Source organism: Polyangiaceae bacterium, assembly GCA_020633205.1.
Taxonomy (GTDB): Bacteria; Myxococcota_A; Polyangia; order Polyangiales; family Polyangiaceae; genus JAHBVY01.
In genome coordinates, this window is record JACKEB010000010.1 from 749,730 (window position 1) to 865,072 (window position 115,343).

A 115,343-nucleotide genomic window follows, 5' to 3' on the forward strand; every position below is an offset into this window, starting at 1 on the left:
GAGATGAACACCACGTTGTGACTCCCCGGGGAAACCTTGACGATCTTCGGGGTGCTGCCCAGAGGGCGGCCGTCGACGACCACGTTGGCGATCGGGATGGAGGAGATCCGTAGCGTGGCGTTGCCGGTGGGCGCCGCAGGTTTGGTGGTTCCTGGTAGGCTTGCGCTGACCGGCCTGGGCGCCGCGGCAGCGCTCTTCGTGGCGCTCGCCTTTGCTTCCGCGGGCTTGGAGTCACTCTCAGGCTCCTTCGCCTGCTGCTCTTCGTTCTTCGCGAGTTCCTCGGCCTTCTCGGCGTCTTCCGCGGGCTTCTCGGCCTTGTCAGCGACTGCCGGCGCGTCCGGAACCATGTCTACGCGAAGCACCGCCTCCTCGCCGGCAACGACACTCACAGCGAGATCGGTTGTCGCCTTGAAGCCAGGCGCGGACACGCGCACGAAGTGGGGTCCTGGATCGAGGTCTTTGACTCGACATGGCGAGGTCTCACAGCGGTTCTGCCCGTCGATCAGCACCTTGGGCATCGCGACCGAGGACTGACCAGGGCCGGCGACGGTAACGATCAGCTCGCCCTCTCCCCCTCCTGCAAGGCCGGTCTTCGGAATCAAGAAGAGCAGGCCAACAACGGCAGCGAGGCCAAGGACGCCTGCGGCGATCCAGCCACCCATGCTGCGCTGACGCATCGGCGGGAGCGTGATCTGCTCAGCCGCTACAGGCGCCAAGCTGGTCTGGTGGGGTGGCGGCTGAGAGTGGTGATCCTGGATTTGGAACGAGGGAGCTCGCGGGGCCATCGGGACCGGCGGCAGCCCACTCTGGGCGGCGGCGTCCGCTGGCGGATAGTGGACCGCTGCGGCGTCGACGACGCGCGTGGGTGCGTCGTCCGCCTCATCGTAGTCGTCCAGGGGCATGATGGGCTGCAGCGCGGGCGCTGCTTCCTCCGCGGGAGCCGGGGCAGCGCCCACCGGACCCAGGCCGAGCTGAGTTTTCATCCCGGCCCGCGGCGCCGCCGGCGGAGGCAATGGAGCCACCTGAGGTGCTGCAGCGGACGGCGGAGCCATCGGCGGCGCAGGCAGGTTTGGTAGCAGGAGCGTGCCTGTGCCTGGGGGTCGCGGCGCGGGTTGTTCCAGCGTGGGCGCCTCGAACTCGCTGGTAGGCAGCTCGCGCGTTGGAGCGTCCCAAACGCCAAAATCGTCGTCAGCTGCGCGCGCGCGAGCAGTTTCCTCGAGGAACTCCCTGGAGGCCTCGTCGATTTGGGCGCGAGTCTCCGGACCAGGACCGGAGGTGAGCGACGGGCCAGACACCATGGGCGCCGAGGCCTGAGGTGCGCTGACCGCCTGGGGCGCGGACATCACCGAGGTCGGTGTCGCGACCGGTGCGGGGGGCACAGCGACCGGGGCCGACGCGGCCATTGGTTGAGTGGCGACCGGCGCGCTGGGCGCGGGCGCCGCCGTAGGAACCGTCGCTGGGGCGCTAGGTGAAGCTTGCTCCGGCGAGCTAACGTTTCCTGACGGAACCGGAACCATGACTTGAGTGGGTGCACTGGGCGGCTCAGCCTTGGGGGCGCTCGGCGGCGCAGCGGCTGGGGCGCTGGCAGCTGGGCTGCTCACCGCGTCCACCTCGACCGCGATCTCGAGTTCCTGGGCGCGCTTACTAGGCGGCGGCGGAGCACTCCTGGGTAGCTGGGCACCACGCATGCTTGGCGGAGGCGGCGCGGCGCTACGCTTGCTTGGTGGAGGCGGCGCGGAACCTCCAGCCCGCAAGCTGGGCGGCGGTGGTGTACTGCGGGAGATGGGCCCCGTGCGAATCGAAGGCGGAGGCGCAGGAGCGCCAGCTTCACCGGGGCGCGGAGGGCGCGGGGGGCGCTTGGAGACGGGTCCTCCGGTCGTGCTCAGCTTTCCGCTCGGCGGGGCCGGCGGAGGCGCCTTCGGCTTGGGGGCGTTCCCGAGGAGCATCTGAGCTGCGTCCGCGCTCGAACTGCGTGACGCGCCGGGACTCGACTCACGCGGCTTGAGATTGGAAAACAGTTCATCGTTAGACGCAGAGCCGAGATCACTCATCGTTCGATCCATTCCGCCGAGGGGCGCTCAATGACCAGTGTCGAGGGTACGACTCGCGCGAGAGCTCGACGCATCGCGCGACTGCTCCGTACTCGAAGGTGGCAACTTCACCGTCGACGGAGTTGGACTCACCAGGTCTTACAGCATCCCCGACCGGCGACCAGTAGGGAAGCGCCACGAAAGGGCCGGTTTTTAGCCACGCGGCAAGGTTGCAACACCAAACAGACGTTTTTCATGCGCTATCGTGCGGATGCACGCGCCAGAGCCCGGAGTGGGCTACGGCAACGTTGGTGCAGCTCGCGCGCGATGCACGCCGACGCAATGCCCCCATTGCCGCGAAGTTCAAGCCGCGAAACGGACGTGATATCCGATCACGCGTGACCCGAAATCTTTACGTTTCAACGACTCACAATCAGCGCGGCAAGCGAACACCTGCACGTTTGCTGCGTGTTGGCGCAGTGGTGCTCACCCTGAGCTTGCTGTCTCTGGGCTGCAACAAGGAACAGAAGGGCTCGACCCTCCCGAGTTCTGCAAACCAGCCGCGCTACGCACTGGATCAGCCCTCGAAACTCCACGAGGCGCAGAACGTGCTGGATGAGCGAGAACGTGCCTCGCGCGAGGCGTTCGGCAAGTTCTCCGAGTACCCCGGCAAGCTGAAGCCGGAGAACCACGAGAAGGCCAAGGAGATCCTGCAAGCCGCCGCCGAGGAAGGCAAAAGTCAGGACTACGCCAAGGCGGCCTACGAGACTGAGCTCATCGAGAAGTATTTCGATGAGGAAAAACAGAACTTTCAGCAGAAGGTTGGCGGCGCCGCCCAGTACACAGCCAAGCAAGCCGGGTGCAAAGCGGACGTGGCTTCTGCCACGGTGCACGCGTTGAACAAGCACGTGGAAAAGTCGCTGGAGGAGCGCTTGGACCGCCACAGCGAAGCCCAGCGCATCATCGACGAGAACGAAAAGGCGCTGAAGGAAGACCGCGACACGCTCAAGGAGCAGGCGCGGGAGCTCAGCCGCACGAGCTACCTGGTCTACGTCGCTGCACCGCTCGCAAACGCGGACATCGAGGCCAAGCTAGCTGAAGCGGATCAGGTTGCGAGTACCCTCGACGCCAGCGAGAAGGCGTACACCAAGCGGTCCGAGGACACCTCCCTCGATGAATCCGAGCGGAAACTCGCCCAAGAGCGCGCGATCGAAGCCCGCGAAGCCAAGGCGCTGCTCGAGACTGAGAAGCAAGCCGCGACGGAGAAGCTCAAGACCGTCGACGAGCGGTTGAAGAAGCTCACGGAAGAGTATGAACAGGCACTCCAGCAGCTTTGGGACGGGCTCGCTGGAACACCGAAGAGCTAGGCCTCTAGCAGCTCACAGCCTCGCCAGCAGCGAGCCGGGGTGCTCCTGTTCCCGGCGCGCTGCCGCTAGTAGGCAGCTCAGGAGTTCGCGCACGGAAGCCGCCTGGGCGTCCCCGCGTGCGATGGGCGTGTCCCAAAGCACCTGGGCGCTGACCGCGCCCAGCGTATCCGTGAGTGCTTTGATGCCACGCCGCCCCCGCTCGAGGCTCGGCGTGGACGCGGTTACCGCTACCGGCTTTCCCTCCAGTTCGCCGCTACCAATCACCCAGTCCACGGCGTTCTTCACGACGCCAGGCAGGCTGTGCCCATACTCTGGGCAAGCGACGAGCACGACCAGACTGGAGCGCAGGCATTGACGCCACACGGAAACGCTCTCGAGCGTCGAAGCGTCCAGGTCCGGGTTGAAATGCGGCAGCGAGCCGAGGCCATCGAAAATCTCGAGTTCGAGGGGGTGAGGAGCCAGCTCTCGAGCGAGCTTCAGGAGCCGTAGGTTCCCCGACTCCGCCTGGAGACTTCCGCACACACACGCCACCTTCAAGAGCTCCGACATGGCGAAAACCTGCTCCCTTCCCCTGGAGTCGCAACCCCAGAAAAGCTGGCTAGTGACACCGTTTGGGTTCGACGTCTTGCTCGACCGAGTTGCACATGATGGTGTTCCAAACGCATTTGCGCAGGGTCGTGCTACCGCACAGCGGGTTGATGCCACCTCCACTGCGGTTCGTGGGCATGAAGCCTTGCCCAGCACAGCCTCCAACCATCAGCGCGGTGCAGTTGTTCGGCGCGAGACCGAACTGACTCCCGTCTCCCTCTTCAGACTGGCTGCAGTCATAGTCGTAGCTCTGAACGCCCGCGCCAGTTTGATACGGCTGCGCGAAATACTTCATCTGCCCAGGAAAGACGTCCCGGTTGTCGTCGTTGCAATCTCCGCCGTGCTCGGCGTACTTGCCATCAGGCGCCGTGCAGCTCTGTACGACACCCGAGGAGCGACCGTAGCCATCCTCGTCGTCGTCGGGGAACCAATCCTTTGGCGCGCAGGCATCCGCGGTCTGGCCCGCGGTGCCGGCGGTGCTGCTGCCCGCACTGCCGGCGCTGCCGCCATCCCGCACGCCCCCCGCTCCAGCGGTGCCAGCATCCCGCCCGCCGGAGCCGGCGACTGAGCCACCGGCGCTACCGCCATTTCCGCCCGGATTCGTTCCAGATCCACCAGCTGCGCCGCCATTACCGGCTGCGCCGCCGTTATCTACTCCGCCAGCGCCTGAGCCAGCGCCGCCGCCTCGAGCGGAGAACTCCTCACCACCACAGGCGGCGAAGAGCGCGCACAAGGAAACAGCAGCAACGAAGACAGGCCGGGCAAGCATCTAGCACCTCGGAGAAGGGACGCGGGGAAACGTCTTCCGCTCACTATGCCAGATCTCAGAGCCTTCGGCCTGGCCTCAGGCAGCAGCTGGCCTGCAGACACGAGCTGGCCATGCTAAGCGCGGCCAATGCCGCCGCCCGAGGCCCCTCAAGAGGTAGTGCTCCGAACTCCCAAGCGCGAGATCCACCACGCAGACGGGATCGCATGGCTTCGCGAGCAAACCCTCGAAGCCACCCACGCGCTCGTGACATCCTTGCCGGACGTTTCAGAGTTGCCACACCTCGGTTTCGAGGGCTGGCGGGAGTGGTTCATCGAGACGAGCGCTCTGGTATGCGAGCGGACTCACCCTGATGCTGTGAGCGTGTTTTTCCAAACCGATATCAAGCGCGACGGCGCATGGGTCGATAAGGCATACCTGGTGCAGCGGGGAGCGGAGGCGGCCGGTGCGGCGCTGTTGTGGCATAAAATCGTCTGCCGCAAGCCGCCGGGCACGACCAGCTTTGGGCGCCCCGCCTACGCCCACCTGCTGTGCTTCTCCAAGGCGTTGCGCATCAGCCCTGGCGCCTCGAGTCCCGACGTATTGCCGAGCCTGGGAGACATGCCCTGGTCCCGCGCGATGGGCGTGGACGCTTGTGAGTTCGTGTGTCGTTTCCTCCTGGAACGAACCAGGTGCCGTACGGTGGTCGATCCATTCTGCGGCCAGGGCACCGTACTCGCCGTCGCCAACCGGGTGGGCATGGACGGGATCGGGGTGGAGCTCTCGAAGAAGCGCGTCAAGCGGGCGCGCAACCTCAGACTGGATGAGGTTGGCCCCACGCCTCGAGCGCTGGATGGTCAACCCAGCTGATCGAGGTCGCGCGCTGCAAGGTAGAGTCGCAGATCGAACTCGAGCTGGTGGTAGTCCGGCTCCATGTGACAGCACAGCTGGTAGAACGCCTTGTTGTGGTCGCTCTCACGCAGGTGTGCGAGCTCGTGCACCACGACCATCCGCAAGAACTCCGGGGGCGTCTGCTTGAAGAGGCTCGAGACGCGCAGTTCTTGCTTCGCCTTGAGCCTCCCCCCCTGAACCCGGGAAACCTTGGTGTGGAGACCCAGCGCACGATGCAGCGTCGTCTGCTTGTCGTCGAAGCAAACCTTATTGAGCGGTGGCGATCGCTTGAGGTAGCGATTCTTGAGCTCCGTCACGTAGCTCTGCAGCGCCTGGTCCGTGGTGACCTCGGGGTCAGCGGGATAGCGCCTCTGCACGCTCTGCCCAAGCGTCCCTTGCATGGCAAGCTCCCGCACGCAGGAGAGCAGCGTTTCCGGGTAGTGGCCAAGGTAAAGCGTGACGGGGTCCTTCAACGGACAACTCCCAGCGCCAACAGGCGCATCACCAGCGCGCCCGCCTCTCGGCTGGCCTGCAAGTCGACTTCGAACTCGAGCCCCCACTCGAGGTAGTCGTCAGGATCGACCAGTGCCTGCCGCAGCCACCACCCGTCCGTCCGTTCCTGTAGCTCGAGGTGCTTTGGGCTACGCGCGCTCGGATCCGTGCGGATTTCGTCATAGCTCGCCCAGTAGTCCTGCAGCGCGCTCTCGAGGCGCTGGGTGCTCCAGCGCTCCCCCGCTTCGTCCAGAGCTAGGTTGCCCTCCCCCGCTAGCTCATCGAGCTCCCGGAGTGTGCGTTCGTAGCGCTGGGTCGCCAGCGCCTGGACAACTCGCCAGGCTCCGTTGCGCACCAGCACGCGGAACGCCCGCCGATCCTTGGTGATGTCGGGCTGCTCATCCGCCTCGGCCTCCCGCAGCACGTGCTCAGGATCCTGGAGCGCCTTCCACTCATCGAGCAGGCTCGCATCGGCTTGGCGGATCTCCGCGCCCAGCCACTCCGTGAGATCGATGAGCTCTTCCGTGCGGTTTTGTTCGGGCACCGTCTGCTCGAGCACACGGTAGACGTCCGAAAGATACCTGAGCAGCACCCCTTCTGCGCGCTGCAGCCCATACGTCTTGATGTAGCCGTGAAACGTCTCACCTTGCTCGTACATGTCCCGAGCGATGCTCTTCGGGGAGATGCGGAAGCCAGCGACCCAAGGATGGTGCTCGGCAAAGGCATCGAACGTGCCGTAGATGAAGTCTTTCTCCGGCTTCGGGTAGTCGACCTTCTCCAGGCGCTGCATGCGCTCTTCGTACTCCACACCCTCCGCCTTCAGCTCGTTCATCAGGCGCGTCTTCAAGGTATCTACTTGGCGACGCAGCACCTGATGGGGTGGCTCGAGGATCGCCTCGAGCACCGTCAGCACTGTGAGCGCGTAGCCTGGCTCGTCGGGCTCCAGCGAGGAGATGGCCTCGACCGCGTACAGCGCCAGGGCGCGGTTGAGGGAGAAGTCTTCCTGAAGGTCACTGTTGATGCGCACCCCGTCGGGGGTAACTTCGATGATCTTCGCCTCGACGAGGGAACGAAACATCGCGATCGCGGTTCGCCCCAGGGCTCGCTTGTTGCGAGCCGGTTCGTGAGAGTCTTTGATGAGCTGCTTCATCGCAGCGCAACCGCTACCGTCCTCACGAGACAGCACGTTGAGCAACATCCCGTGGCTCACGTCGAAGCGACTGCGCAGCGCCTCGGGGCTGCTCTCCTTGAGCCGGGTGAGGGTGCTGGCTTCCCAGTTCTTGAACCCGCGCTCGGGAGGCTTCTTCAGGTGCAGCTTCTTGTTCTTCTTCGCGTTGGCTGCGGCCTTGGCCTTGATCCGCAGATTTTCAATCACGTGTTCCGGCGCTTGAACGACCACGCTGCCCTGAGTGTCGAAGCCTCGCCGTCCGGCGCGGCCGGCGATCTGTTGAAAGTCACGGACGCTCAGGATCGTGGTGTTCTCGCCGTCGTACTTGCAGAGCTGGGTGAAGAGCACCGTGCGCAACGGAATGTTGATACCCACGCCGAGCGTGTCGGTTCCGCAGATCAGCTTCAAGTACCCGCGCTGGGCCAGGCGCTCCACCAGCCGGCGGTATTTGGGCAGCATGCCCGCGTGATGCACGCCGATTCCGTGAGGAACAAATCGACCCAGCTCGCGACCGAAAGGGCTATCGAAACGAAAGCCCTTCAGTTCCTGCTTCAGCGCGACCTTCTGTTCCTTGCTCAGGAAATCGAGGCTCATCAGCGCCGAGGCCTGTTCGCTGGCAGCACGCTGGGAGAAGTGCACGATGTAGACCGGCACCTTGCCTTCATTCAACAGCTCGCCGATCGTCTCTGTGAGGGGCTTCTCGGTGTAGGTCCAATCGAGGGGCACCGGACGCTCCGTCGTGCGAACCAGCGCCGTCTCGAGCCCCGTCAAGTCCTCCAAGATGCGCACGAAGCGCTCTGGCTCCGCCAAGGTCGCGCTCATCAGCAGGAAGCGCGCCTTGCTCAGGGTCAACAGCGGCACCTGCCAGGCCACTCCACGATCCCGATCCCCGTAGTAGTGGAACTCATCCATCACCACGCACTGCACGTCGGTATCAGCGCCTTCACGTAGCGCCATATTCGAGAGTATTTCCGCGGTGCAACAAATCAATGGCGCGTCGTGGTTGATGCTCGCGTCCCCGGTGAGCATGCCCACCTGATGGGGCCCAAACAGCCGACACAGGTCGAAGAACTTCTCGCTGACGAGCGCCTTGATCGGCGCAGTGAAGAACGCTCGCTCCCCGCGCGCCAGCGCAGAGAAACAGGCCGCAAGCGCGACCATCGACTTCCCGGACCCCGTGGGCGTGTTGAGCACCACGTTCTTGCCGGCGAAGAGCTCCAGCACCGCCTCCTCCTGCGCTGGATAGAGGCTCAATCCGGCTTCCTCTACGTAGGCAAGGAACGCCTCTAGCAGCGCGTCCCCATCGGCGGCGCCTTCGGGGAGCCGCTTCTCCAGCAGGCCAGGCTCTCGGGACGGGGGAGCGCTCATGGCGAGGGCTCGTGACACCGTTGGCCAGGCGGAGCAAGAGGCTAAGGGCCGGGCGACGGGCAGAGCTCAGCGAGGCGGCCGGACCTCGGACACAAAAGCAGAGCGCCCGAGCGGGTGGCTCGGGCGGGCTCTTGACTGAGTTGGTCGCTGCTGCGCTCGTTATCGCGCGGATACGGTGGCGGCGTGGCGCGATTGGAGGCGAGAGCGACTAGGTCTGCCCTCAGCGAGCAGTGGCGCGTGCGCTCAGTGGCTCGCGCGCAGACCTAAACTCAGAGTGATGTCTTACTCATCGTCCATCACGGGCTGGGGGCCAGGGACGATGTGAGCGATGTCAGGGTCGACGCCGGCGGGTAGCTCCGTATCGCTGGATCCGGAGTCTAGGCGGCGCTGTTCGCGGCGTTCCGCCTTCTCGCGCTTACGCTCGGCTTTTTCTCGTTCGCGTTGACGTTTGGCAAAGGTATTTTTTGTGCGCAAGTGACCTCCTTGTGTTGGAGCCGTTCGGACCAAAGGTCCGAAGAAAGCAGCGCCACCGAGCTCGGCGGCGCTATCGACTCGGCTATTCGGCATACCACAGTCTCCCGGGCTGGGCCGCGAAAAGCGCTCCGTGCGGATCAAGCGCCGAGGATCCCCGCTCAGAGCGCGTGATATTCTCGCGAATGTGATTGAAAAACGCTTGCACACGCGCCCGGTGCCGCAGGGGTTGCGCGACATTCCGTCGCTCCCCTTGAGCGCAGCTCTCGCCCTGGCCGGGCTGCTCAGCGTTGCGTGCGGCGACGACCCGTCTGCGACCGCGGCGGCCGGCGCCGGCGGAGCAGCAGGCAGCGCTAGCGGCGGGACCACAACCGGCGGCGCAGCGACCGGCGGCGGGGGCGTGACCTTTGGAGGAGCCGCGGGTAGTGCGGGCGCCAGTGGAGGAGCCGCGAGCGCTGGAGCCGCTGGGAACGGTGCGTCGGGTTTCACGCGCTACGATCCTTCGGCTCACAGCTCTCCCGTCAGCGACAGCGTGCTGGCGAGCGCGCGTCAGATCGCACTCGCGGACCCCAACGCCAATGACGACGTGTTCATGAAGGTGGGCGCGTCGGGGACGGTGAGCAAGAGTTTCCTGTACTGCTTCGCGGGGGACGCTCAGCCTAGTTACCGCGTGGAAGGCGCTGACGACCTCCTGCAGAGCATCGAGTTCTTCCGCTCGGGCGACGCTGCTGGGACGACGCCCTTCGACCGCCCGACGCTCGCGGCGGTCGTTGGCCGTAGCGCGAGTTGGGCGATCTCCGGCTCACCCTCCCCCCTTGAGCAAGAGCAAGCCCTGCTCCACCCCCGATTCGCGTTCGTGAACTACGGCACCAACGACATGGGACTCGGTGCAACCTATCTGAGCGCGCTGTTTCCGTTTTTCCGGAACCTGTCCACGCTGCTCGACCAGCTCGCCGAGCAGGGCGTGGTCAGCGTGATTTCTGGCTTGAATCCGCGCGGAGATAGCTCTAGCGCTGCCTTGTGGGTACCAACATACGACGCCGTGACTCGCGGCCTCGCAGAGTCGAGACAGCTGCCGTATCTCAGCCTGTATCTCGCGAGCAAGGACCTTCCAAACCAGGGCCTGCTGAGTGATGGGCTCCACGGCAACGCCTTCAGTGACGGCGGCTCGCAGCCCTGCGTGTTCACCGACACAGCACTTCAGTACAACTACAACGTGCGCAACCTGCTCAGCATGAGTGCGCTCGATCGGCTGAAGCGCGGCGTCGTGGATGGCAGCCCGGCCCAGGATGTGACGCCTGCGGGCTACGTGGGGAGTGGCTCTGCGAGCGACCCGATCCGAATCGATCGCCTCCCCTTCACGCACGCGGGCAACACCAGCGGGGCGGAGCGTAGGATCGACACCTACACCGGCTGCGGCGCAGACCAAGACGAGTCAGGCCCCGAGGTGTTCTACAGCTTGGAGCTGAGTGAACGAACCCCACTCCGCCTGCTCCTGCTCGACCGAGACGGAGTGGACGTCGATCTCCACCTGCTGAGCGCCAGTGACGGCGCCAGCTGCCTCGCTCGCAACGACCGCGCGCTTCAGATGACTCTCGACCCAGGCAGCTATTTGATCACCGCGGACACCTTCGTTACTTCAGCTTCCGAGCAGGCGGGCGATTACCTGCTGGTGGTCTTGCGCTGCGAAGCAGGCGACCCCGACTGCGACTAACGTCGCCTACGAGCAGCAAACGATTCCGTACGGGATGTCGCGGCGTATTCCCGTATGGAGTCTTGTGGGGCGCGCGCCCTCCCCCCCAAACACCCCCGTCGATGCCGGGGGACGAGCCAGCGTTCCCGTGCGGGATCTCCCAGACGAAGTTCAAATACCTAACTCGAGTTCAAATCCTTAACTCGCTGATGGTAAAAGAACTGAACCTCGCGGATCCGCTACGCGCAGCGTCATACGGCGGAAAAACCTAGGAAACAGCAGAACTCGCGGCACCGGGTGCTCGACCGAGGCTTGGCACGAAGCCTGCTCAACGGGTAGGCATGAAGGCTCGCACGCTCCTCGCCGCTCTCACCGCTGCCGCCAGTCTGTTCGCCACCTTCGCGTTCACCAGCGAAGCGAGCGCCACCACCTACAGCGTCTACCTACATGGGCGCAACACGGACGGGACGCCCTCCGGCTGGAGCTACTGGAGCTACCAGCGGCCTGGTACGACCCCAGTGGTCATCAACTACAACGGCCGTTCCCACATCTCGTCGGCCAACCCCACGGTGCGCGCGGGCCTGAACACCTACTGCAGCGGGTCGAACTACTGCTACGTCGCGGCCCACAGCGCCGGCTGCGCTCACCTGCAGTACGCCATCGACAAGTACGGTCCGTACAACATCATCTGGGTGGACGGCGCCGGCTGCGCCTCGGGTGGCACCGAGCTCTCCGACGACTGGTCCTGGACCCAGGGCGACGACCTCGCGTCGGACCTCAAGACCGGCACCATCCGCTCGATGTACAACCACAACAACATGCGCGGCGCCTGGTTCTACCTGTTCGGCGGCGCGAAGGGTGGCGCAGCAGCGATGCTGATCACCGGCCAGGACGACGGCGCCGTGGGCTATGCTTCTTCGCTGGGCCGCAGCAAGACGGGCGACTTCTGCAACCCCGGCGACAGCTGGTGGCTCGATACTTGTGACGAAGTCGGCATGGGGACCAGCACGGGCAACCGCTACAGCTACCACTATGTCTACTATCGCGACAGCAGCGAGAACAAGGACCACTACGTGGGTAGCGGTTCCGGAGGGATTCCTTCGCCGATGTTCTCTGACATGGGTGCCTACGCCTACTGAGGTCGCCACGCCTGAACCGGTGAGAGCAGCATGAGCCGCGAGCGTCCAACCGCTGGACCCTTGCGGCTCTGGCTGTTTGTCATCGGCGGGATCCTGGTTTTGGGGTTAGGTTTGCTGTGGCTGCGCTCGGGCGCCAAACCCACGGTACCCGGCTCGGACGAAGCAGCCCGTGGAGGCTTGCACCCCGAGGAAACGCCGCCCGGGCACGGCAACGGCGCCATAACGGCGCCCAGCGCCGCTGCCGGAAAGCGGAAATCAGCTGACAATGTCCCCGCAGCGGGAGACGACGATGAGCTCGTGTGGGTCGACCCGGCCACGCTGACACCAGAGCAAATCGCCGAGCGACGGGCGAAGCGCCTCAGGATGGCCGCCGACGGACACCGAGACTACTACCGCTATCCCCCAAGCTCGCGTCCGCTGTCCGACAATGAGGATCTACTGCTGCGGGATCATGTCGAGCCGGAGATCCGCAAGCTCAAGCGAGGCGAGGACGGTGAGAAGGGCGAGGTGCGCCTGGAGCTCTGGCAAAACAAGATGTTCCTTCGCGAGGGCGATGAGGCGTCTTTCCGCGTGAAAGCGGCGACCCAGAAGGGCCCGGTGCCAGTCAATGTGGTGGAAGCCACGCTCGTCACCCTGCCGGACGAAGGCACGGCCCCGCAAAACCTCGGGCCGCTCAGCGTCACCGACGACGGCAGCCCACCAGACGAGATCAGCAACGACGGGGTCCCCACGGGTGGCTTCGTGGCGAGCGCCAGCCGGCTCGGGAGCTACCGGGGCAATCTAAGGGTGATGCTGAAGCTCGAAGCCGAAGGCGAACAGGGCACCGCGACGTTGCAGTTCGTCTACACGGGCGCGGAGCCGGGACGTTTCACTGGGGAAGTGGTCGAGGCGCTGGAGGACGGGTCGCTTGCCCTCTACTTTGGCCTCGAGCTCAAGGAAGCTGGGCGCTACGAGATCCGCGCACGGCTGTACGACAAGAGCGATCGCCCGGTCGCGCTGCTGAACTTCAACCAAGACCTGGAAGTCGGCAAACAGAAGGCGCGCCTGCTGGCGTTCGGCAAGCTGCTACGCGACGAGGGCGCCGAGGGGCCCTACACGATCCGCGACATCGAAGGCTGGCGGCTCCTGAGCGGCACGTATCCGGACCGCGAGATGATGCAGCCGCCCGAGGACTACACGACCAAGGAATACAGCCTCGACCAGTTCTCCGACGCCGAGTACAGCGATCCCCAAGCTGAGGCGATGATCGAGCACATCGAGAACGCCCAGAAGACGCCGCCGCCCGCGCCGAGCAACTGAGCCGATTCCGGGTATCGCGTCTTCGATGCCCAGGCCCACAGTCGCGCAGCGCCGAGGCGGCGCATGCCGCAGAGGCTCAGCCCCCCATGGCTCGGATCAACGCCTGGGCTTCGGCCTGACGATAGCCCCCGTAGCGACCACTGGCGAACGGCTCGAGGGCCTGCTTCGCCTCGCTGGTGCGCCCGAGACGCACGAGACACAGCGCGCGATTGTACTGAGCTTCCGCAGCAAATCTTCCGCGCGGAAATGCTTGAAGGTAGCGTTCCCAGAGCGCCAGGGCGCGCCCGTAGTCGTGGGAGACGAAGTGTGCTTGGTGCGCCTCCAAGTAGCGTCGGTGGGAAGGATCCGTGGGCGCCGCGCTCGGCGCCTCCGCGGCGCTGCCGGCCTGCGCGGGCGTAGCGGCTGACGTCGCTGGCGCAGCTACGGGCGGCACGGCTGCTGCGGGCGGAATGACGGCGCCTTTGGGCGCTTGCGCCCCGGCTCGCGCCGTGGGTTCGGTCTTCGGCGGCGGTTCTGGCGCTACATCCGGCGGCGGAACGTCGTTGAGCTCGGCTTGCTGCTCTAGCTCGCCAGGCTCAGCTTCGGGATCCACTTCATCGAGCGGCGGAACGAGATCGGGCTCTTCCGGATTGGCGCTGACGAGGGGCGTTCCCTTCGCAGGCGGCCGAGCGTCGCTGGCCGGCGCAGAGTCGGTCGTCGGCGTGGAGAACACCTCCACCACACGCTCGACAGCGCGGGGAAGTGCACCGCTGATCTGCGCGGCAGCTGCGCCCGCCACGAACACCGCGACCAAGGGCACGCCAAACGCGAGGCGGCTTCGACGCTTGCGCTTGGCCGCATGCAAGCTGAGCATCACCCGAGCCCGAGTGAGATCGCTCTGTTGAGCCTGCTCGCCCTCCTCACGCAGCGCTCGAGTCGCTTCTTTCAGCAAGTCGTCGGTCATGACTCACTCCCCCCGGAGCGAAGCGGCTGCAGGATCTCTCGCAGCTTCTTTTTGGCATGGAACAACCTAGTGCGCACCGTGCCCTCAGGTGCTCCGACGATCTCCGCGACTTCGCGACTCGTGCGTTCCTCGACCTCGCAGAGGACGAAGGCAACTCGTTGGTCGAGGGGCAGTTCGTCGAGGGCGCTACTCAGGAGCTCCGCGAGCTCCCGGCGTCGAGCATCGTGCTCGGGATCTCCCGAGTCGCTCCGCGGCTCACGATGCATGCGCTCCAAGGCCGCGCGCCGCCGCACGGCAGAGCGCACGTGGTGTCGCGCGTGATTGACCGCTACCGAGATGAGGAAGGTGCGCAAGGACGACTCGCCGCGGTAGTTCTTCATCGCCTTGGGCAAGCTGACGAAGACCTCGTGCACCAGGTCCTCAGCGGAGCTCGGGTCCCCAACCAGGCGCGTCGCGAACGCGCGCACCGCTTGGTGATGTAGGTCGTACACCTCCCCCACCGCCGCTGGCTCACCTCGCACGAGGCGCTCCACCAACGGATCATCACCCGCAGTTTGGACGAGACGCAGACTCACGTTGGACCAACTCATGCGGGCTGAGCTGAGTGCCCGCCACGCCCAAGAGTGTTCAACCGTCGGAAGAAAAACCGAAGCCGTCACCGCACGTCCCACAAACCCGTTTGATTTTCAATGGTTTTGAACCGTGGTTGCCAACCCTTGGGTTCAGAAGAAGGCCACTCCAAAGTGGCTCTCGACCGTCGCCTGCTTGAGCTCGCTGGTCCTCACCCCCACCCCGCCGAAGAGCGAAAGGGTGTGTTCGATGACCTCGATACCTCCGAGGAGGCGCCCGCGCTCGATGGGGGTGATCTCCTGATCGAACTGCTTCTGCTCGGAGGAATAGCCGGCCTCCAGCCCTGCGAAGAGCCGCTCGTATCGCGCTCGGAGACCTAGGTTGAACCCCCACTCGTAGTTCCGGTCGCCGTAGGCGTCAGCGCCGATGAAGGGCAGCGAGTAGACGGGTCCGACCTCGAAGGCCACTCCGGCATTGATTCGTTTCCCCGAGGCAACCCAAAAGCTGGGTTGAATGCGCCCGTTCTTTGCGATGCTAACCAGTCCTATCGACGTCCCCTTGACGTCGCCAGCCACGTTGACCAGACCGACTTGCACGCCGTCGACCGCAGCACCCCCGACGTTGATGAGTCCAACTTGCGCGCCCTCGACGGGACCAAACACGCTATTGACGATGCCCGCTTGGAAGCCGTCCAGCTTGCCCAGGCTGAGGTTCAAGATCCCCGCCTGAAAACCTTCCACCCCATCGGCCACATTTCCCAAACCTGCGGCTTGCCCTCCCTCAGCGGCGCGCCCCGCGTAGTTCACGGCGCCGGCGACTTGCACCCCTTCGAGCTTGCGACCCACGTAGTTCGCCGCACCCGCTGCCTGGACGCCGTCAAGGTCGTCCTTGGCGAAGTTCACGGCGCCGGCGCCTTGTACGCCTTCAGTTTTCCCCAGGGTAACGTTGACGGCACCCGAACCTTGAACACCGTACATCGGGCCGCGACCGAAGTTCACTGCGCCGGAGAGCTGCACGCCTTCGATGTGGCGCCCCATCCCCACGACGCCGCTTAGCTGCGCACCCTCGAGGCGCTCGGCGTAAGCGTAGATCCCAGTCAGCTGGGCTCCCTGAGCACGCTCGTCGTTTCTGAGCACGAAGGGATTGAGGGCAAACGCCCGCGTTTCGCCGATACGGGAGTAGAACAAACCGAGTTCCATGACGACGCTCAGGTGTTCGCTCTCAGGTTGCAACGTGATCGGGTGAGCCAGACTGAGGTTGATGAAACCCCCATCCTTGAGCGGGTGCTTCGGTTGCCAAGGAGCTTCTTTGTTTTTCCCTGCGGGTTTAGTCTTCGGCTTCGCAACGGGCTTCGGCTTTTCAGCCTTTGGCTGCGGCTTTGCGGGTGGCGGCGGAGGGGGCTTCTCCGCCGCAAGCCGCGCGGCTTCGGCCTCTCGAGCTTTAGCCAGCTCTTCCAGGAGTTCGCTGGCTTCGTTCCGCACGAGGTTGCCAGCAAGCAGCGCCATGACCTCGACGCTGCGCTCTGGATCGTCGGGGCGAGCCAACAGGCGTACGGTCTTCTTGCCGTCGACGGCGGTGAACTCGCCGAGCACGTAGCCCTGACTCGCTTCCAGGTCGAGGGTCAGCGTGCCCCCGTTGGCTTCCGCAGCCGGGTCGGTGGTGATCTCGACACCCAGCTCCTTCCTGAGCGCCTTCACGAGGTTTGACGTCTCGACCCCCGAGGCTCCAGGCCTGAAGACCAGGCGCACGCTCCGCTCAGCAACGGGGGCTCCCGGATCTGCAGCTTGAGCGTGCGCTGGTGCCGGCCAGAGAGGCGCGCTCAGCAACAAAGCCGCGAGCAGCCTCGGGGCAAAGCGGAAGGAAACGAACGGTGACATCGATGAGCTTGAGTACCCGCTCGACTCGAGAGTGTTCAGCCGTCGCCCAACAGCGCCAACAAACCCGCTTCGTCGATCACGTTGACCCCGAGCTTTTGAGCCTTTTCAAGCTTGCTCCCGGCCTCATCCCCCGCGACTACATAGTCGGTTTTCTTGGAGACGGAACCGGACACCTTGCCGCCGGCGCGCTTGATCCGATCAGCGGCGTCATTGCGCTTCAGCGTCGGCAGCGTGCCGGTCAGCACGAAGCTCTTTCCCGCGACGCCCTCGACCTCCTGTCGCTGTCCCTCCAGCTGGGTCAGCCGCACGCCGGCCCGCTCCAGTCCAGCGATCACCCGGCGCACGCCTTGGGAGTTCAGCTCCGTCATGATCACATCGGCGCTCTTCCGAGCCAAACCCTCGATTGCGCCCGAGCCCTTCTCCGGTGCGATGCTCTCGATCGCCGCCTCGTCTCCTGCACAATACCGCGCGGCAAAGTCCAAGAGCGCCTGCGCGCTGCCGAAATGTCCCGCTAGATCTTCCGCGGTCGTGGTGCCGACGTGGCGAATCGCGAGCGCCGTTAGCACCCTCGCCAGGCCGCGCCCCTTCGCGCGCTCCAGCCCTGCGATCACGTTCTCGGCGCTCTTCTTGCCCATGCGCTCGAGCCCCGCGAAGTCTTCGACCCTCAAGTCGAATAGCTGTTCCGGCGAGGAGACCCCGAGCTTCTCGACGATCTGCACGACCAGCACCGCACCAAGCCCGTCAATGTCCATGGCTTGGCGGCTGGCGAAGAAACGTAGCCGTTCGGTGACCTGCGCCGGGCACGCCGGGTTTGGGCAGTAGAGGAAGATCTCCTCGGCAACGATCTCCGACTCGCAGCTTGGGCAGGCGCTCGGACGCGCGGTGGGCACGGTGCCCGCCGGGCGCTTGGTCAGGTCGACACTCACCACCTGAGGAATGATCTCGCCCGCCTTCTCGATGAAGACCGTGTCGCCGATGCGCACGTCCTTGCGCTCCAGCTCGACGAAATTGTGAAGGGAAGCGCGGCTCACAGTGGTGCCAGCCACGAGCACCGGCTCGAGCTCGGCGACGGGAGTCAGCTTACCTGACTTCCCGACCTGAACGGTGATGCCATGCAGCTTGGTCGCCTTGCGTTCCGGCGGGAACTTGTAGGCAATACCCCAGTGAGGGTGGTGCCCGGTACCGCTCAGGCGATCGTGCAGCCTCAGCTCGTCGAGCTTGATCACCATGCCGTCAATCTCGTACTCCAAGGAAGGCCGACGCGCGCCGAAAGCCTCGCAGAACGCCAAGGCACCCGCCGCGTCTTCGGCCACCGTGATGCCATCCAGGTAGACCGGGGCTCCAAGCGCTGACAGCCACTCGAGCACCTCGTGCTGGGTCGGCGGCACCTTGTTATTCCCTGGGGTAACGAGCTGGTAGAGAAAGCTGGTGATGCCCACGCTCTCGAGACCAACGGGCTCCTTGCGCTTCATCAGACCCGCACAGCCGTTGCGCGGGTTCATGATGGTTGGCTGGCCTGCGTCGCGGAGCGTGGCGTTGTAGCGCTCGAACGCGGCGCGGGGCCAATACAGCTCACCCCGGATCTCCACATCACCCTTCAGTCCCTTGAGCTTCGCCGGCGCCGCCCGCGCCTGCATCACTTGCTTGGTGATGTCGTCGCCCTTCTTTCCGTCGCCGCGGGTCACCGCGCGCTTCAGGGTGCCCGCCTTGTAGTGCAGAGAGACGGAGATGCCGTCGATCTTGGGCTCGACGATCAGCTTCAGGGCATCGGACGCGGAATACTCCAGGTCTTGCCGGCGGCGCGTTACCCAGTTCTCGAGTTGCTCCCCGAGGGAAATGGACCCCCCTTTGCTGTCCTTGCGCGCGCTCGACAGCTTCTCCAAGGAGAGCATCGGCACGCTGTGCACGACCTCTTCGAAGCCCTCAGCGTGATCGTTCCCCGGCTTCTTGTCGATGCGCTCTTCCTCGGGGATCTGGAGCTCATTCGCCAGCTCCTGGTACTGCTCGAACAGCTCATCGAACGCACTATCGGGGATCTCCGGAGCACCCGCGCGGTACGCCTTCTCGTGGTACTCGATCTCCCGTGCGAGCTCACCGAGGAGTTCGCGCTGGCTACTTTGGGTTTGGGCACTCGGGGTCGCCATTGGTAGATCCTTACTCCTTCCCGCCAGGCGGGCGATGGTCAAAGTCAAGACCCCCGTACAAACCGTGCATGCGGATTTCCCGCACACGGCTTACCAGTAGCCACTCAGCGCACAGCATTACGCGGCCTCCATCAGGATGGATTGCTCCGGATAGCGGACAGTCCCACGGAGTTGGTACAGGCCCAGACGGTAGAAGTAGTCGCGATCCCAGCGGTCGACTTGTTTGGGTTTCAGGTGGCGACCCTTACGGGCCACCAGCAGCCCTTTCAGCTGCTTCCAAACATATGTGTCGAGCTGATTGAATCGCTTCGCGGCATTTCCCGTGCGGAAGTAGTTCCCCCAGCCCCGCAGTACGGGGTTCAGCTGTTCGATGACATCGCGGATATCCGCGTGGCATCTCGAGCGGGGGGTGAGCTGCTTCACACGGCTCCGGATCCGCTGCATCGCGCGCTGCGACGGCCAGCGATGGAGGAAGTAGAGCCGCTCGCCCGACCTCTCCAGCACCTTGCCGCTCAGCCGCTTGTGCAGATGACAGCCAAGAAAGTCGAAGCCCTGCTTGCCATCGTAGAGCTCGACTCGCCTCGTCTTCTCCGGATGTAGCTCAAGGCCAAGGCGTTGCAGGATCACTCGGATCCGCGCCTCGGCCAGCTCGCAGTCCTTCTTGGTGCGACAGATCACCACGAAGTCGTCCGCGTAGCGCACCAACGTTCCATGCGGAGCGCTGTGGCGGGTCCACAGGACGTCGAGCACGTGCAAGTAGATGTTGGACAGCAGAGGGGAGATCACTCCCCCTTGCGGCGTGCCGCGCACCGACGCCTTCACGACGCCGTCCTCCATCACTCCTGCTTCGAGCCACTGCCGCAGCAACTTCAGCACCCGACGATCCGAGATGCGTCTCCCCACCAGCTTCATCAGCTTGGCGTGGTCGATGCTCCCGAAGTAGTCGCGGATGTCGGCATCCAGCACGTGGTGGCCCCCTTTGGCGCCGAGCTTCCTCAGCGTCTCGAGCGCCATCACCGCGCTGCGCCGGGGACGAAACCCATATGAGCAAGGCAGAAAATCCGCCTCAAAAATAGGCTCAATCACCAGCTTCGCCGCCATCTGCACCACCCGATCGCGCACCGTCGGGATGCCTAGTGGCCGCGTCTTACCATCGGCTTTCGGGATGTACTGCCGCCGCACCACCTGCGGTCGATACTTCCCCGCTTTCAGCTCAGCTTGTAATTCCTCGAGGAATCGCTGAGCCCCGTACCCCTCCACGTCGCAGATCGACTGGCGATCCACGCCCGCGGCTCCTTGGTTCTGTCTGACTCGCTTCCACGCCTCCTGGAGGATGTCACCCCGCCAGATGTGGTCGTAAAGGGCGTGAAAGCGCCTATCCGGTGCCCGCTTGGCTGCTGCATATAGTTGGCGTTGTAGTTGTTGCGCTTTTCCGTGCGGCTTACACCTGCCGGGGTCGTTAGGTCCGGACTTGCCGGCCATTCCCTCACGCTTACCTACGCTTCCAACACGACTACCGCAGGGACCCTTCCCTCCTGCCGCGTTTTGCCGCACGGCATTCGTTCCCGCTGGTTGCCCAGCGGTCTTCGGTACCATGATCCCCTCGGACTCCCGCTGTGCAGTGGCCGATTTCGCCTTCGGCTTATACGACGCACCTCGCCCTGACTTGGGCCGCACAGACGGGCCTCCCGAGTTCCGCGCTCCTCCTTGCACACGTGCTGCCCCCCGTACCCCGCCGGAGCCGGCGGCGAGCTTCGGTGCTCTCGCCGTCGATGTTGCCTTCGCCGTGAAATGAGCGGCTCGGCCTCCGGATTGTTTCTCTGTCGAGGCTGCAGGTTTCACTTCATGTTGCGGCCCGCGTGCTTGCTCCCCGCTACGCAGCTCTCGCTGCTTCACGAGCTTTTGACACCCCGCTCGGGCAGGGAGATCTCTCTCCACTACCTGGGGCCTGCTACCCGGCGCACCGACGCTTACCGGGACGGGACTCTCACCCGCTGGAGAAACGCAGCTAGCGAAACACCCAGCATCCTGCGAACAGGCTTCCGAATCTTTCGCGTCACGGCGCACCATGGCGCGCAGCCTAGCGGGAGCAGCGCGCTCCGCCTATCCCCGGCCGACGGAGGCCTACTCCGGGTGAACTCGCCTCAGCGATCCACACGAAATCTGCAGCGATAGACCAGCGTCGTGGAGACCGTGCGGCCGTCCTTGTCGACGGGCGCCGACCAATGCGAGCCCTGTACGGTGCGTTGGCACGCGCTGCCGAACCCGGCGTAGCTCTCTGCCAAGATCCCAACCACGCGCGCCGTCCCTCGCGCGTCGATTGCCACGCGTACCGTCGCCTGACCGCTGATCCCCGCGGCCCGCGCGGCCGGCGGATAGTAGCGAGCGAGCGTGCCGTCGAGCCCAGGGGCACGCGGCGGGCGCGCGAGATCCTTGGCTGCAACGTAGCTCGGCGCGGGGGGCGGCGCATGTCGCGCAGGCTTGCTGGAAGGCTTCGGCTTCGTATTTCCTCGAGGTAATGGACCGCGCCCGCCACCACCCGTCCCGGGCACGCCGACCGCAACTCCGTCTCCGTCTGCCGCGCCGAGATCGCTCGCAGAGAGGGTCCCAAGGTCGATAGGTCCAGCGGGCTGTTCAGACTGAGGCTCGGCTTGGTTGGCCACAGCTCGTGGGGAGCCTGGAGTCACCGGGTGATAGGCCGTGGGCTGAGTCGGCGCTTGGTCGCTAGGCTCTTCAGGCGCCGGGGGCTCCGGTTCTTTCGGCTCCGGTGGCTTCGGATCCGGCGGGGGCTTGGTCGCCTCCACTTCGAAGTCGACCGTTGCCACACGGATCGGTTCAAGGACCGAAACGGGCATGCGGTCCAGGCTCCAAAAGGCAAGCCCGTGGAACGCGACGCTCAGTCCGACGCCCAAGAGCCGGCGGCGGCGCTCACTTGAGTGGTGCACCGTCAGCCTGCCTCACGTTGATGGCAAAGCGGTCCACGCCGGATTCACGGAGTAGATCCACGACATGAACCACAGCCCGGTGTTGAGTGCTGCCGTCGGCAGCGATCAACGCACGGCTCTGGGGGTCCTCCCGAAGCGCGCTTTGAGCCGCCTGCCTGAGTTCTGCGTCAGTCACGACGCGGTCATCCACGTGGACCCGCCCGTCCTTCTCGATCGAGACGTGCAGGATTCCGTTTTGCGCAGCGCCGCTCTTCGCCTTGGGGAGATCGAGCGGCAAGCTGTGACTCACCACGTAGCTCGCGGTTACCATCAGCACCACCAAGAGCACCAACACGACGTCGACCAACGGGGTGACGTTGATCCCTACCAGCAGCTCATCATTTCCTCGCGAAAATGACCGTCCACCGCCGCCACTACTAGAAGCTGCCGCCCCAGCCATCACTCCGCTCCTTCTGGCGCCATCCGCGAGCCCAGCTCCGCAAGGGCGTCACGAGAGAGCGCTTCGGCGCGCCCCAAGCGAGCGCGGATCAGGCGCTGAAACAGATTGAAGAACGCGATGGCGGGCAGCGCCACCAGGAGTCCCGCCGCGGTCGCAACCAGCGCCTCGCCAATCTCCGCCATCAAGCCACTGGAGAGCTTGCCAGCGCTGGCGTCCAGCTCGTGGAAGGCGCGGATGATCCCGATCACCGTACCAAGCAGCCCTACGAAGGGCGCGTTGCTCCCGACGGTCCCAAGGAACGCGAGGTTCTTCTCCATCGCCAGTCGACTGCGCTCCGCTTCCGCAGCGACGCGCTCGCTCACCGCTTCCCGCTCGAGCTCTTGCCGCTGCCCAGAGGCCAGGCCAGCGCGTAAGATCCCCGCTTCCGGACACGGTGACTCTTCCAGACGCCGCAGAGCGAGCTTCACCTCGCCGGCCTTGAGGCGCTTGAGCACTTCGGCTCGCAGCTTGTCCACATCGTCTCGGGAAGAGCTGAAGAACACAGCCCGCTCGATGACCACCGCCAGCGCCACCAGGCTCAACACCACCAAGAGCCAAAGCACCCAGCTTGCGCCAAGTCCCGTCAATGAACTCACGATTCGTTCGATACGCATCACAACCTCCACCTCCGGCAATTCCGGATAACCAAAAACTCTCAGCCCGCGGCGACCACCGCATATCGTTTCCTCACGGCACCACACAGAGCGCGCGACGCAGCCAGTCGTTGCCTCCTCGACGGTCCCGCGACACGAAGTAGAAACGCACCCAGCGACCGCTTTGGTCGTCCAGCTTGGGCGCCTCGAAGGTCACCTCGAGGGACGGCGTCGTGCTCACGTCGTCCGCCTCGACGAACCCAGCGGGAATGCTGAGCTTGCCAGCATCGGAGTAGTAGTCGAGCTCGAGGGTCTCGCGATCGCCAATCTGGTCGAAGCCGGCGCGCTCCTCACCGAGCTCGTCTCTAGGCACGCTCGACAGATCGAAGCGGATCTTCGTCTTGCTCCCCGCTTGGACGTGCGGCAATGCTTGGTCAGTCGCGCAGTCGCTTGGTTCTGGCGTCGGTGGCTCGCTCCAGCTTTGTTCGCCGAGGCTCACGCCGACGGAACTGAGCGCCGGAAGGCTGTTTTTCAGCTCGCCCTGGGCAATCCCCAGGTTGATCCCCACGGGCAGCGTGTCCCCTGCGTCGCAGCTCTCGGCCCCGCTCGGCGAGCCCCCGCGGCACACCACGCCATGCAGCGCGACCTGCGGTGCGTCGCCCGTTTGTGTTGGCACGCTGAACGCGAAGGTTGGCAGGCCTTGCCCCGACAAGGTGTCGAAAGGAGATCCGACGCACTCGCTCGGTCCGGCGTTCACCGGTGCCGCGAGGCAAGCTTCGAAGCGCCACGCGAGGTCCGTGGGTTCGCCGTCCGGCGCGACCACTAGCCAGCTGACGTCGAGGGTCTCACCGGGCTCGCCCCACGCCTCCCCCGTGCGACCTTGCACCTCCGCGCGCGCCCCGAGCACCCGCGGGTTCTCGATTGCCTGGGGCAACGCGAGGGGGTCCTCGCAACCGGCGCCGAAGACCAACGCGAGCGGCGCGATCAAGAGCCCTAGTCCAGGCGTCAGTTGCCCAAGTTGCTCTCGCAGTTTCATAGCTCTCCTCGGAACCCCAAGCTGGGGAACAACGGCACGCCCGTGATGGGGCGGCTCTTGGTGTAGTCGTAGCTGTATTCAGTGCCCTCGCGGTGTTCCGCGTTGTAGGCGTTGATTAGGTCGAGGTACGCCGCGAGCTTCACCTCGCCCAACACCCATTGTTTTTCCACGCGCAAATCAAGCTGGTGATACAGCGGTAGGCGCTCGGAGTTCACCTTGCCGAAGCGCGGCACGTACTGACCGGTGGTCGCGTCGTACACCGCACCGATGATCGGTGTCGTCGGGTCGCCGCTCGTCAGGCGGAAGCGCGCGCCGACTTCCCAACCCTTGCCGAGTCCTTGGCTCAGCGCGAGGGAGAGCAGGTGCGTCTGGTCGAGGTCGAAGAGGCGATAGGGCTCGTCGCGATCTTTGCGCTCGCTGCGGGAGATCGTATACGCGAGGAAACCCTTCGTGTCCCCGGTGTGCAGCTTGGCGCTGAGTTCAGCGCCGTAGATGCGCCCCTGGCCGTCGTTGATGAAATACGGTGGCTGCTGGTCCGCCGTTGCCACGACGCGATCGTTCAGGTGCTTGTAGAAGCCCTCGACGCCAACTTCTAGCTCTTCGCCGAAGCGTTGCTCCACGCCTGCGCTGGTGTGGATCGCGTAGTACGGCTTGAGATCAGGATTCCCGAGCCCCGGAATCGACAGGTAGTAGTCGGGCATCTGGGTGTAGCGCCCCACGCCCGCTTTCAACGTCGTCTCCGGCGTCACCGCGTAGCGCACCCCGAGGCGAGGATCCAAAGTGAAGGCCTTCAGGTGCTCGAAGTAGTCTGCCCTGAGCCCCAGCGTTACCTCGACCGGGTCTACGGGTCTCACCGCCGCTTCGACGTACGCTGCCGGGCTCAACGTATAAGGCGTGTCTTGGATGAAGATCAGCTGAGAGCTAGCAAGCGAGGCGTTCGCATTCGGATCGCCCTCGAACTGCGGGGGCCGGTTGCCCTGATAGCTGCCATCCAGCACGTAGTAGTCGAAGTCGAGCCCGCTACGGATCTCCAGCGAATTTCCCACACGGTAACGCATGTCTGCGCGTGCAAACACCTCATGGGCCTTGAACTCGCTCGTCAGCGGTCCCAGGTGCTGCTCCAACAACTGCCGCCCGTAGGTCACCTGCACCCGGGAGTCGAAGTCGTCGAACTTGCTCTCCCACGCGAGCTGCACGCGGTGAAACTCGATGCCCCCGGATACCTCGCCACGCAGCGACGGGTCGGTCTCCTGAGGGTCGCTGATCAACAGCGACAGGTGGTCCCGGCTGCCATAGGTCGTGAGGCGCAGCGTGTGGTGTGAGTCCAAGTGGTGACTCAGGAACGCCTGATAGTCCCAGTACACCGGCGCGGCGAGCACGCTGTAAGAACCTTCGGGGACGAAGTTCTCGAACACGAAATCGATGTTGCTGCGGCGCGCGGCGACCGCGACGGCCGTGTCTTTGCCAATCGGTGTCTCGACCAGTGCGGCGCTCTCCAACATCGAGATGTCGAGCATCAAGTGCAGCTTGTCGAAGCGCGGCTCACGGCTCTCCACGTTGATCAACCCACCGCTGATGCGCCCGTACCGCGCGGAAAAGTTCCCCGGTTGGTAGTCGATGCGGCTCACCAGGCGCCCCTGCACGAAGGACGTGATGCCACCGAAGTGATAGAGGATCGGCACTGGCGCCCCGTCAAAGAGCACCTTGCTCTCGTTGCTCGAAGAGCCGCGCAGGATCGGATCGCCATCCCCGCGCCCAACTCCGGGCAACACCTCGACGGCGCGGATCGGATCACCACGCGTGCCCGGCATCTCCTTGAGGTCCTCCGCCTCCAAGCGGTGACTGCTCACCGCCTCCGGCGGACCTTCCACCTCCGCCGTGGCCTCGTACACCGGCTCCTCGTCAGGCGATGGAGGCGGCGGAGCGGCTTTCTGCGGCTTTTCTTGGGGGGGAGGAGCGGCGTCCGGTGCCTCAGGCGGCGGAGTGGCGGCGGGCGCTGCAGGCTCCGACGGGGACGCCGCGGACGCTGGCAGAGTCAACGTCAACTGGTAGCGGAACCTCACGGAAACGGCTTCGTCACCGACTCGCGCCGGCTCGAACTGCAGCCGGTAGGCGGCCTCGAGTACCTTCCGCTCGAGCTCTTCGTCGACGCCCGTCTTGTCTTCGATGTCTGCCTGGGTGACATCGCCAAGCTCGTCGATGGTCAGCGACAGCCACAGCGCGCTCAGCTCCGACCCATCGGGGCGCTCGACGCTCACACCTTGCTTGAGCTTCGGGGGAGTCACCTTCGGCTTGCCCGCAGGCGGCGCATCACCCGTAGCTGCCGTCTCATCAGGCTGCGGCGCACCCTGCGCGATGGAACGCGACGAAGCGGTGAGGCCGATCAGCAGACAGGCGAAGCAAGCAAGTCGATGGGTATGCAGACGCACAGGGCTACTCCTCGCGCACGCTCGCGCCTCGCGGAAACGCGAGTAGCCAGCGAGCGCAGTGCACTCGGGGAGCCAGCACGACCCCGCGAAGCTACCAAGCGCGCGTGGGCGCGCTCGCTCGCCCCGTGGTGGAGCGTGCATGGGTAGCCCTTCGCGGGCGTCGACTAGCGGGGATGGGGCCGCGCTCTCAGGCGCGATTCAAGGCGGAGTTCCCGGTCGGCGACGGAGCGTTCACTCATCGCGAAAAAAAGTCACCCCCTCGAGGGGCGCGAGGGGACGCCATCCGCAGCAAATGGCTGCAAACCGCCTGAAAAGGTGCCCCATCCAGGCCAAAGCAAAACGGCCGCGGCTCATCCCTGGAAGGGCTGAGCGGCGGCCGCTTGGCGCTCGCGCGATACGCAGGTCAGGCCCGGCGGCGGCGACGGCTGAAGAGCAACGCGCCCAGCACCACGAGCAAGCCGGCGCTGCCAGCGGGCGCACTCGGCGCCTGGCGGCAACCGCAACCGCCGTCGTCACCGACGTTCTGGTCTCCGGCGCCATTGCTACCCGCGGCGCCGCTACCCGCACTCCCTGCGGAACCGCCGCTGGTGGTCCCGTCCCCTCCGCTACCGCCGTTGGTCGAGCCATCACCACCGAATCCGCCCGCGTCGGTCCCAGCGGAGCCCCCGTTGGCCGCGCCGCCGGAGCTTGCACCACCACTGCTGGCCCCGCCGCTGCTGGCCCCGCCGGACGAACCACCGCCGGCACCGCCAGTCGCGCAACCCGGCTCACAAGCGCCCAGTTCACCGTTCACGCACGTCTGGGTGCCGTCCCCGCAAGCGGTCGTGCAGGCTACGGTCGCCGGCGCGTCGCACTGGGTCCAACCCGACGAAGTACACTGCCGCGTGCCTTCGATGCCGCAGTCTCCGGTGCACGTCTCCGTCACCAGGCTCGCCACGATCGCGTCGAGCGCCATCGTCAAATCGTTGGGGCTCGTGGCTTGGAAGTAGCAACTCGGCGACGCTGAGTTCGGGTCGCACGACGGATCCGCCACGCCACTCGCGGCGCCGGCCTGGTTGAGCGTCACAACGTCCGTCGCCGAACCAAAGCCGACGACGAAGGGCACGACGCCCGCGTTGACCAGCGCCTCGACGCCACGCACCGGCCATTTGCGCACGCAGTAGCAGCCATCTGCGTTTTGGCCCGCGCAGTTGGGGTCTGACGTGCCGCCCTGGCACGAGTTGCAGCTAGGACAGGGCGACGCACCCATCAGCGTGCAGTCGCTCTGGGTCGCACACACCGGTGCGCCGGAGGTGTCGATATCGCAGAACTGCCAGCCGTCGGTCATGAAGATGACGTAGTCGGGCAAGTCGGTTAGCTGAGACGCCTTCACCAGCGTCTGGCCGGCGGGCGTCGCATTATCCGTGGGGATATTCAAGTTCGCGAGCGTGGACTCGATGGTCGCCCCGGTGTCAGGCGCCATCGACACCAACACATCCCCCGCCGCGCAGCCCCCGGTCGCCCCCGGGAACGTCATCAAGCCGTACTGTGCCGCCGCGCCGTGAGCCTGGAACACCGCGTGGGCGGCGCTCTGGACGGCGTCCCACTTGGTGATTCCGCCCGTCGTGGTCTGGTTCATCGACGAAGATGCGTCCATCACGAACAGGATTTTCGGAGGATCGCAGCTCTGAGCCTGGGCGGGAGCTGAATTCAGGCCAAAACCAAGCCCAATCAGGGCGGGGAGCAGCAAGGACTTGAAGCGCATCCCTGGAACCTACCAAACGGCCGCCCCCGATGTCTCTCACCACGAGCACCGTGACAGAGGATTGTTACACCGCTGCAGTCTGCAGACGGCGCTGCCGACTGCGCCGCCTCCGCTTTCCCTTGTGAGAATCCCACAACCCGAAGTCGATCCGCGGGCTTACGGCTCAACCTACTGGTGGGTCGAGCCAGAGGTGCTCGCCGTCACGTCGCAACGAGAGTTCGAACTCGAAAGACACGGACTCCGACAGCTCGAGCAGCCCCTTCACTTGGATGCGGCCGGGGCGCCCTTCGACATTTCGAATCGACTGGATCACGAAGCGTTGGATGCGACGCAGATCGCTCGCTTGAAATCGCGGTGCGTCCTCCTCGGCCAGGTCCCCGTCGATGCGGGCTCGCGACCAGTAGGGAACCAGCGCCTCGGAGATGTACTGCTCGTCACCGATCCCCATCTGGCGCTGCCCCGCCAGGTTCTCGGGCTCGCAGAGCTCGAGAAAGTGTTTGAGGTCGGACCGCAGCAGCGCGCCCAACAGATCCTTAAGGAAACGCCGAATCGCAACGTTCCCGGTGGCCTTGAACACGATGCGATCGGAGACGTCTTCCACCGTTCTCCGTAGCTCGAGCGGTTCACTGGGTTCGTCATCGCCTTGAACTTCAATCAGCACGGGCTCGGGTGCCTTGGGGGGAGGCTCAGCGCAGGCCAGCGCGCCTAACCCCCAAATCCCCAGCAGCCAACGCGGCCTGAAGCGGCTGTGCCAAAGGATGGTCGAGATCGGGTTCACGCGAGCTCGCGCAACGCCACGCTCAGCGCGCGCCCGACGATCCAGCGCTGCTCCCACAACGCAGGTAGCTTGGCACCCAGCTCGCTCAGGCTGGACTTCGGCAGCTCCTGGTGCAAGCCAGCGAGGACGCTCTTTTCGTCCAAGAGGCCCGAGCGCAACAAGCCAGCGAGCTCGTCGGGGGTGAGGGTCTGACTGAAGCGCCGGAATAGATCGTAGATACGAAACGTCAGCCCGTAGCGCGCTTGCCAGCGGCGAGAGTATTCGTGTAGGTCGCCGAGCGCGATCGCTTCCGCAAGGATCTTTGAGGACTCCAGCTGCACGGCAATCCCCGATCCGTGTGCGGCAAACACCTGGCTCACGGAGTCACCGATGGCCGCCACGTTGCCTCGGGTGAGTTCACCCCGCGGCGCCCTCAGCGGTATGGCGCGTGCACCGCCGAATACGCGCTCCCCGACCCAAGCCTGACTCGTCACGAAGTCATCCAGAAGCCGCTTGCCGGAGGCGTGCCCCAGAGACGGCAGGCTCCCCGTCAAGATGCTGATCTCGTCGCCGTGTAGACGCAGGTTGAGGATGGAGTACCCGCCTGCTACCCCGGTAAAACACAGCGTCTCATTGGGAGCAGCACCATGTTGCTCGAAGTAACGCTCGGCCGCAGCCCGATCGGTCACCAAGCGCACCTCTTGAGCAGCGGCGCACAAGTCGTCCCTCGGTACCTCGGGGATACGTAGGAGGTCGACCCCACTCAGGCCAGAGGCGTCGACGAAGTAGCGGGCCTCAATCGGGCCTTGGTCGGTGTGCAGCGTCTCCCCCTGCAGGCGCTCGGCGCGCACGCCGCTCCGGAGCTCGGCACCAGCAGCCCGCGCGTCTCGTTGCAGCCGTGCAACGAGATGGCGCATGTCGACTTCCACGACACACTCATCGCTCAGGCTGAGCCGCTCGGGGCCCCAGCCGCAGACCAAGTGAAACTTGCCATGCCCGCCCCGTAGCTCCGGTGCCTGGGGGCGCGGGATCTCCGCGCGATCGAAGGCTGCAAGCGCGACGCCATTGACCCAGTGAGCGCCTGCCGACTCGAGCGACTTGCGCTCGATGCCCAAGGTGGAGAGCCCGCGGCGCGCGCACTGGAGAGCGACAGCCGCTCCGGCGGTCCCGACTCCAACGATGCACACGTCGTACTTCACGGGCGCGCCTTTAGCACAACCAGCGGAGCGAGGGACGAGGCTGGCGCGAAGCGCGCGCCTCGACTAGCGTTCCTGGCATGAGTTCGAGCGACCTCGACGCCCAACTGGCAACTTTGGAAGGCTGGGAGCGGCGCGACGATCGCTTGGTGAAGCGCTTTCAGTTCAACGACTTCGTCAGCGCGTTTGGCTGGATGACCCAGGTCGCGCTGTGCGCCGAGCGCATGAACCATCATCCCGAGTGGAGCAACGTCTACAACCGCGTTGAGGTGGAACTGACCACCCATGACAGCGGTGGGATCAGCGAGTTGGATATCAAGCTCGCCCGCTTCATGGACGAAGCCGCCGCCAAGCTCAACCGCTGACATGATGTACTTGTGGCTGGCGCTGCCGCTCGCCGTATCCATCGCCATCAGCCTGCTCGCTCAAATGGAGCGCAAGCGCTTGCACCAGGAGCCACTGCCTGACGACCTGGGCGAGTGGAAAGCAGCGCCGGAGCTAGGTCCAGGCTGGGAGCGTCGCCAGCTCGTCGAGCCTGGGGGGATCCGCGGGGATAAGCTCATCGAGCAGACCCGGCGACGCGAAGGTGCGAGTGTCGTGGAAGTGGGTGCCGAGCGCGTCATTCGGCGAATCTAGCTGGTAGCCCCTCCCGGACTCGAACCGGGATGCCCAAAGGGCGAGGGATTTTAAATCCCCTGCGTCTGCCATTCCGCCAAGGGGCCTTGGTGGTTCAGCGGCCAAGATGCTGTCCAACTTGGCCGTTGGAGGTTCGGCAGTCTCATTCACATCGCTGGCTCGCGCAAGCTCCGGGATCGCCCGGTCGATGCGGTGGTACCAACCGAGGTTCAGGTCTGCCGCGCTGTTCGCCTGGCGCCGGTAGCGGGCCACCATCGCGCTCGAGGTCCAACCCGTACGGCTTCGCACCCAATCCTCTGTCCTGCCGCTGGCGAGGGAGAGCGTGGCGAACCCGGCGCGGAGATCGTGAGCTCGAAGCTTCGAGCGTCTAGGCCCGTCGTGGTGCAACTGGTGACGGTTCACCCCAGCGACCAGCAACGCCGCGCGGAGCTGCTCGGCCTGGCTCTCCTCGCGGATAGGCCTCCCGTGCTCGTCGGTGAACACCAGATCGCTCGGCTCGCTCGCCCGGGTGATGCCCTGCCAGAGTCGAAGCGCCGCCGCCACGTCGTCACCCAGCGCCCAGGTGCGGCTCTCCCCGGTCTTGCTGTCCTCTAAGAGGATGGAGCCGATCTCGAGGTCCACGTCGCGCCAGCGCAGCGCCGCGGCCTCCCCCACCCTGCAACCCTCGCGGGCCAGGAAGCCGAACAGCAGACGCTGAGCAAGCGGGAGTGACGTGCACCCCATGAGCTTCGCGTCCTCGCTTGGTCGCAAGTAGGTGAACGCTGGTGGCTTGTCTGCGCGTGGTAGCCACTTCGCGGGGATCGGGCTCGCTTCCCTGAGTCCGAGCGGAAACACGCTGAGGCTCAACACCTTGCTCATGGTTTGGCCATAGGCGCGCCGCGTGGTGCGTGAGAGGTTCTTCGGAAGCGCAGCCATCACCGCGTCGCAGTGCTTGAGTTCGATGCGGTCGACCGGCAGATCGCCGAACTTCGAGGCGCCGATCAGGGTGTCCATGATCTTCGCGAGCCGTTGAGCGTCTCGCGTCGAGTCTTTCTCCCGAACGTGATCCTCGTGCTCGGCGTGGAGCTCGCCGCTCGTCCAGCGGCGCGCCACGTCTCGAAACGTCGGCTTCGCGCTGCCGGCGGTCACGTCGTAGATCTCGCCTGCGCAGTCCTCTTCTACGACCTGGAGCACCAGCTTCAGCATCACGTCATCGGCGCCGGCCGCTTCGGTGAGGATGCGCTCCACGCGATCCGGCGGCGCGCCAGCCTTCTGCAAGCGCGCTTTCGTCGTGGCAAGGATGCCGGCGCGGGCCTGCGCCTGGCGCTCAGTGAGCCCGGCGCGGAGCGCGAACGTCTTTCGTCCGAGCCCCGCGAGGCGAGCGCGCCAGCTGAACCCCGCTTCCGTGGGGATTAGTTGTCCGTGGCCCCACCCCTGTTCTGACTTCGGCTTAGGCATGGTCGCCCCCCTTTAGAAGCGGGAGAACTTCAACCCCCTCCGCTTCGATTGCTCCAGGAGCCGCCGGTTCCTCCTCGAAATGAAGCACCAGCCGATCCCCAGTGTTCGCGAAGTCGACCATGCTGCAGAGTCGACGGGACACCGCGCGGCGGTAGGCCTTTCGGCGAGAGTCATCCGCGATCCCGCACAACTGTGCGTGTAACACGCTGTGGTTGGTGCACTTGTTCAACGCCTCAAGCTGGTAGCGCGATGGCATGCCTTGCGAACTGTCGAATGGCGCAATCGCTGCAGTGACGCGACAGTTGGCCAGCGCGAAAGCTTCGGCTTCTGCCTCGAACATCGCGACGTGGGGATCCCCGCGGTCCTCAGCGCACCATGTGCAAAGCCATTTGTTGTCCTCGGTCATCGTGCCGCCATGGCTCTCGAGTTCAACAACCTTGCCGCACGAGTCGCACGGCTCCTCTACCTCAGGCTTTCGATCAGCCATGTTCCCCTCCAATCTCGAGCTGAACCCCAGCTCCTCGCGAGGTGCCGCACTCGCGGCACACGTTGACGTTCTGCGCCCACCACGTGGAGCACACCGCGCACTCCCACTTAAGCTCTGCGCGTGGCTGGTGGGGGCGAGGGCGCGCCGTAGCGCGCCGCTTCTCGGGTGGTAGAGGGCGCTTCACGCTGCGTCCTCCTCGCTGCCCTGCCGTTGCCTGAGTTCGTTGAGCAGCGCGCGTCTGACGCGGAACTGAGCCAGCGCGGCGCCGAGACTGCGCCAAGCCGGGCTGTGCTCATCGAGCTCCAGCAACACGTCCATCACCTCGTACTCAAGCCCGTTCATGGAATGGACCGCGAACGCTAGCGGTGTGGGGATGCTGTCTTCCAGGTCAACGACGGTGATCAACGCCTCCCTCAGTTCGTCGGGAAGCGGCGCCCCGAAGAGGGAGTTTCCCGACTCTTGGATCTCCTCGACCCTGATGTACGCGCGCAGCGCGTCTGCCAACTCATCGCGGCTCATCGTCGGCGAAGCAGTCCTTCGGGTTTCGCGGCCGATGTCGCCCGCAACCTCTAACCCGGCCTCGATGCGACCAAGCAGACTGTCGAACATGTTCTCCAGTTCCTGCCCGGCGATCTCACGATCGTCACTCGCTGTCACAGCGGTGCGCAGCGCCTTCAAGTCCAAGATCGCGTTGTACAGGACGCTCTCCAGAACGCCCCCATGAGCTGAGCTGTTTGCGTCGTAGTACTCAAGGTTGAGCACGCGCATCACCACGGCGCGGGTCTCAGGGTTCATTGCTCCCGAACGCTCGCTAGCCGGCTGCGCCCGAAGCGCCTCGCACACGCTCTCCACGTCGTCAGGGCACAGCGTGGGCGCCATCGCGTCCGCAGTCTCCTTTGATGGGGCGCCCTGGGGCGGGCTGCTCACCTCGGCTTCCTCCGCTTGCTCTTGCTCCTCGTGGAGTCTGAGCGCGACAGAGAGGCGTGACCCGATGCCGCGTAGCAGTTGCGCCGCCTTTTCCTCCTTGGCGGTTCGGGGCACGTAGTCAGCGAGGTACTCTTGGACGCGGTCAAGCTCCTCGGCAGCCTGGTGCGCAGCATCTTCCAGAACCCTAGTGGGGTCCGCGGTGCTTCCGCCCACGAGCTCGAAGGCCTCGGCGCGATAGTCCGTCGAAGCCTGGGAACGGGGCGCTTCGGGGCTCTCCCGCTCGCCGCTTTCGGGCACCTTGGCGCGGCTGCTTGGTGAGGTGTTGGGTGCAGTGGTATTGAGGTCTGACGTAGGCATGAGGCTTGATCTCCTGTCTGCTAGGCCCGTCGCGGTGTTCGCTGCACCTCGGCGGGCCGACTTGTGTTTACCGTTTCTTGCGTGATGGTGGGGGCTCCGGCAACTCCGCGTGCCAGCGTCTGATCGCCTGCCGCACCACGTCACTCAAGCTGAGTCCTGTGGTGTCGCTGAGGCGGTTGACCATCGCCAGCTCCTCGGGTGTCAGGCGCAAATGCATGCGCTCTGTCTTCGCTGCCTTCACCATCTTCCGTGGACTTGTACGCACAAACGACGACGAAGTAAAGCACCGATCTGCAGCGCGCCGCCCCACGGCACCACAAGTGACGCGTTTCCAGGCACTTAGCCCGATCACTTTTTTCGCTGGCCAGCGGGGCGATTCTTCGGACCTAAAGCGGTCGGCGGTGACGGCCGTATTGCTAGCTGAGCTAGCTAGGCTAGCTGGCCTTGCAACTTTGAAACCATCTGGGGAGGCCTGTGCTTTCGCGCACATAGACCGATCGTAAAACGATCGGCAGCGGCGAACATCGCCAGGATCCTGAAAGGTGTTACCTTTGTCACCCATGGAAAGGCAGCAACTCACCACTCGTCTCAACGCGGCGATCGACCAGGTTCGGGAGAGCCAGGCATCGGGCACTGTGCCTCGGTACAGCACGGCGGACGTGCGTGAGGACTTCGCCTATGGGCAGGCGAAGGTGGACAACTCCAGCGTGACCCGCGAGCACGCCCGTATCGCTGTAACAAAGGTCCCGGGGCGTGGACCCGCGCTTTGATGCGCTGCTCTGCGACCCTGCGGATAAGGCCCAGCTCGAGACGAACAACGCGCTCGAGCAACTCAACTACGTTGAGCATCTGATCCTCGACCAGCAAGTCGAAGCGATCCGTGAGAGCCACGTGCTTCAGCTGCATGAACTGGCGGTGCAGGGGATCTTTGGGTGCGGCGGGAAGTACCGCTCGGCCACGAAGGAAGTAACGATATCCAACAGCCGCCACACCCTGCCCGACGCGGCGATGGTGAAGACCTACGTGGTCGATGCGCTTGGTGTCATCAACGACTTTCTTGAGCGCGCTCAAAGCCCAGAGGCTTGCACCTACGCCCTGTGGCGATTCAACTGGATCCATCCGTTTGCCGGCGGAAACGGGAGGACAGCAAGGATGATCACCTTGCTCGCACTCGCGATACGTCTGCGCGCCATGCCGCCGGGCGTTCCGACGTTCCCGACTCGCATCGAGCGAGAGAGGGAAGCATACCTGCTTGGGTTGAATCGCGCTGACCATGGAGCAATGGACTTCCTGCAGGCCTTCGTGACCACGTTGGTGCTGGAGATGTTTGGCAACAACGCCACTGACCTGCGCGCCTACCTCACCGATCTGCAAGCATTCGCAACCCGAGCCCGCATCCTGGGCATCATCTAGTCGATGCCCTAGTCGCCGATGGCGCCCCCGCCGGCATTGGAGCCACCGGCGAGGGCCTGAGCGCTTCGCTCACGTTTGCGCCACCATGCCCGCGCGCCACACCCAGCCAGGAAGAAAGCCCTAGAACCTGGCTGGGGTCGAGGTGCCCGGGGCTTGCTTGGCACCTTTGCTCGTTTCCGCATGGTTAGCCGTTTAGGAGACCCTCCCAGACTTCTCGAAGTTCGTTTATCACGCGGTCCTGAGCGTCCTGCGCCGTTTCCTCGCTCGGACTCTTGGAGGCGGAGCCGGTGGGCTTGGCCACTGGAGCAGCTCTCGGCCTCTTGAACTGAATCAGCTCAACCGTGACGGTCTTGAGTCCGTCATCCTGTTTCTCTATCTGGCCGATCGTCTTCACCACCACCGAGGTCAAACCGATCGGGGGCTCCGAGACTTGCGGATGGTAGAAGTCGATGGCGGTTTTGCCGTTCTCGCTCTTCTGCAGAATGGGAACGATCTGACCGAGGAATTGATCGATTTGGTCGGAAGCGCTGAGGCCTTGCGCACCGTCGGAGAACGTGATCGTCAAGGTGCACTCGGCGAGCTCCTTGCCGGTAAACACGGTGCTGGCGCCGCTCTTGGCGGTGCCTTTCTTCGCATCCCACCCAAGGGTGTACTTCCCCCCGGAAACGGTAGCGAGACCCAGCGTGGGAACGCCACCAATGATGGCTTGCTCCCACGCTTCGGGGTTCTTGTCAGGGTCGATCCAAGTCATCACGCATACTCCGGGTCAATTGGGAAGCCCGCCATCAGGCAGGCTTGCTCGAAGGCCTTAGCCATCTTCATAGCGAAGTCGGGATCGTCGGCGCCGTCGACGCCATGCACGTTGACGGTGAGTCCGTGGATCGTGAGGCCACCTGAGCCTCTGCCTCCCTTCGCTCCCGCTCCCGCTGGCCCGCCGTCTGCGCCCGATACTGCCGCGGCAGCCAAGCTCTGCGCGCTCGAGACGACATCCGAGGCGCCATCGTCCATGCCGATCGCCATGCCTTCGCTGGTGTCGCGACCGACGCTCATCATCACCCGTGACGGGCTGTGAGAGTCGAGCACGGCACGAGCTGCGGAAACGGCTCCGCTCGCGACCTTCTTTGCAGCGGCCACCACGTCGGTCAGTCCATTCCCGATGCCCGTTGCCAGGCCGGTGATGAACTCCTTGCCGATGCTCACCCACGCAGCGAGCTTTTCCTTCGCTGAGTCGAGGGCGCTCGACACGCCGTCACCCAGGGCAGCCCCGAGCGTCGACGCGGCATCCACGATATACCAAATCGCAGCACCGAGCAGAGCGAACGGCAGGAACGCGAGGAACACCGCTGCAGCCACCAAGCCGAAGCCGATAACCAGCGCCGTCACGGTCGTTGCGGCGGCTATGGCTATGAGGGCGATCGGTACGAGGATGCCGTATAGCGCTGCCTTGATAGGTCCGGCGTTCGGGCCTTGCAGGGCTTCGCGGATCGCGTTCCTGACTTTCAGCACCGCAATCCCCGCCTTGAGCGCCCAGATGATGGCCTCCTTGAACAGCCAAACTACCTTGGGCGCGGCCGCGGCAGCACCAGTCAGCAAGGGTTGGAAGACCGCAGTAATCAGCGACTTGAGCGCCTTCCCGCTGGCGGTGTTCGAGTCGAACAGCTTCGTGATGCTCCGCAACCCCTTGAGAAACGGCTCCAGGTCGAGACCGCTGAACAGCTCGCCGATGCTTTCTTTGAGCCGCGTCATCTGCGCGCCGAAGCCGATCGCACTCTGCTTGGCTAGGTCGCCATACAGGCCGTTGGTTCGGTCGATCACTTTGTTGAATTGCTGCGCGGAATTCTTTGCGGCAGCCAACTGGGAAACGATCTTCCCGGTGTCCGCTCCGACGCTCGCCGCGTTGCTGACCGCTTGGAGTGCCTCCTCGAGCTGCGCGCCAGAGAGGCCAGCCGCGTGGAGCTGCTTCGCGTAGCCGAGGATCTCATCCCGGCCGATCGAAGTGCTCGCCGCAACCTTGCCTATCGCGCCTTGCAGGCTCGCTGCAGCGGCGCTCGAGCCGAGCATCGCGTCCAGCATGATGCGCTGACTGCGCGCCGCGTCCGAGCTGCTAATGGCGAACATCGTCAGCTTGGCGGCCGCTGCGACGAGTCCAATCGCGAGGGCGCCGAGCACCGCCACGACGGCAGCGACGGCGCCGACTACGGCAGTCGCGCTCAAGTCGACTGCCCCCATGAGTTCGTCTAGGAAGCTGAGCTTCTCCGTTGGGGGCTCAATCTTGCCAAACTCTCCGCCGAGCTCGGTGTATCGCGCGGTGGCTTGGGCGATGGACTTCTTGTGCACGTCCAGCTGATCGCTCAGCTTGCGAAAGGCTGCGTTGCTTTGGTCGAGCCCGCCTTTCTTCATCGCCGTGAGTGCGGCTTGCATCCGCGTGGTTTCGGCCGTCGTTTCCAGGATCGACTGGCGCAGCGCCTGAAGTGCTGACTCGGAGGCGTCTGCGTTGTCCTCGAGGTTGCCCGCCAGATTGAGGGTGAACGTTGCACTATCGGCCATATTTACGCCTGACCTTTCTTTTCCGTGCGGTATACTTCAAAGTCGCCAGAGAGCCGCCGCGCGGCTCCGGACTTGAGGCCGGCGATGATCTCACGCTGGCCAGCGATGATGCGGCCGCGGATCCAGTCTCGGACGGCTTCGGGCGAGTCTTGCTCCAGTGACTGCGCGAACAGCACGAGCATCTGGCGGATCGCGCGCCCGGTTTGAGTCTTCGGATTCAGCAGGCGCAGCGCGCGGAATAGACCGCGGCGCACCTCGGGTCGCTCGAACAGCGGACGCATATCCGCGAGGTACGCTTTGGCTTGCCACTCGATAAGCGCGAGCGACACCGCCGGTTTGGGGCGGGGCCCGGGGAACGGGATGACCGTCCCCCGAGCTTGCTGGGCTTTTTTTCCGCGAGGCATATCAGAACGCCACGTAGTCGCAGACCATGCGACGGCGCCAGGCATAGGTGGGGTTTTCGATGGGCGCTAGGCCGCGGTTCACGTTGCGAAGCACGCGTTCCATGACGTGGAGTGCATCGTCGATCCTCACCGGGTCGCCCGCATCGAGCGCAGCCATGAGGTCATACGCACTCACGTTCGCGAGTCCGTGGGCGTAGTCGCTCTGCTTGGCAGGACCGTTCTTGAGCAACATCGCTTCTGCGAGGCGATAGGTGTACAGGGTCTGCGGCAGCTCGTGGCCCGTCATGTAGACCGACGCTTCCTTGAGCTTCGGGTGGTACTCCGCGAGGCGCTCTAGCCAGTGGCGCTTGCCATCCTGAAGCCAGCCGAGGAGCTGCGGCACGATGAACACCGAGAAAGCGTCAGACAGTCGCTGTGCGCGGGCTTCGTTGATCCGCTGGTGTTTGGCGCTCAGCTCCTCGAAGGCGGCCCTGTGGCGGGCGTTTTCGTCTTCGATCTGGCGGTTGAGCTCCGCTTCGCGGTTCCGCATCGTGTCACCGGCGGGGTACGGCAGCTTTGAAAGCGTCTCCTTCAAGGGCTTGACCCGCTTCACGTGTTCCACCGTGAGCGCGTGACGCTCTGCGGTCTGCTGTTCGTCGACCTCGCGCCCGGTGGGGCCCTCGAGCTTGAGTTCAAACGTTGGTGTCTTTTTGGGTAGGATGTTCCACATCGTCGTTTTCCTTTTCAGCCGACACCGCGCGCGATCCGCGGGGCGTTGGGTAGATTGATCGGGTAGATGATGGCGCCCTGGCTCCGCATGGATTCGATCTGGGCAACGTGTAGCCGACGATCGACATAGAACTGCCCGTGGTGGTGAACCTGGCAGCGGACAACGCCGATGCCCCAACCGGCATCCCGAATCACGGTGCGCTCCACCTCGGAACTCAGCGTGAACGGCATGCGCGAACGCAGCTGCGTCTGGCGCCGACTCTCGTCCTTGCTTTCCGCCTGGATCTGCTCGGCGCGCTCCTTCGCGTCGTAAGCGTTGGTGTAGTGGTAGCGCTCGCCCCCGAGCAACGTCTTCAGCGTGTCGAGGCTGGTGCTCGGGTGCTTCTCGATGAACAGCTTGAACGCTCGATGGTCGGCGGCCTTGAGCGGCGTCGCTTCGATGCAAGCCAGCAGTGCCTGGCGCTGCGGGTTGCTGCGTGGCTTTGCAGTGGGCTTCGGCTTGGTCTTCGCCTTTGGCGCTGGCTTCGAGGCGCGAGGCGCAGCTCGCGCGGCGTCACGGCGGAGGTTCGCAAGTGCTTTGGAGTCGATCAGTACGTTGGGCATTGGTCTGTCCTTCTGCGCCATGGGGGCGCGCTAGTTGGTCATGGAGTCCCGGCTTCGGCCGCGTCGGCTTCGGCGGGGTGAGGGTTGGCGTTGGGGGCGCGCTGGCTTGGGAGACTCGGCGGGCCCAGCCTCATCGGCTGCGATCTGCTGGAGCGCGTCTCGGATCTGCCGCAGACGCTTCACTGAGCGGGCAGGACGCTCGTCGTTGGCAACGAAGTCGGCGATCCCGCCAATGGCGTCTGCCAGCCGGCGGTGCCGCTCCGCCGGGGTCGCTGCCCGGTCGGTGGCCTTGAGCATCTCAAGAACGGCCAACCCAGGCGGGTCTGTGGGGGGCGCGGTCGCTTCGGTGCCGTCGGGAACGATCCAACCATCCTTGTCCCGCTTCGCCGCGGTCGCGGGCAGCTCCCAGTACTCAACCGGGATGCCGAACTCGTCCCGGATGCGGATCCGGCTTGATTCAAGGGGTTTCCGCCTACCAGTTCGCCAGTGCCCGACGGCCCGATCGCAGCTCATACCGAGCCGCTGAGCGACGCGCTTGACGGGCAATCCAGTTCTACGGAGCGCTATGGATCCGGCCGATCGCTCTAATTTTGCGGTACGTGTCATTGGGTTACGATCTCCAAATCAGCAGAAAACAAGGGGGTTTGTGTCGCAGCGCTGTAGTCGGCTGGTATTACTCCACCAAATGTCATTGGCATTGTGCGGGGCGCTGAACCTGCTTAACCCGTGAATATCCTGGAAGTTTTCGCGAGGGATTGTGGTGTAGTGGTGGTGCGTAGTTTTTTCCACCGGGAAAATAACCCTAGGCAAATTCAGGCCTCCTCCGGCACAGCGGACACCTCCAACTGTTACCCGGCCCCCTATGCCCCCACATGTAGGCACGCTATCGGTTCCGAGAGGCAACGCGCCACGCATCACGCTCCACGCCACCCCACCCTCTCAGCGAAGATGAGCAAGTCCCTGTCAGCCTGAGACACCCTGAGCCGCGCCTCCTGCGCTGACTCGCGCCCGGCACGGATGCTTGCCCCTGCCGCTGCCTGGCGCTGGCGCACGGCTTCGAGCGCTGCGTTGATGTCTGCTTCGAGCTGAGCGGCCGCGCGCTGAGCGTCCTCGTGCGTGGCTTTGGTCGAGACCAGCCCGGCCTGGCCCAGCATTGCCGAACCACGCCAGCCGTGCGGCCCAGGGTTCACCCGCACGGCCGGCTGAGGCGGAGGATGCCCCACGTGGTCCTGCGTCCAGCCATAGCCGGTGGGGTCACGCTTGAGCCTGAGCGGCCCGCAGACGAGCTCGCCGGGTTCCACGGGCTTGGACTCGTCGGCGGCGCTGGTCGCCTCTCTCAGGTCAACCTCAGCAGACTGAGCGGGTGCCTCGGCTACCACGTCCGCGGCCTTCGACTTCTTGGGGCTCATGCCGCACCCCCGAGGAACGGCGGGAGCCCATCGTCGCGTTCGTCACGCTCATCGCGCTCCTGAGGTTCGGGAGCTGGTGGCGCTGGCTGAGGTGCGGGTGCGGGGTTCGGGGTGTTGTCGTAGTTCATGCTGGTCCTTGCTGGCGCTGAGCGCCGGTTAGCCGCGTCCCTCGCGGCTGAGGTCGAAGTAGTCGCCACCGTCTCCAGCCTGGAGAACGCGGCGCACGAGGGCGGGCGAGTAGCGCCGCACGAACGCGTCGTAGGTGAGCCCACTGGTGATCACGGTGGGTCGGCCCTCGCGGTATCGTTCGTCGACGTACCGCATCACGATCGGGATGCCGTACTCGGGCTGAAACCCCATCTCATCGATCACGGCGAGGTTGCTTGAGCGGAGGCTCCTCAGGCGCTTCGGCAGCTCGGTCCCGAGCTTGTGGGTCCGGTGAGCCTCAAGGATGTCCGCCTCCGTGGTGAACATGAAGTCCCAGTACACGCGCTCACCACCATCACGAGCTTGCTGCTTGAGGCGCTCAGCTTCCGCGCGGAGCCTGGCGACGATGCTGGTGGTTTTCCCGCAGCCGGTCTCGCCGAACAGCATGAGCGAACTCCGGCAGTTCCAAGCAGCAACCACCTCACGAATCTTCGGGTGGACCTGACGCACCCACTCGGCGTTCTCGGGCGTCGCAAAGCGGAAGCTCGGTAGGGCGTCGGTGTATTCGTCGAATCGCTTGGTGAAGCGTTCAACTTCGGCCAGGCGCATCCGTTCGTTGTCGGCTCGCTCCCAGCACGCCCGGCAACCGATGTGCTTTGGCTCCGGCACGGTGCCGCAGACGGGGCAGCCACCATCGACTAGCGACGCGACCCACGCCGCGTGGCGCTCCTCGCGATTCGCGGGGTCAGCCATTCGTCCAGCCCCCCTCAGCGAAGTCACTCAGCGGACGCCCGTCGGGCTGCGGGTTCGCGGGGCTACGCTTGTGCAACCGGAACTCTTGGCGCTCCCCGCCTTGCTGCACTCGAGGCACACGGCCCATGAACTTGTTCGGGTCCTTGGCGATGGTTTGGATTGAGCACTTGTCCTTGTGGAAACTGTCCGCGAAGGCTCCGGCAACGGCATCGCAGGCGCGCTCAGCTGCTCGCTCTGGGTTGCTCTCCACGCCGCACCTGATCAGCAGCTGCTTGATCGCGCGACCATCGTCGCCACCGAACGCAGGCTTGGTGCCTCGAGCGAGATCGAACTCCGCGAAGTACTTGTCTCGGACCTTGACGAACGCCTCCCGCACCTCGGGCGGATCGGGTCGCTCTGCCTTGGGACTCGCCGGAAGCTTCCCCTCGCTGGCGAACAGCTCCAGCGCGTAGGCACCGAAGATCCTCAAGGGCTCGCCGCTGGCCAGTGCTGCCGTCCAGTCCTTGCCGGTCTTCGCCTTGGCAGCGTCGAGGTAGGCGATCACCGCGTCGACGGTCCCGAGCTGCTTCAGAGCGTCGAGGATCGCTGCCTCGCGTTGTGGGGTCAGCTTGCGCTTGGTTCCCTGAGAGAGCTTTAACCAAACGAGGTCGGCATCTGAGAGCGCGAGTTGAGGTGCTTCGCTCCTCGGCTCGTCGCCTAGATCTTCAGTGGGTAGTTGTATGGGTAGTTCATTGGGTAGTTTGGGTGACTCTCTGTCACCACCCCGGTGACTGTCAGTCACCACCCGTGGTGTCTCGTGGTCACCACCCTGGTGACTCTCTGTCACTAGGGGTGGTGACTCTCTGTCACTACCCTGGTGACTCTGGGGCACTGGCATCTCAGAGGCGCTACGGTGTTGAACCACGGTGTACACGCTCGGGATGTGTTGCTTCTCTGCTCGTTGTCGCGAGCATCGAATCCAGCCCTTCGACTCCAGGTCGGCGATCGCTCGGATGGCAGACCGACGGCTCATTCCGCAGTCGTCAGCAATGCGCTGCAACGATGGGTGTGCTCGCCCCTGTTCATTGGCTCTACTGGTCAGCATCACGATCACGATTCGCTCGTTGAGAGACAGGTCGGAGTCACGCACCGCGCGCAACATACCGAGCGGGTCGAACTTCACGCCGAGCGCCCCCGGTCGCAGGACACGTGCCAGGCTCCCTGGTCACGACTCCAAAAGATGTCCGAGCCGACTTGGATCGCGTCACCGCACACGACGCAGCGTGTGGAGCGACGGGCCACGATCTCGCGGCGCGCTGGCTGTTTCCGTGCATCGGTCCGTAGCCCGGTTTCGCCCCTCGCCGCCTTGAGCAACGTATGCAGACCAGCCTCGCGGATGAACTCCGATTGCTCGACCTGAGGCAGGCGCAGGAACAGCTGCGCCAGCTCTGCTGCGGTTAGGTCTGCGGCGTTCATGCTGCCTCCCCGGTCATAACGGACAGCTCTGGCGTCAAGAACTCGCCGGTCTCGCACCAGTGCTTGAGCGCAGGCCCGTAGAGCCACTCCACGTCAGCACCAGTGCAGTCACATTTCCGTACGGCTTCCAGCAGGGCCAGCCGCTCGGGGTTCTGGTCGGGAGCTTCGGCGAGTTCAACCATGAAGTCGAACACCGCGAGGTAGGCGAAGGGGTGGTCGCTGAGGAGCTGCTTGACGAACGGCTCGGAGGCGATCCAGCCGCGGCAGTCGTCCTCGTCGGCGCCGTATGCGGTCTGCTTGTGTACCAGTCCCCAGGCGATGACACCTGCGTACCTGCGCTCATCGTCACTCAGCGGCTCGGTGTACCGTGGGCGCTGAAGCGCACCCCATCGGTCAGAGTGAACGGGGTTGTAACCGTGGACCTCGGGTGTCCTGCTGGGCGGAGTCAGGTCGGGGACCTCGCCCGTCTGTCGCCAGTGATCGGCAACGTCGCTGAACAGCCACTCCAGGTCAGCCTCGGCGAGATCCAACAACTGGAGAGGACCATCGCCAACCCTTCCCGCGCGCACCATCGAGGTGAAGAAGTCGTGGGCGTCGCCCTTCAGCCACGACAGGCCGCGTTCGATGACTGGCCGCAGCTCGGCTGGTAGCTCGTCGTCATTGCGCCCGTGAGCGAGGATCTCCCAGGCGTGCTCAGCGTTCCACACGCGGCACGTTGGAGGCCGTCCACGCAGCTTGCGCTTCGGACGGGGCAGCGGTTCAGGACACTGCTGGCGGTTATCAACTTGGACGAGCGTCCACACGTCGGCAGCCCTGCCGCGCCCATCGTCTCGGTACGTGTGCTCGCTCTCGACTTGGATCGGTGACCACTTGCGCTTGCGAAGCATTGCGAGCCGTCGCGACACCGAACGGGCTGAGATGCCGATGGCCTCCCCGATCTCCGCCTGGCTTGCGGTGCCCTCGCCGTGCTCGCCGTTCTCATCGGCAAGGACCGCCATCGCCAAGAGCAACATCTTGACCGGCTCAGGAAGCTTAGACGACAGCACTGTCCGCTGAATCTCCAGCGTGGTCATGACTGCCCCCGGCGCCGAAGCTCAAGACTCAGGACGCGCCGAAGCTCCACAGCCTCGAGCGACTCAGCGGGAGCCATCGAAAGCAACCATGAAGCGAGCTCAAGCGACGGACGTGGTTCTCTGAGGGTGCGCTCGACTTCAAGCCTCAGCTCATGGGGGCTCATCGCGGCAGTCATCGCTTGGCTACTCCCAGGGCACGGCGCACATCTTCAATCGTCGGCGCGTCGTTGGCTGGTGCTTCGTCGACCGTCATCCCGCGCAGCGCATCGAGGTACACATGCAGCTCCACGATGATCAGTGACCCCACACGGGAATGCGGGAGCTTCAGCGTGCGCACGAGCTCGAGGTGCTTCCGCGTGGGGATGCCAAGCGCTGACTCGCAGTTCGCCTGGGAGACCGCGGCAGGCGCTACAGGCGCGCTGTGTCTAGCTCCTCGCCTCACCTTGCCGTGCGGATCGTTGTCTGCTACTTTTGCCATTGTCACTCCGCTGCGGCCCATCGGGTTTTCCTTTCCCTCGGTGGGCCGCGCTCCTTTTGTTCAGGCCTGCGGCTCCGGGGGGATCGCGACCGATGGGATCGGGTAGCCAGCTGCGATCAGCGCGAGACGCGCGCGCAGACCGGCATCCCCGCGGACACGGCGGCCACTGGCCACAGCGCGCACGGTGCGGGGATCGACTTTTGCCCGCCCGGCCAGCGTGAACAGCTGTGACCGGGTGAGCGGGATCGGCATCGACGGGGTGTGTTCCACGACGCCCACCATGAGGCCTCGGAGGACCCCAAGGAATCGGGCGGTTCACTCTTGGAAGAGTGAACTCTCCCCTTGACTTTTACTTGCGCCTAAACCGGAGCCTAGATTGGTACCGCCCGAGAGGCGCTCGATACACCTCGCCCCGCATCGGCCGTCTCGCCGCGTTCTTCACGGTGTTTCGGGCATCTGAGGGCGACAGCTTGAACAGCACCTCAAGCGCATCCGCAAGGTATCGTTCCGCGTCCACGTGAGCGTCAGCGTTTACGTAGGCGTCGCTGGCGCAACGCTTCCGGAACTTCTCTTCAATCGCCTTGGCCAGTGGTTGCCACACGGCAGCACCTCTGGCGAGCGGAACGTTGTCTATGCGAGGCACGTTTTGAAATGCAGGGTCGCTAAACTCAGCGGCCCACACGCCCCCGTTTCCGTGAATCAACTCATCGACCAACAGGCCTGCCATTCGGCGCAGACGCGCCTCCATGCAATCGCGGAGCGTGTACTTGGGCGTCTTCCCTTTGGCGTCGAGTTCGAACGCTTTTGCGATCTCCTTCGCCTCGGCGATCTCTTCTTCGAACAGGCTCAGGAAGCGCCGGACCTCAGCGGAGCGGACCTCACGGGCGTCGGCGGATTCACCATGGGCGCGAAGTACTTTCCGCGCGGCCTCGACCACGAGAGCGAGTCGCTCGGAATCGTCCACTGCGAGAGCCAGCGCACGAAGAGCCATCGCAACGTTAGTTGCGTGAGAGTGCTGCGCGACAGTCAAGCTCTCCATCGCCACTACCTCCCACGAGCCGGCCAGCCCTCCAATGCGATCAGTGAGCATCTCCCGCGTTGTGTCGGAGTTCCACGGATAGAACTTCTTCAGTCCCGGTACGTGCTGGCCAACTTGGCCGACTGCCTGGCGCGCGTGGAACTTCGCCTTGGATTCCACGAACCCCGGAGCGTGCGGGTCGACGTCTTCGCCTTGCTGGTACCGAGCAAACGCGTCGTCTCCAGGTCCCTCGAGCTCAACCCGCTTCTTGCGGAGCCACTCCTCGATGCGGTCGAGTGCTTCGAGGGGTTCGACGATCAGATCGTAAGGCGGTATCTTCGACACGCGGAAGCTCGTTTCCGTCGTGCGCCCTGGGGACGGCCATCCCGCAGGGCGCAACCTTTTGGAGCGTACAAGGCAAGCGGTCACGCTGCACCCCCGTTCTGGTTTGCAGGCAGTTCACAGCGGAGCCGCACGCCTGACCTCGGCGCCAGCCTCAGCTCGAGCGCCACCTTGCCAGCGCGCCGCGTGATTGGCCGCTGCAGAGGGAGCGCTGAGCGAGCTCGGCGAAGCATCGAGGGCGCAAAGCTGTAGACCAGCTGCAGCGACCGCATCGCCTCCGTGACCGTCGAGGCCTCGATGGTTGCGACGAACCGAAGCACGCCGCCACGAAGCCGATGCACAGCAACGCGGTGATTCGAGCGCCCGCGGCGCACCCAATCGGCGATCAGCGTGTCGCCTTTTCGGGTGCCAGCGAGGGCGCAGAGCAAGTCGAGGTGCCCGGTTTTCTGAGCCCACCCCTCATGTCGGGCGAGGCGCGCAGCGAGGCGAAGGGCGTCCAGATCCGTCTCGTGTCCGCAGACCTCGAGGCGCACCAGAGGATGACCGTCGCCCTCGATGAGCTTCGCGCGCAGCCGCTGGCCAGGCGCAGCACGCACTACGCCGCTCACGACTCACCCCGCTTTCGCCGCTCGGTGGCGAGGTCAACCACGGCTCCAGGGTCGGCGCCGTCGAGCAACTGACCCAACGCACGATGGGCGATCCGTGCTACCGTGAGGTCTCCGCTTCGAAGTGCCTCAGCCAACGCGCTGAGTAGCTGCTCCCGGGCGTGAACTTGGCCAGATTGTTGGACGCCAACTTGGCCGTTTGGGTTCCGTTGGTCGTTTGCCCGAGATCCGAAGTGGCTGTTTTCCTGCTGGTTCAGCGCATCGGTCGTTTCCGCAAGGCTTTTTAAATCCCCTGCGTCTGCCATTCCGCCAAGGGGCCTTGGGGAGCCGATGCTGTAGCAGAAAACCGCCGGCGGCGGCGGAATCTCGCGAGGGTTCACAGCTCGGCGACTTGGGTCGCGTTGATTCCCACAAAGCGCGAGCAGGACTTGCCTTGCACAGCCTTGCTCGCGGCGTCCGTGGTGCAAAAGCCATCCTTGCCCTGGTAGTCGTCGCCGACGGTGATTTCCGACTCGATGCGGATTTGTCCGTCGGCGACGCTGAGCAGGCGGTGCGCTTCCTGAGTGGGCTCGCTGCACAGGCCTTCCGCGGAGGTGTAGCCGGTGGAAACTTCCGAGGCTGTCAGCTGGTCGCGGTCGCCCTTCGTGAAGGTGAAGCCGAACTCATAGCTCACGCCGTTCGGCCACTTGGCGGCCAGGTCCTTGCACGCGGCCTCGGAAGCGCAGCTGTACGCACCGAGCCAGGTCTCACCAAACGCTGGGACGTCATAGGTGAACACGGCGAGGTAGCCAGCCGCGGTCACCTCGGCGCCTTCGCTGCAGGCGTCGAGGTTCTCCGTGTGACTGGTCACTTGATAGATCCCAGATAGCTCCTGGGCGCTGGCCGCGACCCCGTGACTGCTGGAGTCTTCCGACGAACAGGCAAGCAAGCAGAAGCAACACGCGACCGAGAGTGAAGTGAAGCGCATGTCCCTTGATACGTGGCCCAGGGGGCGACGTTCCTTGGTGATGCTCGCACCTGAGCGCAGCACGAACTCCCTGCCCCAAGCCGCAGGGAAAGTGAGCCACTAACGAGCCAACGTTCGACCGGATCCGCGACCCACCCGACGTCCGAAGAACCTCCCGGAAACAGCCCGACCTGGACCACCCGTCCAGCAAGCAAATTCACCCTGTCGAGGCACTCTAGCTCGCGAACTCGGACCAGCCGATGTTGCAGGCCATCCTCGGCCATGTCGAGCACGGCGCCGCGGACGTCGCAGAGTTCATCTCTCGGAGAGACCCAACCCAGTTCCCCGCGGCAATATACGGCAGCGATCCGGCCTTTTTCGCGCTCTGGGACTGCGACCTGAACGACCGCCTCGGCCATTTCGCGAGTATTTTGGGGGAGGAGCACCGAGTGGTGATCATGGGGCACACCCACGACCCCGCCGAACAGCTCGGGACCAAGCTCTTCAGTGCGGAGTTCGCCTACGCCAACAGTGGCTCTGGCTGCCCCTCCCTGCCAGACCTCGCCCGCGCTCAGAACCCAAAACATGTCACGTTCGTGGAGCTCGAGCTCGATGCAGGCAGCAACGGAAGCGAGGCCTGGCGGGTCGACATTCGCTACGTCGAGCAAAGCGGCGCCGGTTACCGCGTGGCGGCGGAGCCCCTCGCGAGTGAACACATCGCGCTCTGACACAGGCTTGCCTCTCGGCCAGCGATGACAGACGCCGAGGAACCGGGCTAGCGCACTCACGGGTCGTTTCCCACTGCAACGCACGCAGCGCGTTGCATGCAACCCGGCGAAGCGCTCAAGCAGGTTTAGTGCATCGTTCGGGTGCGACCTTGCGTTGCGGTTTCCCTCACGGGATTTCACGAGCAAGCTCCGGGTATGCGCCAGTCAGCTCTGGGAATCCTCGGTCTAACCTTAACCATCGCCTGGGGTTGCTCGGATGGCAGCTCGAACAGCGGCAGCGGAAGCCACGGAAACGGGGGGACCGCCGGCACCGCTGCTAGCGGCGGCAGTGCCGGTAGCGGCGCAAGTGCAGGCAGCGGCGCAAGTGCAGGCAGCGGCGCAAGCGCAGGTAGCGGCGGCACTGCCGGTGGCAGCGGCAGTGCAGGTAGCGGCGCCCAGGGACCTGTATTCCCGGATGAGCACCCCCGCATTTACTTGAACGATAGGACGCGAACACGCTTGAGCGCATCACTGGCGAGCCTCACTCCCGAAGCCAGGCGATTCAAGGATCTAGTCGACGCCCAGCTCGCTGGCGGGAACAGCTATGCATACGAGCCCTGGTACTCCGCGCTGCTGTACGCTCTAGGCGGAGAAACGAAGTACGCCGACGACGCCATCGAACGCATGGACACCTGGGTGCGCAGCGAGGAGGCGCTTATTGCCTCCGGGCAACGCGCCCAGGTGGCCGGAGACAGCTACCTCGAGGTCGGCGACTACATCGGCGGCTTGGCACTGGTGTACGACTGGTGCTTCGATCGCCTCACGCAGGACCAGAAAGATCGCTGGCTCGTGTACGCCAACCAGGCGGTGAGGAACGTCTGGGACCCAGAAGGCGCGAGCTGGGGTGGGGTGAGCTACCCGTGGAGTGGTTGGTCCGTGGACAACCCATCGAACAACTACTACTACTCGTTTCTGCGGGCGACGATGCTCCTCGGCTTGGCAAGTCACGGTGAGAACAGCGACGCCGACACCTGGTTGACCACATTCCGCAAGGATAAAATCCAGGACCAGCTTGTCCCAACCTTTCAAGCGGACCTCGCTGGAGGTGGGTCGCGCGAGGGCACTGGCTATGGCGTAGCTATGATGCGCCTCTTCGAGCTCTACGAGTTGTGGGAGCAGAGCACCGGAGAGCGCATCGCTGAGCTAACGCCTCACGCGAAAGACTCTCTGGTGAACATGCTACACGCCATCGTCCCGACGAGAGACCGGCTCGCACCTGTAGGCGACCACTCAAGAGATAGCAGCGCGGCGCTGTTCGACTACCACCGTAACTATTTGCAGCTGCTCATCAGGTTGTTCCCCACGGATACGCTCGCGGCGAACGCCCAGTACCTATTGGCGGAATCGAGCGTGCCGGAGATGTCTCAGCAGTTCATGTACGTCTACGACTTCCTGTATCAATCGCCCGACGTGAGCTCCGCGGCGCCGGATGACCTGAACACCGCCTACTACGCTCCAGGCACTGGCCAGCTCTATATGCGCGAGAGCTGGGAAGAGGACGCCACTTGGGTGCACCTCATCGCCGGTCCGTACACCGAGAGCCACGCGCACCAGGACCAAGGCTCTTTCATGCTCTACGGTGGGCAGTGGTTGGCTGCTGACGCAAACCTCGCGTCCCACTCGGGGATCCGCCAAGAACTCGAGCTTCACAACCTGGTTCGCATCGAACAGGGCGGCAACGTCCGATCCATGCGAGAGAGCGAAACAGCAGGCCGCTTGGTCGCGCTGCATAGCGAAGGTTCGTTCGTGTATGCCGTCAGCGACACGACTGGCGCATACGATTCCGGCGTGAACAAGCTCGATCGGGAGCTGGTCTACTTGAAGCCAGACGTCGTCGTGCTTTTCGATCGCGTCGACACGGCTAGCGCGAGCCGCTTCGTCTGGCAGGCCAACGCACCGACGGCCTTCAGCGGTCAACTCAGCGGGTTCAGCGCAGGCCCGCTGCGGGTGCTCTCCGTGCACCCCTCCAACGTCAGCCCAGATGTTGTCAGTTGGCCGAACGCAGACTCTGACATTTCCTCCGGGTATCGCCTCGATCTGAGCAGCGGCCCAGGGAACACCGCCCGCTTCCTCACTGTGGTCGCTCGCGGCGACGTGATCGCCACGAGTGGCCCTCGCAGCGCTGGAGGCAGCTTGGGTGTGGAGCTCACGCTGACTGACGGCACTCGCTATGTCCTGGATTTCAACCGGGACAGTGTCGGAGCTCATCTGGAGTACCATGCACCGGGTCAGGCAAGCGCGACTTATGACCTAGCCGCTGGGGTCGATGTCCTACCGCTGCGGGTTCCTTGAGGGCGGGTCTCGCGCCCAGAGCAGCCATTGACTGCCCGCCCGAGGTGCGAGACCCCTCACCCCCAACCCTTACAGCCGCGGGGGCTTTGCCCGCTGGGCAATTTCCTCGAGGAACTGCTCTCGAGAAGAGACGCGCTGCTCCGAACCGACTCGTGACGAAACCTGCCCGCCATTGACTTCGCGCGCGCCGAGCACCGCGAGCTCCGCAATGCCGAGCTCATGGGCCAAGGCCACTCGCCGCCCGAGGCTCTCTGCGGATGCGTCCATATCCGCTCGGATCCCGAGCTCACGGAGTGACTCCAACAGCGACTCCGCCGCTTCGCGTTGTGCCTCAGCAATCGGTAGGACCCTGAGCTGACGCGGCGCGAGCCACAGCGGTAGCCTCCCCGAGTGATGCTCGAGCAAGATGCCGAGAAATCGCTCGAGGCTCCCACACAAAGCGCGATGCAACATCACCGGGCGCTGGCGTGAGCCGTCGCTCGCGACGTAGGCAACGTTGAAGCGACTCGGCATGAACAGATCGAACTGGATTGTTCCGCACTGCCATTCGCGCCCTTGGCGATCACGCATGCCGAACTCGAGCTTCGGTCCATAGAACGCACCGGCACCGGGTTGCACGACGTACTTCCATCCGAGGCGGTCCAGCACGCGGGCGAGCAACGACTCGCCTTCGTCCCACTCGGCGTCGCTCCCCGCGCGATCTTCGGGCCGTGTGGAGAGAGCCACCGCCAGCTCCTCGAACCCGCAGGCCCGATAGAACGGCAGCACCCCACTCAAGAAGCGCTCGACCTCCGCCTCGGCCTGCTCCGGCGCGCACAAGATGTGGCCGTCGTCTTGTGTGAACTGGCGAAGTCGGAGCAATCCCTGCAATGCACCGCCCGCTTCGTCGCGATGCACCAAGCCGAACTCCGACAGGCGTAGCGGCAAGTCGCGATAGGAAGGCGCCATGGCCTTGAACACCGCCAAGTGTCCGGGGCAACTCACCGGCTTCAATGCCGACTCGTCCGCGGCGCCGTCTTCACCAAAGCCGAACATATTCGCACGGAAATGCGCCCAGTGACCGCTGGCCTCCCACACTGCTCGACGCATCAGCTGAGGCGACCTCACCTCGGCATAGCCGTCGCGCTCCATCACCTGGCGCACGAAGCTCTCGAGCGCGCGATACAGTTGCCAACCCGCCGGGTGCCAGAACACCATGCCCGGCGCGCTGGGCTCCTGGTGAAATAGCCCCATGCGCTTTGCCAGGGCACGATGATCACTGCGGTCCAGGGCTGCGCTGCCATCTAGCACTGCGCTGCTATCTAACACTGCGCTGCCATCCAGCGCTGCGCTGCCGGCCTGGGCTTCAACGGACGCCGCTCGTTTTTCTTGGGGTGAGATGAGATTCGGGCTTTCCATGACACTTTTCCGCGACACTGCGCGGCCTCCAGTATTGACTCCGCAAGGAAACAAAACCTCGAGACGCAGCCCGACGCACGCCTCCACGCGCAAACCGACGCGTGACGCCGTGAGGCATCACCTCCTGGCGCTTGACGTGCGGGTGCCGTGAACACGACCGCGGGGCGAATGCGTGGGAACACGTCCGACGCACCTGCGGCTCACGACTTCGCGGCCCGCGGGGTCGGTTTGCGTGGACTTCGTTAGGAGTGCTGACTCACAGCGTACACGCGACCAGACCACCGCGAACCGCGGTGATAGTAGTGGTCGTCGTGGTGAGCTTGTGAGCCATTTCCGTGCAGTATACTTGGGCCGAGAGAAAACGCCAGCGCGCATTCGCTGGGTCCCCTAGCCTGGTACGATCCGACAGTGACGAGCGGCCGCCGATTGCGCCCCACAACGCGTGTGGACCGAGCGGGAGCGGGACGTGGCGCCGTAACGGTTCCGGGCTCACGCTGCGCCGCTTACGCCGCGCGTTCCAACTGCCGTTTGCTCTGCTCTGGAGCACCCAATTGTCCTCTGCGACGACACGCCGCAGCGGAGCTGGCTGGCGTGTCGTCTGTAAGCATTTAGATTTACTAGTCATTTTAATGACCGCTCGGGAGATGGCGCCGACCCGCTTGCTGAATTTGAAATCCACATTCAAATAGAGGGAGCCGTCAGCGGCTCCCTGCAGAATGCGAATGACATCTCGATGACCCTCGACACAGCCCACATCGGAGAGCACCTGAGGATCCAGCAAGTCGCTGGCGAGCGCGCGTTTCGGCGCCGGTTGCTCGAGCTTGGGTTGGTGCCGGGCACGCGCGTCGAGCTCAAGCGCATCGCTCCTCTCGGAGATCCGATCGAGCTACTCGTGCGCGGTTGCAGCCTGTCCATTCGCCGTGCGGAAGCGCGCTCCATCCACGTCACGCGGGAGACAGCGGCTGAATCCAGCGCGCGCCCGGTAGCTTCGTGTTGTGACAGCAGCGAAACGCTCAAGCTAGAAGAAGAAGGAAGCGCCGCGTGACTCAAAGCCGGGTCGAGCCCAACGCTGGGCTCGACCGTGTAGCCCCCGCCCCCTCGGGCGGCGATCCTTGGGTGGTGCTGGTTGGAAACCCGAATGTCGGGAAGACCAGCCTCTTCAACCGTTTGTCGGGTGAGCGAGCCCGCGTGGGGAATTACCCTGGGGTAACGATTGAGCGACGCGAGGCGAAGCTGCGTCTTCCTGATAAGTCCAGCGCACGCTTGGTCGACGTTCCAGGTACGTACTCACTGAGCGCTCGCTCCGGCGAGGAACAGATCGCACTCTCATCGGTGCTCGGGATCGCTCAGAACCCGACGCCAGACCTCGTCGTCGTCGTCGTCGACGCTGGCCAGCTCATTCGCAACCTGTACCTGGTCCTTCAGCTGGTCGAGCTGCGCCTGCCAATGGTGCTGGCGATCAACATGATCGACGAGGTGGACGAGCCGATCTCTATCGACGTGTTGAGCGAAGAGTTCGGAGTCAGGTGTGTCGCGACGAACGCTCGTACAGGACAAGGCGTCGAGGACCTGCGCAACGCCATCGCCAAGGGGCTCGAGCACCCGGCGCTGCCGCAGCGCCTGAAGGTGGAGTACCCGGCTGAGCTCCGCGAGCGCAGCGCAACCATCGCGGAGGCGGTGCCCGAGGACTGGCTTCACTGGCGGCTGGACTCGGTCTCCCTGGAAGACCGCGCCGAGCGACGCCACGCCCTGGCCTTGTGGGGACTGACGAGCATCGAAGCCGACGACGAACTCACGGACATCCCGCAGAGCCTGCGTGAGAAGTGCCTGGAACTCGAGAGTGAAGGCGCCGACATCGACCTGGAGATCATCCAGGCGCGCTACGCATACCTGGATGCGCTCGCGGAGCGGCTCCACGGTGAGCGCGACCGCCACCCACCCAAGCGGCCTTTTTCCGAGCGGATCGACCGTTGGCTCCTGCACCCAGTGCTTGGCTTCGTGGTCTTCATCGGCATCATGCTGGTGGTCTTTCAGAGCCTGTTCGCGTGGGCGGATCCAGCCATCGGTCTGATCGAGAGTGGTGTCGCGGCACTCCAGGGCTTCATCCGCACAACGTTCTCCGACTCAATCCTGCGGGACCTGGTGACTGAGGGCATCGTCGGCGGCGTCGGAAACGTGATCGTGTTCTTGCCGCAGATCCTGCTGTTGTTCTTCTTCATCGGTCTGTTGGAGGACTCGGGCTACATGGCGCGGGTCGCGTACCTGATGGACCGCATCATGAAATCCCTCGGGCTGCATGGTCGCGCCTTCGTGCCGATGCTGAGCGGCTTCGCCTGTGCGGTGCCAGCGATCATGGCCACGCGCACGATGGAGCGGCAGCGGGATCGCTTGCTGACCATGCTGGTGATCCCGTTGATGACGTGCTCGGCGCGTTTGCCGGTCTACACGCTGATCATCGGCGCGCTGTTTCCCCCCAGCAAAGCCTTCGGCTTGCTGCCTGTGCAGGGCCTCTTGATGGTGGGTATGTACGTCTTCGCCATGGCCATGACGCTCGGCTCTGCCGCGGTGCTTGGCCGTACGACGGTGAAGGGCAGGCGCATCCCGCTGATCCTCGAGCTACCGCCATATCGTTTCCCGAACTTGCGCTCGATTCTGCGCTCGATGTTCGAGCGCAGCCTGGCTTTCCTCAAGGAAGCGGGCAGCGTCATCCTGGTCTGTACGATCGCGTTGTGGGCGCTTTTGTACTTCCCTCGCGCTGGTGAGGCTCCGCCGAATGTAGACCCAGTCGTGCACCAGGCGGAGGCGCTGGAGAACAGCTACGCCGGGCGCATCGGCAAGGGCATGGAGCCCGCGATCAAGCCGCTGGGGTTCGACTGGAAAATCGGCGTGGGTCTGATCGGCTCGTTCGCTGCGCGAGAGGTCTTCGTCTCCACGATGGCGCTGGTCTACGGCGTGGGCGAGCCGGAAGACGAGGAGGCGAAGCCGCTGCGTGAGAAGATCCGAGCGGAAACAAAAGCGGACGGCAAGCCAGCGTACACTCCGCTCGTCGGGTTCTCGCTACTGATCTTCTTTGCGATCGCCTGCCAGTGCATGAGCACCCTAGCGGTCGTACGTCGAGAGACCCGCACCTGGCGCTGGCCGCTCTTCATGTTCGCCTACATGACTGTGCTGGCTTATGTGTTCAGCTTCGCGGTGTACCAGGGCGGTAAGCTGCTCGGCTTTGGCTAGTGCAACTACGCTGTCGCGGGCTCAAGCATCCACCCGCGAGACTTCGCCGAAACGCGCTCGCAGATCTTGAAGCCACTCGGCGTGCTTTTGTTTGTCAATCAGCATCACCCCTAGCTCTCCTCCCCCCGGCAAACGAAACACCAGGTGCATCCGGCGGCCTTGCATTCCGCCAAGGAACCACTTCGTCTCGCGCACGCCCGCGATCTCTCCAACCCGCACCTCGATAGGATCCCCGACGATGCGCCGAACCAGCAGGCGCTTGTTGGTCAGTGCAATCAAAGCATTGCCGCGCGCGATTCCGTGCCCAGCATTCGATCCACGGTAGAGCGCAGCCTCGGGACCGAGCACCAGTGTCTCGCCTTTGGCCTCGAGCTCGCGACCAAGCGCTTCCACCTCTTCCCGAGAGCGCCGTCGCAGCCAACTAGAGACCGGGATCCAGATCAACAACTGCAACAGCAGGATCCCCGCCACGAGCGCCACCACGAACAGTGCGGTGTTCGTCGACTCCACGGCCCAGATGTAGCGCGCTTTTTCGAGCGGCGATAGCGTTGTGAGCCTGGGAGGGCTGCCTTAGAAGAAGAGCTGTGTTGCGAGCGACCGAAGGCTTCGACCCAAGCGCGCTCAGGGTATTGCCCCGCGGTTTCTGTCAGCGCTCTGTGCTCACCGTGGCCCGAGAACTGATCGGGAAGTATCTCGTGCGCGAGCAGGATGACGAGCTACTCGTCGGCCGCATCGTCGAGTCGGAGGCGTATCGCGGACCGGATGATCGGGCAGCCCACTCATTTGGTGGACGTCGAACTCAGCGTACTGAGGTGATGTTTGGCCCGGCGGGCCTTTGCTATGTCTTTCGAGTCTACGGCATTCACGATCAGGTCAACGTCGTCGCGGGCGACGAAGGGCAGCCGCACGCCGTCTTGATTCGTGCCCTCGAGCCCTGCTTTGGTTTGGAAGCGCTTCGCGCCCGCCGACTCACGCGAGGGGGAACGCCGCTTCCAGATCGCCACTTGATGAGTGGACCAGGAAAGCTGGCGCAAGCCATGGGCATCACACTCGAGTTCTACGGACACGCGCTCGATCAGCCGCCGCTCTACCTCGCCGAACGACCCGGGGCGGCGAAGCCCAAGATCGCGCGCTCCCCGCGTGTCGGCATCGACTACGCGGGACGCTGGGCGCAGAAGCCATGGCGCTTCAGCGAACGAGACAGCCCCTGGGTGAGCGTGAAGCCTTCACCCTGAGTCATGCGTTCTGTCCTCACCCAAGCGACGGCAATTGCCGAGGCTGCGGGAGGAAAGTAGGGTCCGACCCATGAGCGAACGTCCGAAGCCGCCGCGCCCTTCGAGCATTCCTCCGGCCTCCGTTCGCCCACCAGCACGAAGCACGCGTAAGGGACGTCTTGCCGGACGACGCATTGCGCTCGGAGTTACCGGCAGCATCGCCGCCTACAAGGCAGCGATCCTCGCACGCCTCCTCGTCAAGGACGGTGCTGAGGTTCAGGTCGTGTTAACCCACGCCGCACGCGAGTTCATCGGCGCCGCAACCTTCGCGGGGATCACCGGCAACCCGGTGCTGGATGACATGTTCGACGAGAACCTCGGAGGAGAGGTCCACGTCGACCTGGCGCAGGACAGTGACCTCGTGGTGGTGATGCCAACCACGGCGGACGCGCTCGCGCGCTTTGCTCAAGGACGAGCGGGGGATGTGCTGAGCGCTTGCTTGCTGTGCGCAACATCACCTGTGTTGCTGGTGCCTGCTATGCACCCGCGGATGTGGTCGCATCCGGCGACCAAGCGGAACGTGGCAACGCTCACCGGCGACGGGCGAGTGCTCTTCGTAGGACCGGAGAGTGGAGAAGTCGCGTCGGGAGAGAGCGGCGTGGGCCGCATGGCAGAGCCAGAGACGGTGCACGCCGCGATCCTCGCGCAGCTCTCCCACGATGGGCTTGCCGGGAAACATCTAGTCATCACCGCTGGGCCAACCGTCGAGGACCTGGATCCCGTGCGCTTCATCAGCAACCGTTCCACGGGGAAAATGGGCTTCGCGCTCGCAGAGCGCGCAGCACAACGCGGCGCCCACGTCACGCTGATCAGCGGGCCCGTCGAGCTACCTACACCGTATGGTGTGCACCGAGTGGATGTGCGCAGCGCGGTCGCGATGCGAGGAGCCGTCTGGCAAGCAGTCGGACCAGATCTCAAACACGCCGACGGCTTGATCATGTGCGCCGCCGTCGGAGACTATCGCCCCGCGGAATCGCATTCAAGCAAGCTCAAGCGTGGTGAAGGCGGGCTCGGCCTAGAGCTCGTACAGAACCCAGACATCATCAGCGAGGTGGGCGCGGCAAGACAGGGCAAGCGCCCAGTCTTGGTGGCCTTTGCAGTGGAGACCGCGCCGCCGGACGTCATCGTGGAGAACGCCCGAGGCAAACTCCAAAAGAAGCGCGTCGACCTGGTCGTGGCAAACCACGCTAAGGACAGCTTTGGCAAGACGGACAACGTCGCGACTCTGGTTGGCCCGGTCGATGCCCTCCCGCTACCCCAAATGCTCAAGTTGGAGCTCGCCGATCGCATCCTCGACTGGGTGCTCGCGCGGCTCTCCGAGAACCCCCAAGCTTAGCCCATGCCCCTGATCGCCATCGTCGTGCTGGTCGTAGGTGCCAGCCACTTTTATTTCCTCCAGGAACAGTACGCTGGCACCTGGACCATGTACGCCGGCCTCGGTCTGCCTTATCTCGTGTTCGCGACGCTGGCGCTGCGCGACCTTTGGGAGGAAGGTGTGCTCGCCGAGCGACTGGCACCGCGCTGGGGCGACGTGGGGCTCGGAGGCTTGCTCGGGCTGTTGCTCGTAGGCGCCGGTTGGATCGTGCGGGAGCAGGTCCTACCGGAGCACGACGTCCACCGCATTTGGGTGATGCGCATTCTGACCCAGGTCGGCGACGCGAAGGTGATCCAGGCGAGCATCGGCTTGACGCTAGCGATCCTCGTGATCGCGATGCTCGAGGAGCTGGTGTGGCGCGGCCTCGTACTGCCCCACGCAGAGCGTCTCGTCGGGGTGCGGCGCGGCTGGATCCTGACCGCGGTGCTCTACGCGCTCGCAGTGGTGCCAGCAATGTGGCCCACCCGCGTCGAGCCCATGGGCCTCAATCCCTTTCTGCCAGCCGCGGCGCTCGGCTGCGGTCTGGTCTGGAGCTTCCTCGCGGCGCGCCTCGGGCGACTCGCTCCGATCATGCTCAGCCACGCGGTGTTCACCTACTTCTCCGGCGTGGTCTTCCGCATCCCGGGGACCTGAGCCACACGAAAAAGCAACGGGCGTTACCGCGTGGTAACGCCCATCACGTCTCAGGCTTGCGAATGGTGTCGACTCAGTCGTCGCCAGCGATGCGCGCCATCTCCTCGTCGGAGATGTCGAAATCAGCGTAGACGTTTTGTACGTCGTCGTGGTCGTCGAGGGACTCGAAGAGGTTGAGACACACCTCAGCGTCGCGCCCGGACACCGCTTTTTTGTTCTTCGGCACGTACACCAGGCTCGAGTCCTTGACCTCGAGCTTCGCAGCTTCGATCGCCGTAGTGACCCGGTCGAGATCGGTCGGCGGCGTGTACACCACCCAGTCCTCGCCCTCGTCTCGATAGTCTTCGGCACCCGCCTCCACGGCGACTTCCATCAGCTGGTCCTCGGTGACCTTCGACTTGTCGAGGACGATGCTGCCCAAATAGTCAAAAGCCCAACCCGCGGTGCCGGACTGGCCCATCACGCCGTTGTGTTTCTCGAACACCTTGCGCAGCTCTGGTGCCGTGCGGTTACGGTTGTCCGTCGCTCCCTCGACCATGAAGAGCGTCCCTCCGGGCCCGGTGCCCTCGTAGACAATCTCTTCGTAGATCGCGCCCTCTACCTCTCCAGTGCCCCGATTGATCGCGCGCTGGATGCTGTCTTGAGGCACACCCTGGCCCTTGGCTACCAAGATGGCTTTGCGCAGGCGCGGGTTCCCAGACTCGTCGCCTCCACCCATGCGTGCGGCGATGGCGATCTCGCGGTTCAGCTTGGTGAACAGCTTGCCGCGCTGGGCGTCCTTCGCACCCTTCTTGCGCTTGATTGTGGCCCACTTGGAATGGCCGCTCATGACGAAAACCTCGACTGTTGATGGTGTAGCGAGCCAGCAGCGGCCCGCAGGGCGCTGGAGCATACTCAATCCGCTCTTGCCATGTGAGCCTCGTGACGCCCCTCGCATTCCACGCTGGCAAGCCACTGGACGCCGCGGCGCATCAGCGTGGGCACGCGCAGTGCCCTAGATCGGCCACCTCCGGACGAGAAAATACACCTCGCGGAACCCGGGCAAAGCGTGAGATTTCAGGGGCCTAAACCAACTTCGCTTGACAAAGTTTTTTCTCCGCCTAACTTCCGGCCTCCCAAGAGCAACCCATGGCTCGAAGGACGCCCGCGAAGGTGGCGGAATTGGCAGACGCGCTAGCTTGAGGTGCTAGTGGGGTAACTCTCGTGGGGGTTCAAGTCCCCCCCTTCGCACACACACCGATCAGAACAGAGATGATCGGTTCGCCCCCTCTCGGGGCGCGAACCCAGGGCCTGCGGAACACCGCGGGCCTTTCTCGTTTGTCCGCCTCGCGTCGCCGCCTAGGCCCACGCCGCAAGCCTGAGACTGGGCCGCTCAAGACTCGTTACATGCGCCGCTATCGATGCAGGCGCTGACGCATGCCGGGTAGGCCTCCACACAGTTGCTTTGGCATTCGACACGTGGAGGCAGGCACTGCACCGCGCAGTTCTCATCGCCTGCACACTGGCCGACACACTTGCTGCAGGGGGGCGTGCACTTGGCTTCGCAGGAATCGCAAGTATCCGCGCAGCGGGCGATGCATGCGCAGTCATCGTCGCGCGGCGGGCACAGCGCGTCGTCCGGGCCACCACACATCTCCGTCTCGAGCGAGGGTGCTGCAGCCTCAGCCCCCGCGTCAGCGACGGCAGGAGCGGGTGGCTCTACAGTCGCGGTGGACGCGCTCGGCGGCGCACCGGACGCGCTCGGAGCGTCGACCTCAGGCGCTGGGTTGTTGGGCGGGGGTGAGGAGCTCCCACAAGCCCCAAGCAAAAACGGAATCGCAATGCCGGACCAAGGGGCGAAGACGCGCAAGTACACGCTCCGATAGTCCCTCATTCACGGCGACAAGGCGTGAACAAACGCCACCGCAGAACAACCAAGGAGGCGCGCGTTTCAGCGACGCCAGCTCACTCGATGCAGCTCAGCGCTTCGAGCACTTCACTCACTTCGAATGGCTTGCGCACCCAGCTCATCACTTCGTCCGCGGCCAGGCCGGGAACATCGAGCGCGCTGCCCGTGATCATGACGACGGGCAACCCCGGATGCTCCGCCTTCAAATCGTGAATCCAGCGCGCCGGGTCGTCTCCCAGGGGAGAGAGATCGACCAAGGCCGCGTCGAACGCGTGGGCCTGGAGCTTCAAGAGTTCATCCGCCGAACGCGCCGCCAACACTCGAGCCCCGCGACTCTCCAGCGCCAGCTCCAGCAACGAAACGATCGCCGGGTCATCCTCGAGCAAGAGCACGCTGCGCCCGGCTAGCGAGGCAGGAGGCACGGAGCGGTGACGAATCGAAGAACGGACTTCACCAACTGGCCAACGCAGCTCGAAGCGCGCTCCGATCAAGCTGTCGCCTAGGCTCAAGCACCCACCATGGTTCTTCGCCACTTCAAACGAGTGGGTGAGCCCAATCCCCGCGCCGCCATCGCGAAGCGACACTTGGCCATCGAAGATGCGCTCCTTGAGCTCCGCAGGAACACCGGGCCCCTCGTCGGAGACCGCGAAGACCACGTCAGCCCCTTCGCCGATGACATCCAAACCCACCAAGCCCCCTTCCGGTGAGAAGGCGATGGCGTTGAGCAGCAAGTTGGTGAGGATCTGTTGGACGGCGATGGGGCTGAACACCGCGCAGTTGTCGACGCGCGAGTCGTCGACCCGCAGGTCGACGCCATTGCGGCTCGCCTCACGCAGCACACCAAGCGTCGCGTCCTTCGCGACGCTGCGCGCCTCACGGTCCAGCTCGTGCCGCGCGGAAACAGGTGCTTCCGCTCCGATCGCGCGACGAGCGGCAGCGTGCCCGATTCGCGCATGAGAGCGCGCGATGGCTACCGCATCTTTCACTGGCCCGCTGGCCAATTGGCCATCGGCGGCTTCCAGCCAACCAAGCACCACGGTCATCGCGTTGGACACCTCGTGGAGCACGCCAGCCAGCTCGCGCTCGCGCTCCGTTGGCTCGGACAAAGCCAACTCGGCACCACGGGACTCGGCGTTGGGGCCATCGCCAAGAGGGGATTTCACTCGACTACACTATTACAGTCAGGTGCTACGAACCAGCTCTGAGCGTTGAGAAAAACCGTATGAAAACGGCCAAGTGAGCCTGTGTAGGCGGGTGTCCCGGTGTGTAGCAGTCACTCCTGGCGCACCTCGCAAGTGGCCGCAGTTGCTGAGTTAATGCCCTGCGGTGAAGTCGCAACCAAGCGCGGCGACGCGACGCGCCACAGCACTTTGTTGCATGTAACCGTTGCGAGAATGTCAGCGGCGTGGGTGTGTACGGCCAACTCACTCGGATGGCAGCACGAGCTGGAAGCTGCCGTCGGTCGCGGTGTACGTCTCGCCAACCGCGATGACGCTGAGCGCACCGTCGCGATTCGGCAAGTAGCCATCTCCTCCGAGATAGGCATACGCCTTCACTGAGGCTCCCCCAACGGGCTGACCACCAAGTGACACGACACCCGACTGGACCACGGGGGCCGGGATGGTCAACACCCCCAAACCGTTATTGGGCACGGGAACGCTCACGTTGGGGCGCACCAACCACGGAAGGTTCGAGCCAACGGCTGGCCGCACGGAAATGTCGAAGACGCCAGGATCCGCCTCGAGCTTGAACGTGCCCGCCTGCCCCGTAAGCCCCGAGGAAGCGCGGGGTACGAATGGCGCCTCGCCGAGCGCCAATTTGAACGCGTCGATGGAGGGCTCCCGAGTCGAGGCAATCGCCTGCACCGTTGCGCCAGCGACGGCCGGCGAACCGGACTGCTCGAACAGCACAGTGCCGGCGATGGGCGTGCGCGTTTCGAGCTGAATCGTGCTACCGCCTTGCCCCTTCGGAGTGACGCTGATCTCAACCTCGCGGGCGCCGAGACCGCTGTCGTCCGGAGGGATGACCTGCACCCGATAATTTCCCAGCGGAATTGAATCGATTGAGAACGCGCCGGAGGCGTCCGCTTCGGTGGTCAAGGTATACGCACCGAGCACCCCTTCACCCAGGCCATCCAGCGTGGTTGACGTGAAAGTCAGCGTCGCGGCCTGTTGCGTGCGATCCGGTCCCTCCACGAAGCCGGCGTAGCTCCCCATCTCGAAGCTCACCTTCGAGAGATCCATCGAGAGCTCACCCGGTGCGAACACCTCGAGCCCTTCGCGCTTCCAGAGCAGCGTCGGCGCAACAACGTCTGCTGGCGGCCGAAGCTGGATCAACTCCTGTCCCTTCGCCGTGTCATCCGGCACCTCGTTGAACGGGACTTGGAGATAGTAGGCGCCATCCGCCAACATCGCGGGCTCCAACGTCAGCTCGTTGGAAAGCAGCTTTCCGCTCTCCGAATCCATCACAGAGACTCGCCAGCCATCGAGCTGCACATCTTTCGCGATGAAGTGCAGGCTCAGCTTGGAGGGCTCTCCAAGCGCTAGCGGCAAGTCGCTCGGGCCAGCCGGTACTGGAATCAGCCGATAGAGCTTGGGTACGACGGGGCACGCTTGGGTGTCCGTCCCGGACTGCGCCCGGACGTACACCTCATAATCCCCAGCGGGAATACTCAGGGACATCTTCCCTGCGGAAGTGTTCGCCGAGTACTCGTCGGGAGCGAGACCGAGGACGCGATCGATCGGCGTAAATGTGACGTGGACATCGCACGCGACCGGCGTGCCACCAACGGTCACCGTCCCCCGCACCGTGGACGGCGGGTCGAGCTCCACGGGTAGGAACTGCCCCCCCTGCCGCATCCCGCTGAAGAACTGCAGGAATCGAATCCCACCGACCATCTGGGTCGTGGTCGTGGGCGTGACGGCGAGCACCACGCCATCGATGACGCCTTCGCTCTTGCGGCACACGTCGCCGTCGCAGGTGGAACCCGCTGCGCAGTCAGACTGAGCTTCGCAACTGTTCTGCGTGGGCGCCCCCTCGACGTCCTCGAGGGTGTTCACGCTGCAGCCAGTGAAGGCCGCTGCGATCAATATCCCTGCGGACAAGAGAAACCGGCGCATCATTGGCTGGCCCCGCACTCGTCCACCAGGATGTCCGTGGGCTCACCGTTCTCGTCCTGCACCGCGGCCCACCAGGTGACGAGCGCGACATCCCCGTTGTCCCGAGGGCGAAACACGTTCACGTTGCTCGAGTGGGAGAGCATCATCGTGTAGCTATGACAGCCCTTGTCAGAGTCCCTGAAGTTGTAAGAGAGCACCGCCTGAGTTGGATCGCCCTCGTCTGGGTAGAGATTTGAACTCGGCTCGAACTCCGTGCTGTTGACGATCTGCGGCAGGTCGCTATCCGCTCGGAAATCGCGAAAGAGGATGGCCGTCATTGGGTCGCCGGCATCCTCCGAGCGATACAGCACCTTGAACTCGATGGTCTCCGACGTTTGAACCCGAATAACGCGGTTCAGAGACGGATCCGCCGATGAGGTCAGCAGGACAGGGGGCGTCTGACGCCGGGATTGGTATTCCGGCGCCTCACCAAGCAAGCAGCCCGTTTGGGTCAGCATCGCCAAGCTGACTAGCCACGGGCGTGCCAACCCAGCCTTCCTCAGGGTTCGGAAAATTTCCTTTGTTGTTCTGGCAACTTGCACTCGAGCAGGGCGCTTCACCTGGTTGCCGACGCCCGAGATTACAATTTCACCGTCGCCCGCGGCCATCGACCGCGACTCCAATGTCGCGGAGGCAGCGCCCTGGGGCGAACCGGCAGCTAGGAACCCGTGGTTCATCGACGCCTAGAATGTAGACCAGTTCGGGCGCTTGCGCGACGAACTGGCCGAGCGCCAGCGTGCATCGGCAAACTCAGGGCTAGTCGCAATCAAGACCAGGTCACTGATGGCTGGGCTCGCCGCGCAGAGCGTCGCGAGGCCACCGGGTGACTCCAATCCCTTGCTGGCGATGCCTTCTTCGGTGCAGGTCTCACGGACCGCCACCGCCAGGTCTCCGCCAACAAACAATCCAGCGCGGCGAATGGCGAGGCGCGCTGCCGCCACGGTCAGATCGTAGTCCAACGCCTCTGGGAGATCGCAGAGCTCCCGCAGGCGGCGCTGGGAGCGCGCGGGGATGCTCTCCCACAGCACCTCCGCGAGGGTTGCCGCTGCCGCGATGCGCGCGCCACCGGCCCGCGGTGGCCCGAACGCGAGCCCGAGCCCTTTGAACACGGCGCGGGCTTGAGACTCCGTGGAGCCAAACAGCAGCACGTACTGCGGCAACGTGGCTCCCAGCATCGCGCCTAGATGGAAGCTCAGCTCCGGCGACATCTGAGGCACGTCACCCGACAGGATGATCCCAGGTGGATCCATGAGCGCTACGCCGAGAGTCACCGCACCCGAGCTCTTGCGCTGGAAGAGCGGAGTACGCGCGAGTCCGAGGAGCCGCGCCGCGACAGTGTAACCCCGCGCAAGAGGAGTCGGTGCGTTGAGCGGTACCCGCTCGACTCCTGTCACACCGTAGCTACTCGGATCCCTGCGGAAGATGTGCTGAGCACCTTCCCAAACCAGGGCGAGCGCCTCGGCGCCTGGGCCAGTGCCTTCGCCGAATAGCATGCGGTGTACGCGCTCCGGTTGCTCGAGTTGCGTCTCCAACTCAGGCGGCGAGACCGACTCCCCTCCCCCGAAAGCGTACAGCACGTGCTCGACCGCACGGGCGTACACGAAGTCCTTGTCTGCCAGCGCAGCCTCGTAGAGGCGCTCGAGAGTCCAGCGATCCCCAGGTACCAAGGTGCTGACCCGACGACACACGGCCACTAGGTCCTGACTGCGGTCGCTACGGTTCTGCAACTGACGAATCAGCTCGCGCCCCGCTTCGACCGATCCAGCAGATAGCTCCGCCAGGAGCTCGGCCTCCTGCTCGCCATGTGCGGAGACCGTCCTCGAGGCACGCCTCCACTCCTGGCTGAGGGGCATCGGCGCGTCTGAGGTCGCAGCGCGCAGCAAGCGCCCGCCAGGTGGTATCGAGCTCGGCACCGTCGAACCAGGAGCAACCGAGGCGGGGGCAGACTTGGGCGCGTCCGAGTCTGGCGTGTCCGAGCCAGGTGCTTCCGTCCTGGGTGCCTCCGAGCTTGGTACCGCTGAGGTTTTGGCCGCCGCGGCGCCCGCCAGCTCGTCTTCTGCGTTTGCGCGTGGGGGCGCGGAACTCCCGCGGACGCTCCGCCGGTGCGAGCTACCCGGAGCTTCAGCTCGCGGATCCGACACGCTGACGCTCGCCTCCTCGCTGATCGCACCCTTGTGCTTCCGCGAGGTAAGCGAGAGCGCCTCCTCGTCCGACCTCGGTTCGATGCTCGGTGGCGGGGCAATAGCGGGACGTTCAGAGCCCGGCGGCTCGGCACTCGGGGCAACAAGCTGACCCACCCGCTCCTCGCGCTGGACATCCGCGCCCGGCTCCTCTCGCGGTAGCGGGGCGTAGTCGTGCTCCGGCGGCGGCGGCGGCGGGTCCGAAGCCATCAACCGCCTCAGGTCGACTTGCTTCAAGAGCGCAGTGGCGCGGCTCTCGGGGTGGATCGCCGCCTGCTCGAGAAAGCGCGCCGCGTGCTCCACGTCTTTGGCGTCCAGCGCTGCTTGCGCAGCGTCCAACGCGACCTGCCCGGACTTGCGCACGGCCCGCAGATCACCGTCCAGCGCTGCGTCGAAGAAAGGCAGCGCTCGCTCTTGTTCACCACGCGCGAGCAGGCGTTCACCAAGGCCGATGGCAATCAACGGAAGCGCGCCGACTTCCGCGTGGGCGCGCTGAAGCTCGCGCATTGCGGCTTCGCCATCGCCCAGCACGTCCAACGCTTCCGCGAGGAGAAATGCGCGAAGCTCTGTCTGTTCGGGATCCAGGCTCTCTTCGATGCTCCTGAGTTCCGTCAACGTGACCCGAGCGTCTTCGCGCCCCCCAGCGTGGCGGGTGCGGTACTCGAGGTAGCGAGCGAAGAGCTGAGGCTCCGCTGCTTGCGGTGCGATACGTGCCGCTCGCTGCGCTCTGGCGAGCGCCAGCTTAACGTCGCTTCCACGCTCGGTGGCCGACGCAGATTCCACGAGCAGGGAGGCGCGCTCGGCGGGCGGGGCCATCGAACTGAGGGCCAGCTCCTCGAGGGCTTCAGCCAAAGACAATGGGTTATCTGCCACCCGCTCGACTTCGACCCGCAGCCGCCGCATCTCTTCCGATTGCGCCCAAGCTTCCATTCCGTCCAGCACGCGGCGCGCGCTGTCGACATCGCCTCCCGCCAGGTACGCGCGGCACGCGGCTCGCCCCAGAGCTGCCGCGCGCGCCTTCTCTCCGGCGATCGCACTCGCTTGCAACCAAAGCGGTGCCGCGCGGAGCTGGTCGCCGAGCTGCTCGTGAGTTCGCGCGAGGGAACACAGGACGTCTAGGTCCTCCCCGTGCGTGTTCAGCATCGACTCGAGCTCACCTCGAGCCTCGTCGGCGCGACCGAGGTGTTGCTCGAGAATGCGCACGCGTTCGAGACGCAGGGCGCGCGCCCCGGAGGTCGACGAGCGACTCGCGCGGCGCTTCAGGAAACCGGAGACCGCCTCCCAATCCCCTTCTGCCTCTGCCGCACGCTGCGCGGCTGAAAGCGCCTCGGCGTCGGTTGCATCCAGCTCGAGCACTTTTTCCCAGAGCGCCCTCGCCCCCGCCAGATCTCCCTGCCGCTGAAGCATCCCGGCCAGATCACGCATGGCGCCAAGCTTCACTGTCAGCTGCTCGTCCTGCTCCGAGAGCTGGCGCAACGCAGAGATCTGCAAGGCGTCGTCTCCGGCCTGGCGCGCAACTTCGAGCAAGTCTTGCACCAGCTCGAGCGCGTCTGGCGCAGCCTGAATGCACTCCTTCAGTAGCTTCAGTGCTGCCTTGGCGTCTCCGCGGGTCGCAAGCAGTGCGGCGACATCCCGGGTCAGACGGATTCGCTCCTCCAGGCCGAGCCCTTCGAGCGCGAGTTGCTCCCGTAACACGGCGACCAGCGGCTCGCTCTGCCCGAGCTCGGAGTAGGCCTCGCGCAGTCGCTCGAGGACCGTTCGGCTCAGCGTTGCTGCCACTCCGCGCACGGCGCGCGCTTGCTCCAGCGTCTCCGCCGCCTGTCGTTGGTCGCCTCGAGAGAGCTGCCCCTGCGCAACCTCCAACAACCCAGTGACGCGTTCCTCTGGCGAGCGGGCCTCGAGCAGGCGCCGCTCCAGAGGCGTGCGTTCGGCCTCCGGCAATTCCGGGAGGATCTGTCCGACGCGGCGCTGCAGGTCCGCCCTGTCGGACTCGCGCAAACACGCTTCGACCAAGAACTTCGCCGCGACCTCGGGCCTTCCCCGTTGCTCGGCCAGCTTCGCACTCAGAGCGAGCGCCGAAACGCCTGCGACGCCGAGCTGCAAGGTGGAGAGCATCTCGTCCAACCATTCGTCACACGTCGCCGACTCCTCGGCGAGCTCAGCGCTCGAATCCGCCAGGTCCTCCAGCTCCGGCGCCGCCGGGTTGACGCGATAGGCCGCCCGAAGCGCCTTCCAGCCGAGACCGCTCGCACCGAGGCCTTCCAACGCAGCTCGCGCAGCCTGGACAGCGAGGCGCGCTCCATCGTCCTGCTCCAGCTGGGAAAGCAAGCCGGATAGAGCGCGCTCGAGCCGAAGCTCGAGTACATCGCGTTCCTGGGGCGCGTAGCCGAGGATGCCCTTGAGCGTTTCCCCGAGGCTCCGAAGCGTCTCGACTTCAGGGCGCACCGTGAGTGCCCGAAGCAGCACCTCGAGGCGCTGCCTTTGGCCCTGCTCGCCACTACCGGAGAACACCGCGGCGCGCTCGAGCCACTCGGCGCGCTCGGCGTCGCTGCTGGACTTTGCGGCAACGCGCTCTAGAGCCGTGAGCGCGGTCAACGGCTCCGCCGCACGCTCGGCCAAGCGTACCATCTGCACGAAGGTAATCCCCTGAGCCGGGACCGCCTCAAAAGCCTGCACCGCGTGGCTCAACGCGCGCTTGAGCTCCCCTCGCCGCTCAAGATGCCTTGCCGCGCGGTAATGAACGGCTCGTTCACCGTAGCACCCAAGGGCTGCTTGGGCGACGCGGTAATAGGCGCGCTCCAGCGCCTCGATCGACGCTTGCTCAGTCCCGGCGGCCCGCTCGGCCACAGCAAGCACTTCACTGCGTGATGGATCGAGTTCGATGCTGGCGAGCGCTAGCTCGAGTGCCTGCTCAGCGTCTCCGGCCTTGAGCGCTTCGTTTGCCGCGATAGTCAGCGCCCGAGCGCGCTCCGCGGGCTCCGTGCGTCGCTCGGCAAACGCCCGTACCCTCGACACGCACTCGGCTTGCCCCGCAAAGCCCAACAGATCTTGGGCAAACGTGGCGATCCCCGACTCCGGGTCCAACAGCGCGGCGCGCTCCCAAGCGGCAATGGCGCCTTCGTGGTCTGCCGCGAGATCCCACAGAGCAGCGCCCAGCTCACGCCACGCCCTTGCCGCGCGAGGCACACCGGCACCGCTCTGCGCGCTAAGACACTCGGCGCGCGCCTCGAGCAACGCGATTTCGCCATCGGAGCCTCGCGGAGGCAGCGCGGAGTCCAGTCGCTGAAGGACCACGTCGGCGCTCGCGCCTTCGTGAATTGCCCGGGCCAAGCAGCGCGCGGCCCCGTCGGCATCTCCAGCTTCGGTGCGGCGGCGCGCCACTTCGAGCAACAACTCGGGTCGCGCGGTGCCCGGCGCACCGGAAGCCAACTGGCGTTCCCGCACGGCAATGCCGAGCCCACGCTCACCCGTGCTATCCGCCACCTCCAGGATGGCGGCGCACAGCACCTCAGCACGCGGGCCGAATAGATCCAAGACGCGACGTGCGACGGCTCCGGCTCGCGCGGGCTCGAGCTCGCTCAGTCGGAGCAGCGCGCGCGCCAGCGGCTCCGCGAGGTTCCCTGCTGGTTGAGCTTGAGAAAGCAGCCAGCCGAGGGCGTCTGCAAGGCGCTCTGCGTTACCGGCGCGCGTAACCCGGTCGAGCAGGGCCGCAGCAGCTTCAGGATCCCCAGGACGCAGCGCGAGCCAGCGCTGTGTCCACGCAAGCGCCGCAGGTAGCTCGCCCGCTTCATCGAGCGCTTGGGCCAGCGCCCGACACCAGCGAGCGCGCGGAACGACGACGCCAACCGCGTGTTCGATAGCGCCCGCCGCCTCGGGGCCAGCCTGTTCGAGGGCACAGCTCGCCAGGGTCGCGGCGGCGCGCGCACTGGAAGGGTCCGCGTCCTTGGCGGCGTGAGCAGCGGCCCAGGCGGCGTCCCCCCGGCCGGCGACGCCCCAAGCATCTGCGGCCGCGCACATAATTACCGCACGGAATCCGCGTGCAAGAGGCTGAGCCAAACGCTCGAGAGCCCTCGCTCGCAGGGACTGGGATCCGATACGATTCGCCAGCAGCAAGAGCATGCACCACGCGGCGCGATGGCCTGCTCCCGCATCCAAGAGCGGCTCCAGGTGACGAACCGCAGCCACCGTGTCCCCCGCCGTCCGCCGCAGCTGAGACAGCCGCAGCGCGGCGCGCTCGGCCTCGGCCTTCGAGCCCGATTTCAGCTGAGACTCGAGCAGCGCGGTCAGCTCCTCTGCTCGGCGCTCTCGCTCGAGCAAACGCTCGAGTTGGGCTCGCCAAGCGCGCTCCTCGGGCTCGCTCTCTGCGAGCTCGTTGAGGAGCGTGATCTGCTCGTCCACCGCCTCCGGTTGAAAGCGCAGCGCCGCGACCAAGCGACGCAGCGCCTGACCGCGCCCCTCGCTGGTTTCCGCCAGCGCGGCGCGGGCGTTTTGCGTCGCCTCTTGTTGGAGGCGTGCACGCGGCCGCAAGCGCTCGCGCTGCTTGTCGAGCTCAGCGTCGGGGGCGAGGGTGGCCAGGCGCTCGAGCGCCCAAGCGGCGAGTGTTGGGTCGCTCAGGCGCTGCTCCGCCATGACCATCAACTCGGTTAGGCAGCCCTCGCTCCCGGCCAGCACCGCTTCGTTGGAGCCCGGCGTGACGAGGCGCCCCACACGGATCAGCGCCTCCACCAGCGGCGCCTGATCGCGGGTGGCGGATGCATGGCTACGCAGCGCGATCTTGGCGTCTTCGTTGCTTGGGTCAGCGACCAGCGCGGCCATCCAGGCATCTACCGCGCGTTCCGGCGAGTTCAGAGGTCCCGAGTAGAGGCGCCCAAGGGCCAAGCCAAGGCGTGCGCGTGCCGCGCCGCTCTGTTGCTCCAAGCCAAGCTGCAAGCGAGCGGCGAGCAGTTCGTGCAGGCCAGCCCGCGCGAGGACTTCGTCGAAGCCCTTGGAGGCGCCGTCCGCGTGCGTCACCGCGCGGAAACTAGCGTCCGGGTCAAGCTCTTGATCGAGCCCAGCGTCGAGGCCCGCAGCAAGTGCCCGCGGCAAGTCGTCCGCACCCAATGCGTCACGCAAGCGGCCGAGGTGTGTGGAGAGTGACCCTCGCTGGCTAGCGAGGGCGTGCTCCCTCAGCACTTCGTCGGCCGCGCCACCTCGCCCACGCGCGCTGAGGGACTGAGCCAACAGCTCGGCCGCGATCGCAGACTCCGGGCAGAGTTCGAACGCACGCAGCAAGTCTTCGAACGCAGCGGCGCGCTCCCCACGCGCTTCCCTGCGGCGGGCCCCCTCCACGTAGGCGTCCGCCGCCCGCGCCGGGGTGATGGCCGCAGGTGCCCAAGCACCGATTGCACCGAGCAGCTCGACGATCAGCGCATCATTCGGGGCCTTTTGACCGGCATCCGAGAGCACGTCGACAGCGCTCTCAGGTGACCCTGCACGCGCCTCCAAGACAGCGATGCGGGTCAAGATCAACGCCGCTTGCTCCGGACTGCGCTCGAGCGCTGCGGGTCGCAACGTCGCCGCGGCAAGGGCTGGCTCGCCGAGTCCGGCGAACCACCCCGACAGCTCCTCACGCAGCTGTGGATCCTCCCCAAGCACGAGAGCCCGACGCGCCAAGCGGGTCGCCGTATCGAGTTCGCTGCCGCGCGCGGCCAGCGCACGCGCGAGCTGCACGGACGCCACACGCTCTTGCTCCAGATCCTTCGCGCGCTTGGCTTGGGCGAGTCGCCCCCTCAACCAAGCTTGCTCCGCACGCGCCCCCGCTCGACGCGGCACGATTGAAGCGCGCGTTTCGTTCAGCCACTCACCCACCAACGCGCCTGCAGCGCCAGGAGCGGCGACGCTCACGAAGCCGGGGGGCAGAGTCTGACGATCCGTCGTCTCTGCGCTCTCTTCGCCTTCCACGTTGGGTTCGGTGTCTTGCGTGTCGGCCATGCGCTTTGGGGGTGTCCGGTGAAGGAGCGCTGGCCCAGCCGAGCCGTGCCTCACCCACCTGGAGTTGACAACAAGAGTACACGCGACGGACGCATTTGATGGGGTTTGCGTCGCCAAGAAAGCGCTCATGTCACGCAGCCGAAGCCAGTTCGCGTGCTTCCGGGCTTGTCCCAGGGACCCCGTGCGGACTAGCCTCTCGGGCACGCGGCAGTCTGGCCGCGCGGAGGCCTCATGCGAAAAATCGCCAGTCTTTCTCTTGCTCCCCGCTTGGTAGCGGCTGTCCTAGCCGGATCCGTCGCCAGCATGTCTTTCGCCCCGATGGCGGCTGCCCAGGGCGCAAAGCCCGCCGACGCGCCGAAGAAAGAGGCGAAGAAGAAGCCGCCAACGGCCAAGCAAAAGAAGGACGCACGCGCGGCCTACGGCGCTGGCGAGAAAGCCTTCGACGCTGGCCAGTTCGCCGATGCCGAGACGAATTTCCGCAAGGCCTACGAGATCATCCCCACGCCCCACGCGGAGTACTGGATCGCGAAGAGCTTAGATAAGCAGGGCAAGGTCCTCGAGGCCATCGAGGCCTACAGCAAGTTCATGGACAACCCGGACCACGAGCGCGCCGGCGAAGAAAAGTCCAAGGACGCGGAGACGCGCCTCGCTGAGCTGAAGAAGACGCCAGGCGACTTCAAGCTCGTCACGGTTCCTCCGGGCGCCGCGGTCACCGTCGATGGCCAGGCCCAGATGGGCGAGACGCCGATGGATCTCAAGCTCACGCCCGGGAAGCACAAGATCGAGATCGTGGCCAACGGCTTCGAGCGCAAGACGATCGAGGTCGAGATGACTCCCGCCGGGACCGGAGAACAGAGCGTGGAGCTGACCGAGGCAGCGCCCGAACCCGCGCCCACTCCAACCCCGGCGCCGGCTCCCGCCCCGGTGACACCTGAGCCCGAGCCGGAACCCGAGCCGCGCAGCAAGCTGCCGGCTTACATCACCCTCGGTATCGCTGGCGCGAGCGCGGTGGTGGGCACCATCTTCGGCATCCAGGCGCTGGGTTCCAAGAGCGACTTCAACGACAACCCCACCAACGACGCGGCGGACGACGTGGAGCGCAACGCGCTGATCGCCGACATGGCCTTTGGTGTGGCGATCACCCTGGGTGTGACGGGCATCGTGCTCCTCACGTCGGGTGACGACGACCCGGTCACGGAAGCCAAGAAGATCCAGAAGAAGCGCTGGGCACGCTGGCAGGTCGCGCCCTACGCCTCGAAGAAGGGTGGCGGCGGCTTCGCTCAGTTCAGCTTCTGAGCCGACTGCTTCCTCACGGAACCAGAGTTTGGTGCTACTCGGATCAGAAGCGCCAGCTGTACGGGCTCTCGAGCAACCTCGAGGGCCCGTTCGCTTTTTGTGAAGCGCGGCCCGGCGTCTCGAGATTTGCCCTGACATTTCTGGGTTCGGGGGGGAGGCGCGTTGGTTTCGCGCTAAACTCCGCTGGGTGCGACGTCTCGTCTCGTGCGCTATCTCGGCTCTGGCCCTGTGCGCCAGCAGCCAAGCATCCGCGACGTTCTCCATCGTCGCTGTGGACCTGCGAGACGGCAGCCTTGGTGGCGCCGTGGCTTCGTGTGTGGCCTTGGACACCATCAAGCAGGTCTACGGCGCAGTACCCGGACACGGAGCGATCATGACGCAGTCGTATCTGCTTCCACGCGCCCACACGGACGCCCTTGTGTGGCTCAGCGCGGGACAGAGCCCTGATAGTGTGGTGTCGCAGCTCACTCAAGGCAGCTACGACGCCGACTTTGAGCTGCGGCAGTATGCGGTGGTGAGTCCAGCTGGGGAGATCGCGAACTTCAGTGGGTCCGGAGCAAACGCGTTCACCGGGCACCTGGCTTTCGAAGTGCGAGACCCCGAGAGCCAGGCACGGCGCTACGTGGTCGCCGCGCAGGGTAACTTCCTCACGGGGCAAGCCGTTCTCGAGGGCGCGCGCCAGGGCTTCGACGGCGATGCCTGCGACTTACCCGCACGGCTCTTGAATGCCTTGCGAGCAGCCGGCAGCGCCGTTCAAGGCGACGCGCGCTGTACCCCGAACGGAACACCGGCTGAGTCGGCGCTGCTCGCGGTGGACCCGCCAACGTTTCCGCAAGGTAGCTACCTGACGCTAACGAGCGAGGTGAGCGCGCCCGCCACAGAGGACCCAATCGCTGGCTTGGTACAGCAATTCGCTGACTGGCGCCTTGCACATCCCTGCGAGGCGGCTGGTGCTGGCGGAGGTGCGGCTGGTGCCGCGAGCGTGCCGCGGGACGCGGGGACGGACGGGGGTGGGTGCCAGGTGGGAGCGGTTTCCGCTGACCCGCCGGGCTGGCGCGCGCTTGGGCACATCGGCGTGCTGGCGCTCGCGGCGCTCGGAGCTGGGCTGCGGCGGAGATACGCCACACCTCACCCCCGAAAAACGAGCAAAATGCGCTAGCGCCCGATCAGAGCCGTGCGGAAATGGCGTCCACGACCTGACCGTAGTCCGCCGGGAGCATCACCGGAGGGTTGCTCAGGGTCGTGTCCACGCCGGGCACCTTGCCCTCGTGAAAACCAACCTTGAACTCGGTGAACTTGAGGCCGTTGGCGGTGGAGACGCACACCACGCGATCCGTTGACTTGATGGTGCCGTTGTTCACCAGCTTCTCCAGCACGGCGAGCCCGACCGCGGTGTGCGGACAGGTGTACATGCCGGTGCGGTCCGCGCGGGCCGCTGCGTCGCACAGCTCTTGCTCGCTGGCCTGCTCCACGACGCCGTTCAGCTCCTCCAGAGCCTTCAGCGCGCGCGGCGCACTCACCGGGTTGCCGATCTGAATGGCGGTCGCCAGCGTCTGTTGGGCGGTGATGGGCTCGACCGTCTTCTTGCCGGCGGTCCAGGCACGGTAGAGCGGGTTGGCGTTCTCAGCCTGCGCCACCGCGAGGCGCGGGTAGCGATCGATCAGGCCAAGCTCCCGCATCAACTTGAAGCCGGAGTAGAGGGCGTAGGCATTGCCCAGGTTTCCACTCGGAAGCACCACCCAGTCGGGCACTTGCCAGTCGAACTGCTGCACGATCTCAACGGCGACCGTCTTTTGACCTTCGATGCGCAGCGGGTTCATCGAGTTAGCGAGGTAGACGATGCCCTCCTCCGCCAGCCGCTGAACGATCGCCATGCAGCCGTCGAAGTCGGTATCCAACCCGAGCACCAGCGCCCCGTGGGCCAGGGGCTGCACCAGCTGCGCCGTGCTAATTTTTCCTCGCGGCAATAAAACGACAACCGGCAGGCCCGCCGCCGCACCGTAGGCCGCGAGCGCGGCGCTGGTGTCACCGGTCGAGGCGCAGGCGATGGCCTTCACCTTCAATCCCTGTTGAAGCGCCTGGCGTACGACGGACACCAGCACGGTCATCCCGAGATCCTTGAAGGAGCCGCTGTGGCTATTTCCGCACAGCTTGACCCAGGTCTCGGGGACGCCGAGCTGCTTGCCGTAGCGTTCCGCCCAAAACAGGTTGGTGCCGCCCTCGTACATCGAGACGATCATGTCGTCGGGCAGCGACGGCATCACCCACTCCCGCTTGCCCCACACGCCCGAGCCATAGGGCCACTGGTTCACTCGATAGCGCTCGTCGAACAGGCGGATCCAAGCTGCGGCGCTGCGGTCCCGCAGCGCATCGATGTCGTGCGCTACTTCGAGCAAGCCACCACACGTTGGGCAGCGGTACATTGGAACGGTGACGGGCCAAGCACCATCACACCCAGCGAAACACTTGAACTGACAGGAGTAAGCCACGGGGGCGCACTATATCGCCCGCGCGCGAGTCGTCGACCGAATCCGTCAGCGGCCGCTCAGGCTGCGCGCGAACTCGCGTTCGGCGATCACGGCCCAGCCACTTCGGGCGCCCAGAACCGCAAGAAACGCCGCGCCATCGAAGCGTTTTGGGCAATGGAAGAGATCCACCACGCACGCCTCGTGCTCCGGCCAGGTGTGGAGGGTGAACGTCAGGTCTGCCGAGAAGCACATCAGCGAGAGGCCCTGGGGCTGCCACTCATGACACACCACGCGTTCCGCAACGTCCGCCGGCAACAAGCTCCTCACCAGGAGCGAGAGCTGCGACGGCGCAAGCCCGGCTCCCTGAGGCGCGCGAAACTCTGCCACGCGGTGAGTGCGAACGGTCACGTGGGCTCCCCCGCAGGCGCTGGCAGATTGCGCTCGAAGAAATGCGCGCGGTGCTCGCGGAAGCCGTAGGCCTGCTGAAGCTCGAGCAGGCAGCGCTCCACGTCGAAGCGCACACAGGAGAACAAATCCGCGTGGAGCACGCGCTGCGCCGGACGAGCGTGGACGCTGAAATGGCTCTCCGCCAGCAGCACGAGGCCGACAAGCAACGGCTCGGGAGCGGACTCTATGTGTACCTGTGGCTCACCCACCACGCGCAGGCCCAGCACCTGGGGCACGTCAGTGAGTAGGCGCAGCAGGGCGCCGCGGTCGGCCAGAGCCGCCCCGTCGCAATCGAACGCATCCACTATCCAGTGCCAGCCTAGCTCGATCATTCGCTGCGAGGGTCTAGCACAGGTTAGGGCGCTGGCAGGCGCCCCTTGGGATCATCCGCGAGGTTTCGCAAGAAGCCCGTGCACTGGTCCATGGCCGCGGGGATGTTGTAGATCACGAAGTGGCCGTCACCCCCGGTTGGCACCCACTGCATGAGGCCGCCGGAAGCCGCGCCCCCCGCGAGGTTTCCGCTGACGCCCGCTGCTGGGACAGAAAAAGCAGCCAAATCTGGCGACCACGCGAGCTCTGCAGGCAAGCGCACCACGGGCTCGATGGGGGATAGCCCCATCGCCACTGCCTCCACTTCGATTCCGTGGGGAGGCGCGTAGGAGTCGCCCGTGCCGTCGGCGTTCACGCCTTCGGTCATCAAGATGCTCTTTGGCGCGAAGCCTGGGTGGGGCCGCTTGATGATCAAGGGAACGTAGTGGATGGGATCCGTTGGGTCGACGATGGTCTGCGCCAGGGAGAGCTCCGGGTGCAGCTCGTTGAGCTCGGATTGCTCGGCCGGCGACAGCGCCAAGAACACGTTGCGCACGAGCGCCGCAACGTCCACCGGCTCCGTCTTCTCCAGCAGCGTGATGCTGATCAAGCTCGCGGAGCCACTGAGCACCGCACCGCGCGCGGCGTCGTCCACCGCCAAGAACATCGGCCCGTTGAGGCCGCCCTGGCTGTGCCCCATGAACATCAGCCGACTGGTGTCGAAGCGGATCTCGCTGCCGGTACGGCTCACGCTGGCAGGAATGCTCGTGGCCGACTCGGTGAACAAGCGGGCCTGTTGTACGACGTCGATCGCCGACTGCGGACCGTTGGCGCGCGCGGCCACTGGGTTCGAGACGTTGAAGAACAGCACCTCCGGGTTGCCGCCGTCCGCACCCGGGCGCGTCCCGTGGAAGATCTGATCGATACCCATGGTGGCGATGCAACGTTTGGCGAGCTCAGGACCTTCGTGGCCCGAGCGCACGAAGCTGCGGTAGCTGCCGCCAGTGCCATGAGCATAGAGCACGATGGGGTAGCCTTCGGCGGGCATCGGGCAGGCGGTCGCATCGGGCACGGTCAGCGCGAACCGCAGGTCGAAATCGCGCTGCACTTCGGGATTGCCTTGAGCGTCGAAGGCTAGCTCGCCGCCATCACCGAAGCTCGCAAACGGGATGTTTCCGCGTTGAAAATCTGGAGAGGGACCGTACATGCCCTCGTACACATCAGTACCCGCCACCGGATCCATCGCCTGCCAGGCGCTGGCTGTAGGCGCCTGATAGTTCTGCTTCACCCAGTCGGCGAGCTCTTGCGTCTGCGCCGTGGGGTCGTTGGTGGTGAAGGACGTCAGGTGCACGATGTGCTGGCGTTCGACGCCAGCGCTCTCCAGCGCGTCCAACGTGGAGGCCAACGCTGCGTAGTGGCTCGCCAGCGCCGCGGGCTCAGTGGGCGCGGTGGAGCCGAGCAGCGTGCTCAGCTCATCCGCTGGTCCGAGGCTGCCATTTTCCGCGTGCAAAGCATCAGTGACGACCAGCGCGTAGTGGGTGCCTCCCCGAAGCGGGTGGCCGAACGCAGGCATGAACGCCAGCGTGTTCTCTGGCCAGTAGACTCCCGCGTCCGCCTGCCAGTGGAGGGACACCGGCCAGCGCTTGCCCACGTCGGGGGAACTCGGATCGACGTCGATCAACTGGACGCTGCTCGTCGCATCGGTGGTCGCCAACGGACCACTCGGCAACGTCGAAACATCGATTGGGCCGGTGAAGCGCAGATAACCGGCAGCGACTGGGCTGAAGCCGTGAATCACGCCCTTCATCGCCTCGACGTAGTCCCGTAACAGCGGCACCGCCCGGGGATTCGGGTAGCCCTGAAGGTGGATGCTGCCGTCGCTGTCCAAACGGAAATCGCTCGGCCATGGGTGATCAAAGAAGGTCTCGTCGGACAATGCGTCCAAGCTGTCGGGAACGTGATAGACGGACTTCACCGCGAAGCCCGCTGAGCCTCCAGTGCCTCCTGTCCCGCCGATGCCTCCGCTGCCTCCCGCGCTCGACGAGCTCGGAGAGCCATCATCGCTGCTGCAGCCAGCAGCCAACGCCACACCCACGAACAAGCAAGCCGCCCATCCCCTTGAAACCATGACCGAGAGGTTACCTGATTCATGAGCTGGGTGCTGGTGCTCGAAACAGACGCAGGCGATCCCGCACGAAAAGTCGCTGGCTTGCCGCTCTGCCTGCGCCTGGCGCTGGATGCCCAGGGCGCCGGCGCGAGCGGCGTCGTGCTCAAGGGCGAGCTCGAGGCCCTGGAAGCGGTGCTCCAGGACCCCCGCTTTCGACTGCCGGTTTTGAAGCAGGTGCCCGACGGCGCCGAGTACATCACGCTGGGCGCCAGCAGCGTGGTCCACCGCACGCTGTTCAAGGCCATCCGCGAGGCCGGCGTGTCGAGCATCGACTTGCGCAGCGAGTCCTTCCCGCACTCCCCGCCGTGGAGCTTCGAGAGCTTCACCGTTCACGACCGCGTGACCCAGCGCAAAGCGGAGCGCGCGTTGTTCCGCGCGCTCCGCAAGCCTCAAGACGGCTGGACCTCCCGCTACCTCAATCGCTACATCTCCCTCGCCATCAGCCGCTGGCTAGTGAAGACCCCGTTGCGCCCGAATCAAGTTTCCATAGGGATATTGGCCATCGGTATCGCCGGCGCAGTGATCGCCACGCGCGGCGGCTACTGGGATCTGCTGCTAGGCGCGTTCCTGTTTCAAGCGCAGAGCGTGCTCGACGGCTGTGATGGAGAAATGAGCCGCATCACCTATCGCGGCTCGCTGATGGGCGAGTGGCTCGACACGGTGGGCGACGATCTGACGAACTACGGCTTCTTCGCTGGTTCGGCTTGGGGCCTCTACGCGAGTACGGGTCACCTCGTGTACTTGATCGCCGGTATCGTAACCGTGCTCTGCGGCGTGACGGCGAGCGGCCTGGAGTATCGCTACTTGATTCGCATCGGCTCTGGCGACTTGCTCAAGTATCCGCTGAGTCAAAGCACCTCGAGCGGTGAAGGCTTGATGGCGTACATCGGCCCGTTGTTCAAGCGCGACACCTTCGTCTTCTTGACGCTGGTGGCTGCAGTGCTCGGTCAGGTCGGTCCGATGTTGATCGTGTTCTGCTTGGGTGCCGTGGGGATCTTGATCAGCGTGCTCTCGACCGAGCTTCGCATGGCCCGGGAGCGCAGCCGGGCGTGAACTCATGGCGCCGCAGCCTGGCCCGCGCGGGGGCGATCCTGGCCGCAACGTGCAGCGCGCTGAGCCGGGCCAGCGTGGCGCTCGCCGCCGGGCCCCTGGGAGAAGAAGGCAGCGAGATCCGCACCAGCGAGTACACCGTCGATTTGTATCAAGGACCGGTGACCGCCAGCTCCCGCGTGATCGGTCTCGGCGGCGCTTACGTGAGCATCGCCGAGGGCGTGGAGGGTATGTCGCAGAATCCCGCGGCGCCCGCGGTGCGCACGCCGTGGTCCGTCGATTCCTTCGACTACGATCTCGCGCTGGGGCTGACCTTCCCCAGCTCGATTCGCGGAAACGACTTCTACAACACCGGGGAGGGACCGACCGAGCTCGACGCGGGGAGCGACGGCTTGCTGTTCCTCACCCCTGCGGCCGTCCTCCAAGACGGCGCTTGGGGCTACGGCGTCAGCATCTCCTTCGCCAACTTCAGTCTCTCGCGGCGCGACGAGACCGCAGACTCCCAGCGCAACTTGGTCGCCCAGTTCGTCGAGCTCGATCTGGTGAGCGCGTACGGCTTCATGCAAAACCAGTTCTCCCTGGGTGTCGGCCTGCGCAACGTTGGCTTGGTCGTCGCGCGGGAGAACGCTGACGGTTCCAAGGAGGATCTCTTCACCACCTCGGGTTTCGCACCCATGGTCGGCGTGCTGTGGCGGCCTGAAGAACAGCCGTTTCGCGTTGGCGCCGCCTACAAACACCAAGTGGAGACCCAGGTGGACGCGGCGAGCCAGGTGACCGCCAACGCCGACGGCGACTTGGTGCTCGGCCCCGGCGGCACGGATCCAAACTCGATTTGGCTGCCGCGCAACATGAAGCAGCCGTGGGAAGCGAGCCTGGGCCTGGCGCTACAGTTCGGGCCGCGACCGCTGAATCCGCACTGGATCGATCCAGGTCGCGCCGTGGCCGAGCTGGAGCGCGTCGTCGAGTTTCGCAAACGGGAACGCCAGCGACGCCTGAAGCGCGAAGCGGCGAGCCGGTCGCCAGCCGAACTCGCAGCCTTGAGAGCACAAGCAGACGCGGACGACGCGCTGGACGAGCTCGAACTCGATCGCCAAGCGCGAGCCCTACGCCAAGCGCTGGTGCGTCGCGCACGCCAGATGAAGCGCGCCTACGTGCTGATGTCGACAGAGCTGCAAGTGGTTGGCAAGTCGTCGAGCTCCGTGGGCGTGGAGAGCTTCATTCAGCGCCGCGTCGCCCGCGCCGGCGAGAAGATCACCCTCTCCCCTCGCGTTGGGTTGGAGAGCGAAGTCGTCCCCGGATGGCTCAAGTTACGCGCCGGCAGCTACGGCGAACCATCCCGCTACCGCGCCGGGAGCCCGCGCCTCCACGGCACCTTCGGCTTCGATCTCAAGACGTTCCCGTGGACGGTGTTTGGCTTGTTCGACGACGGAACGGAGTGGCGAATTGGCGGTGCGCTCGACGCCGCCGCTCGCTACTTCGGCTGGAGCGCCAGCGTCGGCGTCTGGCACTAGCGCCTCGGCCCACGGTCCGTCGCCTGGGAAATCCAGCACCCGCACGAATTTGGCTGATTGGGCCAATTCGTGCATGGTCCCGCGGTGATCCGCCGTACTCCGCGCCGCCCAGGGGCAACCGCCGTCTGCTGTGTGCTGGCCGCTCTTGCCGCCTTCGCTGCGCTCGCTTGCGACGACAAGCAAGAGAAGCTCTACGAACCCTCGGATCCCCGTCCGGCGCACCCCGTGGATGAGCCCGCGGTGGGAGAGCTCGTGAGCTACCAGATCGCTCCGGAGAGCCGCATCAGCTTCGAGCTCCGGAGCCGCGAGGTGACCAGCAAGGGCACGATCGGCGTCGTCCGCGGAGAGCTCAAGATCAACCTGGCAGATCTCGAACACTCCTCCGGCAACGTGGAAGTCGACGTGGCCGCGCTACGCATGCAGAGCTTCGAGTCAGAAGACGACAACAAGCTCCAGGCAGAGCGCGCCCGCAACTGGCTCAACGTCGGTTCTAGCCGTGCGGAAGCAGCACGCGAGCAGAGTCGCTGGGCACGCTTCGAGTTTCAAGCGCTCGACGCTGCGAAACCCGGCAGCGCGTTCGAAGCCAAACTCGTGAAAAAGCTCCTCCCTCCTGCGCCCTCGGGCAGCGCCGGGGAGGCGCCCTCAGCGGCACCAGCTTCGGCAGCGCCGGCGAAGACCTCCAAGCCTCAGTTCGAGCACCACGGACCGAACGGCGACATCGAGCTCTACGACGAGGAAGATACAGCTCCCGACGCTGGAGACGCAGCCGCTCCCCGAGTGCAGCCAGGCGAAGTGCGCCGCTCCGCGCTCTCTGTGAACGGACAGCTTTCTCTGAATGGTTTCCGCAAGGCAACATCTAGCAGCCTCGAAGCACTCTTCGAGTTCAAGGGCCCAGCCGCGGTTGGGGCGGCGCCGGAGCGCATCGTGCTGAAGAGCACGAAGCCCCTCCGCGTGGGCTTTGCCGATCACGACATCAAGCCGCGCAACGCCCACGGCATCCTGGAAACCACCCAGGGAGAGCTACTCAAGCGCGCGGGAAGCCAGGCCCGGGTGAGCTTCGAGCTGGTGTTGGTACCCAAGCGCTGAAACTCAGCGTTCCCTGCGCGGTGCTCGGCCTGGTCGCGCCAATCGCCGATCGCGCCGTGGGAATGGATCCCTATTCGCGCCGACCGGGCGCGAGATGGCAATTCTTTCTCCGGTCGAAATCCAAAAAGGCTGCCGATCCGAATGGTCTCCTGAAGCGTATTCAGCGGGCTTTTTTGGGGGTGAGGCGCGGTGGTCCCACGTCGGCAACCAACTCCAAGCAGCGCTCAGCCGGAAACCCGAGATGAACTTTTCTGTGAAACCTCCCCAGCCGGCTGGCGTAGCCCTCGAGCACACGGTGTTACACTCTGGCCCGTGGCGTGAATCACGAGTGAGCGCCCCCGCTGGCGCAGAGTGAGCCGATTTCATCGCCTCGGCCGTCAAGCAAAGCCAAAGCAAGAGTTACCCGGACCATGAGTCCAAGGAGCCAACTACCCATGTCGAACAAGCTCAGCCTCCAACGCATCGCCGCCACCCTCGCCGTCCTCAGCGCCTCAGGCCTCGTCGCCTGTGGCGGCGATGCGATGCCTGAACCCGAATCTCCCGTCGATGCCCAAGAGGTCCCGGCGGCAGAGGCCCCCGAAGCGCCGATGGAAGGCGCCGCTGACGAGGCCGCGGGCTCCGAAGGTGGTGAGGCGACGGAGGACGCCGCCCCCGAAGGCGAAGGCGCCATGGACGGCGAGTCCAAGGCCGAAGGCGCGGACGGCGAGAAGAAGGAAGAAGCCAAGAAGGAGGAGCCCAAGAAGGCTGCTGGCGCCAAGGCTGGCTGCGGCGCAGGGAGCTGCGGTGCGAGCAAGAAGCCTGCGGCGAAGAAGCCTGCCGCGAAGAAGTCTGCGGGCGCCAGCGGCGGCTGCGGCGCGGGCACCTGCGGCTGATAGCCACCGCAGCCCGTACGGCAAACCACGGATCCAGGCCGCTCGAGCGAAACGCTCGAGCGGCCTGAGTCGTTTTGTTCGCTTCCCCGGGGAATTGAGGATTCGAGCAGCGCCAGGCGTCGCACCCTCCCCCCCAAACCAGTAGGAGCAGCCAGCGGCTCGATGACACGGATAAGCAAAGCAGCTGGTCGGGACAGCCAGGCGCGAACGCTGCAGCTCCGCTTCAAAGTACGTCCAGTGATTCGCTAATCAGCAAGATAGTTCTGTTGTGTCGCCGGCCAAACGACCGTTAGGATTTCGGGATGCTTCGCCACTTGCTCGCTGGTTTTGGCTTCCTGTTCCTTGGTTTCGCCTGTTCCGCGAGCAACAGCTCGAGCGGTGTGAATGGCGGTAATGGTGGAAACGCCGGAAACGGGGGTGGCGGACCCGATGGCGGCTTGTTCTGCAACGGCTGCGTCGGGAAGACCTACACCCCGTGCGAGAACGGCGAGCCGCAGACACCTATCGAGTGTGAGGAAGCGTGCACCCCTGACCTCGGTTGCACCCACTGTACCCCCGAGGAAACGGTGTGCGTCGGCAACGAGGTCCACAAGTGCTCGACCGACGGCTCCAACACCGACGAGCTGGTCGAAGTCTGCGATGTAGCCAACGGAGAGCTGTGCGGAAACGGTCGCTGTGGCACGGCCTGTGAGATCGCCGCGGATCAACCCTCGAACGTGGGCTGTGAGTTCTGGGGCGTAGATCTCGATCAGCAAGACGGGCTGAACGACCCCGCGAGCGAACCGTGGGGCTTCGTGCTCTCGAACGCGGGCGAAGGCGACGCGAATATCACCATCGACGCGAACTTGGCGAACCCCGGCGAGCCGCTGCAGCTGCAGCCAATTCAACAGCTGACCGTGCCTGCTGGCAGCCTGCAGACCGTGATCCTTCCCTCACGCGAGCTGGACTGCGGCGTGAAGGCCAACGACTACCAGTCTCCGGGTACTTGCCTCTCCTCTCGCGCGTTCAAGATCACCAGCAGCAATCCGATCGTCGTCTATCAGTTCAACGTCTTCACCAATCAGTACTCGAACGACGCCTCGCTGCTCTTGCCTACTGCCGCGCTCGGTAAGGTGTACCGCATCATCAACTGGGGAGCGGGGCACCCGGTGCCCACGAACTTCCCGGGCATCGGACTCATCATCGATCGCTCATACGTGACCGTGGTCGGCACCCAGCCGAACACTAAGGTGAGCGTCAAACCGTCGTGGAAGATCCGCGGAAACGGCCCTATCCCGGCGACGCCCGCTGGGGGGCTGATCGAAGTCACGCTGGGGCCGTACGACGTGCTGAACTTGGAGACGGATGACGGCGCCTTTGGCGACGACCCCAAGACGATCGCCGATTTGACTGGCACCGTGGTGCAATCAGATAAGCCGGTGGCGGTATTCAGCGGCGTGGAGAGCACCAGCGTGCCCGGCTCGTGGGACATCCCCACCTACCCTGGCTGGGACGACGGCGGCGGCGGTGAGACGTGCTGCCTCGACCACCTCGAGGAACAAATGTTCCCCGCGGAATCACTCGGCAGCAAATACGTGATCACGCGTAGCCCAGTGCGCTCGACGGGCGGCTTCCGCGAGCCGGATGTGCTGCGCTTCCTCGGTGTGGCCGAGACTGCACAAGTCACGACCAGCCTGGCCCCGCCTTATGACAACTTCACGCTGAACCCCGGGGACTCCGTCACTGCTCCTGCGCAGGACAACATCACCGTCACGTCGACCACGCCGATCATGATCGGGCAGCTGTTGGTCAGTCAGGGCTACGTGCAGGGCGCCTACACTGGGGATCCATCGCTCACCGTGTTCCCTCCAGTCGATCAGTACCGCACGGAATACGTAATCCTCACCCCCCCCTCCTGGACCAGGAACTACGTCGTCATCTCGACGCCCCAGGGCGCAAACATCAACATCGACGGCGCGCCGACCAGCGGTTGCACGGTGGAAGCGGCGGGAACGATTGAAGGGGTGAGCTACGAGAGCCGCGCGTGTCCGCTCACCGAAGGCGCGCACAAGCTGTCCGGCGACATGCCGTTCGGTATCGTGGCGTACGGCTACGGGAGCGCCGGTTCGTACGCCTTCGCGGGTGGTGCCGACGTCAAGCGGATCTACGAGCCACCGCCCATCAAGTAAATCCGCCTCGGGATCCGCTTTCTCAGCGCGAAATCTCGAACCAACGCGGCCCTGCGGCGTACTCTCCGGGAGTGACTGGAGCACCGGCAATCGTACCGAAAGATCGCCTCGGCGTTGGCCTTGGCCTGCGCTGGGAGTTCCTCGAGGAGGTGATAGACGGTCCGAGCTTGGACGTCGCCTTTTGGGAGGTCTCGCCGGAGAACCACATGCGCCGCGGCGGCTATTTCCCGTGGGCACTGAGCAAAGTCCGCGAGCGCTACCCGTTGGTGACCCACGGGCTCACGCTGTCGCTGGGAGCGGTCGATGAGCCCCCCGCGGATTACCTCAACGAGCTCAGGCAGGAAATCGAGCGCATGGGGTCTCCCTGGCACTCGGACCACCTGTGCTTCAGCACTGCGGGGCCGTTGGTGCTTCACGACTTGCTGCCCCTGCGTTTGTGCAAGCACACCGCAGATCGCGCGGCGGAGCGCCTGATGCGTGTTCAAGACGCCCTGGGCGTACCGATGGCGTTCGAGAACATCAGCTGGTACGCGCACCCCGGAGCGCCCGAGTTACCAGAGACGGAGTTCATCAACCGAGTGCTGGAACGGAGCGACGCTTGGATGTTGCTGGACGTCAACAACGTCTACGTGAACGCCCAGAACCACGGCTTCGATCCCTACGCGTTCATCGCCGAGCTGCCTCTCGATCGCGTCATCCAGCTCCACGTCGCCGGCCATACGGAGCTTGAAGACGGCATGCTCCTCGACACTCACGGCGCACCGATCATCGATCCGGTCTACGAGCTACTCGAGTGGACGCTGGAGCGCAGCGGACCGCGCCCGGTGCTGCTCGAGCGAGACAACGACGTGCCCGAGCTCCCTGAGCTCCTCGCGGAAGTAAGTCGACTGCGCGGAGTCTATGAGCGAGCCATCGACCGCTGGAACGAACGCGAACGGAAGGTCGGATGAGCGACGCCGATGCAGAGACCCTGCGCGCGCGGGCGCTCGAGAACGCGATGGCGCGCTTGGCCCTGGGTCCTGAGGTGGCGGACGACCCGGAGAGCATCTCGTGTTGGTTGGCCAACGCGGGCGTGCACCCCGAGGATCGCGCAGCGCTCGTAGAGACTGGGTTAGGCCGCCTGAGTGTCTACCGTCGCCTGGTACGGGGCAATGTGCAGGGCGCAATCGAGCTGGCTATCCCGCGCAGCATTTACCGCATGGGAACGAATTGCTTCGAACACTATCTGGCGCGTTGGCTCGCGGAAGATGGTCCGAAGACTCACTACCTGCGCGACGTCACGCGGGAGTTCCTGGACTACTGCGAGCTCCCCTGGCAGAGCGACGCCGAGGTACCCGGCTACTTGATGAACCTCGCCCGCCATGAAGCGCTGCGGATCGAAGTGGCTTCGGAGACGGCCAGGCCTGCGGACGCTGAGCCTGGCGAACTTGAACTCGACCGCCCGGTGCGCTTCATCGAGGCTGTCCGGCTGGTACGCTACGAGTACGCGGTCCACCAGCTCAGCGAAGACGAAACCGACGAAACGCTGCCTGAGCGCCGCGCGACTCGGTTGCTCGTGTACCGCAGCCCGACGCACGAAGTGCGCTATCTCGAGCTGACGCCCCTGGCGGCGACGATCTTGGAGCGATTGATCGCTGGAGATCCGCTACAGCAGGCTTTGCTCCAGAGCTGTTCGGCCTTAGGTGTCTCCCTCACCCAGGATGTGTTGGATGGGACGGCACGGGTGCTCGCAGACCTTGCGGAGCGCGGAGCGCTGCTTGGGAGCGACTAGCCAGGCCCTGGGCCGACTTTCGAGGGAAGGCCAAGCTAGGCCCACCGCGACGTGAGCCGAGTGAAAAACCGCGATTTTTCGCCGCGGATGTAACCGAGTGGTTGCCTCCACCGTCCCCATTCTGGGTAGTCTCCGCATGAACGTTCTACACTCGCTTGCCGCTATCCCCGAGCCCTCGGGGTAGCTCCCCGGAAAGTTCGCTTGAGCCATGTCAGATCGCGACCCGTTGAACCTCGCCGGCCAAGTCATCGCCGAGAAATACCGTGTTGAGCGCCTGGTTGGTGAAGGCGGCTTCGCGGTGGTCTACCGGGCGATCCACACGATCTGGAACAAGCCGGTCGCCATCAAGTTCTTCAACGGCTTGTCCTCCGCGCCGATGGATCAGCGCGAGAGCCTGATGCAGGACTTCATCAATGAAGGTGCGCTGCTCACTGAGCTCTCGAGCCACACGGCGAACATCGTGCAGGCGCGCGACGTGGGCACGTACACGTCACCGAGCGGCCAGTGGATGCCGTACATGGTGCTCGAGTGGCTCGACGGGCGGCCCCTCGACGCGATCCTCGAAGCGGAGCAGCAAAGCGGCGCGCCGCCTTGGTCCATCGTCGAAGTGTACCGACTGCTGGAGCCCGCCGCGATGGCGCTCGACGTGGCACACGGGCGGGGCATCGCACATCGCGACATCAAGCCGGCGAACCTCTTCGTAAACGGGGACCCCCACGCGGGAGGCGCCACGGTGAAGGTGCTCGACTTCGGCGTCGCGAAGATGATGACCGAGAACACGCACCTCCAAGCTGCGTTGGCGAAGACCGGGACGAGCATCACGAGCTTCACGCCGCAATACGGAGCGCCCGAGCAGTTCTCTCGTTCTCACGGCGCGACCGGACCGTGGACGGACGTCTACGCGCTAGCGTTGGTCGCCATCGAAATGCTGATTGGCCGCCCCGCGCTCGACGGCGGCGACCTGGTGCAGCTGGCGTTCAGCTCTGCAAACCCGCAGATCCGCCCAACGCCACGCAACCTGGGAGCGCAGGTCAGTGATCAGGTTGAGGCGGTGTTCGCAAAGGCGCTGAAGATCTCGCCGTCGGAGCGCTACGCCAGCGCCGGGCAGTTCATTTCCGCGTTCGCCATCGCCTGCGGTTTCACGGGCCCGGCGGTAGTGTCCAACCCCAATCCGCCCGCAGAATTCGCTTCCGGCGCCACGGTGCTGGCGGGCAACATCCCGACCCACATCAATCCGCGCTCACCCACTACCGGGAACCCGGCGACGCTGGACCCGCAGCAAGAAAAGCCGGGCGGAAAAGGCCTGCTCTTCGCCGGTCTAGGCGTGGCTGCGGTCGCGGTGCTCGGCGTAGGTGGTTTTTTCGCGATGAACCGCGGCGGCGACACCAAGGAACCCGCTCAGTCTGCGACGGCACCGTCACCGAGCGCTGCCCCAACGGTCGCCGCGGAGCAGCCCTTTCAGTGCCCCGACCGCACCGTGGGGATCCCCGCTGGTCAGTTCTTCATGGGGTCCGATCAGGATGACGCGCTACCCAACGAAAAGCCGTCACACAACGTCAAGCTCAAGGCGTTTTGCATCGATCTCTACGAGGTCAAGACGTCGGAGTACAAGCACTGCTCAGACATGGGCAAGTGCCGCCGCGCCCCAGAGAAAGTGGAGTGGGACGGCATCACGGACAAGCAGCGCAAGACCTACAGTCCGCTGTGCAACATCAATGACGTCGAGGGCCGAGGCGACCACCCGATCAACTGCGTTACCTGGCAGATGGCAGACACCTACTGCAAGGCGCAGAAGAAGCGTCTCCCCACGGAAGCAGAGTGGGAGTACGCCACGCGCGGTCCCGATGGGCGCATCTATCCGTGGGGCGACGAAGACCCGACGGAGAAGCACTTGAATGCCTGTGGCACTGAGTGCGTGAAGTGGGGTCAGGAGCACGGCGAGCCTTTGAAGCCGCTCTACAACGCCGACGACGGCTTCCCCACGACAGCGCCTGTTGGCAAATTCCCCGCTGGCAAGTCGCGCTTTGGCCCATTCGACGTGGTTGGCAACGTCTGGGAGTGGGTTGCTGACTACGAAGGCGCGTACACATCGGACGGCCAGGTGGATCCCCACGGACCCAAGACCGGCGAGAAGCGCGTGATTCGCGGTGGAGGCTGGAATGGCAGCTACAAGAGCTGGCTCCGGCCGTCTTTCCGCTATGCCGCGACACCGGAAACCCAGTCTCATGGCTACGGTTTCCGTTGCGCGATGGACTTCAAGACTCCTGACACCGCCGAGCCGGCGAAGAAGTAGCGCCGAGCCGGCGAAGAAGCGGCGAAGAAGTGGCGAAGAAGCAGAGCGCCGCAACGCGCGGCAGAAGCGAAGCAAATGCGGAGTGCGCTCGAGCCGGCCAGAAGAAGCCCAGCTCGAGTCACGCAGCAATCACCAGGCGAAGAAGTAGCCGTACGCACAATGGGCTGCTGATCTGGATTCGGGGCTGGTACGCTCAGAGGATGGCCTCCGCCGGACCTCTCGATCAACCTCGACTACGGGAGATCGACGAGCTTCTGGACGCTCGAGAGCTGGACCGCGCCGCTGGGGCGCTGATGCAGCTCGGAGACATGGAGCTGTTCCGACACGCCACCACTTACCTGACGACGCGGTTGCTCTTTTTGCGGGGTCGCCTCGACCTACCGGGAGTGGCCCAACGCTTGGAGGACTTGCTCAAGGAAGTCGCAGATTTCCCCGAGGCCGAGGCGATGCTCGACGCAGCGCGCTCGGGGGAGCTCAGCGAGTTCGGTACCGTACGGAAAATCCGCGAAGAGAAAGCCGCGAGGAGGAGCGAGGGGGCGCAGCCCCACCGAGACTCTGACCACCATGCGGTGCTGGCTCAGGCCACGGTCGTACATCAAGAGCCCGACGCGCCGACCACAGACGACCCAGACATCGAAGCCACGGAGACCGACGACGATCTGGACCTGAGCCCTTCGATGGAAGCGGAGTTCAGCCCGAGCGCTCTCAGTCCAGACATCCCTCGAGCACCGGCGATACCTCAGGTGGCGGTTTGGGGAGAGGTTGATCCCGAACCGGGTGACGACTCCGCTCAACCTTCATGGGTGATCCCGAGCCTTGGCCCGCGGGCACCGCGCCTCACGGACTCTCTACCTGCTCCGGAGCCTCCGTCTGACTTGCGGACCGGAAACTCGACGGTCCCACCGTTCGAACAGTTAGGCCCCAAGCTTACCGACGCTGGCCTCAGCCCAGCGCTGCACGTGAGTTCCATCCCGCCGCCGCCGAGCGCGCCACCACCGGCGCTCGACATCGCGCCGCCCGCAGATTTCCACGAGGCAATTCAGGACACGGAGTTTTCCGCGCCTGACCCGGCGAGTGCAGGCCCTGGGTCGAGCCTCAGCGACGGCAGCGTGCGCCCCGGGCCGCATCAAACCGCACAAGGCGACGCTGCCTCGTCCACGGTGGAGATCCCTCGCGCACCCGCCATCCCGAACCTCGCTCCCCGAGAGAGCGACAGCCCACCGGCTCCAAGGACGGGCTCTCTGTCCCCGAGCGGCGAGTATCCGGCGCTCGACTTCACGGCGTACGACCCGACTCAGCGCAAGAGCCAGCTGCCGTCCCGCGCGGGGCTCTACTCCAGCAGCCCTGTGGCGCCTGAAGTGTCCGAGCGAGCAAAGCCGCGCCGGGACTCGACTCCCGCCCCTCCCCGCGGGTCGGCGCCACCCCCCAAACCTGCCAAAGCCGCCGCTCTCCGTCGCTCGGAACCTGTTGAAGAGCAGCGCCCAGCGCGGGAGATCCGTTCGGTGCCGCCTCCAGCGGTGGGAACTTCGCTCTTCCAGCTCGCGAGCTGGCTGGATGAAGGGCACGCCGATCGGGTGCTCGACGCCGTGCCCGCTCACGGCAGCGATCCAGAGCAGCGAATCATGCGTGCCCGCGCGCTCCTGCAGCTGGCGCGGGAAGATGCCGCCGTCAGCGAACTAGAAGCCGTCGGGGCGTTTCCGCTGCTCGAGCCCGAAGTGCGCGCGAGCGTCGCCCGACTGCTCCTCGAGCTGGGCAAGACGGACCAGGCTCTGCAACAAGCGGATCAAGCCTATCGAGACGACCCGGGCTCTGATCCGGCGCGGCTTGCCTTGGCGTGGACAGCCGTACGCGTCGATCGTCGACACAACGAACCGATTTGGGTGAAGCGCGCGCACACGGCCTTGGCCGCGTTGACGACCGATCAGAACCCTTACCCTGCCTTGACGCTGGCGCTGCGCAGCTCGGTGCTCGCGAGCATCGGGGAGGCCGACAAGGCGATCAGCGTCGCACAGCGCGCGCTTGGTCTCGATCCGGATTCAGTCGACGCCGTCGCAGCGATCGCGCTGGCGGCGGCGCGCTTGGGTCGCGTACGCGACGCGCAAGAGGCTTGGTGCCGCCTCCTGGATCTGGACCACAGGGAAGCAGACGCCCTCAGCGAGACACTCAGCGCACTGGGCGTGGCGCTCGACGGGGCAGGCTTGAACGACGCCACTCAGGCTGATCTGCGCTGGGACGATATCGAGCTCCGCGTCGCGCGCGGGGACGCCCACGGCGCCAGGGAGGTCGAGCTTCATGCGAAGCGGCAGCTGGAACGTTTGATCACTGGCCAGCGTCTCGACCTCCAGGTGCTCGGAACGCTTTCCGCGACCTACCTCACGCAGAGCCCGGTGTTTCGCGACTTCGCGCCGTTCGACTTTTCTCTGTGGTCCATCGCTCGCCTGGATGCAGCGTTGCTCGGGCTGTATGGGCACGATCCGCGCCCCCCCCTCGACTCAGACGTTTGGCCTTTGGTGCTCCGCGCTGGCACCTACCTCGGCGAAACCCTCCGTCAGGCGCAGCGCGGACGCTGGAACGGCACGCTCCACGATGCTCGGCAAAGTCGCGTCATATGCCGCACGGAAACCTTCAGCCCGCTACACCTCGTAGAGCAACGCATCCGTGAAGGCTCAGGCCATAGCTTGATGCTCGCGCTGCGGAACCGTCTTGGCGAAGCGAACTCCCCGGAGTGGCAGCATCGACTGCCCAGCGCGGTGCTGCCGCCGACTCCTTGGCGCGGCAGCTGGCCAACGGCGGGCGAAGCTCCTGGTGTCTCGGAGGGGCTCAAGAGCTCTCCCATCTCGACCTTCTGTGAGCGTAGGGGTAAGGGACGGCTAGACGGAACGCTGGCAGACTTCTCCCGCCTCGACAGCTACTTGGCTGTGCTCGCGCCGCCGGGCGACGACGTGGGGGATGACTGGAGCCGGCGAGCATGCGGGTTGCTTGGTTGCCACGTGGGTGAGCTGCTCCGCATCGAGTACGATGGTCTCTGGATTGACGAACCCACGACGGGGCCAAGCCGGCTTCAGCTTCAGCTGCGAGACGGCAGCAAGCTACAACCGCTCAGCGTGGTACAGAGCCGGCTCGTGAACGATCGCAAATTCAGCCTTGAAGAATGGTGCCAGACCATCGACCTTCAGCAGCGTTGAATCCCCGCGGTAATTACCGCGAACGAACGCGCTGAGCCTTGGCTCAGGGATGGATGTGAACAAGGGTGCCGTCGCGAAGGCTCATCGCGCCATGCCATTTTGGCGGCACGGGGGGATCGCTCCACTGGAACAACCAACGGGCATCCTCCGGGGACAAGTTGATACAGCCGTGACTCCGTGGTTTCCCGAAGGAATCATGCCAGTACGCCGCGTGGAAGGCGTAGCCCTCTTTGAAGTACTGCACGTAAGGCACATCCCGTAGGTCGAACTCATCTCCTGCCTCGTCCCCGCTCATCGTCACACTGACGTGCTTCGTGTGGATCAGGAACTGACCTTGGACTGTGGAGTGAGTCTCCTTCGGATCCCCCAACCCATCGGCGCCTGTGGAGACCAGCGTCGCGTAGACCGCCTCGGTTCCGACGTAGGCGACCAGGGTCTGCTTCAGGATCGACACCTCGATCCAAGTGCGCCCAGGCTTCGCCCAACCGGGGACCTTCCTCATGGGCGAAATCACTGTGAGGGAGTCGTCCTTCACCCAAAGGCCATCTCGGGTCTCCAGGTAGCGGCCGCCCCCAAGCTGAACGGCCTTCCCGCTCAGCTTCAGCGCTTCACGGTAGCCAATGAGCCGCTCCTGCTTGAGGCCGGTCTTGGGGTCGCCCGCGAAGAGCGCGGCGACTCGCGCCCTGTTGAACGCCACAGGCAGCCCAACGCCCGTGATGTTGACCCCGTGAAACTCGCTAGGTCGCACCAGCTTCAGGCGATCGAGCGGCACGATTTCCATATCCGTGGTGAGGCCGAAGCGGCGACCGTCACTCTCGAACAACCGCAAGAAGGCGAAGCCGCTCTTAGGCAGGGCGCGTCCGCTATATACGGTTCCCGGGCCCCGCGTGCGTCCAGTCAGCGTCGGCGCCTGCTTATTTCCGAGTAGAAATTCAGGAATCTGGTCAAACACCTCGGCGTCCCAGGACCGCGCCCCGTTGGCCTTGAGCTGAGCCAGGTTGTTCTCGACTCGAAGTTGCTCCTTCTCGCTCGGCAGCTTCGTGTAGAACGGCGGCGTCGGATAGCGCGAGATCCCGTAGGCGTACGGCAAGCCCTCGCTGCGATCTGGCATCTGCCGTGCGGCGACCGACACGGAGTCTTGGATGTCAGTGGATGCCGTGTTGCCAACACAGACATAGCCCTGGGGCTCCACCTGATACCAGCCAGCGCGGCAATCCTTCGCACGCAGCGTCGGCTCGGCGCTGCGCTTGACCACGGCGCCGGCGCGCAAGTAGCCGAGCTTTTTTGAACGCCAGTTCGGCTCCGAGAAGACGTAAGTCTCCTTACGGACAGCAGTCAGCGCCCGCTCGGGATCAACACCAAAGTCAGGGTGGTACGGGTGCGCAGCCACCGGACGCAGGTCTTCGCCGTCGTCAGCAGGCGCCTCTGCGCTGGCCTCCGGTTCCATGGCTTCCGCGGATGCGGGCGCATCCCCGAGCTCCGCGGCTTCCAACTCGTTCCCCACGGCGGCTTGTTCATCCGGCCGCAGGGCTACGAGCTCGAGGTCCGGCTCCTTGCTCGCGGGGGGCGAAGGCTCTTCCAGGACTTTTGAAGGGGGTAAGGTGTGTACGGTGGCAGACGCAGCGGGCGCGGCAGCGCCGCTCGCGCGCGGGGTCGCGTCGGCTCCGTCGAACGGACAGCTCGTCACCAGCAGGCTGGAGCCTGCGGCAACTAGACAGCTCAGAGTTCTTAGCCACGCCATGGACTGCTCGGCGCATAACTCGCCCGCTCCGGCCTGGCCCAGTTTCCTAACCTTTGATAAGTCCCCGCCATGGAAGAGCCCCTCAGCCTCGACGCCCTCTCCGCCATCGATAGCCACCTCAGCGAAGACGAGCTGATGATCCGTGGCGCAGTGCGTCGCCTGGTGCGTGAGCGCTACCTCCCCCGAGCTGGCGAGTTGTTCGAGAAGGAGGAGTTCCCGAAGGATCTCATCGGTGAGTTCGCAGAAATGGGTCTGCTCGGGGCGAGCCTCAAGGGCTACGGCTGCGCCGGCATGAGCGCCGTGCAGTACGGACTCATCCTCCAGGAGCTCGAGTACGGCGACAGCGGCCTGCGTTCCTTCGTCAGCGTCCAGGGCAGCCTCGCGATGTACGCCATCCACGCCTATGGCAGCGAGGAGCAGAAGAATAAATTCCTCCCGGAAATGGCTGCAGGCAAGCTGATCGGATGCTTCGGACTGACCGAGCCCGACAGTGGCTCCGACCCGGGCTCGATGAAGACCCGAGCCCGCAAGGACGGCGATCACTATGTGCTCTCTGGCACCAAGATGTGGATCACCAACTCGCCGTTCGCAGATGTGGCGGTGGTCTGGGCGAAGGTTGACGACGGCGACGCGGCGTCGATCCACGGCTTCATCGTCGAGCGGGGCATGCAGGGCTTCGAGACTCCGAAGATCCACGGAAAGATGAGCCTGCGCTCGAGCGAGACCGGAGAGATCGTGCTCGACGAATGTCGGGTACCCGCCGCCAACATGCTACCGAACAGACGTGGACTCGGTGGTCCCTTGGGCTGCCTGACCCAGGCGCGCTTCGGCATCTCTTGGGGCGCGCTAGGCGCCGCCAAGGCTTGCCTCGAGTCGACCATCAGCTACGCGCGGGAGCGCAAGCAGTTCGACGTACCGATCGCAAGCAAGCAGCTAATTCAGGCTCAGTTCGCGGACATGGGTAGCGAAATCGTCAAGGGCGACATCCTCGCGCTGCACTACGGTCGCATGAAAGACAAGGGCGGCATCACACCGGTCCAGGTGAGCTTGTGCAAGCGCAACAACGTGGGAGTCTCGTTGGAGGTCGCGCGCAAGTGCCGGGGTATTCTGGGTGGAAATGGCATCTTGCTCGAGTATCCGGCGATTCGGCATATGCTGAACCTCGAGAGCGTCTACACCTACGAAGGCACCCACGAGGTCCACACTCTGGTGCTGGGTAAGGCGCTGACAGGCTGCAACGCTTTCTAGGCTGCTGCGCTTTCTGGCTGTTGTGCCTTCTGGGCTGCCGCCTTTCACGAGCTAGCGGTGCACCGGGATCGCTAGCTCGAAGAACGTCGTGCGCGGCGTGAAGCCAAAGCGGGTGTAGAGCCGCTCGGAGTCTGCGCCGGACTTCGCCAGGATGAAGACAGGGTGTGCGCCGCAAGCAGTCCGGTAACGCTCGATGGCCGTGCGAAGCAGCGCGCTACAGATCCCGCGCTTGCGATACTCGGGGTGGGTCAAGACGTCCTGGAAACGCGCCTCATTTTCCCCGCGGATTAAACCTAATGCTCCCACGAGCTTTGCGTCTGTGAAGGCGCCTAGCCACTCACCCTCCCCCCCTCTGATCAACTCGCGGTAGCCTTCATACAGCCAGTACGCGCGCTCGGTCGCAAAGAAGCCTCCGTCGTCGTTGATGTTGGCGGTGAGCTCAACCGCTTGACGCCAGTCAGCGTCAGCGTCAAACGCCCTGATTTCGATGCCCGTGGGGGGGAGAGCACGCGGCAACAGGAATCGCCCGTCGAGGCCGAGGCAGTGGTTCACATAGAGCTGACTCGCTTCGTCCAACTCGGCAACCCACGCCGGGTCGACAGTCGCCTCGCCCGGCTCCTCCCAGAGCAGGAACGCGCGATCACACTCCGTCGACTGTTGCTCCAAGAGCCAGCGGCCGACCCAATAGTCCACGCCACGCTCGCTCGGTGACCCGTCCAGCAGCAGCGCGTGCCCGTAGTTGAAGTCGATGCGCTCGGGCGTGCGCGAGACCAGGTAACCAGGCCGTGCGGCCCAATGGGTCATGCGGGGCTTCGCGTAGCGCTGACTCCTAGACGCTGGCCTGTCCATCGAACTCACCGGCGTAAGTCTGCTACGCCGGAGCACTCCGACCAAGGCCTGGCTGTCGAAAGGTGGCGCCTTCAAAGCCTCGCATACCCGACTGGCCGGGGAGCCCTTGACGCAGGGTCCGCCGAACGGAAGGGTAAGGTCGACATGATGCTTCGACGCTCGAGCAGCTCCCGCGACAGGCGCAGCGATAGGACCTCAAGACACCTCCCCACCCCGACCTGCCTGAGGAACGAACGGCAGTGACACGCATTCTGGTGACGGGCGGCGCAGGCTACGTCGGTAGCCACACCGTGCGGCATTTATTGTCGGCGGGCCACGCCGTCGTGGTCCTAGATGACTTGAGCACGGGCCATGCAGAGTCGGTTCCCCAGGGTATCGAGCTACTGAAGGTTGACCTGCGCAACGGCGCTGAGCTGCGCTCGGCGCTCGCGAACGAGCGCTTCGATGCTGTGATGCACTTCGCCGCTCGCTCCCTGGTGGGCGAGTCGATGCACAAGCCGTATGAGTACCTGCGCGATAACTTCGGGGGTGCGCTCAATCTCATCGAGTGGTGTGCTGAGCATGGCGTGGGGCGTTTCGTGCTTTCGTCCACCGCCAACCTGTTCGGCAACGCGGGCGACGAGCCGATTGCCGAACGAGACGAAATCGCTCCGGGAAGCCCCTACGGTGAGTCCAAGTACCTGATCGAGCGCGCACTCACCTGGGCAGAGAAGATCCATGGGCTGCACTACGCTTGCCTGCGCTATTTCAACGCGGCTGGCGCTCTGGAGGATGGCAGCATCGGAGAACACCACGACCCGGAGACCCATCTGGTGCCGATCGTGCTGCAGGTTGCCCTGGGGCAACGCGAACGCGTCACCGTTTTCGGCGACGACTATCCAACGCGGGACGGGACGTGTATTCGCGACTACATCCACGTGTCGGATCTGGCGGCCGCACACCTCGCGGCGGTGGAACGCCTGGGAGATCGCAGCGTCGAACTCAACCTGGGCAACGGCGCTGGATTCTCAGTGCTAGAGGTGTTGGAGACGGCGCGAAAAGTGACCGGTCACCCGATTCCCCACGTACTGGGTGAGCGGCGACCGGGCGACCCAGCGACCCTCGTAGCGTGCTCGGATGAGGCGCGAAAGCTCCTCGGCTGGACCCCGAAGCACGACCTCGAAGCGATTGTCCGCCACGCTTGGGCCTGGCACTCAACGCATCCGCGGGGATTCAGCAAAGCCTAGCGCAGAGCTTAGCCCGCTATGCGCGTCCTCTTCCTCACCGACAAGTTCTCCAACGAGCACCGCAGCGCCGAGACGAAACATCCCGGCGGCGCCGAGCTTACTGACGCGGCTGCCCTGGAGGCCTGCCCATTTTCGCTGACCGTGAGTTCATTCAAGGCGCTCGCCCTCGACCAGCTGGACGCCCACGACGTCTTGCTGCTTGGAAACAGCCAGAGCGCGACACCGGAGCAGCTCGCAGCAATAGCGCGCACCGGACGTCACATCCTCTTCGAACACGACCTACGCATCTGCCGCCTCAACGGTAATTTCCCCTCGGCAATCGATCCGGTGCACCGACTGTGGGAGCGCTGCTGGTGCCCCCACGATGGACTTCGGGAGATCGTTCGCAGCGCCCGGGGGATGATCTTCCTGACGCGCCGCCAACTGGACCACTACCGCGCCAACCCGTTCTTCCGTTTCTCGGAGGCGCGCGTGCGGGTCCTCGGGTGTTCGCTGTTCAACCGCGAGTTCTTCGAGCAGCTACCGAGGGCGGGTGCGGTCGCAGAGCGGCGTGGGAGCTGTGCGCTTTACTCCAAGTCCTTCATCAAAGGCACCGACGAGGCCCTCCAGTACATCGCTGAGCACGGCTGGGAACCTCGACTACTCAAGGATCTCCCTCCTGAAGGTGTGCTCGCAGCGTTCCGCGAAGCCGAGCGCCTCGTTTATTTGCCGCGCGGATTGGAACCCGCCGGGCGTATGCCAGTCGAGGCCCGCCTGAACGGCTGCGATGTCATCGTGAACGACCACGTCGGAGTCGCCGGAGAGCCTTGGTGGCAGGGGGATCGGCAACAGGCGCTTGCGCACCTCGAGGGAGCACCCGCTCAGTTCTGGCGCTTCGTGGAGGAGCTTCATGGCGCCGGACAGGCCAGCGAGGAACCGTGGCAAAGCCAACCACAAGAGCGTGCCGTAGCGGCCCTATCCCAGGGCTTGGCGCTCTTGGGCACCCGACAGGCGCCCCGCTTCCCACTCCTCGGAAGCGCGCGAAAACGCCAGCGCTCGCAGGTGATTTTCCCTGGTTGGTGAAGCGAACTGCACCGCGGCAACATGGTGTGCACCTTGCACGGATTTTGCTACCACTTCGCCAACGTGGAAGTCGAACCCCTGCCCCTTCCCGGTGCGTTTCTGATCAAGCCTGTACGTCACGGCGACAGTCGCGGCTTTTTCTCGGAAACGTTCCGTGCTCAGACGCTGTTGGACGCCGGCATTGAAGTGCCTTGGGTGCAAGACAATCACGCGAAGTCGCCCGCTCCGGGAACACTTCGAGGCTTGCACTTTCAGATCGGTGAGCACGCCCAGGCCAAACTCGTACGCGTTCCGCGCGGCGCGGTGGTGGATGTGATCGTAGACATTCGTAAGGGCTCTCCGACCTTCGCCCAGCACCTCGTCATCCCGCTGAATGAGGAAAACTGGCACCAGCTGTACGTCCCCGTTGGGTTCGCCCACGGCTACTGCACGCTGCTTCCAGACACCGAAGTTCAATACAAGGTGAGCACCTACTACGACCCGGCATCCGAGCGGGGCGTGCTGTGGAACGACCCGGATCTCGCGATCGATTGGCAACTGCCTGCGAGCGGTCCGCTGATCGCAGAGCGCGACCAGGCGTTTCCACGCCTCCGCGATCTCGGCAGCTACTTCGACTTCTCTGGAGCGACCTCGTGAAGCTATTGGTAACCGGTGGTTCCGGTTTCATCGGTTCCGCGCTGATCCGATATCTAGTGAGCGAGACCACAGCCGAAGTGGTCAATGTGGACAAGCTCACCTACGCCTCGTCCCAGGGCTCCCTCGCAGCCGTGGCCGACTCTCCGCGCTATCGATTCGAGCAAGTCGATATCTGCGACGCGCAGGAGGTTGCGCGGGTCTTCGCCGAACACCAACCGACGGGGCTAATCCACCTCGCCGCGGAGTCCCATGTCGATCGTTCGATCGACGCGCCAGGCGAGTTCGTCCAGACGAATGTCGTCGGCACGTTCGTCTTGCTCCAGCAAGCCCTCGGCTACGTGCAGTCAGGGTCCGCTCCTCCGGACTTCAGGTTTCACCACGTCTCGACGGACGAGGTGTTTGGCTCCCTCGAGTTCGACAGCCCAGCATTCAGTGAAACCAATCCCTACGACCCGAGTTCGCCGTACAGCGCGAGCAAGGCCGCGGCGGATCACTTCGTTCGCGCGTGGCATCGCACCTTCGGATTGCCTGTCGTCTTGAGCAACTGCTCGAACAACTACGGCCCCTATCAGTTCCCGGAAAAGTTGATCCCTCTGATGATCATCAAGGCCGCGGCGAGGGAACCTCTGCCGGTCTATGGTCGCGGCGAGAACGTCCGAGATTGGCTCCACGTAAACGATCACGCTCGCGCGCTGTGGCGCATCTTCACTCAAGGTGTGCTGGGGGAGAGCTACAACATCGGGGGCAACAGCGAGCGCTCGAACCTAGAGGTCGTTCAGCGGGTGTGTGACCTCGTGGACGCGCGTCTGCCCGGGGGGGCAGCCCGGCGCGAGCTGATCACCTACGTCAAGGACCGCCCTGGCCACGACCTGCGCTATGCCATGGACGCGAGCAAGCTGGAGCGCGAGCTGAGCTGGACTCCCCAAGAGACCTTCGACTCGGGACTCGAGCAAACCGTCGACTGGTATCTCGAGAACCGTGAGTGGTGGCAGCCGATCCTGGACGCGAAGTACGCGGGGAACCGCTTGGGTCTGGGGAAGAGCTGATGGCTCCAGACATTCTGCTCGTCGGCGCGGGCGGCGGCCTCGGAAGCGCGCTGACCGCCACCGAGTGGCCTGAGGCAGTGAACCTGCGCGCGTTGTCCCGCGCCGCCCTCGACGTCACCGATGCCAGTGCGGTGGACGCAGCGATTGGCAGCGCCAAGGTGATCATCAACGCGGCCGCGTACACGCTCGTCGACGCAGCAGAGAGCCAGCAAGAGGAAGCTTTCGCTGTGAACGCGGAGGGCCCGCGAGTGCTCGCCCGGATCGCCGCAGCGCGAGGGATCCCGCTGCTCCACGTGTCGACGGACTACGTCTTCGACGGCGAAGCCAGCGCCCCCTACACCGAAGAAGCGCCGACGAATCCCCTCGGTGTCTACGGAGCTTCCAAAGCCCTCGGTGAAGAGCACGTCCGCGAACTCGCCCCGAACCACCTCATCCTCCGCACCTCCTGGGTGTTTGGGCCCCACGGAAACAACTTCGTGAGGACCATGGTTCGCTTGATGGGCGAGCGGGAGTCTCTCTCCGTGGTGAGTGATCAACTCGGCTGTCCGACGCCGACCACCGAGCTTGCCCGCTGCATCCGAGACCTCGCGATGCGTTGTCTGAGTGCCGATGTCCCCTGGGGCACGTTCCACCTCTCGGGCTCACCCTCGACGAGCTGGTTCGATTTCGCGAAGGCCATCGCCAAGGCGATGCAACACCACGGCGCGAAGGCTGCAACGGTTCAGCCCATCAGCACCGCGGAGTATCCAACGGCGGCGCGTAGACCGAAGAGCTCCGTTCTGGACTGCAGCAAGGCCAAGGGCAACCTCGGCCTAGAGATAGGACCATGGGCACCGGCAATGCACGAACTCGTCCACCAACTCCTCACTGAAGCGGGAAAGATCGAAGCATGAAGGGAATCATCCTGGCCGGTGGCAGCGGGACACGCCTTCACCCATTGACCCGCAGCGTGAGCAAGCAGCTCTTGCCGGTCTATGACAAGCCGATGATCTACTACCCTCTCTCGGTGCTGATGCTCGCGGGTATCCGCGAGGTACTGATTATTACGACCCCCCACGACCAACAGAGCTTCGTTCGGCTGCTCGCTGACGGAAGCCAGTGGGGCCTGAACATCAGCTACGCCGTCCAGCCGCGCCCCGAGGGTCTCGCCCAGGCGTTCATCATTGGCCGGGATTTCGTCGGTTCAGAGCCCTGTGCGCTGATCCTCGGGGATAACCTGTACTACGGCCACGGCCTGACCGAACACCTCGCGCGGGCGACCGCTACCGAGCGCGGAGCGACCATCTTCGGCTACCGCGTCAGGGACCCCGAGCGCTACGGCGTGGTGGAGTTCGACGCCCAAGGCACGGCGATCAGCATCGAAGAGAAGCCCAAGGCGCCGCGCTCGCACTGGGCCGTAACGGGCTTGTACTTCTACGACAACCGCGTGCTCGACATCGCTGCTCAGGTGAAGCCTTCCGCGCGCGGCGAGCTCGAGATCACCTCGGTCAACAATGCGTACTTGGAGCTTGGGAACCTCCATGTGGAGAAGCTGGGCCGCGGCTTCGCTTGGCTCGATACGGGGACCCACGACTCATTGCTCGAGGCATCAGAGTTCGTGCGCACCGTAGAGAAGCGGCAAGGACAGAAAGTGGCGTGCATCGAAGAGATTGCCTACCGGCAGAAGTACATCGACGCCGACCAGCTGTTGGCGTTGAAGCGCGAGTTGCCGGCAGACTACGCCGACTACCTCGATCAGGTTGCCCGGGAACCGCAGAGCGTTTGGTAGCGCATGTCTGACGAACCGAACGTCACCTTGGTGTGTCCCGATCTGAGCACGAACTGCCTCGGACGCACCCTGCTCCTCGCGGAACTGACGGAACCGCGGTTTCGACCGCAAATCGTCGGCGTGCGCCTGGGTAAGAGCATCTGGAGTCCGGCAAAAGGCTCCCACATCCCAATTCGTGAGCTCCCCCTGCGATCGGTCGCGGGCTGGCCTCGCGCGGTGCGCTGGTTTCGCCGAATCGCCCACGGGACTCGAGTGGTCGTTACGAAACCCCTCGCGACGAGCCTCGGGCTCGCCCTCGCGAGTGGGGTGCGTCCCACAGAGACGCTGCTCGACAACGACGACTGGGAGTTCGGCCTGAGAAAGACTCATGGCCCTCAATCACCGCTCGCGAAAGCCTCGGAGCTCTTCGATCCGAAGTCGTTCAACGGCTTGGCCACCACCGCCCTGCTCGAGCACGGTCTGGTCAGCTATGAGCACCGCACGGTCTCGAACACCTGGTTGCAGCGGCGCTTCGGCGGCGTCGTGCTTCCCCATGTCCGGGACACCAACTGGCTCGACCCGAGCAAGCTGGACCGCGAGGCGTTGCGTGCTGGTCTTGGCCTGGGCGACAAGACGTGGGTGGGCTTCATCGGCACGCCGCGTTCCCACAAGGGCACGGACGAGCTGGTCCAGGCGGCGAGGCTTGCGGGGTCCAACGTTGGTGTGTTCATCGCCGGACTGGACCCGGCTGACAAATATGCCGCCGAGTTCCTCGTGACCGCGGAACGCGTCCTGGGCAAAGACCGGCTGTCCATTCACGGTCCCTTCCCGTTCTCCGAGCTACCGAGCTGGGTGGCCGCACCCGACATCGTCGCACTGCCTTCTCGAGACGAACCCGGCGCCTGGGGACAGATCCCAGCGAAGCTGTTCGACGCAATGGCGATGGCCAAGCCGATTGTCGTGACCGAGGTCAATGACATGGGCAAGATCCTCGGGGACGCCGGGGTCCGGGTCCCCCCTGGAGACGTGAACGCCCTCGGCGCGGCGCTCAAGCGCCTAGCTGAGGCGCCGGAGGAAGCAAGCCTGCTCGGCGAAGCCGCGAGAACCATTGCCGTACGGAAATACAGTTATGAGGCCGGACGCCTCACGCTGAACGAACTCTTGGAGAAGGTCTCCACCTTCCGCGAGCGATGAGCCAAACCCTCGGTTCCCAAGTCGCCCGTGGGGCGCTGGTGAAGCTGCTGGGTGGGGTTCCAGTCAACATCCTCGCGTTGGTACTGACGCTAATCGCGGCACGCATCCTCGTCCCCAGCGAGTACGGCACCTACACGTTGGCGGCGGCCATCTACGGCTTGAGCGACATCCTCACCAATCCCGCCGTCGCCACCTATCTGATCCGCAATCCAGACTCCACGGACCACAGCATCAACGCCGCGTGGACCGCGTCCGCAGTCCGTGGGCTATTCCTCAGCGCAATCCTGTTCTTCATCGCGCCCTACCTGAGCAGCCTGTTCGATGGTGGCCCCAAGGTCACCTTGCTGCTGAGGATCATGAGCACCGCGTTCATTGCTCAGGGTCTGAAGAACCTGCACAGCGTTCGCTTCCACCAGCGACTCGAGATGACGCGCGTGCTCTTGGTCGATTCTCTGGGTACCGCGGTCTCGAGCATCCTCGGCATAGTGCTGCTGTACATCACGCGGGACGTCATGGCGCTGGCCGTTGCGGCAGCAGGTGGACCGTGGCTCAACGCGCTCTTCAGCTGGGTGTTCTCGAAGCGCGCTCGCTTCGTTTGGGACACCGCGGAGTGGGGAGCGATCTGGCGCTTTACTCGCTTCCTGCTGCTGAACGGGCTGATCCACTACGCGCTACTCAACTTGGATGACCTGATGGTCGCCAAGCTGTCCGACAAGGCGGCTCTCGGTCTCTACAGCCTCTCATATGCCATCGTGAACGCCGCGGTGCTGTTCTTCGTCAGACCGCTGGCGGACATCATGCTGCCGACCCTGGCGCGATTAAGGGACAAGCCTCCAAGGCTCGCCGAAGCCTGCGTCGCCGCAGTGAGCGTGTTCGCCGCGGCGAGCTGGGCGATCACATCCTATGGCTGGGTGCTCTCTGACGACCTGTTCAACCTACTCTCAGATCGCTCCGAGTGGGCCCAGGCCGCCCCAGTGTTTCGAGCTCTGCTGCCGTTCGTGTTGATCCGCGGCGTGAACAACGCGCTGGGAGCGCTCGTCCTTGCCGCGGGGCAACCACGGCAGCTCACGTTGATCTCGGGTGTCCAGTTGCTCCTGATGATCCCAATCGGGCTCTTGGGATACGTCGCCTCGGGCTACCTTGGACTGATCATTGCGATCACGGCGCTAAACGGCCTCGCCATGCTCGCACTGACGTGGCTCGCCCCGCGCCTCGCGCCGGTCTCCAGCGTCGCCCTGTTGCTCACCATCTTCGCGCCGATGCCCGCGGCGCTTTGTTCGGGGTTCGCCGTGGCCTGGGTCACGGGCTACGTGCACAGCCCGCTCGGTCGCGTGCTCCTCGGACTGCTCGCAGCGGTGATCGTGTTTACGGTCACCTGGGAGCTGACCTGCAGGACGCGCGTCGGAGCGCTGAAGTCCGCAGAGTCCTTCATGTCACTCTTGCAACGGATCCGCGCCCGCCGTGCGGGCGCTAGCTCAGGCTAGCAGCGAGACGAACTGATAGGCGGTGTAACGCCGTAGGACCGGGAGGCGTGACGTCAGCGGCGCGCTGAACTCATTCAGCCAGTGCGGACGCTCAATCACCCGATGATGCACCCTCCGCTCACGCTCTTCGAAACCCGCCTCCGCAAACAGGGCCTTGAGGTTTCTTTCCCCGAAGAAACGCAAATGGGTTCGATCGTGGATCCCACGTTCGCGATACGGCCACTGGCCAGAAAGGAGCGCCGAGAAAGTCGACAGATGCGCGACGTTGGGTAGTGACACCACGACCAGACCATTGGGCACCAGACGGCGAATGGTCGCGAGAGCCGTCCAGGGATCTACGAGGTGCTCGATCACATCGCCGCAAAGCACCAGATCGAAGCGTCGTCCGTCGCCTGCGAGTTTGCCCAGCAGCACGCCAGCATCACCTTCCAGCACTTCGTCCAGCGCCTCCTTAGCGGCAGCGGCACTCTCCGGGGAGTACTCGATTCCAGTGACGTGAGCCCCACGCTGTTTGAGCGCGCTACCCGTCGCCCCCGTGGCACACCCCACGTCCAACACGCGCTCGAAGCGTCGCCCCGTCGGCAGGATCTCGAGCATGTCGCTGCGCAAGCCTACGTATGAGGAGTTCTGTGCCATCTACGGTTCTCCACCAGAAAACTTCTGCACGAAGCTCGAGCAGAACGTCACGACCCGCTTGTAGTCCTCGAGGCGGATGCGCTCATCGGAATTGCGGCTTCGGCTCATGTCATCAGGCGCCATCAGAAGCGGCCGAAAGCGGTAGATGTTCTCGCTGAGCGCGTTGTAGTGACGGGCGTCCGTGGCTCCGAGCACCAGCGAGGGCGCAAACACCGACTCCGGGAACACCGCCTTCACCACCTCTTGAAACTGCTTGAATTCCGCGGCCTCGACCGACGATACCGGCGGCGCCGCATACGCTCCATCCAAGAATCTGAGCTTGATGCTCGGATCAGCGACAACCTTCGCAGCGTGCGCCTTGAGCGCCTCCAGCGTGTCCCCTGGACGCAGACGGTAGTTCGCTAGCGTGGGGTGAGGAGGGAGCCGCTTCTCGTCGATTCCGGGCGGAACGTCGGTGCTCGTCACGAGCGTGCGGATCAGAGCCTCGGAGCCTTGGGACTGCTTGATGCGATCTTCGAGCAGGCCGGAAAACAGCCAGCGATTGGCGACCGCGACACGGATCGGAAACGGCAGCTCGCTCGCCAAGTACTCGAATTGGTAGACGGCCGGCCCCGAAAACTCGGCAGGCATCGGCTGCTCTTCGAGCCGCTTCTGCGCCGCCTCGAGCTTACTGTCCGAGCCGGCGCCTTCGCTCTCCAACAGCAAGCTGGCTTGCCCCTTCTCTCCCACGCCGACCATCGCGATGGGCGCGGGGATCTCGGGCATGAAGCCCTTCACCACGGCCAGCCCTTCGGTCAATACCACATGGAATTTCGGAGCCTTCCCGCTGAGCGCCTGCGCGAGCCCATGGGTGCCGACCTCCCCACCGCGCAGCTGATCGTGACTGAGGGCCACGTAGAGCGTGCGCTTCGGCTTGAACCCACTGTTGGCGAGCTGCTCCAGCGCTTCGAAGAGACCGACTACGAATGACTTGTCGTCGAGGGTGCCTCGCCCCCAGATGACGTCGTCCTTGAACGCGCCGGAGAAAGGCTTCTCCGTCCAAGACATCGACGTGCCGGGCTGCACCGTCGCCACATCCATGTGGCCAGCGATCACCATCGGTGCAAGCCCGGGGTCTGTCCCCTCCCAGCGGTAGAGCAGGCTGTGCTCGGCCACCACTTCGCGCTGCATCGCCTCGTGGGCTTTGGGAAAGCTGCCGCTCAGGTAGCTCCCGAAGCTACGAAACGCTGCGACGTCTTCCCGTCGCAACGCGGAGGTGCGGGTCCCGTGCTGAGAACGTGAGATGGTCTGAATCCGCACGGCACCCTGAAGGTGACTCACGGCCTTTTGCCAGTCGACCTCCGGTATCGCGGCTGCAGGGGCGCTCAACTGGCGGCTCTTGAACTGCTTGCCTCGGTAGAGCAGCGTGCCGGCTAGCGCCAAGGTCGAGAGCAAGACGACGTGAACGATGTACCGCCACTTGCCCTTCTTCTTCTTCGAGGGTTGCTCTTCGTTCACTGAGCGACGCCTCCGCCGTCACGTGGTGCGTCCGAGCTGGGAGGCGCTTGTTGCGAGGTCATGGCCTGTGCTTTGAGCCTCACCCCCACCAAGAAAACCTCCGTGCTTGCATCACGGGTCGCGGCAGGGCGCACGATTTTGCAGCTCTCGTAGGCCGCTTGTACTGCCTTCTTTGCCGCGTCGAAGTCCTCGCTCATGAAGATCTTCGCCACGAAGTCGGAGCCTGGCTTTCCCACTCGCTTGGCCACCTCGAGCGCTCCGACCGCAAGCTCGTAGCTCAGGTAGCGATCCCGCACCTTGTCGCCACTGGTGCGCGGCGCCATGTCGCTCAGCACCACGTCATACGGTGCGTGCTCGGCAATCAACGCCGAGTCGGGATCCAGCGCATCGCCCTGGGCGATGTGGACGTTCGCGCCGAGCTGCTCTTCGATCGCGGACAGATCGATCGCCACCACGAGCCCCTTCGGCCCGACTTGCTGGCCCGCATACTTGCTCCAAGACCCCGGAGCTGCACCCAGATCCAACACCCGCTTGCCAGCACCGAGCAGGCGAACTCGCTTCTGGATCTCTTCGAGCTTGTACACGCTCCGCGCGGGGAACCCAGCCGCACGCGCCGCGCGGGTGTGATGATCGTTCTGATAGGGATTTCGCTTCTTGGCCACGGGCTTAGTTGCTCGTTGGTAGCAGTGTGGGTCTCGCAGCTCAAACTCTCAGCAGCTGGGCGCTCGCTCGACCTCAGTGGCGGGTCAGCCACACGGCCTTGGTTGGGCTGATGGCTTGATTCGCACGGGCGCCGCGCTGTCCGCTCTCGGCAGCAGTCCACGGGGGACAATCATGGGGCGTGGGACTCGGGCGCAGCGAAGCGATCTGACAGCGTGCCTCGAGCGCGGCCTCTTCTAACCAACGCTGGAAGCGTTCGAGGCTGGTCTTGCGGTGGTTGGTCACCGCGAGCAGCCGCCCTCCAGGAGCGAGCAGGCTGAGGGCGTCGCTCGCCAGAGCCTTGTAGTCGCGCTGGATGCTGAAGCTCTTCTTGCCGTGGGAGCCGAAGCTCGGCGGATCCAAGATGATCAGTTCGAAGCTTTCACCGCGCTTCTTGGCTCGGCGCAGATAGTCCGCAGCGTCCGCTTTGAGCAGTCGTTGCTGGGGCCCGGCGACGCCATTGAGCACGAGGTTTTGCTCACCCCACGCGAGATAGCGCCCGCTCAAGTCCACGCTGACAGTCTCTCGTGCGCCACCCACCGCGGCCGCCACAGAGAACGAACAGGTATAGCTGAAGAGATTCAGCACCCGCAGGTTCGCGGCCGAGCCGAGCACCCGCGCGCGGTTGTCTCGTTGATCGATGAACAGTCCAGTGGAGAGGCCATCCGTTGGGTCTACCAGGAAGCTGAGCTGCCCTTCCCGCACATGCAAGTCCGCGGGCGCTGGTTCCCCACGGAACACCGCGTTGGGAGCGAGTTCTTGCTGGTCTTTCCGCCGCAGGTCCGCGCGAACCCGCTGCTTGAGGTAAATCCCCGCAAAGCCACGTGCGAGCAGGTGGTCCGCGATGAACGGCGCCTGTTCCAAGGCTTCCGGCGTGTAGACCGATAGCGCCACCCACTTTCCGTAGGCGTCTGCGGAGACACCGGGGAGCCCATCGCCGTACTCGTGTACCAGGCGCAGCGCGTCGCAAGACTCCCGGAGCGGCCAGCGCCGGCTGAGGGCGTCGTCCAGGCAGCGCCCGAGCGCATTGCCGCGAGGCATTGAATGCTGAGGTGAGTCGTCGTGCGCGTCAGCTGGCTCCGCCGAGAGGGCGTCGCTAAAGAGTTCCGGCGTAGGGGCCTCGGCGTGCAAGTCGAGGGACGCAAGGCTCAGGCTCTGGCAGTGCAGCAAGAGCCGGCTCGCGGGCTCTCCCCCGTAAACCGTATCCCCGAGGATCGGGAACCCACGGCTCGCAAGCTGCACCCGCAGTTGATGGGTGCGCCCGGTCTCCGGGTATAGCTCGAGCAACGCGCGTCGCCCCACGCGCTTGAGCACGCGACAGCGAGTGCGTGCAGGTTTACCCCGAGGCGATAGCTCGACCCGGATCTGCCCATGAGCCTTCTTGGTGAGCAAGCGGTCCTCGAACAGCTGGCTCCCCCGCTTGTCGAGGATAGCCGAGGCGCCGCTGACCACCGCCAAGTAGCGTCGCTCGGAGCGGTGGGCTTCCATCTCTTCGGAAACGGCCTTGTTCAGCTCGGCGTCGCGCAGCAGAAACAGCACGCCGCTCGTTCCTTGATCCAGCCGCTGATGCACGGCGAGGTAGCTCGCTTCACCGCGCGCGGTGAGCCAGGCCGCCAGGCGGGTGACGACGTCCTCTGCCAATGCAATGTTTCCGCCGTGAACCGGCAAGCCGCTGGGTTTGTCCACCACGAGCACGCGGGAGTCCACGTGGAGCACGCGCGCGTCGCACCACGGCACGAGCCACGGCGCTTGATTCGAGGGATCGGGGGGAGAGGTCACGCTTTCAAACCAGTGAGGCGAATCTGTGATTCGCTGAACAAATCAACACAGCGTTCCTCGTCTCAAGAGTAGCGCGAAGGCGCAAGACTCGTACGCCCACACTCTGAGGGGGCGGGCGAGTTTTGCAGCGAACTACGGAGACAGGACACAGTGCGGGTAATGACTGAGCGCTGGGTGTTAGCCGTCCAGCTCACCTCGCGCCAGCTCCCAGATCTTTCCTGCCGCCTGGGAAGCGGGACGAATGGCTGCCTCCAAGCGCCGGGAGCGCAACACCTCGAGCGCCGCACGCGCACCGCTCAGCGCCGCGCCCTCCATATAGCCTTGAAAATCGAGGCTCGTATGCTCACCAGCGAACTTCAGGCCGCGCACCGGCTCGCCCTCCGCTCCAGCGATGGTCGTGTACTGGCCGACTTTCCAGGACGAGTAGCTACCGCGAGTCCAGCGCTGAGTGTTCCAGACGAAGCGCGTGCGCCTGCCATCGTGGCCTGCCTTGGCGCCCGGCAGCACGCGGTCGAGCTGCTCCAGGAACTCACTGGTGGCAGCTTCCAAGGACAGCTGCCCCAGCGCATCAGAGTGCGCGCCACCGGTGAAGTTGGTGAGTAGGCCCTTGTCCGTCGGTTGCATGCGACTCGTGTCCCAGGTCGACTGGTACCCCAAATCGCTGAATGTCTCGCCGTTGGAGCGCTGAGCGATCCACAGCCGCTGTTCGAAGCCGCACATCAGCTTCGCGTTCCTACCGTATCCGAGCTCGTCAATCGCGCGGCGCTTCACCGGCGGCAGGCTCAGGTCGAGCTTCACGTCTCGTAAGAGCGTGAACGGCAGCGCGAGGATCACCTCGTCGAACACCGCCTCTTTGGTTTGTCCTTCGAAGCTCAAGCGGTAGGCCCCGGCGGGCGTCTCCTTGATGGCCACCAGAGCGTGCCGCAAGTGCATCCTTGCGGAATCGAGCTTTGCGCCCAAACCTTGGACGAATGCCTCGTTGCCGTCCTGGGTGTGGAAGCGCTCGTCGGAGTCGCCGTACAGCTTGAACTTGCTGAGCTCCGTGGAGATCATCCAGAGCAAGTTCAGCGCGTTCGACTCATCGGGCTCGAGGCCAAACTCGGTGGTGTAGGCGACCGCCAGAAAGTCACGCATCCAGCCGCTGATGCCGTGCTGCGTGAACCACTGATCGATGCTCAGCTGGTCGAGGCCTTGAGCGCCGTTTGGGCTCCGGTAGCTGATGTCTCCTTCGGGGTCCTTCAGCTGCTTCAAGGAGTCGTCGATGGCGGCGGCGACGGGCGCGAACGCCTGCAAGATCTCGGGTTCTTCGAGGCCAGAGCCAGCGAAATGGATCTTGAGCCCGAGCTCCTTGGGACCGCGATCGTAGTCCAGGAAGCGCAGGTCGAGCTCTTCACGCAGCGCGTGCATCGTCAGGTGACCCGTGTCGATCAGCTCACCGCCAAGCTCGCAGTGTTGGGGAGCGAAGGTGCGCCGATCGCTGAACACACGGCCGCCGACGCGCGCTGCGGCTTCGAACACCTCGGCTTCGACTCCGGCTTCACGGAGTCGGCGCGCAGCGTGGAGCCCCGCTAGTCCAGCGCCCACCACGGCCACCCGTGGTCCTCGGGGAGGCTTTGTTTTCGAAGCCGGAGCAGCGGGAGCGCGCTTCTCACCGCAGCCGGTGAGCGCCGCACCACCGACGGCGCCCACTCCCGAGAGCAGCGCGCGTCGGGAGAGGCGACGAGCGCCGCGCCATTGCCTCGCGGATTCAAGAGTCGGCTGCCTAGCGAGGGCGCGGAGCAGCGCGGTGTAGAGCGGCGTCTTGGCCATGCAGTGCGAGTGTACGCGGCGGCCAAAATGAGGAAAGCCCACCGCTCGCGGTGGGCTTTCCGTGCTTGATTCGCTGCCGAATGCGGCCAGCGAGTCAGGCTGCCGGCTCAGGCCTGGGGCACGCCGCCGTTCTTCTTCTTCACGGCGCCACGCACCGTGATCATCGCGCCGCGCGCGCCGGGGATGCCGCCACGGATCAGCACGAGGCCGTCCTCAGCCAGCACCTTCGCCACCTTCTGGTTCAGCACGCTGACGGTCTTGTTGCCGCACTGGCCGGGCATCTTCTTGTTCTTGAAGACGCGACCGGGGGTCATGTTGGAACCGATGGAGCCACCGTGACGCTTGTACTCGTGAGCGCCGTGGCTGTTCACCGCACCCTTGAAGTTGTGGCGACGCATGACGCCGCTGAAGCCGCGACCACGCGACGTGGACTGCACATCGACGAACTGACCTTCGACGAAGATTTCGTCGAGCTTCACTTCGGCGCCCAGCTCGAACTTGGCAGCGTGCTCGGCGCTGCAACGCAGCTCCTTCAAGTGCTTCTTGGCATCCACGCCGTTCTTCTTGAAGAAGCCAGCCACGGGCTTCGTGGTGTGCTTCTCCTTCAGATCGCCGAAGCCGATGATCAGCGCGTCGTAGCCGTCCTTCTCCTGGGTGCGCTTGCCCACCACGAAGGCGCGGGCCTCCACGACGGTGCAGGGAGTGACGGTTCCGTCCTCAGCAACCAGCTGAGTCATGCCAAGCTTGCGTCCGACGACGCCGGGGTTCGTGTTCATTGATTGCTCCTTGGGTTTTCGGCCCGTTGCCCACGACCTCGGATGAAGCCGTGTGCCGCTACCGTTCCGCTCGCTGACTGGCAGCTGACGCCGGACGCTCAACGCCCTTCTTGAAGGGGAGCGCTGAGCCGTGTGGCGCCGCGGTACGCCGCGCCGGTGGCGCGGTAGTCTGAGATATGGTTTGGTTTCGCTCTGAAAGGGCAAAACCGGGACGCGCGGGATAGCCTTGGATCAGGCGCTGGTCAAGGGAAGTCGTTGCTGGCGGACGCGCGGATCGAAAACAAAGCCGCGAAGCTCATTGACTGGCGCCTGCCTCGGTGCATAATCCCGCACCCCAATTCGGGGCGAGCCCTTGGTGCTTGATCAAGCGACCCTTGCTTGAGCGAGCCATGGCTCGAGGGCGAGTCCAAAGCTCGCTCTTTCCGGAGCCGCTCATTGTACGGAGCGCTCTTTTTCGGAGCCGCTCTTTCTTTCGGAGCCGCACTTTCTTTCGGAGCCGCAATTCCGAGCACTTCCAAGCGGTCCTTCCGCTGTGGCAGGGGAGCTCGGGGCCCCGAACACCCTTCGCTGGCTGCCTGATAGCCAATCTGATTTGAGGCGCACCATGTCCGCAACCGTTTCTGCCAAGATCGAAGCCCTTGAGGCGAAGAACCTCCGCACCGACCTGCCTGAGTTCCGCGTCGGTGACACCGTCGCCGTCCACTACCAGATCGTCGAGGGCGACAAGCTCCGCGTCCAGGTGTTCAAGGGCATCGTGATCAAGCGCCACCGCGCTGGCGCGCGCAGCACCTTCACGGTGCGCAAGGTGAGCTTCAACGTCGGCGTGGAGCGTACTTTCATGCTCCACACCCCTCGCCTCGAGAAGATCGAGCTGCTGAGCCAGGGTGTCGTGCGCCGCGCTCGCCTCTTCTACCTCCGCAACCTGCGGGGCAAAGCGGCTCGCGTGCGCGACGTGAAGGACCGCAACACCAAGTAAGCTTGCCCAGGCGAACCCAGGTTCGCTGTGAAAAAGCGCCGGCTCCAACAGGAGGCGGCGTTTTTGCGTTTGTGCTCTTCCCGCCTAGATGAGCTGCCGAGCACGCTGTCCGCGCAAACGAGCGTTTGGGGGGGAGGTGCACGGTTAATGAAGCGCTAGTCGACTCTGCGCTTCCAAGCGCCATCGGGGTACTCTGGCGACAGCTGAAAAGGTATGCTGCGCGCGACCTTGCGCCGCCTGCCGGACAATTGGTGGGGACTGGCGCGAACCACGGCTGGATGTGGGCCTCACCCTCGTCTCAGCACCAATCGGAGGTTTCAAGCATGATTCAGTGCCCGCGCTGCGGCCAGAACAACGACGACGCGGCAAAGTTCTGCGCATCCTGCGCTGCCCCGCTGCCCGCTGCGGCCGCACCGCCACCCGGCGCTCCGCCACCCGGTGCTCCCCCAGCAGGGTGGGGTCCGCCTCCGGGAGGGCCTCCCGGCGCTCCGCCGCCTGGCGCGCCTCCTGGACCTCCCCCACCCGCTCCCGCCGGCTGGGGCGCGCCACCCGCTTCGCCGTATGGCCCGCCTCCAGGCGCTCCACCCCCCGCGCCTCCGCCCGACGCGCCTCCCGTCGCGGGCGGCTGGGGACCACCCGCTGACAATCCGCAACGCGTCGGTGCTCCTGCGGCGGGCCTAAACCCGTTCGGTGAAACCATGGCGCCCGAACTCCAAGGCGGCGGCGCGGCCGCCGGTGGCTGGGGCGCGCCTCCTGGTGCGCCACCGCCGGGCGGACCGCCCATGGGTGGGCCACCACCCGGCGCGCCTCCTCCCGGATACGGACCGCCCGGTGCGCCTCCAATGGGACCGCCCATGGGTGGGCCACCGCCTGGCGCGCCTCCGATGGGCGCGCCTCCTCCCGGATACGGACCGCCGGATGCACCTCCAATGGGCGGACCGCCACCTGGCTACGGCCCGCCGGGCGCGCCTCCGATGGGTGCGCCTCCAATGGGCGGACCGCCACCTGGCGCGCCTCCCGGATACGGACCGCCCGGTGCACCTCCAATGGGTGCGCCTCCTCCCGGATACGGACCGCCCGGTGCACCTCCAATGGCGCCGCCCATGGGTCCCGCCGGTGACCCAGCATTCGCGCCAACGGCTCCGCCGATGGGCGATCCGGGAATGGGCGCTCCTCCCCCCGCCTACGCCCCGCCTCCGCCCGCTCCTGCAGCCGCCGCACCTGCGCCGGCCGCGGCGCCGGAGGGAGCCCGAGTGCTCGCAGGCTTCATCGTCAGCTTCGAAGGCAACGAGCTCGGGACCTTCTGGCCGATCTATGCAGGCAAGAACGTGATTGGGCGAAAGGACGCGATGGAAGGCCTCGACATCGAGATCGACCACCCGACTACGTCCAGCCGCCACGCGGTGATCAGCGCGACGGCTCGCCCCGGCAAGCTCACCCTGGAGGACCCCGGCAGCACGAACGGAACGTACCTTTCGGGCGAACGTCTACCCAACAACCAGCCTCGGGATTTGAGGGACGGCGACGCTGTTCGCTTCGGCGGCTACAGCTGCACCATCAAAGTGATCTGAGTGGTTTACGATTGGCCGCTGAGCAGCATGAGGCTCAGCGGCCCGTCAGCGCGTTCAACGGATAGCAGTTGCAAATGGATAGACTCGGCTTTGGTTGTGGCTCCGGCAGTGTCGGGGCTCGAATATGGGCGTGCATCGCCCTGGCGATGTGCGTTTGGATGCTTCCGGCTGCTGCGAGCGCCGCACCCGAAGCGCACATCCTGCGGATCGACCCGCGCGCCAGCACCGAGAGTGGAGATCCACTCATCACGATGGTTACCGAGGTCGTGCAGACCAAGCGCGTTGGCGATGCCACGAGCGCCTGCGCTGCGATGACAGGGAACTCGCTCTACGACTGCATGAGCGGCGCGCTGGAGAAGCCAGGCGCCCTCTACGAGGTGTTTCCTTTCCCCAAGGATAACGCCATCTTCACCGTCAAGGTCGACGGCGCTGACAGCCTGGGCAAGATCGAGAAGGTCGATCGCTGGGGAGAGCAGCTCAATCAGCCAGGTGTGGGTACCGCTTGGCTGATCATGATCGACGCTGACAAGCGGATGCAAGGCGGCTTCGAAGAGGCGAAGCAAGTCGCAGACCGCTTCGTCCAGAGCATGGGTCGCAACGACATCGTCAACGTCATGTTCTTCAATGACCGCGCGGTGTTCAAAGACTCCAAGTGGCTATCCGCAGCAGACAAGAGCAAGGCGAGTTCGGTCATCCGCTCTCAGTCGAGCGTCATGCCAAGCTCCGGTCGTAACCGCACGCTGCTCACGCTGATCAAGACGGGCGTCACCGATGCCTTCAAGAATCTCGGCAACGTGGGTGAGACGATTCAGGTGCCGATGCACCAGGCGTTGGTCGTGCTGTCCAGCGGCTTCGGCGGCACAGATCCCTCCA

General features: G+C 64.9%; 99 protein-coding genes, 2 tRNA genes and 1 pseudogene (1 of these 102 only partly in view). 41 read left to right on the forward strand and 61 right to left on the reverse strand.

Translation table 11 applies throughout. The features are described from left to right. A protein-coding gene (locus H6718_03030) for a PEGA domain-containing protein (protein MCB9584341.1) crosses the window boundary here: on the reverse strand, positions 1 to 1,343 show its 5' portion. It extends 73 nt beyond the left edge of the window; 1,343 of the gene's 1,416 nt are visible here — the first part of the coding sequence; it begins with the start codon at positions 1,341 to 1,343; its stop codon lies beyond the left edge, outside the window. A gap of 181 nt (positions 1,344 to 1,524) precedes the next feature. Here H6718_03030 and H6718_03035 point away from each other — a divergent pair, with 181 nt between their 5' ends. Together H6718_03035 and H6718_03040 are read left to right on the forward strand one after the other, a co-directional pair. Then, positions 1,525 to 1,950, forward strand: a complete 426-nt coding sequence (locus tag H6718_03035; GenBank protein MCB9584342.1) for a hypothetical protein — start codon at positions 1,525 to 1,527, stop codon at positions 1,948 to 1,950. Positions 1,951 to 2,428: 478 nt separating this feature from the next. Beyond that, positions 2,429 to 3,397: a hypothetical protein gene (locus H6718_03040; GenBank protein MCB9584343.1), complete on the forward strand. Its 969-nt coding sequence runs from the start codon at positions 2,429 to 2,431 to the stop codon at positions 3,395 to 3,397. A gap of 12 nt (positions 3,398 to 3,409) precedes the next feature. Here H6718_03040 and H6718_03045 read toward each other — a convergent pair whose 3' ends face one another. Together H6718_03045 and H6718_03050 are read right to left on the reverse strand one after the other, a co-directional pair. After that, on the reverse strand, positions 3,410 to 3,946 hold the full coding sequence (locus tag H6718_03045; GenBank protein ID MCB9584344.1) for an NAD(P)H-dependent oxidoreductase: 537 nt from the start codon (positions 3,944 to 3,946) through the stop codon (positions 3,410 to 3,412). Positions 3,947 to 3,995: 49 nt separating this feature from the next. Beyond that, positions 3,996 to 4,754 (reverse strand): hypothetical protein, encoded by a 759-nt coding sequence (locus H6718_03050; protein MCB9584345.1) that lies wholly within the window; start codon positions 4,752 to 4,754, stop codon positions 3,996 to 3,998. A gap of 126 nt (positions 4,755 to 4,880) precedes the next feature. Between H6718_03050 and H6718_03055 the strand changes: the two genes are divergently transcribed. Further along, positions 4,881 to 5,600, forward strand: a complete 720-nt coding sequence (locus tag H6718_03055; protein ID MCB9584346.1) for an SAM-dependent methyltransferase — start codon at positions 4,881 to 4,883, stop codon at positions 5,598 to 5,600. On the opposite strand, the gene H6718_03060 is transcribed toward H6718_03055, so the two are convergent. The 3 genes from H6718_03060 to H6718_03070 form a co-directional block, all read right to left on the reverse strand. Further along, on the reverse strand, positions 5,588 to 6,022 hold the full coding sequence (locus tag H6718_03060) for a M48 family metallopeptidase (protein ID MCB9584347.1): 435 nt from the start codon (positions 6,020 to 6,022) through the stop codon (positions 5,588 to 5,590). The genes H6718_03055 and H6718_03060 overlap by 13 nt on opposite strands. 68 nt (positions 6,023 to 6,090) lie before the next feature. Next, complete coding sequence (locus tag H6718_03065; protein ID MCB9584348.1) at positions 6,091 to 8,649, reverse strand: DUF3516 domain-containing protein; 2,559 nt, start codon at positions 8,647 to 8,649, stop codon at positions 6,091 to 6,093. 282 nt (positions 8,650 to 8,931) lie between these two features. After that, positions 8,932 to 9,123 carry a hypothetical protein gene (locus tag H6718_03070; GenBank protein ID MCB9584349.1) on the reverse strand — a complete coding sequence of 64 codons (192 nt, stop codon included), beginning with the start codon at positions 9,121 to 9,123 and terminating at the stop codon, positions 8,932 to 8,934. A gap of 184 nt (positions 9,124 to 9,307) precedes the next feature. On the opposite strand from H6718_03070, the gene H6718_03075 reads away from it, so the two are divergent. The 3 genes from H6718_03075 to H6718_03085 all read left to right on the forward strand — a co-directional run bounded on the left by H6718_03075 (position 9,308) and on the right by H6718_03085 (position 13,251). Next, positions 9,308 to 10,834 (forward strand): SGNH/GDSL hydrolase family protein, encoded by a 1,527-nt coding sequence (locus H6718_03075; protein ID MCB9584350.1) that lies wholly within the window; start codon positions 9,308 to 9,310, stop codon positions 10,832 to 10,834. A gap of 320 nt (positions 10,835 to 11,154) precedes the next feature. Beyond that, positions 11,155 to 11,952 carry a hypothetical protein gene (locus H6718_03080; GenBank protein MCB9584351.1) on the forward strand — a complete coding sequence of 266 codons (798 nt, stop codon included), beginning with the start codon at positions 11,155 to 11,157 and terminating at the stop codon, positions 11,950 to 11,952. Between the two features lie 30 nt (positions 11,953 to 11,982). Then, entirely contained in the window at positions 11,983 to 13,251 is a 1,269-nt protein-coding gene (locus H6718_03085; protein MCB9584352.1) for a hypothetical protein, read from the forward strand. 76 nt (positions 13,252 to 13,327) lie between these two features. Here H6718_03085 and H6718_03090 read toward each other — a convergent pair whose 3' ends face one another. The 13 genes from H6718_03090 to H6718_03150 form a co-directional block, all read right to left on the reverse strand. Further along, positions 13,328 to 14,194 carry a hypothetical protein gene (locus H6718_03090; GenBank protein ID MCB9584353.1) on the reverse strand — a complete coding sequence of 289 codons (867 nt, stop codon included), beginning with the start codon at positions 14,192 to 14,194 and terminating at the stop codon, positions 13,328 to 13,330. Continuing rightward, positions 14,191 to 14,784 (reverse strand): RNA polymerase sigma factor, encoded by a 594-nt coding sequence (locus H6718_03095; protein ID MCB9584354.1) that lies wholly within the window; start codon positions 14,782 to 14,784, stop codon positions 14,191 to 14,193. The genes H6718_03090 and H6718_03095 overlap by 4 nt, the downstream gene beginning before the upstream one ends. A 132-nt stretch (positions 14,785 to 14,916) precedes the next feature. After that, positions 14,917 to 16,641 carry a hypothetical protein gene (locus H6718_03100; protein MCB9584355.1) on the reverse strand — a complete coding sequence of 575 codons (1,725 nt, stop codon included), beginning with the start codon at positions 16,639 to 16,641 and terminating at the stop codon, positions 14,917 to 14,919. 35 nt (positions 16,642 to 16,676) lie between these two features. Further along, the gene (gene ligA / locus H6718_03105; GenBank protein MCB9584356.1) at positions 16,677 to 18,785 is read right to left on the reverse strand and encodes an NAD-dependent DNA ligase LigA; all 2,109 of its coding nucleotides are present in this window, start codon (positions 18,783 to 18,785) and stop codon (positions 16,677 to 16,679) included. 117 nt (positions 18,786 to 18,902) lie between these two features. Beyond that, the gene (gene ltrA / locus H6718_03110) at positions 18,903 to 20,120 is read right to left on the reverse strand and encodes a group II intron reverse transcriptase/maturase (GenBank protein ID MCB9584357.1); all 1,218 of its coding nucleotides are present in this window, start codon (positions 20,118 to 20,120) and stop codon (positions 18,903 to 18,905) included. 809 nt (positions 20,121 to 20,929) lie between these two features. Next, entirely contained in the window at positions 20,930 to 21,730 is an 801-nt protein-coding gene (locus H6718_03115) for a TonB family protein (GenBank protein MCB9584358.1), read from the reverse strand. Further along, the gene (locus H6718_03120) at positions 21,714 to 22,169 is read right to left on the reverse strand and encodes a biopolymer transporter ExbD (protein MCB9584359.1); all 456 of its coding nucleotides are present in this window, start codon (positions 22,167 to 22,169) and stop codon (positions 21,714 to 21,716) included. The genes H6718_03115 and H6718_03120 overlap by 17 nt, the downstream gene beginning before the upstream one ends. Further along, entirely contained in the window at positions 22,169 to 22,822 is a 654-nt protein-coding gene (locus H6718_03125) for a MotA/TolQ/ExbB proton channel family protein (GenBank protein MCB9584360.1), read from the reverse strand. The genes H6718_03120 and H6718_03125 overlap by 1 nt, the downstream gene beginning before the upstream one ends. A 73-nt stretch (positions 22,823 to 22,895) precedes the next feature. Continuing rightward, positions 22,896 to 23,837: a hypothetical protein gene (locus H6718_03130; GenBank protein MCB9584361.1), complete on the reverse strand. Its 942-nt coding sequence runs from the start codon at positions 23,835 to 23,837 to the stop codon at positions 22,896 to 22,898. Next, entirely contained in the window at positions 23,834 to 26,266 is a 2,433-nt protein-coding gene (locus H6718_03135; GenBank protein ID MCB9584362.1) for a TonB-dependent receptor, read from the reverse strand. The genes H6718_03130 and H6718_03135 overlap by 4 nt, the downstream gene beginning before the upstream one ends. 403 nt (positions 26,267 to 26,669) lie before the next feature. Beyond that, positions 26,670 to 28,010, reverse strand: coding sequence for a VWA domain-containing protein (locus tag H6718_03140; protein ID MCB9584363.1), 1,341 nt, complete (start codon positions 28,008 to 28,010; stop codon positions 26,670 to 26,672). A 163-nt stretch (positions 28,011 to 28,173) separates the two neighbouring features. Continuing rightward, positions 28,174 to 28,788 (reverse strand): hypothetical protein, encoded by a 615-nt coding sequence (locus H6718_03145; GenBank protein ID MCB9584364.1) that lies wholly within the window; start codon positions 28,786 to 28,788, stop codon positions 28,174 to 28,176. After that, on the reverse strand, positions 28,785 to 29,966 hold the full coding sequence (locus H6718_03150; protein MCB9584365.1) for an NAD(P)/FAD-dependent oxidoreductase: 1,182 nt from the start codon (positions 29,964 to 29,966) through the stop codon (positions 28,785 to 28,787). Before H6718_03150 ends, H6718_03145 begins: the two co-directional genes overlap by 4 nt. A gap of 77 nt (positions 29,967 to 30,043) precedes the next feature. Between H6718_03150 and H6718_03155 the strand changes: the two genes are divergently transcribed. Next, positions 30,044 to 30,328: a 4a-hydroxytetrahydrobiopterin dehydratase gene (locus H6718_03155; GenBank protein MCB9584366.1), complete on the forward strand. Its 285-nt coding sequence runs from the start codon at positions 30,044 to 30,046 to the stop codon at positions 30,326 to 30,328. A gap of 1 nt (position 30,329) precedes the next feature. Continuing rightward, positions 30,330 to 30,599: a hypothetical protein gene (locus tag H6718_03160; GenBank protein ID MCB9584367.1), complete on the forward strand. Its 270-nt coding sequence runs from the start codon at positions 30,330 to 30,332 to the stop codon at positions 30,597 to 30,599. 1 nt (position 30,600) lies between these two features. Here the strand turns inward: H6718_03160 and H6718_03165 are convergent. After that, positions 30,601 to 30,685, reverse strand: a tRNA-Leu gene (locus tag H6718_03165). A 142-nt stretch (positions 30,686 to 30,827) separates the two neighbouring features. Continuing rightward, positions 30,828 to 31,592, reverse strand: a pseudogene (locus H6718_03170) (tyrosine-type recombinase/integrase). On the opposite strand from H6718_03170, the gene H6718_03175 reads away from it, so the two are divergent. After that, positions 31,527 to 31,994, forward strand: coding sequence for a hypothetical protein (locus H6718_03175; protein ID MCB9584368.1), 468 nt, complete (start codon positions 31,527 to 31,529; stop codon positions 31,992 to 31,994). The pseudogene H6718_03170 and the gene H6718_03175 overlap by 66 nt on opposite strands. Positions 31,995 to 32,028: 34 nt before the next feature. On the opposite strand, the gene H6718_03180 is transcribed toward H6718_03175, so the two are convergent. The 3 genes from H6718_03180 to H6718_03190 all read right to left on the reverse strand — a co-directional run bounded on the left by H6718_03180 (position 32,029) and on the right by H6718_03190 (position 34,051). Then, positions 32,029 to 32,523, reverse strand: coding sequence for a hypothetical protein (locus tag H6718_03180; protein ID MCB9584369.1), 495 nt, complete (start codon positions 32,521 to 32,523; stop codon positions 32,029 to 32,031). A 180-nt stretch (positions 32,524 to 32,703) separates the two neighbouring features. Next, positions 32,704 to 33,807, reverse strand: a complete 1,104-nt coding sequence (locus H6718_03185; GenBank protein ID MCB9584370.1) for a hypothetical protein — start codon at positions 33,805 to 33,807, stop codon at positions 32,704 to 32,706. Positions 33,808 to 33,874: 67 nt separating this feature from the next. Further along, entirely contained in the window at positions 33,875 to 34,051 is a 177-nt protein-coding gene (locus H6718_03190; GenBank protein ID MCB9584371.1) for a ribbon-helix-helix protein, CopG family, read from the reverse strand. A gap of 316 nt (positions 34,052 to 34,367) precedes the next feature. Here H6718_03190 and H6718_03195 point away from each other — a divergent pair, with 316 nt between their 5' ends. Both H6718_03195 and H6718_03200 read left to right on the forward strand, forming a co-directional pair. Continuing rightward, a complete protein-coding gene (locus tag H6718_03195; protein MCB9584372.1) occupies positions 34,368 to 34,577 on the forward strand; it encodes a hypothetical protein in 210 nt (69 codons plus the stop codon). Continuing rightward, a complete protein-coding gene (locus H6718_03200) occupies positions 34,561 to 35,220 on the forward strand; it encodes a Fic family protein (protein ID MCB9584373.1) in 660 nt (219 codons plus the stop codon). The genes H6718_03195 and H6718_03200 overlap by 17 nt, the downstream gene beginning before the upstream one ends. A gap of 184 nt (positions 35,221 to 35,404) precedes the next feature. Here the strand turns inward: H6718_03200 and H6718_03205 are convergent, their stop codons facing one another. The 17 genes from H6718_03205 to H6718_03285 all read right to left on the reverse strand — a co-directional run bounded on the left by H6718_03205 (position 35,405) and on the right by H6718_03285 (position 47,729). Continuing rightward, positions 35,405 to 35,971 (reverse strand): hypothetical protein, encoded by a 567-nt coding sequence (locus tag H6718_03205; protein ID MCB9584374.1) that lies wholly within the window; start codon positions 35,969 to 35,971, stop codon positions 35,405 to 35,407. Further along, positions 35,971 to 37,767, reverse strand: a complete 1,797-nt coding sequence (locus H6718_03210) for a hypothetical protein (protein MCB9584375.1) — start codon at positions 37,765 to 37,767, stop codon at positions 35,971 to 35,973. The genes H6718_03205 and H6718_03210 overlap by 1 nt, the downstream gene beginning before the upstream one ends. Before the next feature lie 2 nt (positions 37,768 to 37,769). Then, on the reverse strand, positions 37,770 to 38,171 hold the full coding sequence (locus tag H6718_03215; GenBank protein MCB9584376.1) for a hypothetical protein: 402 nt from the start codon (positions 38,169 to 38,171) through the stop codon (positions 37,770 to 37,772). Between the two features lies 1 nt (position 38,172). After that, entirely contained in the window at positions 38,173 to 38,880 is a 708-nt protein-coding gene (locus H6718_03220; protein MCB9584377.1) for a hypothetical protein, read from the reverse strand. Between the two features lie 14 nt (positions 38,881 to 38,894). Further along, on the reverse strand, positions 38,895 to 39,482 hold the full coding sequence (locus H6718_03225; GenBank protein MCB9584378.1) for a hypothetical protein: 588 nt from the start codon (positions 39,480 to 39,482) through the stop codon (positions 38,895 to 38,897). 30 nt (positions 39,483 to 39,512) lie between these two features. Continuing rightward, positions 39,513 to 39,995 carry a hypothetical protein gene (locus H6718_03230; protein MCB9584379.1) on the reverse strand — a complete coding sequence of 161 codons (483 nt, stop codon included), beginning with the start codon at positions 39,993 to 39,995 and terminating at the stop codon, positions 39,513 to 39,515. Between the two features lie 401 nt (positions 39,996 to 40,396). Then, positions 40,397 to 40,891, reverse strand: coding sequence for a hypothetical protein (locus tag H6718_03235; protein ID MCB9584380.1), 495 nt, complete (start codon positions 40,889 to 40,891; stop codon positions 40,397 to 40,399). Positions 40,892 to 41,047: 156 nt separating this feature from the next. After that, entirely contained in the window at positions 41,048 to 41,791 is a 744-nt protein-coding gene (locus tag H6718_03240) for an ATP-binding protein (protein MCB9584381.1), read from the reverse strand. Continuing rightward, a complete protein-coding gene (locus H6718_03245; protein ID MCB9584382.1) occupies positions 41,784 to 42,920 on the reverse strand; it encodes a helix-turn-helix domain-containing protein in 1,137 nt (378 codons plus the stop codon). The genes H6718_03240 and H6718_03245 overlap by 8 nt, the downstream gene beginning before the upstream one ends. A 29-nt stretch (positions 42,921 to 42,949) precedes the next feature. Beyond that, complete coding sequence (locus tag H6718_03250) at positions 42,950 to 43,246, reverse strand: hypothetical protein (GenBank protein ID MCB9584383.1); 297 nt, start codon at positions 43,244 to 43,246, stop codon at positions 42,950 to 42,952. Then, positions 43,243 to 44,319: a hypothetical protein gene (locus tag H6718_03255; GenBank protein MCB9584384.1), complete on the reverse strand. Its 1,077-nt coding sequence runs from the start codon at positions 44,317 to 44,319 to the stop codon at positions 43,243 to 43,245. Before H6718_03255 ends, H6718_03250 begins: the two co-directional genes overlap by 4 nt. Before the next feature lie 172 nt (positions 44,320 to 44,491). Next, positions 44,492 to 44,797, reverse strand: coding sequence for a hypothetical protein (locus H6718_03260; GenBank protein MCB9584385.1), 306 nt, complete (start codon positions 44,795 to 44,797; stop codon positions 44,492 to 44,494). A 60-nt stretch (positions 44,798 to 44,857) separates the two neighbouring features. Further along, the gene (locus H6718_03265; GenBank protein ID MCB9584386.1) at positions 44,858 to 45,079 is read right to left on the reverse strand and encodes a hypothetical protein; all 222 of its coding nucleotides are present in this window, start codon (positions 45,077 to 45,079) and stop codon (positions 44,858 to 44,860) included. A 67-nt stretch (positions 45,080 to 45,146) separates the two neighbouring features. Beyond that, the gene (locus tag H6718_03270) at positions 45,147 to 46,160 is read right to left on the reverse strand and encodes a hypothetical protein (GenBank protein MCB9584387.1); all 1,014 of its coding nucleotides are present in this window, start codon (positions 46,158 to 46,160) and stop codon (positions 45,147 to 45,149) included. An 80-nt stretch (positions 46,161 to 46,240) separates the two neighbouring features. Next, complete coding sequence (locus H6718_03275) at positions 46,241 to 46,765, reverse strand: hypothetical protein (GenBank protein ID MCB9584388.1); 525 nt, start codon at positions 46,763 to 46,765, stop codon at positions 46,241 to 46,243. Then, entirely contained in the window at positions 46,762 to 47,067 is a 306-nt protein-coding gene (locus tag H6718_03280) for a hypothetical protein (GenBank protein MCB9584389.1), read from the reverse strand. Before H6718_03280 ends, H6718_03275 begins: the two co-directional genes overlap by 4 nt. A 71-nt stretch (positions 47,068 to 47,138) precedes the next feature. After that, complete coding sequence (locus tag H6718_03285) at positions 47,139 to 47,729, reverse strand: hypothetical protein (GenBank protein ID MCB9584390.1); 591 nt, start codon at positions 47,727 to 47,729, stop codon at positions 47,139 to 47,141. A 239-nt stretch (positions 47,730 to 47,968) separates the two neighbouring features. On the opposite strand from H6718_03285, the gene H6718_03290 reads away from it, so the two are divergent. Together H6718_03290 and H6718_03295 are read left to right on the forward strand one after the other, a co-directional pair. After that, positions 47,969 to 48,436 carry a hypothetical protein gene (locus tag H6718_03290; protein ID MCB9584391.1) on the forward strand — a complete coding sequence of 156 codons (468 nt, stop codon included), beginning with the start codon at positions 47,969 to 47,971 and terminating at the stop codon, positions 48,434 to 48,436. A 195-nt stretch (positions 48,437 to 48,631) separates the two neighbouring features. After that, on the forward strand, positions 48,632 to 50,767 hold the full coding sequence (locus H6718_03295; protein ID MCB9584392.1) for a hypothetical protein: 2,136 nt from the start codon (positions 48,632 to 48,634) through the stop codon (positions 50,765 to 50,767). A gap of 69 nt (positions 50,768 to 50,836) precedes the next feature. On the opposite strand, the gene thrS is transcribed toward H6718_03295, so the two are convergent. Beyond that, the gene (gene thrS, locus H6718_03300) at positions 50,837 to 52,165 is read right to left on the reverse strand and encodes a threonine--tRNA ligase (protein MCB9584393.1); all 1,329 of its coding nucleotides are present in this window, start codon (positions 52,163 to 52,165) and stop codon (positions 50,837 to 50,839) included. Positions 52,166 to 52,898: 733 nt separating this feature from the next. Here thrS and H6718_03305 point away from each other — a divergent pair. Beyond that, positions 52,899 to 53,210, forward strand: a complete 312-nt coding sequence (locus tag H6718_03305; GenBank protein ID MCB9584394.1) for a ferrous iron transport protein A — start codon at positions 52,899 to 52,901, stop codon at positions 53,208 to 53,210. After that, positions 53,207 to 55,393 carry a ferrous iron transport protein B gene (feoB, locus tag H6718_03310; protein MCB9584395.1) on the forward strand — a complete coding sequence of 729 codons (2,187 nt, stop codon included), beginning with the start codon at positions 53,207 to 53,209 and terminating at the stop codon, positions 55,391 to 55,393. Before H6718_03305 ends, feoB begins: the two co-directional genes overlap by 4 nt. Before the next feature lie 21 nt (positions 55,394 to 55,414). Here the strand turns inward: feoB and H6718_03315 are convergent, their stop codons facing one another. Beyond that, positions 55,415 to 55,903, reverse strand: a complete 489-nt coding sequence (locus H6718_03315; protein ID MCB9584396.1) for a hypothetical protein — start codon at positions 55,901 to 55,903, stop codon at positions 55,415 to 55,417. 119 nt (positions 55,904 to 56,022) lie between these two features. On the opposite strand from H6718_03315, the gene H6718_03320 reads away from it, so the two are divergent. The 3 genes from H6718_03320 (at position 56,023) to H6718_03330 (ending at position 58,675) form a co-directional block, all read left to right on the forward strand. Continuing rightward, positions 56,023 to 56,628 (forward strand): DNA-3-methyladenine glycosylase, encoded by a 606-nt coding sequence (locus H6718_03320; GenBank protein ID MCB9584397.1) that lies wholly within the window; start codon positions 56,023 to 56,025, stop codon positions 56,626 to 56,628. Positions 56,629 to 56,698: 70 nt separating this feature from the next. Next, positions 56,699 to 58,003 (forward strand): bifunctional phosphopantothenoylcysteine decarboxylase/phosphopantothenate--cysteine ligase CoaBC, encoded by a 1,305-nt coding sequence (gene coaBC, locus H6718_03325; GenBank protein ID MCB9584398.1) that lies wholly within the window; start codon positions 56,699 to 56,701, stop codon positions 58,001 to 58,003. A 3-nt stretch (positions 58,004 to 58,006) separates the two neighbouring features. Then, a complete protein-coding gene (locus H6718_03330; protein ID MCB9584399.1) occupies positions 58,007 to 58,675 on the forward strand; it encodes a CPBP family intramembrane metalloprotease in 669 nt (222 codons plus the stop codon). A 73-nt stretch (positions 58,676 to 58,748) separates the two neighbouring features. On the opposite strand, the gene H6718_03335 is transcribed toward H6718_03330, so the two are convergent. Then, positions 58,749 to 59,504 carry a YebC/PmpR family DNA-binding transcriptional regulator gene (locus H6718_03335; protein ID MCB9584400.1) on the reverse strand — a complete coding sequence of 252 codons (756 nt, stop codon included), beginning with the start codon at positions 59,502 to 59,504 and terminating at the stop codon, positions 58,749 to 58,751. Between the two features lie 317 nt (positions 59,505 to 59,821). On the opposite strand from H6718_03335, the gene H6718_03340 reads away from it, so the two are divergent. Continuing rightward, positions 59,822 to 59,905, forward strand: a tRNA-Leu gene (locus H6718_03340). Positions 59,906 to 60,047: 142 nt separating this feature from the next. On the opposite strand, the gene H6718_03345 is transcribed toward H6718_03340, so the two are convergent. From H6718_03345 to H6718_03365, 5 genes are all read right to left on the reverse strand, one after another. Then, positions 60,048 to 60,548, reverse strand: a complete 501-nt coding sequence (locus H6718_03345) for a hypothetical protein (protein MCB9584401.1) — start codon at positions 60,546 to 60,548, stop codon at positions 60,048 to 60,050. A 71-nt stretch (positions 60,549 to 60,619) separates the two neighbouring features. Next, on the reverse strand, positions 60,620 to 61,726 hold the full coding sequence (locus H6718_03350; GenBank protein ID MCB9584402.1) for a response regulator: 1,107 nt from the start codon (positions 61,724 to 61,726) through the stop codon (positions 60,620 to 60,622). Between the two features lie 261 nt (positions 61,727 to 61,987). Next, positions 61,988 to 63,685: a hypothetical protein gene (locus tag H6718_03355; protein MCB9584403.1), complete on the reverse strand. Its 1,698-nt coding sequence runs from the start codon at positions 63,683 to 63,685 to the stop codon at positions 61,988 to 61,990. Further along, positions 63,682 to 64,209 (reverse strand): hypothetical protein, encoded by a 528-nt coding sequence (locus H6718_03360; GenBank protein MCB9584404.1) that lies wholly within the window; start codon positions 64,207 to 64,209, stop codon positions 63,682 to 63,684. Before H6718_03360 ends, H6718_03355 begins: the two co-directional genes overlap by 4 nt. Before the next feature lie 195 nt (positions 64,210 to 64,404). Further along, positions 64,405 to 71,871 carry a hypothetical protein gene (locus H6718_03365; protein MCB9584405.1) on the reverse strand — a complete coding sequence of 2,489 codons (7,467 nt, stop codon included), beginning with the start codon at positions 71,869 to 71,871 and terminating at the stop codon, positions 64,405 to 64,407. Positions 71,872 to 72,174: 303 nt separating this feature from the next. Between H6718_03365 and H6718_03370 the strand changes: the two genes are divergently transcribed. Together H6718_03370 and H6718_03375 are read left to right on the forward strand one after the other, a co-directional pair. Then, entirely contained in the window at positions 72,175 to 73,167 is a 993-nt protein-coding gene (locus H6718_03370) for a PEGA domain-containing protein (GenBank protein MCB9584406.1), read from the forward strand. Between the two features lie 187 nt (positions 73,168 to 73,354). Next, a complete protein-coding gene (locus tag H6718_03375) occupies positions 73,355 to 74,326 on the forward strand; it encodes a DUF1028 domain-containing protein (protein ID MCB9584407.1) in 972 nt (323 codons plus the stop codon). A 7-nt stretch (positions 74,327 to 74,333) separates the two neighbouring features. On the opposite strand, the gene thrC is transcribed toward H6718_03375, so the two are convergent. From thrC to H6718_03395, 4 genes are all read right to left on the reverse strand, one after another. After that, the gene (gene thrC, locus H6718_03380) at positions 74,334 to 75,590 is read right to left on the reverse strand and encodes a threonine synthase (protein ID MCB9584408.1); all 1,257 of its coding nucleotides are present in this window, start codon (positions 75,588 to 75,590) and stop codon (positions 74,334 to 74,336) included. A 111-nt stretch (positions 75,591 to 75,701) separates the two neighbouring features. Next, positions 75,702 to 76,043 (reverse strand): S-adenosylmethionine decarboxylase, encoded by a 342-nt coding sequence (locus H6718_03385; protein ID MCB9584409.1) that lies wholly within the window; start codon positions 76,041 to 76,043, stop codon positions 75,702 to 75,704. Beyond that, positions 76,040 to 76,414 (reverse strand): S-adenosylmethionine decarboxylase, encoded by a 375-nt coding sequence (locus H6718_03390; protein ID MCB9584410.1) that lies wholly within the window; start codon positions 76,412 to 76,414, stop codon positions 76,040 to 76,042. The genes H6718_03385 and H6718_03390 overlap by 4 nt, the downstream gene beginning before the upstream one ends. A gap of 23 nt (positions 76,415 to 76,437) precedes the next feature. Further along, on the reverse strand, positions 76,438 to 78,519 hold the full coding sequence (locus tag H6718_03395; protein ID MCB9584411.1) for a hypothetical protein: 2,082 nt from the start codon (positions 78,517 to 78,519) through the stop codon (positions 76,438 to 76,440). 21 nt (positions 78,520 to 78,540) lie between these two features. Here H6718_03395 and H6718_03400 point away from each other — a divergent pair, with 21 nt between their 5' ends. From H6718_03400 to H6718_03440, 9 genes are all read left to right on the forward strand, one after another. After that, positions 78,541 to 79,611 (forward strand): CDP-alcohol phosphatidyltransferase family protein, encoded by a 1,071-nt coding sequence (locus H6718_03400; protein ID MCB9584412.1) that lies wholly within the window; start codon positions 78,541 to 78,543, stop codon positions 79,609 to 79,611. Next, positions 79,608 to 81,119 (forward strand): hypothetical protein, encoded by a 1,512-nt coding sequence (locus H6718_03405; GenBank protein MCB9584413.1) that lies wholly within the window; start codon positions 79,608 to 79,610, stop codon positions 81,117 to 81,119. Before H6718_03400 ends, H6718_03405 begins: the two co-directional genes overlap by 4 nt. An 84-nt stretch (positions 81,120 to 81,203) precedes the next feature. Further along, positions 81,204 to 82,205, forward strand: coding sequence for a YceI family protein (locus H6718_03410; protein ID MCB9584414.1), 1,002 nt, complete (start codon positions 81,204 to 81,206; stop codon positions 82,203 to 82,205). 434 nt (positions 82,206 to 82,639) lie between these two features. Beyond that, positions 82,640 to 83,077, forward strand: a complete 438-nt coding sequence (locus H6718_03415) for a hypothetical protein (protein ID MCB9584415.1) — start codon at positions 82,640 to 82,642, stop codon at positions 83,075 to 83,077. 302 nt (positions 83,078 to 83,379) lie between these two features. Beyond that, complete coding sequence (locus H6718_03420) at positions 83,380 to 85,245, forward strand: IgGFc-binding protein (GenBank protein ID MCB9584416.1); 1,866 nt, start codon at positions 83,380 to 83,382, stop codon at positions 85,243 to 85,245. A gap of 89 nt (positions 85,246 to 85,334) precedes the next feature. Continuing rightward, positions 85,335 to 86,195 carry a DUF692 domain-containing protein gene (locus H6718_03425; GenBank protein MCB9584417.1) on the forward strand — a complete coding sequence of 287 codons (861 nt, stop codon included), beginning with the start codon at positions 85,335 to 85,337 and terminating at the stop codon, positions 86,193 to 86,195. Further along, entirely contained in the window at positions 86,192 to 87,016 is an 825-nt protein-coding gene (locus H6718_03430; protein MCB9584418.1) for a putative DNA-binding domain-containing protein, read from the forward strand. The genes H6718_03425 and H6718_03430 overlap by 4 nt, the downstream gene beginning before the upstream one ends. A gap of 208 nt (positions 87,017 to 87,224) precedes the next feature. Beyond that, positions 87,225 to 89,309, forward strand: a complete 2,085-nt coding sequence (locus H6718_03435; GenBank protein ID MCB9584419.1) for an SUMF1/EgtB/PvdO family nonheme iron enzyme — start codon at positions 87,225 to 87,227, stop codon at positions 89,307 to 89,309. Between the two features lie 200 nt (positions 89,310 to 89,509). Next, positions 89,510 to 92,494, forward strand: coding sequence for a hypothetical protein (locus H6718_03440; protein MCB9584420.1), 2,985 nt, complete (start codon positions 89,510 to 89,512; stop codon positions 92,492 to 92,494). Positions 92,495 to 92,537: 43 nt separating this feature from the next. On the opposite strand, the gene H6718_03445 is transcribed toward H6718_03440, so the two are convergent. Continuing rightward, on the reverse strand, positions 92,538 to 94,235 hold the full coding sequence (locus H6718_03445; protein MCB9584421.1) for a L,D-transpeptidase: 1,698 nt from the start codon (positions 94,233 to 94,235) through the stop codon (positions 92,538 to 92,540). Between the two features lie 69 nt (positions 94,236 to 94,304). Here H6718_03445 and H6718_03450 point away from each other — a divergent pair, with 69 nt between their 5' ends. Then, entirely contained in the window at positions 94,305 to 95,483 is a 1,179-nt protein-coding gene (locus H6718_03450) for an acyl-CoA dehydrogenase family protein (protein ID MCB9584422.1), read from the forward strand. A 51-nt stretch (positions 95,484 to 95,534) separates the two neighbouring features. Here the strand turns inward: H6718_03450 and H6718_03455 are convergent, their stop codons facing one another. After that, on the reverse strand, positions 95,535 to 96,287 hold the full coding sequence (locus tag H6718_03455; protein ID MCB9584423.1) for a GNAT family N-acetyltransferase: 753 nt from the start codon (positions 96,285 to 96,287) through the stop codon (positions 95,535 to 95,537). A 284-nt stretch (positions 96,288 to 96,571) separates the two neighbouring features. Between H6718_03455 and galE the strand changes: the two genes are divergently transcribed. From galE to H6718_03495, 8 genes are read left to right on the forward strand one after another with little or no spacing between them, the layout of a single operon-like run. Further along, positions 96,572 to 97,558 (forward strand): UDP-glucose 4-epimerase GalE, encoded by a 987-nt coding sequence (gene galE / locus H6718_03460; protein MCB9584424.1) that lies wholly within the window; start codon positions 96,572 to 96,574, stop codon positions 97,556 to 97,558. A gap of 18 nt (positions 97,559 to 97,576) precedes the next feature. Beyond that, positions 97,577 to 98,620 carry a hypothetical protein gene (locus H6718_03465; protein ID MCB9584425.1) on the forward strand — a complete coding sequence of 348 codons (1,044 nt, stop codon included), beginning with the start codon at positions 97,577 to 97,579 and terminating at the stop codon, positions 98,618 to 98,620. 21 nt (positions 98,621 to 98,641) lie between these two features. Next, entirely contained in the window at positions 98,642 to 99,256 is a 615-nt protein-coding gene (rfbC, locus tag H6718_03470) for a dTDP-4-dehydrorhamnose 3,5-epimerase (protein ID MCB9584426.1), read from the forward strand. Continuing rightward, positions 99,253 to 100,302, forward strand: a complete 1,050-nt coding sequence (gene rfbB / locus H6718_03475) for a dTDP-glucose 4,6-dehydratase (protein MCB9584427.1) — start codon at positions 99,253 to 99,255, stop codon at positions 100,300 to 100,302. Before rfbC ends, rfbB begins: the two co-directional genes overlap by 4 nt. Continuing rightward, positions 100,302 to 101,195, forward strand: a complete 894-nt coding sequence (gene rfbD / locus H6718_03480; protein MCB9584428.1) for a dTDP-4-dehydrorhamnose reductase — start codon at positions 100,302 to 100,304, stop codon at positions 101,193 to 101,195. The genes rfbB and rfbD overlap by 1 nt, the downstream gene beginning before the upstream one ends. Then, positions 101,192 to 102,070 carry a glucose-1-phosphate thymidylyltransferase RfbA gene (gene rfbA / locus H6718_03485; GenBank protein MCB9584429.1) on the forward strand — a complete coding sequence of 293 codons (879 nt, stop codon included), beginning with the start codon at positions 101,192 to 101,194 and terminating at the stop codon, positions 102,068 to 102,070. Before rfbD ends, rfbA begins: the two co-directional genes overlap by 4 nt. A gap of 3 nt (positions 102,071 to 102,073) precedes the next feature. Further along, on the forward strand, positions 102,074 to 103,243 hold the full coding sequence (locus H6718_03490; GenBank protein MCB9584430.1) for a glycosyltransferase: 1,170 nt from the start codon (positions 102,074 to 102,076) through the stop codon (positions 103,241 to 103,243). Then, entirely contained in the window at positions 103,240 to 104,727 is a 1,488-nt protein-coding gene (locus H6718_03495) for an oligosaccharide flippase family protein (GenBank protein MCB9584431.1), read from the forward strand. The genes H6718_03490 and H6718_03495 overlap by 4 nt, the downstream gene beginning before the upstream one ends. On the opposite strand, the gene H6718_03500 is transcribed toward H6718_03495, so the two are convergent. The 6 genes from H6718_03500 to rplC all read right to left on the reverse strand — a co-directional run bounded on the left by H6718_03500 (position 104,719) and on the right by rplC (position 111,923). After that, positions 104,719 to 105,363 carry a class I SAM-dependent methyltransferase gene (locus tag H6718_03500; GenBank protein MCB9584432.1) on the reverse strand — a complete coding sequence of 215 codons (645 nt, stop codon included), beginning with the start codon at positions 105,361 to 105,363 and terminating at the stop codon, positions 104,719 to 104,721. The two genes, H6718_03495 and H6718_03500, sit on opposite strands and share 9 nt — an antisense overlap. Next, the gene (locus H6718_03505; GenBank protein ID MCB9584433.1) at positions 105,364 to 106,860 is read right to left on the reverse strand and encodes a M20/M25/M40 family metallo-hydrolase; all 1,497 of its coding nucleotides are present in this window, start codon (positions 106,858 to 106,860) and stop codon (positions 105,364 to 105,366) included. Then, on the reverse strand, positions 106,857 to 107,522 hold the full coding sequence (locus H6718_03510; protein MCB9584434.1) for an RlmE family RNA methyltransferase: 666 nt from the start codon (positions 107,520 to 107,522) through the stop codon (positions 106,857 to 106,859). The genes H6718_03505 and H6718_03510 overlap by 4 nt, the downstream gene beginning before the upstream one ends. Positions 107,523 to 107,595: 73 nt before the next feature. After that, positions 107,596 to 109,338, reverse strand: coding sequence for a class I SAM-dependent methyltransferase (locus H6718_03515; GenBank protein ID MCB9584435.1), 1,743 nt, complete (start codon positions 109,336 to 109,338; stop codon positions 107,596 to 107,598). Between the two features lie 177 nt (positions 109,339 to 109,515). Next, the gene (locus tag H6718_03520) at positions 109,516 to 111,147 is read right to left on the reverse strand and encodes an NAD(P)/FAD-dependent oxidoreductase (GenBank protein MCB9584436.1); all 1,632 of its coding nucleotides are present in this window, start codon (positions 111,145 to 111,147) and stop codon (positions 109,516 to 109,518) included. A gap of 107 nt (positions 111,148 to 111,254) precedes the next feature. Further along, positions 111,255 to 111,923 (reverse strand): 50S ribosomal protein L3, encoded by a 669-nt coding sequence (gene rplC / locus H6718_03525; GenBank protein MCB9584437.1) that lies wholly within the window; start codon positions 111,921 to 111,923, stop codon positions 111,255 to 111,257. Between the two features lie 604 nt (positions 111,924 to 112,527). Between rplC and rplS the strand changes: the two genes are divergently transcribed. Together rplS and H6718_03535 are read left to right on the forward strand one after the other, a co-directional pair. After that, entirely contained in the window at positions 112,528 to 112,899 is a 372-nt protein-coding gene (gene rplS / locus H6718_03530; GenBank protein ID MCB9584438.1) for a 50S ribosomal protein L19, read from the forward strand. Between the two features lie 698 nt (positions 112,900 to 113,597). Then, the gene (locus tag H6718_03535) at positions 113,598 to 114,470 is read left to right on the forward strand and encodes an FHA domain-containing protein (protein ID MCB9584439.1); all 873 of its coding nucleotides are present in this window, start codon (positions 113,598 to 113,600) and stop codon (positions 114,468 to 114,470) included. Positions 114,471 to 115,343 lie beyond the last annotated feature (873 nt).

Bases quoted from the DNA above. Each gene is read 5' to 3' on its own strand.
- H6718_03045 (MCB9584344.1), bottom strand. From the start codon at position 3,946: ATGTCGGAGCTCTTGAAGGTGGCGTGTGTGTGCGGAAGTCTCCAGGCG.
- H6718_03050 (MCB9584345.1), bottom strand. From the start codon at position 4,754: ATGCTTGCCCGGCCTGTCTTCGTTGCTGCTGTTTCCTTGTGCGCGCTC.
- H6718_03055 (MCB9584346.1), top strand. From the start codon at position 4,881: ATGCCGCCGCCCGAGGCCCCTCAAGAGGTAGTGCTCCGAACTCCCAAG.
- H6718_03060 (MCB9584347.1), bottom strand. From the start codon at position 6,022: ATGCAAGGGACGCTTGGGCAGAGCGTGCAGAGGCGCTATCCCGCTGAC.
- H6718_03065 (MCB9584348.1), bottom strand. From the start codon at position 8,649: ATGAGCGCTCCCCCGTCCCGAGAGCCTGGCCTGCTGGAGAAGCGGCTC.
- H6718_03080 (MCB9584351.1), top strand. From the start codon at position 11,155: ATGAAGGCTCGCACGCTCCTCGCCGCTCTCACCGCTGCCGCCAGTCTG.
- H6718_03085 (MCB9584352.1), top strand. From the start codon at position 11,983: ATGAGCCGCGAGCGTCCAACCGCTGGACCCTTGCGGCTCTGGCTGTTT.
- H6718_03090 (MCB9584353.1), bottom strand. From the start codon at position 14,194: ATGACCGACGACTTGCTGAAAGAAGCGACTCGAGCGCTGCGTGAGGAG.
- H6718_03095 (MCB9584354.1), bottom strand. From the start codon at position 14,784: ATGAGTTGGTCCAACGTGAGTCTGCGTCTCGTCCAAACTGCGGGTGAT.
- H6718_03100 (MCB9584355.1), bottom strand. From the start codon at position 16,641: ATGTCACCGTTCGTTTCCTTCCGCTTTGCCCCGAGGCTGCTCGCGGCT.
- ligA (MCB9584356.1), bottom strand. From the start codon at position 18,785: ATGGCGACCCCGAGTGCCCAAACCCAAAGTAGCCAGCGCGAACTCCTC.
- H6718_03120 (MCB9584359.1), bottom strand. From the start codon at position 22,169: ATGGCTGGGGCGGCAGCTTCTAGTAGTGGCGGCGGTGGACGGTCATTT.
- H6718_03125 (MCB9584360.1), bottom strand. From the start codon at position 22,822: ATGCGTATCGAACGAATCGTGAGTTCATTGACGGGACTTGGCGCAAGC.
- H6718_03130 (MCB9584361.1), bottom strand. From the start codon at position 23,837: ATGAAACTGCGAGAGCAACTTGGGCAACTGACGCCTGGACTAGGGCTC.
- H6718_03140 (MCB9584363.1), bottom strand. From the start codon at position 28,010: ATGCGCTTCAAGTCCTTGCTGCTCCCCGCCCTGATTGGGCTTGGTTTT.
- H6718_03155 (MCB9584366.1), top strand. From the start codon at position 30,044: ATGAGTTCGAGCGACCTCGACGCCCAACTGGCAACTTTGGAAGGCTGG.
- H6718_03160 (MCB9584367.1), top strand. From the start codon at position 30,330: ATGATGTACTTGTGGCTGGCGCTGCCGCTCGCCGTATCCATCGCCATC.
- H6718_03180 (MCB9584369.1), bottom strand. From the start codon at position 32,523: ATGGCTGATCGAAAGCCTGAGGTAGAGGAGCCGTGCGACTCGTGCGGC.
- H6718_03185 (MCB9584370.1), bottom strand. From the start codon at position 33,807: ATGCCTACGTCAGACCTCAATACCACTGCACCCAACACCTCACCAAGC.
- H6718_03190 (MCB9584371.1), bottom strand. From the start codon at position 34,051: ATGGTGAAGGCAGCGAAGACAGAGCGCATGCATTTGCGCCTGACACCC.
- H6718_03195 (MCB9584372.1), top strand. From the start codon at position 34,368: ATGGAAAGGCAGCAACTCACCACTCGTCTCAACGCGGCGATCGACCAG.
- H6718_03205 (MCB9584374.1), bottom strand. From the start codon at position 35,971: ATGACTTGGATCGACCCTGACAAGAACCCCGAAGCGTGGGAGCAAGCC.
- H6718_03210 (MCB9584375.1), bottom strand. From the start codon at position 37,767: ATGGCCGATAGTGCAACGTTCACCCTCAATCTGGCGGGCAACCTCGAG.
- H6718_03215 (MCB9584376.1), bottom strand. From the start codon at position 38,171: ATGCCTCGCGGAAAAAAAGCCCAGCAAGCTCGGGGGACGGTCATCCCG.
- H6718_03220 (MCB9584377.1), bottom strand. From the start codon at position 38,880: ATGTGGAACATCCTACCCAAAAAGACACCAACGTTTGAACTCAAGCTC.
- H6718_03225 (MCB9584378.1), bottom strand. From the start codon at position 39,482: ATGCCCAACGTACTGATCGACTCCAAAGCACTTGCGAACCTCCGCCGT.
- H6718_03230 (MCB9584379.1), bottom strand. From the start codon at position 39,995: ATGAGCTGCGATCGGGCCGTCGGGCACTGGCGAACTGGTAGGCGGAAA.
- H6718_03235 (MCB9584380.1), bottom strand. From the start codon at position 40,891: ATGAGCCCCAAGAAGTCGAAGGCCGCGGACGTGGTAGCCGAGGCACCC.
- H6718_03240 (MCB9584381.1), bottom strand. From the start codon at position 41,791: ATGGCTGACCCCGCGAATCGCGAGGAGCGCCACGCGGCGTGGGTCGCG.
- H6718_03250 (MCB9584383.1), bottom strand. From the start codon at position 43,246: ATGAACGCCGCAGACCTAACCGCAGCAGAGCTGGCGCAGCTGTTCCTG.
- H6718_03255 (MCB9584384.1), bottom strand. From the start codon at position 44,319: ATGACCACGCTGGAGATTCAGCGGACAGTGCTGTCGTCTAAGCTTCCT.
- H6718_03260 (MCB9584385.1), bottom strand. From the start codon at position 44,797: ATGGCAAAAGTAGCAGACAACGATCCGCACGGCAAGGTGAGGCGAGGA.
- H6718_03265 (MCB9584386.1), bottom strand. From the start codon at position 45,079: ATGGTGGGCGTCGTGGAACACACCCCGTCGATGCCGATCCCGCTCACC.
- H6718_03280 (MCB9584389.1), bottom strand. From the start codon at position 47,067: ATGGCAGACGCAGGGGATTTAAAAAGCCTTGCGGAAACGACCGATGCG.
- H6718_03285 (MCB9584390.1), bottom strand. From the start codon at position 47,729: ATGCGCTTCACTTCACTCTCGGTCGCGTGTTGCTTCTGCTTGCTTGCC.
- H6718_03290 (MCB9584391.1), top strand. From the start codon at position 47,969: ATGTTGCAGGCCATCCTCGGCCATGTCGAGCACGGCGCCGCGGACGTC.
- H6718_03295 (MCB9584392.1), top strand. From the start codon at position 48,632: ATGCGCCAGTCAGCTCTGGGAATCCTCGGTCTAACCTTAACCATCGCC.
- thrS (MCB9584393.1), bottom strand. From the start codon at position 52,165: ATGGAAAGCCCGAATCTCATCTCACCCCAAGAAAAACGAGCGGCGTCC.
- H6718_03305 (MCB9584394.1), top strand. From the start codon at position 52,899: ATGACCCTCGACACAGCCCACATCGGAGAGCACCTGAGGATCCAGCAA.
- coaBC (MCB9584398.1), top strand. From the start codon at position 56,699: ATGAGCGAACGTCCGAAGCCGCCGCGCCCTTCGAGCATTCCTCCGGCC.
- H6718_03330 (MCB9584399.1), top strand. From the start codon at position 58,007: ATGCCCCTGATCGCCATCGTCGTGCTGGTCGTAGGTGCCAGCCACTTT.
- H6718_03335 (MCB9584400.1), bottom strand. From the start codon at position 59,504: ATGAGCGGCCATTCCAAGTGGGCCACAATCAAGCGCAAGAAGGGTGCG.
- H6718_03345 (MCB9584401.1), bottom strand. From the start codon at position 60,548: ATGAGGGACTATCGGAGCGTGTACTTGCGCGTCTTCGCCCCTTGGTCC.
- H6718_03355 (MCB9584403.1), bottom strand. From the start codon at position 63,685: ATGATGCGCCGGTTTCTCTTGTCCGCAGGGATATTGATCGCAGCGGCC.
- H6718_03365 (MCB9584405.1), bottom strand. From the start codon at position 71,871: ATGGCCGACACGCAAGACACCGAACCCAACGTGGAAGGCGAAGAGAGC.
- H6718_03370 (MCB9584406.1), top strand. From the start codon at position 72,175: ATGTCTTTCGCCCCGATGGCGGCTGCCCAGGGCGCAAAGCCCGCCGAC.
- thrC (MCB9584408.1), bottom strand. From the start codon at position 75,590: ATGTACCGCTGCCCAACGTGTGGTGGCTTGCTCGAAGTAGCGCACGAC.
- H6718_03390 (MCB9584410.1), bottom strand. From the start codon at position 76,414: ATGATCGAGCTAGGCTGGCACTGGATAGTGGATGCGTTCGATTGCGAC.
- H6718_03395 (MCB9584411.1), bottom strand. From the start codon at position 78,519: ATGGTTTCAAGGGGATGGGCGGCTTGCTTGTTCGTGGGTGTGGCGTTG.
- H6718_03400 (MCB9584412.1), top strand. From the start codon at position 78,541: ATGAGCTGGGTGCTGGTGCTCGAAACAGACGCAGGCGATCCCGCACGA.
- H6718_03415 (MCB9584415.1), top strand. From the start codon at position 82,640: ATGTCGAACAAGCTCAGCCTCCAACGCATCGCCGCCACCCTCGCCGTC.
- H6718_03420 (MCB9584416.1), top strand. From the start codon at position 83,380: ATGCTTCGCCACTTGCTCGCTGGTTTTGGCTTCCTGTTCCTTGGTTTC.
- H6718_03430 (MCB9584418.1), top strand. From the start codon at position 86,192: ATGAGCGACGCCGATGCAGAGACCCTGCGCGCGCGGGCGCTCGAGAAC.
- H6718_03435 (MCB9584419.1), top strand. From the start codon at position 87,225: ATGTCAGATCGCGACCCGTTGAACCTCGCCGGCCAAGTCATCGCCGAG.
- H6718_03440 (MCB9584420.1), top strand. From the start codon at position 89,510: ATGGCCTCCGCCGGACCTCTCGATCAACCTCGACTACGGGAGATCGAC.
- H6718_03445 (MCB9584421.1), bottom strand. From the start codon at position 94,235: ATGGCGTGGCTAAGAACTCTGAGCTGTCTAGTTGCCGCAGGCTCCAGC.
- H6718_03450 (MCB9584422.1), top strand. From the start codon at position 94,305: ATGGAAGAGCCCCTCAGCCTCGACGCCCTCTCCGCCATCGATAGCCAC.
- H6718_03455 (MCB9584423.1), bottom strand. From the start codon at position 96,287: ATGACCCATTGGGCCGCACGGCCTGGTTACCTGGTCTCGCGCACGCCC.
- H6718_03465 (MCB9584425.1), top strand. From the start codon at position 97,577: ATGCGCGTCCTCTTCCTCACCGACAAGTTCTCCAACGAGCACCGCAGC.
- rfbC (MCB9584426.1), top strand. From the start codon at position 98,642: ATGGTGTGCACCTTGCACGGATTTTGCTACCACTTCGCCAACGTGGAA.
- rfbD (MCB9584428.1), top strand. From the start codon at position 100,302: ATGGCTCCAGACATTCTGCTCGTCGGCGCGGGCGGCGGCCTCGGAAGC.
- rfbA (MCB9584429.1), top strand. From the start codon at position 101,192: ATGAAGGGAATCATCCTGGCCGGTGGCAGCGGGACACGCCTTCACCCA.
- H6718_03490 (MCB9584430.1), top strand. From the start codon at position 102,074: ATGTCTGACGAACCGAACGTCACCTTGGTGTGTCCCGATCTGAGCACG.
- H6718_03495 (MCB9584431.1), top strand. From the start codon at position 103,240: ATGAGCCAAACCCTCGGTTCCCAAGTCGCCCGTGGGGCGCTGGTGAAG.
- H6718_03500 (MCB9584432.1), bottom strand. From the start codon at position 105,363: ATGGCACAGAACTCCTCATACGTAGGCTTGCGCAGCGACATGCTCGAG.
- H6718_03520 (MCB9584436.1), bottom strand. From the start codon at position 111,147: ATGGCCAAGACGCCGCTCTACACCGCGCTGCTCCGCGCCCTCGCTAGG.
- rplC (MCB9584437.1), bottom strand. From the start codon at position 111,923: ATGAACACGAACCCCGGCGTCGTCGGACGCAAGCTTGGCATGACTCAG.
- rplS (MCB9584438.1), top strand. From the start codon at position 112,528: ATGTCCGCAACCGTTTCTGCCAAGATCGAAGCCCTTGAGGCGAAGAAC.
- H6718_03535 (MCB9584439.1), top strand. From the start codon at position 113,598: ATGGCGCCCGAACTCCAAGGCGGCGGCGCGGCCGCCGGTGGCTGGGGC.